We start from the raw sequence: 112,593 nt of genomic DNA, 5'->3' as shown, positions 1-112,593 counted from the left end.
CCCGGCCAGTGCCGCCGCCGCCATTCCGAGCAGCGCCGCAGGCAGTACGCTCCAGCCCCAACCCAGAATGGCCACGCTAACCGTTGACGCCGCGAGCGCGAGCACCGAACCCACCGACAAGTCGATGCCGCCAATGATCAACACGAACGTCATGCCGACCGCCAGCACCATCAAGTCCGGAATCTGGTTGGCCAGGGTGCTGAAAGTGTCGTAGGACAGGAAATGACTGCTCAGAACCGAGAACAGCGCGACCATTGCCAGCAAGGCACCGGCCAGGCCCAGATAGGTGCCGAGGCCGTAAAAGTTGCCACTACGTTTGCCGGCAGACACTGCAGTATTCATGTGAGATCCCTAGGCGCTGCTTCATTGAGCAACGCATCACGTTTTTGGTAGCCAGCGAACGCCGCGGCAAGCAAATCATCCTGGGTCCAGCTATCGCGCTCAAAGGTGTCGATCAGACGCCCCGCCGAGAGCACGCCGATCCGGTCGCAGATCAACATCAGTTCACGCAGGTCGCTGGACACCACCACCAACGCTTTGCCTTGACGGGTCAGCTCGCCGAGCAAGGCATAGATGTCAAACTTGGCGCCGACGTCGATGCCACGCGTTGGCTCGTCGAACAACAACACTGAACAATCGCGCTCCAGCCAACGGCCGATCACGACTTTCTGCTGGTTGCCGCCGGAGAGTTCCGACACCAGTTGTGTCGGGCTGGAGCTGCGGATGCGCATGGCGTCGATCTGACGCTGGGCCAGGGCCATCTCGTCACCGTTGTTGACGAATCCAACGCTGGAAATCACCGGCATGTTGCCCAAGGCAATATTGGCGCTGATTGATTGAGTCAGCAGCAGGCCTTCGCCCTTGCGGTCTTCGGTAATCAGGGCGATGCCATGACCGACCGCGTCCGCCGGTGACCGGATACTGACGACCTGCGCCGGCGAACCGAGCGCAACAGTGCCGCTGTCTGCAATGTCAGCACCGAAAATCAGCCGCAGCAACTCGGTGCGCCCTGCCCCGATCAAACCGGAAATCCCGTAGATCTCGCCGGCGCGTACTTCGAAGGATACGTCGCGAACCTTGTCGGAACGGGTCAGCCCTTTGACCGTCAAGGCTGGAGCACCAATCTTGCGCGGCCCCATGTCGATGTGTTCGCCGAGTTCACGACCGACCATCAGCGTAACCAGTTGCTCGCTGTTGTAATTAGCCATCGGTTCGACGCAAACCAGGTGGCCATCGCGCAGTACCGCAATACGCTGGGCGACCCGCGCCAGTTCTTCGAGACGGTGCGAGATATAGATGATCGAAACGCCGCGAGCTTGCAGACGAGTGATCTGCTCGAAGAGCATCTCGACTTCACGGTTCGTCAACATCGCAGTCGGTTCGTCGAGGATCAGCACGTGGCAATCGCCGATCAGGTTGCGGGCGATCTCCACCATTTGCTGGTGGCCTATGCCCAATTCGCCCACCAGCGTGTCCGGGTCAATCGCGTCGAGGCCGACCTGGGCCATGGCTTCGATCGCAGCCTTGCGCAATTGCTTGCGACTGATCCAGCCGCCGTTGCTGGGCATGTTGTCGAGAAACAGGTTTTCCGCCACCGACAGGGTCGGCAACAGATTGAGTTCTTGCATGACCATGCGGATGCCCAGGTCTTCAGCCTGGGTCCGGCTGCCAGGGCGGTAGTCCTGACCCTGGAATTGCATATGGCCGGTAGTCGGTGTGACCAGCCCACCGATGATCTTCGACAGCGTGCTTTTACCGGCGCCGTTTTCGCCGGTCAGCGCCAGCACTTCACCGCGCATCAGCGTCAGGTCGATGCCGGTCAGAACCGGCTGGGCGTAAGTCTTACCGATACCGCTGACCGAGAGGACAGCGTTCGGGGCGGGAACTGACATAAAAAATCTCCATGCGCTCGCCCGGACGGGCGAGCACCGTTGTGTCGCCAGAAGGACTACTGGGTGACCAGCTCCACCGGAGTTTCGATGACGCTATTGGCGCCGCTATCGACTTTCTCACCTTTGATGATCTTCAGCGCAGTCTCGATGCCAAACACGGCTTGCCTGGCTGCAAACTGGTCAGCAGTGGCCAGAACCCGGCCATCTTTAAGCATCGGCTTGATGGCGTTGATGTTGTCGTAACCGACCACTTGCACCTTGCCAGCCTTGCCCGCGGCACGCACGGCGGATACTGCACCGACGGCCATGCTGTCGTTGCCGGCCAGCAGGGCTTTGACTTGCGGGTACTCGCTGAGGATTGAGGCAGCAACCTTGTTGCCTTTGTCGATTTCCCAGTCACCGGACTGCAGGGACACGACCTTGATCTGCGCCGCTTCCATCGCATCCTTGAAGCCTGCGGTGCGGGCCTGGGCATTAGTGGTGGTGGAAACGCCTTCAATGATGCCGACTTCGTCACCGGCCTTCAGTTGCTTGGCCAGGTACTCGCCTACCAGACGCGCGCCTTGGCGGTTATCCGGGCCTACGAACGGTACGGTGATGTTCTTGCTTTTGACGACAGCCGGGTCCAGCTGATTGTCGATGTTAATCACGGTGATACCGGCATCGATGGCTTTCTTGATCACTGGAACCATGGCCTTGGAGTCAGCTGGCGCGATGACCAGCGCATTGACCTTGGCCAGAATCATTTGCTCGACGATGCGCGTCTGGCCAGCCGTGTCGGTTTCGTCTTTGATGCCGTTGGAGATCAGCTCGAAATCGCCGGAGTGGTCTTTCTGATAGGCCTTGGCGCCGTCTTCCATGGTCAGGAAGAATTCGTTGGCCAGGGATTTCATGACCAGCGCGACTTTGGGTTTTTCAGGGGTCTCGGCGAAGGCCGAAGAGACAGGCAACGCAGCGGATGCGGCAGCCAGCATAGCGATAGCGAGAAGACGTCCAGCGAATGGCAGCTTCATGGTTTCACTCCGATCTTATGATTATTGTGAGCAACGCTTGCGCTGGCGTAGGCTTCATTGCGCTCACCAGTGGATCAACCACCGGGAGCGCCGCGCAAACGTTTGCGTAGACCGAACTATGCGAACCCTGCCGGAATTTGTCAACGAGCAGAAATGACCATTTTTTTGAACGGGCTGGCAAAAAAGCTGGGCAATCACATCATGCCGTCGTGTTGACCGCCGATCCAGCACCGGAGCCCTTGGCCATTTCCTTATACAGGCTGTTCGCCGTTTCCAGAATTGCAGCGGTGGTATCGGCTATTTGCCCTTGAATCGCCATCAGGACGGTGGTCTTGGCTTCAGGCGTCGGGTAAGACGCCGATTGGGCCGCTGCCAATTGTTGCTGCTGTTGACGCAGCTGCTCTTGCAGCTCTTTCAGACGCTTGAGCAATGCCTTTTCCGCGACAGAGGCATTGTCGGCGCCATCCGTTTCAGTCGATTCCGCACTTTTACCCAGGCCAACAGCACCGGTTCTGACTTGCTTGCTGTCGCTTTCCTTCTCACCCAGCGCTTGATTCGCGACATCGGCCGTCTCATCACTCAACGCTCGAATCGTAGCGGCGGACTTACCGCCGATGGTGACGCCTATGGCATTTGGGATACCAACAGATAACGACATGTGAACTCCTGAAAAACAAAGATCCTTTAAAGAAGCATCGACCTATGCGCGGGTTTCTTTAGCACTGATTCGCAATCTGGCAAGGCGATTTACTCTACAGAGGTCGTAGTACTTTTCGGAGAGCCGAACACAAACGCTCAACACGTTCGGAAACCCGGACAACCGACGGTGTCACCATTTCACCAACCCGCATAAATACTGATAAAAATCATAAAGTTAAAAGTTTTTCTCATTCAAAGTACGACTGGTACAGATCCTGCTCTTCTCCTGCACCCCAAGCGTTCAGATCGGCCTGGGGCGTATCTAGATGAACCTGCATCAGCACCGTCTCACTACTAGAGAGAAAAATAATGACATCTGCTTTCAAGACCTTCGTTCCGGGCGCTTTGGCCCTCTTGCTGCTCCTGCCCACCGCCCTTCAGGCAAAAGAAGTCGAAACCCAACAGAAACTGGCGAACGTGGTGATCCTGGCCACCGGTGGCACCATTGCCGGCGCGGGTGCCAGCGCTGCTAACAGCGCTACCTATCAAGCGGCAAAAGTCGGCATCGAACAATTGATTGCCGGGGTCCCGGAACTCAGCCAATTGGCTAACGTTCGTGGCGAACAGGTGATGCAGATCGCGTCCGAAAGCATCACCAACGACAACCTGCTGCAACTGGGTCGTCGCGTGGCTGAACTGGCCGACAGCAAAGACGTCGACGGTATCGTCATCACCCACGGCACCGACACCCTGGAAGAGACCGCCTACTTCCTGAACCTGGTGGAAAAAACTGACAAGCCAATCATCGTGGTCGGCTCCATGCGCCCAGGCACCGCGATGTCGGCCGATGGCATGCTGAACCTGTACAACGCAGTGGCCGTGGCCAGCAGCAAAGATGCACGCGGCAAAGGCGTATTGGTGACCATGAACGATGAAATCCAGTCGGGTCGCGACGTCAGCAAAATGATCAACATCAAGACCGAGGCGTTCAAAAGTGCCTGGGGTCCACTCGGCATGGTGGTCGAGGGCAAGTCCTACTGGTTCCGCCTGCCTGCCAAGCGCCACACCATGGACTCGGAATTCGACATCAAAACCATCAAGAGCCTGCCTGACGTCGAGATCGCCTATTCCTACGGCAATGTCAGCGATACCGCTTACAAAGCGCTGGCGCAGTCCGGCGCCAAAGCCATCATTCACGCCGGTACCGGCAATGGGTCAGTCGCGTCCCGTGTAGTCCCAGCACTGCAAGCCCTGCGCAAGGACGGCGTGCAAATCATTCGTTCGTCCCACGTCAACGCCGGCGGATTCGTACTGCGTAACGCCGAACAGCCTGACGACAAGTACGACTGGGTTGTGGCGCATGACCTGAACCCGCAAAAAGCCCGCATCCTGGCCATGGTCGCGCTGACCAAGACCAACGACAGCAAAGAGCTGCAACGGATGTTCTGGGAATACTGATTCGCCCTCGCCTGACCGGTTCCGGTCGGGCATCGTTTTCACCACTCGCTAACCCAGGCGAGTGGTTCACGCCTCCTTCCGATAATTCGATAAAAATTTTCTCATCGTCCTACACCAAACGAAAAAAACCGCTGTCAGAGGATTTTCTTGAATTTTAAGCAGTTGCGAAAATGCCTACAGTTAAATACTGTATGCACGTACAGCTTAATAAGGATAATTCCGTGGCCAACACCTCTGCCTCTCCTGACGCCTATGAACGCATGGGTATGCGCGTTCAGAAAATCATCAATTCCCCCACCGCCCAAAAAGCCAAAGCCGCATTGATCTTCCGTCTACCGGACGAACCCGTGGACGAGTGGGAGCAATTGCTCGAAGAAATCGACGAGAACGACAACGTCACCCTCGCCTATCGCGACGATGGCGGTGTGCAGATTTTCTGGGTTGTGCCGAAGGAAGATTGAGTCAATGAGTTTTCGCTGGTTTGCTTTGCTGTTTCTGTTCATCACTCTCGGTGCCCAGGCTGGCGCCCCCCGTACCTTCAACGAAGCCAAGAAAGTTGCCTGGAAGCTCTACGCACCCCAATCCACGGAGTTCTATTGCGGGTGCAAATACACCGGCAACAAGGTCAACCTCGCCGCCTGCGGTTATGTACCGCGCAAAAACGCCAAACGCGCTTCCCGCATCGAGTGGGAGCACATTGTTCCGGCCTGGCAGATCGGCCATCAGCGTCAGTGCTGGCAAGAAGGTGGGCGCAAGAACTGCACGCGCTACGATCCGACCTATCAGAAGGCCGAAGCTGACCTGCACAATTTGGTGCCGAGCATTGGTGAGGTGAATGGTGATCGCAGCAACTTCAGTTTCGGCTGGTTGCCGGTGCAGTCGGGCCAATACGGTTCGTGCCTGACCCAGGTCGACTTCAAGGCGAAGAAAGTCATGCCCCGCCCATCCATACGCGGCATGATCGCTCGGACGTATTTCTACATGAGCAAGCAATACGGTTTGCGCCTGTCGAAACAGGATCGACAGCTGTACGAAGCCTGGAACAAAACCTATCCGGTAGAGGCTTGGGAACGTCAGCGTAACCAGAGCGTGGCGTGCGTCATGGGACGCGGCAACGAGTTTGTCGGCCCGGTCGATATGAAAGCCTGCGGTTAAGCGCTCGCTGAAATCGGCATAGGGGGCAGCCTTCCTAGGCCGCTCCCCTGCCACACCACCCGGCATGCGGCTCCGCACCGGGCGGTTCGAGAGATTGAGGTTATGAGAGTCGCACCAGTCTCAGCCTGTCGAACCATGCTATATCCAACACTCGATTCCACTCAAAACGACTGTTACGGCACCAGCTATACGAATTGGCCGCCACTTACCGGGCCTGCTGGCTCCCAGCGCCTTCAGTTCGCGGTAGATCGTCGGTCACAGGAAAAGTCCGTTACTGGACCACTGGACGTTCGACAACCAGCAATTCGATGTTCTGTTTCTTTGCCCGGACAAGCGCCGCACCCACTTCTGCCTGTTTGGCCTCGGCCTCGGCTTTCGAATTGAATGGCCCGACCAGAATCCGGGTCTTTCCATTTTCCCTGACAACATTGGAAACGAAACTGTGCTCAATCAGCCAGCCGCTAAGGTCGCTGACCGCCTGGGTTGTTTCGCCTCGAACTTCGAGATCCCATTGCGGCGCAGATGCTACCGAAGGTGCAGCCGCAGCTGTCGGCGGCGGCTTTTGCGCGTCCACGCTCTTGCCCTCACCGCATCCCGCCAGCGCCAGTACCGCGATTACCAAGACCTTTTTGCGCACAACGCTTCCCTCAGAATGCTTAAAGCGAAGATTTTAACATTCATGAATACTTTCCGAGTGCCGCAAAATGGGCTTAAAACAACGAGAATGATGGTTGCGGCCTCTGTATAGTTACGCCTTGGGAATTAATGCAGCATCTGCACGTCAGAAAGAGGCACCCAAACCGTGAGACTTCACACTAATCTATACATACCACCGACCTCTGCACTCGAATCAGGTGCCCTACAAAGCAATCAAGGAGAAGACCATGCTGATACTCACCCGCAAAGTCGGTGAAAGCATAAACATTGGTGATGACATTACGATCACCATTCTGGGCGTTAGCGGCCAGCAAGTCAGGATTGGCATTAACGCCCCGAAAGACGTTGCGGTGCATCGCGAAGAAATCTATCAGCGCATTCAGGCTGGCCTCACTGCTCCAGACAAACCGCAGACCCCCTGAATCCTGTTGTAGTCAGTAGCCAGCCCGTTTCACCCCAGAACCATGGCTGGCTAGAGATTCAAGCGCCGCATCGTCATCCGCTTGCTCGCCCCAGTCCCGAGACGGGTCACGGCACTTCGCTGCCATCCCCTCCAAAACGTGAAACCGATACTACCGGCAAGTCCCATGTCATGGCTGTCAGACGCTTCCGATTAACCCCGAGGAAGAGCCCGATCAATCGCGGCTAACCAAACGTCACGCCGCGCGCCATGCCCGTGGCAGCCACCGCTATCAGCAACACCAGCAACGCTTCGATATGACTGATTCGGGCAAACAGCTTTGTCCGACCGGTATCGATAGCCACGCCACGACCTAAGGCAATCCGCCATCTGATCAGCGTCACCATCGGCGCAACTTCAAGCAACAGGATAAGGACAAACAACGTCATCTTGAGATGGAACAGTGGCTGGTGAAGATAGTAGTCAGTGCCTTTTTCGTACCCTCCAAAGGCTCGCATCCCACCCGTTACCAAGAGAATGACTGCAGAGATTCCCCATAGATTGTCGGCGACCAAAACGCTGCGAACTTCCCCCGCACCTGCAGCCAGACGACGTAATGCAGTCCCGCGAGTCAGCACGGCCCAAAAGCCCAGCGCAAAGGCCAAGAGATGAATCGCCGCAAGAAACCAGTGAGTCAGCATCGAGATACTCCTGTCAGGACGAAATTTGGATTGGCCTGTCAGTAGTAGCCTATAAAGCGGAGGATTGCCTGGTGCCGAAATCCAGATGTGAAGAGCCCAGCGCGATGGCTGGGCTCTGGTTATTTTCTGTTTTCCATCATCTTGTCAGCGAGAGCTTTGGCCCTTTCAATCAACAGGTTCTGCCTGTCTTCATGAGTAGCCCCCCCTACAACCGGTGCCGTCAGATTGCTTTCCGCAATCAACGCAGCGCAGAAGTATCGATCCCAAACAGCCCTGTCCTCAGATGCCTGTTTGTTCGTTTGGTCGGCGATCATATGCGGCTCCTTTTGATGAGGTAGCACCGCTATCTTACGCCTGAATCGCAGACAACAAAAAAGGGCTCACCTTTCGATGAGCCCTTCTAGACCGCCCAGCAGAGCGGATTTTGTTTGGTAGGCGCGATTGGACTCGAACCAACGACCCCCACCATGTCAAGGTGGTGCTCTAACCAACTGAGCTACGTGCCTGCTGTGAGGCGGCATTCTACGGAATTCCGGAGGGGTGTCAACACCTTTTTTCGAGCTAACCCTATGAATATGCAAAATATTTAATTTTGCTGCTGCAAAGAAGATTTTGCGGTGGCTGGCGGCCGATTTTTATCTCGGGTAGGATCGACGCACTCGTAAAATATATTAAACAGAGGCTGCAGGATGGCGTACACCCCCTACCCGGAATCCTATTACGCCGCATCGGCCAATGCGGTTCCGCCGCGTCCGGCCCTGCAGGATGACGTAGAGACTGATGTCTGTGTGATCGGCGCCGGTTACACCGGTCTGTCCTCTGCCCTGTTTCTGCTGGAAAATGGTTTCCGGGTAACAGTGCTCGAAGCCGCGAAGGTGGGTTTTGGTGCGTCGGGGCGTAACGGTGGCCAGATCGTTAACAGTTACAGCCGCGACATCGATGTGATCGAGCGCAGTGTGGGCCCCAAGCAAGCGCAGCTGCTGGGGCAAATGGCGTTCGAGGGCGGGCGGATCATTCGTGAGCGGGTCGCCAAATATAATATCCAGTGCGACTTGAAGGACGGTGGTGTATTCGCCGCCATTACCGCTAAGCAGATGGGGCATCTGGAATCCCAGAAGCGTCTGTGGGAGCGTTTCGGTCACACGCAGCTTGAACTGATGGATCAGCGTCGCATCCGTGAAGTGGTCGCGTGCGATCAATACATCGGCGGCATGCTCGACATGAGCGGCGGGCACATTCATCCATTGAACCTGGCGCTGGGCGAAGCGGCAGCCGTCGAGTCGTTGGGCGGTATCATTTATGAGCAGTCGCCGGCGGTGCGCATAGAGCGCGGCGCGAATCCGGTGGTGCATACGCCTCAAGGCAAGGTCAGGGCCAAGTTCATCATCGTCGCGGGTAACGCATATCTCGGTAATCTGGTGCCGGAACTGGCTGCCAAATCGATGCCCTGCGGGACTCAGGTGATCACCACTGAACCCTTGGGCGACGCATTGGCCAAGAGCCTGTTGCCACAGGATTACTGCGTCGAGGACTGCAACTACCTGCTCGACTACTACCGTCTGACCGGCGACAAGCGCCTGGTCTTCGGCGGCGGCGTGGTGTATGGCGCGCGGGGTCCGGCGAACATCGAGGCGATTATTCGGCCGAAGATGCTCAAAGCATTCCCGCAGCTCAAGGACGTGAAGATCGATTACGCCTGGACCGGCAATTTCCTGCTGACCTTGTCGCGTCTTCCTCAGGTCGGACGCCTGGGCGACAACATCTACTATTCCCAAGGCTGCAGCGGCCATGGCGTGACCTACACGCACCTGGCGGGCAAGGTGCTGGCCGAAGCGTTGCGTGGCCAAGCCGAGCGTTTCGACGCCTTTGCCGACCTGCCCCACTACCCGTTCCCGGGTGGACAACTGCTGCGTACACCGTTCGCTGCGTTGGGCGCCTGGTATTACGGACTGCGAGACAAACTCGGCTTCTGACCGACAGACGCAAAAAAGGGGCAACTGCACAGTTGCCCCTTTTCATATCAGCTCGGGAAGCAGCTCGGCCGCACGTCGGGCATCGAGGAAGCAGACACCATCCATCATCACCTATGGCTTAGTCCCCGTTCAAAATCAGAAGTCGACGGTCGCCGAAAGGAGGTAGGTACGCGGGGTCGACAGCGTCAAGCCAGGTTCGCTGTCATCCGAGGCCCCGGCTGAACTCCAGTAGCGCTTGTCCGCTACGTTCTCGACATTGGCACGCAGGGTGATGTTCTTTTCCTCGACCTTGAACGCGTAGCGTGCGCCCACGTTGAAACGCTCCCAGGAGTCGATTTCCTTGTTGTTGGACGGGTCCAGATACTGCGAGCTGGAAAAAATGCCGCGGCTGGTCAGGGTCAGGCCCTGTACGGTCGGCATGTCCCCCTCGGCGCCCAGGTTGACGTTGTATTTCAGCGTAGCCGGCGCCTGGTTGCCGTCGAAGGTGCCATTGGTGGTGTTGAGACTTCACACCAAGCCCTTTGTGCGTTTTGCACCCAGGAACAACGGGAATAAATAAATGACGGACAGGCATTTCGGTCACGCAGGCGCCAGGGAGTCAGAGCTGCGCGTTATTGAAGGAAATCATATAGAAGAGTCAGAATTTATTGCACATCCGCACTTGGCCGGCGGATGCGAATCCCTGAGGGTCAGGGAAAAGGAGAGAAAAGCCAAATCGCAGACACAAAAAACCCCGATCTTTCGACCAGGGTCTTTGCTATCGACTCGAAGTAGACACTGGCATTACCAGCAGCTCTCTTCGTAGCTCCAAGGCGTTCAGTGGGCCTTGAAGCAGATATGGCGCAGCGGACGGGACTCGAACCCGCGACCCCCGGCGTGACAGGCCGGTATTCTAACCGACTGAACTACCGCTGCGTATCGCTTTGGACTTGCGTCCAATTAACTCGTCTGATTGGAAAGCTTCGAGGCTTATCAATCTCGAGGCAGGCGAACCTGACTCGGAAAATATGGCGCAGCGGACGGGACTCGAACCCGCGACCCCCGGCGTGACAGGCCGGTATTCTAACCGACTGAACTACCGCTGCGCGTCGGTGGAGGCTTTTAAAAGCTTCCATCTTGCTTTCGCAAGACTCTCGGAAGTGGTGGGTGATGACGGGATCGAACCGCCGACATTCTGCTTGTAAGGCAGACGCTCTCCCAGCTGAGCTAATCACCCGTTTGCATCTCCGAGGCCGCGAAATTTACGCAGGTACCGAAGCTAAGTCAATACCCCGCTTGAAGTTTTTCTGAAAAAGACAAAATCATGTCATTTCCCGCGGCGCTGCCAATGGCCACCTGCAACCTCAAGCCGCAGCTGTCGCGGCCCCGGCTCGGATTACTCGCTGTAAATCATCTTCTTGGTCATGCCGCCATCGACCACGAACTCCTGGCCTGTGACGAAACCGGCGTTCTTTGACAACAGCCAAGCGACCATCGCCGCCACGTCCTCGACCGTCCCTACCCTGCCCGCCGGATGCTGGGCATGGTCGGCATCGGTCAGCGGTTCGGCTCGACGCGCGGAGGGGTCTCGCGCATCGATCCAGCCCGGGCTGACCGCATTGACACGGATTTCCGGCCCGAGGCTGATGGCCAAGGCGTGAGTCAGGGCCAACAGGCCGCCCTTGCTCGCCGCATAAGCTTCGGTGTCGGGTTCCGACTGCCCGGCGCGGGTCGAGGCCAGGTTAACGATCGCACCGCTGTGAGCGCGCAGGTACGGTGCACAGTGCTTGGCCAAGAGCATCGGCCCACTGAGATTCACTGCCAGCACCCGATTCCAGTACGCCAGCTCAAGGCTTTCAAGGGTGATGTTGTGCGGATCGGCAACCGCCGCGTTGCACACCAGCGCATCCAGGCGCCCGAATTGCCCCAGCACCTCGGCGACGCCCAACGCCACCTGCCCTTCGTTCGCGACGTCCATGGCGATGAACCAGGCGTTGTCGCCGAGCACTTTCGCCACTTTCGAACCGCGCACTCGATCAAGATCGCTCAGCACCACCTGCCAGCCTTCGCTGATCAGCCACGCCGCAATACCCAGACCAATGCCCCGCGCAGCACCCGTGACCAGTGCGACGCGGCCATTGGTGCCGGTGGTCGGTGTGGACAACTCGATCACAAGGCCGCCAACCCGCGCGCCAGATCGGCTTGCAGGTCTGCCACGTCTTCCAGACCGACCGCGATGCGGATCAGGCTGTCACGAATGCCCGCCGCTTCACGCTCTTGCGGCGCCAGACGGCCGTGAGAGGTGGTGCTCGGGTGAGTGATAGTGGTCTTGGTGTCACCGAGGTTGGCGGTGATGGAAATCAGACGGGTCGCATCGATAAAGCGCCAGGCGCCCTCTTTGCCACCCTTGACTTCAAAACTCACGACCGCACCGAAGCCCTTCTGCTGACGCAGGGCCAACGCGTGCTGCGGATGGCTTTTGAGGCCGGCGTAATGGACTTTTTCGATGCCGTCCTCCTGCTCCAGCCACTCGGCCAGTTGCTGAGCGTTGGCGCAATGCGCCTTCATCCGCAGGCTCAGGGTTTCCAGGCCCTTGAGGAAGATCCAGGCGTTGAACGGGCTCAGCGTCGGCCCGGCTGTCCGCAGGAAACCGACGACTTCTTTCATCTGCTCGCTACGACCCGCCACAACACCGCCCATGCAACGGCCCTGGCCGTCGATAAACTTGGTCGCCGAATGCACAACGATGTCCGCGCCCATCTTCAGCGGCTGCTGCAACGCAGGGGTGCAGAAGCAGTTGTCGACCACCAGCAGCGCACCTTTGGCATGAGCGATTTGCGACAGTGCGGTGATGTCCACCAGCTCGGCCAGCGGATTGGACGGCGATTCAACGAAGAGCAGTTTGGTATTGGCCTTGATCGCTGCATCCCAGCCGGACAAGTCCGCCAGGGGCACGTAGTCGACTTCGATCCCAAAGCGCTTGAAGTACTTCTCGAACAGGCTGATGGTCGAACCGAACACGCTGCGCGACACCAGCACGTGATCGCCGGCGCTGCAAAGGCTCATCACCACCGCCATGATCGCGGCCATACCGGTCGCCGTGGCCACGGCTTGCTCGGCGCTTTCCAGTGCGGCAATGCGCTCTTCGAACGCGCGCACGGTCGGGTTGGTGTAGCGCGAGTAAACGTTGCCCGGCACTTCACCGGCAAAGCGTGCCGCCGCGTCCGCAGCGGTACGGAATACGTAGCTAGAGGTGAAGAACATCGGATCACCGTGTTCGCCTTCTGGCGTGCGGTGCTGACCGGCGCGTACGGCCAAGGTATCGAACGCTACGCCTTCGAGGTCGCTGTCCAGCCGACCGGCATCCCAATCCTGACTCATGCTGTCACTCCTTGCCCTGCTCGGTAATAGATACGAAACCGGCCTTGAGGAGGGGCACCTTTGTAGGAGCGAGGCTTGCCCGCGAAGGGTCCCTGGGGGACGCTAGAAGCTTCGCGGGCAAGCCTCGCTCCTACAGGCCGGTAAAAACTCAGTTGTTGTACAGATCGATGATCGCACTGACTGCCTGCGTCTTGACCTTGGAGGCATCGTTACGTGCCTGCTCGATCTTGTTCAGGTAAGCCTCGTCGATGTCGCCAGTCACGTACTGGCCGTCGAACACTGCGCAATCGAACTTCTCGATCTTGATCTTGCCGCCACCGACCGCTTCGATCAAGTCAGGCAGGTCCTGATAGATCAACCAGTCAGCGCCGATCAGGTCAGCCACGTCTTGGGTCGAACGGTTGTGGGCAATCAGCTCGTGTGCGCTCGGCATATCGATGCCGTAGACGTTCGGGTAGCGAACGGCCGGGGCCGCGGAACAGAAGTAGACGTTTTTCGCGCCGGCTTCGCGAGCCATCTGGATGATCTGCTTGCAGGTAGTGCCACGAACGATTGAGTCGTCCACCAGCATTACGTTCTTGCCGCGAAATTCCAGTTCGATGGCGTTGAGCTTCTGGCGTACGGATTTTTTCCGTGCAGCCTGGCCCGGCATGATGAAGGTCCGGCCGATGTAGCGGTTCTTCACGAAGCCTTCACGGAACTTGACGCCCAAGTGGTTCGCCAGCTCCAGGGCCGCGGTACGGCTGGTGTCCGGAATCGGGATAACCACGTCGATGTCGTGTTCTGGACGCTCGCGCAGGATCTTCTCGGCGAGTTTCTCACCCATGCGCAGGCGGGCCTTGTAGACCGACACGCCGTCGATGATCGAGTCCGGACGCGCCAGATAAACGTGTTCGAAGATGCACGGGGTCAGGGACGGGTTGGTCGCGCATTGACGGGTGTGCAGCTTGCCGTCTTCAGTGATGTAGACCGCTTCGCCCGGCGCGAGGTCGCGAATCAGGGTGAAACCGAGCACGTCCAGAGAGACGCTTTCGGAGGCGATCATGTACTCGACGCCTTCATCCGTGTGACGCTGGCCGAAGACGATCGGGCGGATGCCGTGCGGGTCGCGGAAACCGACGATGCCGTAACCGGTTACCATCGCCACGACCGCGTAACCACCGACGCAACGGTTGTGCACGTCAGTGACGGCCGCGAACACGTCTTCTTCGGTTGGCTGCAACTTGCCGCGCTGGGCCAGTTCGTGTGCGAACACGTTGAGCAGCACTTCCGAATCGGAGTTGGTGTTGACGTGACGCAGGTCAGATTCGTAAATCTCCTTGGCCAACTGTTCAACGTTGGTCAGGTTACCGTTGTGCGCCAGGGTGATGCCGTAAGGCGAGTTGACGTAAAACGGTTGGGCTTCGGCCGAAGTCGAGCTGCCCGCGGTCGGATAACGCACATGGCCAATACCCATGTGGCCGACCAGGCGCTGCATGTGACGCTGATGAAACACGTCACGCACCAGACCATTGTCCTTGCGCAGGAATAACCGGCCATCATGGCTGGTCACGATACCGGCAGCGTCCTGGCCGCGGTGCTGGAGGACGGTTAGCGCGTCATACAGCGCCTGATTGACGTTCGACTTACCGACGATACCGACGATGCCACACATGCGACGCAACCCCTACTTAATGGATCTGAACTGAACACAACTCACTGAGGCGTTTTGGCCATCGGCAAGAGGTGCTCCTTGAACGGTATCTCAGCGGGTACGCTGATACCGCTGGCAAGCCACTGACTGCTCCACCCGAGGATCAGGTTTTTTGACCAGTCTGCGACCAATAGAAATTTTGGCACGAGCTGTGACTCTTGCCACCACCCGTCCTGCTGTACCGGCCCCAGGCTCAACAGCCCGACCGCCACGACCACCAGCAACACGCCACGTGCGGCGCCGAAGGCCATGCCGAGGAATCGATCGGTCCCGGATAACCCGGTGACGCGAACCAATTCGCCGATAAGATAATTGATCATTGCGCCTACGATTAGCGTGGCGACAAACATGATGGCACAGCCCGTGATCACACGAGCCGACGGCGTTTGGATGTATCCGGCGAGGTACTCGGACAATGAACCACCGAACATCCAGGCGACGACTCCTGCGATGATCCAGGTCACCAGCGATAGTGCTTCTTTGACGAAGCCGCGGCTCAGACTGATCAATGCGGAGATGGCGACGATTGCAACGATCGCCCAGTCAACCCAGGTAAATGGCACAGTGCAGCCTACAGACGGATAAGGCGGCGCATTTTAGCAGAGCCCATGCTTATCGGTAAGCTGCGATTGTCAGTGCATTTCAAATCGGGGCGATAGTTTTAACCACGCTCAGGCTGGAAACGCACCACAAAACCCTTGAGATTTTGCTGGCGGCTCAACAAGTCACGCAAACGATCGGCTTCTGCGCGCTCGATCAGCGGTCCGACAAACACTCGATTCTTACCGTCAGCAGTGCGGATGTAGGCATTGTAGCCCTGACTGCGCAGGGATTTCTGCAGACTTTCTGCACTTGCACGGCTGGACAGACTGGCCAGCTGCACCGACCAGCTGACCGACAGGCCATTGGCATCGACGCGGCTTTGAGTCGTGTCCGGTTTGCCCGGTGCGGCCGTGATCGGCTGGCCAGGCGCTGTCGTAGGCTTGGCGACCGGAACAGGAGCCGGAGCGACCGGTTTGGCGGCAGGCGCCACCGGGACACTTGGGGCAATCGCTGTCGACGGCGCTTCTTGCTGAGCAATTTCATCATCACTCGGCACAGGCTCCTGAGGCAGCGCTTGCGGCTCAGGCACCCCCACCGGCTCGACCTGCACTTGCGGCATCGAAGGCGCTTGCGGCGCAGCCGGGGCTTCAACCGTCACTTGACGCTGTTCATCCTGACGGGAAAACAGCATTGGCAGGAAAATCACCGCCAGCGCCACCAGAACCAGGGCGCCAACCATGCGCTGTTTGTATGCCTTATCCAGCAATGCCATTTGCCGCTTCCTCCGTGGAGCGCCGGGCCAGCCATTCAAGGGCCTCGGCGACACAATAAAATGATCCGAACAACAGAATCTCGTCGTCGCTCGTCGCCAGCGCGCACTGCCCTTCCAGGGCAGCGGCCACGCTGTCATAGGACGTTACCGAGGCGCCAAGGTTCTGCAACGCCCCGTGCAAATCGGCAACCGGGCGCGCTCGCGGCGAATCCAGCGGCGCGACGGCCCAATGCTGGACACTAGCATTCAATTCACCGACAACACCATCCAGATCCTTGTCCGCCAGCAATCCGAACACCGCCAGACGCTTGCCAACCGGTGGCCGGCTGGCCAAGCGACGAGCCAGATACTCTGCCGCATGGGGGTTATGCCCCACGTCCAGCAACAGATTCAGGCGCTTGCCCTGCCAATCGAACTGACGGCGATCAAGGCGACCGACCACGCGCGTCGCTTTCAGGGCTTCAATAAGCTGTGCCTCCACCCAAGGCAAGCCGAGCAACAGGTAAGCCTGCAATGCCAGCGCGGCGTTTTCCATCGGCAGATCGAGCAACGGCAGATCATGCAGCTCGACCACACGCCCTTGAGCGTCAAGACCGCGCCATTGCCAGTTGTGATCGGTGATGCCGAGGTCGAAATCGCGCCCACGCAGGAAAAACGGACAATTGAGCTCGCGCGCTTTATCCAGCAAAGGTTGTGGAGGATTCAGATCGCCACACAGCGCAGGCGCGCTCCGGCGGAAGATACCGGCCTTTTCATAAGCCACGGACTCACGGGTATCGCCCAGATAGTCCGCATGATCGACGCCGATGCTGGTGACCAGCGCCATGTCGGCATCCACCACGTTGACGGTATCCAGACGCCCACCCAGCCCGACTTCCAGCACCACGGCATCTAGCCCTGCCTGTTGGAACAGCCAGAACGCCGCCAGGGTGCCCATTTCGAAGTACGTCAGGGAAGTGTCGCCACGCCCCGCCTCGACTGCAGCAAAAGCTTCGCACAGCTCGGCGTCCGTGGCTTCGATGCCATTGACCTGCACCCGCTCGTTGTAACGCAGCAGGTGCGGAGAATTGTAGACACCCACTTTCAGGCCCTGCGCCCGCAGCAACGAAGCCAAGAATGCGCAGGTAGAACCTTTGCCGTTGGTGCCGGTGACCGTAATCACCCGAGGCGCCGGCTTGCCCAGTCCCATGCGGGACGCTACCTGTTGCGAGCGTTCAAGGCCCATGTCGATGGCCGAAGGGTGCAACTGCTCAAGGTAGGCGAGCCACTCGCCCAGGGTACGTTGGGTCATAGGTTGGCAGGTACCGGTGGGACCACGATGGGTTCGATTGGCGCGGCGACGAATTTCGGCGTCGGCAGGCCCATCATTTGTGCCAGCAGATTGCCCAGACGCGGGCGCAGTTCCTGACGGTGAATGATCATGTCGATCGCACCGTGCTCCAGCAGGAACTCGCTGCGCTGGAAGCCTTCCGGCAGTTTTTCACGCACGGTTTGCTCGATCACGCGTGGACCGGCGAAGCCGATCAGGGCCTTTGGCTCACCGACAATCACGTCGCCGAGCATCGCCAGACTGGCGGAAACACCACCGTAGACCGGGTCGGTCAGCACGGAGATGAACGGAATGCCTTCTTCACGCAGACGGGCCAGCACCGCAGACGTCTTGGCCATTTGCATCAGGGAGATCAGGGCTTCCTGCATCCGCGCACCACCGGAAGCGGCGAAGCAGATCATCGGGCATTTGTTTTCCAGCGCGTAGTTGGCAGCGCGAACAAAACGCTCACCAACGATCGCACCCATCGAACCACCCATGAAGGAGAATTCAAACGCCGAAACCACCACCGGCATGCCCAGCAGGGTGCCGCTCATGGAGATCAGTGCGTCTTTTTCGCCGGTCTGCTTTTGCGCAGCGGTCAGGCGATCCTTGTACTTCTTGCCGTCGCGGAACTTCAGACGGTCAACCGGCTCCAGGTCCGCGCCCAGTTCGGCACGGCCTTCAGCATCGAGGAAAATATCGATGCGGGCGCGGGCGCCGATGCGCATGTGGTGATTGCACTTGGGGCAAACGTCCAGGGTCTTTTCCAGCTCCGGACGATACAGCACAGCCTCGCAAGACGGGCATTTGTGCCACAGACCTTCAGGCACCGAGCTCTTCTTGACCTCGGAACGCATGATCGAAGGGATCAGTTTGTCTACTAACCAGTTGCTCATGCTTTCTTTCTCCAGTACCGGCGGCCCGAACACTTTGGTTCGCAGCCCCGCGTATGCCCTTGAGCTAAATTCATGTGTGTGGCGATGATCGATGGGTTGCCACGGTCAGCGAACAACGTGACCTGCGTACAACGCATAAATCCTCAGCCATGCCTGCTTTGTGCAAGTGCAGTTATGGACGGCGGCAGTCTGCCAGCCGTCACATCAACGCCCGATCAAAAGATCGCAGCCTCGTTTCACTCGACAGCTCCTACAACCGCTTTAATAAATGCCTGAATCTTTGCGTGATCCTTGATGCCCTTGCTCGCCTCTACCCCACCGCTGACGTCCACGGCATAAGGCCGAACCCGGGCAATCGCCTCGGCGACGTTAGCCGCAGTCAGGCCGCCGGCGAGGATGATCGGTTTGCTCAAGCCTTGCGGTATCAATGACCAGTCGAACGCTTCGCCGGTTCCGCCGGGCACGCCTTCAACAAAGGTGTCGAGCAAAATACCGCTGGCGGTTGGATAAGCATCGCAACCGGCCGCGATGTCATCACCGGCCTTGACCCGCAGCGCCTTGATGTACGGGCGGTGCCAGCCTTCACAGTCGACCGCGGTTTCGTCGCCATGGAACTGCAACAGATCCAGCGGCACGGCGTCGAGGATTTCCCCCAACTCGCAGCGGCTGGCGTTGACAAACAACCCCACGGTGGTCACGAACGGCGGCAGCGCCTTGATGATCGAGCGCGCCTGCTGGAACGTCACGGCCCGCGGGCTTTTGGCATAGAACACAAACCCGATGGCATCAGCCCCGGCCTCGACCGCTGCCAACGCATCTTCTATGCGGGTAATCCCGCAAATCTTGCTGCGAACAGACGACATGTCGATAGAACCCCAAGGCAAATCCGAGAAAGTCCCGGATGGTAACAAAAGCGTTCAAGGGCGTCAGCCGTCAAGTTCAGAGAAGCCGGTGAGGAAGTGCGGCCCGATGTAACGCTCGGGCAATTGGAACTCGTCGCGGTACTCGACCTGCACCAGGTACAGACCGAACGGATGCGCCGTCACTCCACCGGAACGGCGAATGCGGCTATCCAGCACCTCTTTCATCCACTCCACCGGGCGCTCGCCGGCACCGATGGTCATCAGCACGCCAGCAATGTTGCGCACCATGTGGTGCAGGAAGGCACTGGCACGGATATCCAGCACGATCATCTTGCCGTGGCGCGTGACGCGCAGGTGATGCAGTTCCTTGATCGGCGACTTGGCTTGGCACTGACCAGCGCGGAAGGCGCTGAAGTCGTGGGTACCGACCAGATACTGGGCCGCCTCAGCCATGCGCTCGACGTCCAGCGGGCGGTGGTTCCAGGTGATTTCATCGTTCAGGTGCGCCGGACGAATCTGATCGTTGTAGATCACGTAGCGATAGCGCCGGGCGATGGCCTTGAACCGAGCATGAAAATGCGCCGGCATGACCTTGGCCCAGCTGACACTGACGTCATGGGGCAAGTTGATGTTGGCGCCCATGACCCAGGCTTTCATCGAGCGCTCGACCTGAGTATCGAAATGCACGACCTGACCGCACGCATGCACGCCGGCATCCGTACGCCCGGCGCAGAGCAGCGACACGGGTGAGTCGGCGACTTTGGACAAGGCCTTTTCGAGCGTCTCCTGCACGGTGAGTACGCCGCAGGCCTGACGCTGCCAGCCGCGATAGCGCGAACCTTTGTATTCAACGCCCAACGCGATCCGGAATAAGCCGTCGGCCGCCATTTCGGCGCCCGGATTATCTATATTTGCCAAGGAGTGACAGCCTGCTGATGTACGCAAAGGCGGGCATTATAAGGCCGCCGGACCGGGACGCCAGAGGCGCGTGCTTTTTGTACCCTGCCCGGTACCAGGACAGAAACAAAACGGCAGCCTCAATGGGCTGCCGTTTTGTTTACACCTTACCGATCAGTCAAGCCAGACGCGAAAGCATTTCCTTGGCTTCGCTCTTCTGACCGTCGTCACCCTCGGTCACCACCTCATTGAGGATGTCCCGGGCGCCATCGGCGTCGCCCATGTCGATGTAGGCCTGGGCCAGATCGAGTTTGGTAGCCACTTCGTCGGTGCCGGAAAGGAAGTCGAATTCCGGCTCGTCAGCTGCGGAGGCCATAGCGTCTTCCGCCGTGAAGGTCGGCTCGCTAATGCTCTGCGACAGACGATCCAGTTCAGCGTTGACGTCATCCAGCTCGGCTGCGAAAGCATCCGGGACGTCAGGGGCGTCCATTTCGTCAGCCAGCGACAGGTCGAAATCGGCTGGCAGCTCCAGATCGTCCAGCGCTACTTCGGGAACAACCGGCGCTTCAGCGGCAGGTAAATCCAAGTCCTTGACGCCGTCATCCAGGCTCAGCAGGAAGTCGTCTTCGGCCAGAGTCGCCGGCGAGGCGTCCGCACCGAGATCCATATCCAGGTCAAAGTCCGACAGGTCATCGAGGTTTTCCTTGATATCGGTCTGCTGCTGCAACACCGACTCGAAGCTCAGGTCGTCATCCAGCGGAAACTCGTCCAGCTCAGCCGCAGACACTGGCTCTGCTTCTGCTGCTGCTTCTGGTGCAACCACTGCCGGCGAGGCAGTTTCCAGATCATCCAGACTCAAATCGAAGGCACTGTCGAAGTCATCGGGCACTGCCGGTGCCGGCACTTCAGGCTCGTCCAGCAGCAGATCCTTGACGTATTGCGCGTCCAGTTCGGCAGTGATCGCAGCAGCTGCGATGCCACCGGCAGCCACAATGGCCATGGCCGGGAAGCGGCTCTTGAGTTTTTCGACCTGAGCAAAGTTGTCACCGTTGGCCACCAGTTGGCGTTCCTGGGCAACGAATGCATCGCGGTCACCTTGCTGACCGTAGACTTCCATCAGCTTGAGGCGCAGGTCACTGCGTTGCGGCTCTTGCTTGATCCCGTCTTCCAGCAAGGCAGCCGCCTGATTCAGACGACCGGCAGTGATGTGCGACTGCGCCTTGCTCAGTACGTCGTCATCGCGCTCGGCAGCAGGCGATACCAGTGGCGCGGCGATCGGCGGGGTTACCACAACCGGAGCAATCACCGGGGCCGGGGCTGGTGCAGGTGGTGGCGTTGGCGTTGGCGTTGGCGCGGTAGCGAGCTTCACGCTCGGCGGCGGCACTTCCAGGTCTTCGAAGATGCTTTTCGGCAGGTCGCGGTCAGCGGAGAAGTCCTGCTCCTCGGCCAAGTCACGAGCCATGCGCAAATGCTTATCGGCTTCTTGCTGGGCTTTGCGGCGACGCGCCAGCAACAGCAGCAACAGCAGCAGAACCACCGCACCGCCGCCCACCAGGCCGAGCAGCACCGGATTGGTCAGCAGTTCGTTGAATTTTTGATCCTCGGACGCTACAGGTGTCGGCTCGATTGGCTTCTCAACCGGAGACGGCGTGGCCTCAGACGCAGAAGCTTCAGGTGCCGCCGGAGCCGCTTCCGCAGGGTTGGCCGCCAATTCGGCTGACATCGCCGGAGCGGTCGCAGCAGCCGGTGCGCCCGCGGCACCTTCAGCCTGCAACTTGGCCAGTTGATTGTTCTTCAGTTCGATCAGGCGTTGCAGCTTGTCCATCTGACTTTGCAGATCGGTCACGCGGCTTTTCAGTTCGGCGTTGTCACGACGGGAGGTGTCGAGGCTTTCCTGGGTCACGGCCAGCTTGTTGCTCAGGTTCTTGGCATCACCCCTGGCGCCTTTGCCACCGGCCTTGCCGGACTCGGCAGAGACCAGGCTCAGGCTGTCTTTCGCCGTTTGCGGCGAAGTGCCTTCACCGCGAGCGCGTTTGGTGGCATCGAGCTGCTGCTGCCCGGTCCCGGGCTTCGCCACGTAGCGACGACCCTGACGCCACGCGGTGTTCTGCGCGGTGACTTCATCAATGGCCTTCGGTTGCGGCAGGCTGGTGCTCTGCGCCTGATCCGGCAAACGCAGCACCTGACCGGTTTTCAACCGGTTGATGTTGCCGTCGATAAAGGCATCCGGGTTCAACGCCTGAATGGCCAGCATGGTTTGCTGGACCGAACCGCCATTGCGCGCCTTCGCAGCGATTTCCCACAGGGTATCGCGCGGCGTGGTGGTGTATTGAGTCGGCCCGGTCGCGCCGGTCGCTGGCGCGGTGACGGTTTGCGTCGGTGCAGGTTGCGCAGCCGCATCAGCGGTTTGCGGCGAGAATTTGGACGGATCAAGCAGCACACTGTAATCGCGCAGCAGGCGACCGTTGGGCCACATCACTTGAACCAGGAATTTCACCATGGGTTCGGAGAGTGGTTTGCTGGACGTCACACGCAGGACGCTTTTACCGCTGGCGTTGAGCACCGGGGTAAAGGTCAGGTCATTCAGAAACGCTTGGCGGTCGACACCGGCCTTGGCGAAATCTTCGGGCGAAGCCAGGCTCGGCACCACTTCGGCAGCGGTGAGGTCCTTGACGTCGAGCAACTCGATTTCTGCCACCAGGGGCTGGTTCAGCGTCGACTTCAGGGTCAATTCCCCGAGCCCGAGGGCATGCGCCATACCGGAGGACAGCGCCGAGGCGGCCGCTATTGCTAACACCAGTTTGCGAACTTGAACCATAGCCTCATCCTTTGTTTGAACATTCCTCGGCCAGCGAGAAGGTGTTGATAGCCGCTGCCGTAAGGCATTGCGCGCGGCGGCGAAGAGTCGTCGCGCGCGATCATTTCATTCATGCCACGCAAAGTCCCGGAGGGAGCCTGCCTTCAGCAGTCCGGCCAAGCATAGCGCTCGGCTGGATTCATTCGACAAATTGTTGCCAAGTATCTTTTACAGCAGATTTTTTATCAACAATTCAGCCACCTGCACAGCATTGAGCGCGGCGCCTTTGCGTACGTTATCTGACGTCAGCCACAAATTAAGTTCCGACGGGTCGTCGATCCCGCCGCGAACCCGACCAACGTAGACCATGTCCTGCCCTACCGCATCGCCTACTGGCGTCGGGTAATCACCGGCTTCCACCAGCTCGATACCGGGCGCGTCTTCCAGGGCGGCGTTGACTTTCGCCAGGTCGATGTCGCTCGCTGACTGCAACGTCACGTTAAAGCTATCGCCAAAAAACACCGGGGCTTGAATGCAAGTGACGGAAATCTTTAATAAAGGCAGTGCCATGACCTGACGCAGCTCGCGTACCAGGCGTTTTTCCAGCAGCGTATGCCCCCGGTCATCGGGCTTGCCAACTTGCGCCAGCAGGTTGAAGGCCATCTGCCGATCGAAGAAGGTCGGCTCCAGCGGACGCACGTTGAGCAGCTCGGCAGTTTGCCGGGCCAGCTCGGTGACGGCTTCGCGACCCTGGGCGGACACGGCCAGGCTGGCGGTCAGGTTGATGCGTTGCAGGTCGAGCAAACCGAGCAACGGTGCGAGCACTACCGCCAGCGTGGTGGCCGAAGGGCTTGGACTGCTGACCTGGAACGGCTTTTTCAAACCGGCCAGGACTTCGGCATTGGCTTCAGGCACTACTTGCGGCGCCTGATCAGCCGGCAAGGCGCCGGACAGGTCGATCAGCGAACAACCGGCCGCCGTGGCACGCGAAGCGAAACTCAGGGTCACCGCCGGGCCAGCAGCGAAGAACACCAGTTGGACTTTACTGAAGTCGAACTCATCGACCTCCCGCACCCGCACGTTCTTGCCGCGAAAAGGCACCGAATGCCCGGCCGATTCGCTGCTGGCGAGCAGGTGGAGATTGCCCACCGGGAAGTCGCGCTCTTCGAGAATCTGTACAAGCGTTTCGCCGACAGTACCGGTGGCGCCGATCACGGCAATATCAAAGGACTGGCTCATGGTTCTACCTCTGGCGGAACGGGGGGAGCGGCACTTTACCGGGTGGTTGGCATGCAGGCAATTCTGCCGGGGATTTGTGGTGCCTGCGCCGGCCCCTTCGCGGGCAAGCCTCGCTCCTACAAGGGCACCGCGATCCCATGTAGGAGCGAGGCTTGCCCGCGAAGGGGACCGTCTTGACGACACATTTCCCATAAAAAAAACCCGCACCTCTTTCAAGGCACGGGTTTTTTTATGACTTCAATCGATCAACGCTCAAGCAGGATCCGCAACATGCGACGCAGTGGTTCGGCCGCGCCCCACAGCAGTTGGTCGCCGACGGTGAACGCGCCGAGGTACTGCGTGCCCATGTTCAGTTTGCGCAGACGGCCAACCGGTACGTTCAGGGTGCCGGTGACTTTCGTCGGGCTCAGTTCCTGAATGCTGACATCACGCTGGTTCGGCACCAGTTTGACCCAAGGGTTGTGCTGGCTGATCAGCCCTTCGATATCGGCGATCGGCACGTCTTTGTTCAGTTTGATGGTCAGCGCCTGGCTGTGGCAGCGCATGGCGCCGATGCGCACGCAGATGCCGTCGACCGGGATCGGGCTCTTGAAGCGACCGAGGATCTTGTTGGTCTCGGCCTGGGCCTTCCACTCTTCGCGGCTCTGACCGTTCGGCAGTTCTTTGTCGATCCACGGGATCAGGCTGCCGGCCAGCGGTACGCCGAAGTTTTCGGTCGGGTACGCGTCGCTACGCATGGCTTCGGCGACACGGCGGTCGATGTCGAGGATCGCGCTGGCCGGGTCGGCCAGTTGATCGGCGACAGCGGCGTGGGTCGCGCCCATTTGCTTGATCAGTTCACGCATGTTTTGCGCGCCGGCACCGGAGGCCGCCTGATAGGTCATGGCGCTCATCCACTCCACCAGACCGGCTTCGAACAAGCCGCCGAGGCCCATCAGCATCAGGCTGACGGTGCAGTTGCCGCCGATGTAGTTCTTGGTGCCCGCGTCGAGCTGCTGGTCGATGACCTTGCGGTTCACCGGGTCCAGCACGATCACCGCGTCATCCTGCATGCGCAGGCTGGAAGCGGCGTCGATCCAGTAACCCTGCCAGCCGGCTTCGCGCAGTTTCGGGAAGACTTCGCTGGTGTAGTCGCCACCCTGGCAGGTCAGAATCACGTCGAGGGTTTTCAGCTCTTCAATGCTGTAAGCGTCCTTGAGCGGAGCAATGTCCTTGCCCACGGACGGGCCTTGGCCACCGACATTGGAAGTGGTGAAAAACACCGGCTCAATAAGATCGAAATCCTGCTCTTCCAGCATCCGCTGCATGAGCACGGAACCGACCATACCGCGCCAACCGATCAGACCTACACGTTTCATCGCAACTACACCTTCTTTAAAAAGTGGGCCGCTGCTTTCAAGAGTGAAAGTTGCAGCGGGCCCAAGAGATTACAGATTCCGCAGCGCGGCGACTACTGCGTCGCCCATTTCCTGCGTACCAACTTTAGTGCAACCGGTCGACCAGATGTCGCCAGTGCGCAGGCCCTGGTCCAATACCAGACTGACGGCCTTCTCGATCGCATCGGCCGCATCCTGCAGATTGAAGCTGTAACGCAGCATCATCGACACCGACAGAATGGTCGCCAACGGGTTGGCAATGCCTTTACCAGCGATGTCCGGCGCTGAACCGTGGCACGGCTCGTACATGCCTTTGTTGTGGGTATCCAGCGACGCCGATGGCAGCATGCCGATGGAACCGGTGAGCATCGATGCCTGGTCGGACAGAATGTCGCCAAACAGGTTGTCGGTGACGATCACGTCGAATTGCTTGGGTGCACGCACCAGTTGCATGGCGGCGTTGTCGACGTACATGTGGCTCAGTTCGACTTCTGGGTAATCCTTGGCCACTTGCTCGACGATTTCACGCCACAGTTGGCTGGAGGCCAGTACGTTGGCCTTGTCCACCGAGCACAGCTTCTTGCCGCGCACCATGGCCATGTCGAAACCGACACGGGCGATACGGCGGATTTCGCTTTCGCTGTACGGCAGGGTGTCGTAAGCCTGGCGTTCGCCGTTTTCCAGGGTGCGGGTACCGCGTGGCGTGCCGAAGTAGATACCGCCGGTCAGTTCACGGACGATCAGGATGTCCAGGCCTGCAACGATCTCGGGCTTCAGGCTCGAAGCCTCGGCCAGCTGCGGGTAAAGAATCGCCGGACGCAAGTTGCCGAACAGGCCCAGTTGCGCGCGGATTTTCAGCAGGCCGCGCTCAGGGCGGATGTCACGTTCGATGGTGTCCCATTTAGGGCCGCCCACAGCGCCGAGCAGTACAGCATCGGCTGCGCGCGCACGATCCAGGGTTTCGTCGGCCAAAGGCACGCCATGCTTGTCGATGGCGGCGCCGCCGATGACGTCGTGGCTCAGCTCGAAGCCCAGGCTGTACTTGTCGTTCGCCAGCTCCAGCACCTTGACCGCTTCGGCCATGATTTCCGGGCCAATGCCGTCACCTGGGAGAATCAGAATCTGCTTGCTCATGCTTTCCTCATGTCATCAGTCGGCGTGCCCATAGGCATGCCGGGAAAAATTCTATCGTTCAGCCCTTATCGTTCAGCCATCAGCACCAGCACATCGGTACTGAACGAACCATCGGCCTCAATCTCAAAATATTCGCGTACTTCGTTGCCCATCGACTGCTGCAGCTCGCGGATCGCCGCGCGCATCACCGCTGGCGTGCGCATGCGCTCCACCCACGAGGTGTACTCCAGACGCAACCGTTGACGGGTGGTGCTGCGGGTATGCAACCCCGCTTCGCTGACCTGACGCAACCACTCACCGGCGGAATAATCGCGCACATGGCTGGTGTCGCGCAGCACTTCGACGCTTTGCAGGTAAGTGTCGAACAACGGACTACCCGGTGACAACACGTCGATGAACGCCGCCACCCCGCCCGGTTTCAGCACCCGGCGAACCTCCCGAAGGGCCAGGCCAAGATCGCTCCAATGGTGCGCCGAATAACGGCTGAAGACGAAATCGAACTCGCCCTCGGCGAACGGCAACCGCTCAGCTGCGCCCAACACCGTGGACACATTGCTCAGGCCGCGATCGACGGCAGCACCGGCCACCACGTCGAGCATCTGTTGCGACAGGTCGTAAGCCACCACTTGTTTCGCCAGTGACGCGACGTGGAAACTGACGTGACCGGCGCCGCAGCCCAGGTCCAGCACTCGGGCATCGCCCTGCCCTACCAGTTCAGCCTGTAGTAGAGCGAATTCAGTGCCTTGAGCGTGAACAGCGCTACTCAGGTAGGCCGAGGCTTGTTCACCGAATTGCTTTTGTACAACCTCAGTATGCTGGGCGGTGCTGGTCATGGGGACTTCCTTTTTGGGGGTGAGTCTTGTGGTGTCGGGGCGGGCCTCTTCGCGGGCAAACCTCGCTCCTACGGTTGAAATGCATTCCCCTGTAGGAGCAGGGCTTGCCCGCGAAGGCGTCATTCGGCCTTACGCAAAATCATCAAACGTCACGAAACAACCAAGGCTGGCTTGCACGGTGTTTTCTTTCAAACGTTGCGATTGCCTCGTGATCCTGCAACGTCAGGCCAATGTCATCCAGACCGTTAACCAGGCAATGCTTGCGGAACTCGTCCAGTTCGAAGCTGTAAACCTTGCCATCAGTTCGGGTTACGGTTTGGGCTTGCAGGTCGATCTTCAACTCGTAACCAGGATTCGCTTCGACCTGCTGGAACAGCTCATCGACTTCAGTGTCGCTTAAGATGATCGGCAGCAAGCCGTTCTTAAAGCTGTTGTTGTAGAAGATGTCGGCGTAGCTCGGCGCGATGATGCTGCGAAAACCGTACTCTTCCAGCGCCCACGGCGCGTGTTCGCGGCTCGAGCCGCAACCGAAGTTCTCGCGGGCCAGCAGCACGCTGGCGCCTTGATAACGCTCGGCGTTGAGGACGAAGTCCTTGTTCAGCGGACGCTTGGAGTTGTCCTGGTAGGCATAGCCCACGTCCAGGTAGCGCCATTCGTCGAACAGGTTCGGACCAAAACCGGTGCGCTTGATCGACTTCAAGAACTGCTTCGGAATGATCTGGTCGGTGTCGACGTTGGCACGGTCCAAGGGTGCGACCAAACCGGTGTGTTGGGTAAAAGCTCTCATGTGCGGTTCCTCAGATCAGTTCGCGAACGTCGATGAAACGACCGTTGACGGCAGCCGCCGCGGCCATGGCCGGGCTGACCAGGTGAGTACGACCACCAGCGCCCTGACGCCCTTCGAAGTTGCGGTTGGAGGTCGAGGCGCAATGTTCGCCCGACTCCAAACGGTCCGGGTTCATCGCCAGGCACATCGAGCAACCCGGTTCACGCCACTCGAAACCGGCTTCGAGGAAAATCTTGTCCAGGCCTTCGGCCTCGGCTTGCGCCTTCACCAGGCCCGAGCCCGGCACCACGATGGCTTGCTTGATGGTCGACGCGACTTTACGGCCCTTGGCGATCACCGCCGCAGCGCGCAAGTCTTCGATCCGCGAGTTGGTGCAGGAACCAATGAATACGCGGTCCAGTTGAATGTCAGTGATCGCCTGATTGGCGCTCAATCCCATGTATTTCAAGGCGCGCTCGATGGAACCGCGTTTGACCAGGTCCATTTCCTTCGCCGGATCGGGAACGTTCTGATCAACCGCCAAAACCATCTCGGGCGATGTGCCCCAGCTGACTTGAGGCTTGATCTGAGTGGCGTCGAGCTCGACCACGGTGTCGAACACGGCGTCAGCGTCGGACACCAGGTCTTTCCAGGCTTCGACCGCCATGTCCCATTCCGCGCCTTTCGGGGCGAATGGACGACCCTTGACGTAAGCCACGGTTTTTTCATCGGCAGCCACCAGACCTACGCGAGCGCCGGCCTCGATGGACATGTTGCAGATGGTCATGCGACCTTCAACGGACAAATCGCGAATGGCGCTGCCGGCGAACTCGATGGCGTGGCCATTGCCGCCGGCGGTGCCGATTTTGCCGATCACCGCGAGCACGATGTCCTTGGCCGTCACGCCGAACGGTAATTTGCCTTCGACCGACACCCGCATGTTTTTCATTTTCTTGGCGACCAGGCACTGCGTGGCGAACACGTGCTCGACCTCGGAAGTCCCGATGCCGTGGGCCAATGCGCCAAACGCGCCGTGAGTCGAGGTGTGCGAGTCGCCGCAGACCACGGTCATGCCCGGCAAGGTGGCACCCTGCTCCGGACCGATCACGTGAACGATGCCCTGACGCACGTCATTCATTTTGAATTCAGTGATGCCGTATTCATCGCAGTAGTCATCGAGGGTCTGAACCTGCAAACGCGAGACCTTGTCGGTAATCGCTTCGATGCCACCCTTGCGATCCGGAGTGGTCGGTACGTTGTGGTCCGGGGTCGCGATGATCGAGTCGACGCGCCAAGGCTTGCGCCCGGCCAGACGCAGGCCTTCGAAAGCTTGGGGCGAAGTCACTTCATGGATGATGTGGCGGTCGATATAGATCAGCGACGACCCATCGTCGCGCCGTTTCACTTCATGGGAATCCCAGAGCTTGTCGTAAAGCGTTTTGCCGGCCATCAAACGGTCCTCATCAGCTTGCTTCTATTTTCTATGCCTTGGGTCGTGCACGGTTCGATAACCCCTTGGCTTGTGAGGTCGATCCTAGGGGGTTACATTAAATAACTCAAATTCATATTTTTTATGCTTTGGATAACCAACTGGAATACCACAATGGATCTGGCCAACCTCAACGCTTTTATCGCGATTGCCGAGACTGGGAGTTTCTCCGGCGCTGGCGAACGGCTGCACCTGACCCAACCGGCGATCAGCAAGCGCATTGCCGGACTGGAGCAGCAATTGAAGGTGCGATTGTTTGATCGCCTGGGTCGTGAAGTCGGCCTGACCGAGGCCGGACGCGCCCTGCTGCCGAGGGCTTATCAGATCCTGAATGTGCTGGACGACACCCGCCGCGCCCTGACCAATCTGACCGGCGAAGTGACCGGCCGCCTGACCCTCGCCACCAGCCACCACATCGGCCTGCACCGCTTACCTCCCTTATTGAGAGAGTTCACTCGACGCTACCCACAGGTGGCGCTGGATATTCAGTTCCTCGATTCGGAAGTGGCCTACGAAGAAATCCTCCATGGCCGCGCCGAACTGGCGGTCATCACCCTGGCACCGGAGCCCCACGCACTGGTCAAGGCCACGCCAGTGTGGGACGACCCGCTGGACTTCGTGGCCGCCCCGGAGCACTCGCTGATCAGCAATGGCCCGGTCAGCCTGGCGGACATTGCCCTGCACCCGGCTGTATTTCCTGGTGGCAACACCTTTACCCACCACATCGTCCGGCGCCTGTTCGAAGCTCAAGGCCTGACGCCGAACATCGCCATGAGCACGAATTATTTGGAAACCATCAAGATGATGGTCTCGATCGGCCTGGCCTGGAGCGTGTTGCCGCGCACCATGCTGGATGATCAAGTTGCGCGAATACCTTTGCCGGGCATACAACTGACTCGCCAGCTAGGCTATATCCTGCACACAGAAAGGACGCTGTCGAATGCGGCGCGAGCCTTCATGGCCTTGCTGGATGCACAAATCGATCTGCCAGGGACTCTCGGCTAAGCTGTGCTACTTCTTATAGGGCCTCGAGTTACTGAACCTGACACCCCACTCAGCCAAGGCTTGCCCATGCCGAAATCTGTTGACCGTGTTCCGCCGATGCCGCGTATACAGGCGCTTGACCCAAAAAGGTCCGAGCAGAGCTGGGAAAGCGCCCCACAATTGCTGGCCGCCCTCAACGGTGCACGTCTGGGCGCCTGGTATTGGGACATCGAGCGCGGGCAGATCAGTTGGTCGCGCGGTACCCAGGCGCTGTTCGGCTTCGATCCCCGGCAACCGTTGCCGGCGGATCTGGAGTACCTCGACTTGCTGCCGCCAGAGGATCGGGCGAAAACCATTCGCGCTTTCCACGCGGTGATCGCCGGCGCTCCGCTGGAACAGGCGATGCACCACCGCATTCGCTGGCCCGACGGCAGCCTGCACTGGCTGGAGATCAATGGCAGCCTGTTGCCGGACAAACACGGTCGGCCACGGATGATTGGCGTGATCCGCGAAATCACCCACCAGCGCCAACGCGAACAAGCGTTGAGCAGCTCGGAAAAGCGCTTTGCCACGCTGTTCCACCTGTGCCCGAACATGGTCCTGCTGACCCGCCAGGAAGACGGCCTGATTACCGAAGCCAACCAGTATTTTGAAAGTCTGTTCGGCTGGCCCGTGCAAAACGCCATTGGTCGTACCACCGTGGAACTGGGCCTGTGGGTGCACCCGGAGCAACGCGCACAACTGGTCAAGGCCACCAAGGCCAAGGGCGAACTGGTCAGCATGGAGGTGCAGTTTCGTGCCAGCAATGGCCACGTCCATGACGGCATTCTCAGCGCACAAAAGGTGGAGCTCGAAGGCCAGCCCTATTTGCTGAGTACGTTTCTGGACACCACCGAACGCAAAGCCGCCGAGCTCGCCCTGAAAGACAGCCAGGAGCGGCTCGACCTTGCTCTGGATTCAGCGCAACTGGGTACCTGGGACTGGCACATTCCCAGCGGCATGCTGTACGGCTCGGCACGCGCAGCCCAATTACACGGGATGGATGCCAAACCTTTCCATGAATCCTTCGACGAGTTTTTCGAAGGCGTGCCCGACGAAGAGCGTGGCACCATGCGCGACGCCTATCGCAGCCTGCGAGAAGGCCCGGCCGGCAGTTATCAACTGACCTACCGCGTGCAACTGCCGGACGGCAGCTCGCGCTATCTGGAAAGCCGCGCCCGACTCTATCGCGATGACAACGGGGTTCCGCTGCGCATGGCCGGCACGCTGCTCGACATCACCGATCAGGTGGAGCGTGAGCAGCTGCTGGTGGCGTCCGAAGAGAAGTTCGCCACCCTGTTCCAGGTCAGCCCGGACCCGATTTGCGTGACCCGTCAGGACACCGGCCAATTCATCGAGATCAACTCCAGTTTCACCCAGACCTTCGGCTGGAGCGCCGCCGACGTGATTGGCCGCGGCGCCGACGAAATCGGTCTATGGGACGCTTCGACGAAAAGCCTGCGACGGATCGAGCAGGTCATCCGCGAGCAAGGCCTGAACAACGTGGCGATCCTGGTTCAGCACAAAGACGGGCAATCCCTGACCTGCGTGATTTCCAGTCGCCAGATCAGCGTTGGCGACCAGCCGTGCATCGTCACCACCCTGCGCGACATCACCCAGCAACAGCGCTCGGAAGCGGCGCTCAAGGCCAGCGAAGAGAAGTTCGCCAAGGCGTTCCACTCAAGCCCCGACGCAATCACCATCACCGAGCGCGACACCGGACGCTATCTGGAGGTCAACGACGGCTTCTGCCGTCTGACCGGCTACCGCGCCGACGAAGTGATTGGTCGCACGGTGTATCAGGTCGGCATCTGGGCCGATGAAAAACAACGCTCGGCGCTGCTCGCCGAACTACAGATCAACGGCCGGGTGCATCACCAGGAAATGCTCGGGCGCAATAAACGCGGCGAGCTGCTGACTGTCGAGGTCTCGGTGGAGCCGATCACCCTCAACGAAACCGCTTGCCTGCTGCTGACCGCGCGGGACGTCAGCCTGCTGAAAAACGCTGAAGCGCAAATCCGTCACCTGGCCTACCACGACCCGCTGACCAACCTGCCCAACCGCGCGCTGCTGATGGATCGCCTGAGCCAGCAGATCGCCCTGCTCAAGCGCCACAACCTGCGCGGCGCCTTGATGTTTCTCGACCTTGATCACTTCAAGCACATCAATGATTCGCTCGGTCATCCGGTGGGCGATACCGTGCTGAAAATCATCACCGCGCGCCTCGAAGCCAGCGTGCGCATGGAGGACACCGTCGCCCGTTTGGGCGGTGACGAATTCGTGGTGCTGCTTAGCGGGCTCGAAGGCTCACGCAACGAGGTCAGCGAGCAGGTTCAGCAGTTGGCGGACACCTTGCGTGAACTGCTGTCGGAGCCGATGTTCCTCGACGGACAACGCCTGCAAGTGACTCCGAGCATCGGCATCGCGCTGATTCCCGATCATGGTTCGACCCCGACCGACCTGCTCAAACGCGCCGACATCGCCCTCTACCGAGCCAAGGATTCAGGTCGCAATACCACGCAGATGTACCACAACACCATGCAGAAGGCTGCGAGCGAACGTCTGCGCATGGAAACCGACCTGCGCCTGGCCCTTTCCCGGGGTGAGTTCCGCGTGCACTACCAACCTCAGGTGGACGCCCGGAACGAGCGCATCGTCGGCGCCGAGGCACTGGTGCGCTGGAACCATCCCGAACTCGGCGCGCAATCGCCCACCGAGTTCATCAAGGTGCTGGAGGACAGCGGACTGATTCTGGAAGTTGGCACCTGGATCATCGAAGAAGCCTGCAGCGCCTTCAAACAGCTGATTGCCAATGGCCTGGTCGACCCGCTGGACTTCAGCCTGTGCGTGAACATCAGCCCGCGGCAATTCCGGCAAAACGACTTCGTCGAACGCATCGAACACAGCCTCATCAGTCATGGCCTGCCCTGCTCGCTGCTGAAACTGGAAATCACCGAGGGCATCGTGATCCAGAACCTGGAAGACACCATCAGCAAAATGCGTCGCCTGAAAAAACTCGGCGTGAGTTTTGCGATGGACGATTTCGGCACGGGTTATTCCTCACTGACTTACCTCAAGCGTCTGCCGGTCGACACCCTGAAAATCGACCAGTCGTTCATCCGCGACGCCACGACCGACCCCAACGACGCCGAGATTATCCGCGCCATCGTCGCCATGGCCCGCAGCCTCGAATTGAAAGTGATTGCCGAAGGGGTAGAGACGCCGGAGCAGCTGGAATTTTTGCAGGGGCTGGGCTGCCATTTTTATCAGGGGTATTTGCACAGCCCGCCGCTGCCAGTGGAGGGGTTTCAAAAACTGCTCAAATGACTCGGACCTTGTAGCTGCTGCCGAGCAGCGCGAGGCTGCGTTCGGTTTGGGCCGCATTCGGACGAAGCAGTCGTGAGTTCTGCCTGCATGTGCTGTTTTTTTTCAATTGGATTCAGGCCGCTTCAGACACCTGTAGACCCAGTAAACGCGAGACCTGGTCCAGTTCGGTCTCGCGACGCAGGACGGTGAACAGCTCGACCGCTTCGGGATAATTGCGGGTCAGCATCGCCAGCCACTGCTTCAAGCGACCCGGCGATTGGCGTGGCGTCATCTGCGCCTTGGCTTGCCGCCAGAAGTCCTGAATCAGCGGCAGCAGCTCAGCCCAAGTCATCTCGATGACGTCCTCACCGGCCCGCGCCGCCGCGATTTGCCGCGCCAGGTCCGGACGCGAGACCAGACCGCGACCGAGCATGATGTCTTCCACACCGCTGATTTCGCGGCAACGACGCCAGTCGTCGACGCTCCAGATATCACCATTGGCGAACACCGGCACCTTGACCACATCCTGCACCCGCGGAATCCATTCCCAGTGGGCCGGCGGTTTGTAGCCATCGGTCTTGGTCCGAGCATGAACGACGATGTGCGCCGCGCCACCTTCGGCCAGGGCCGTGGCACAAACCAGTGCACCGTCCGGACTGTCGAAACCAAGGCGCATCTTCGCGGTCACTGGAATGTGCGCCGGAACGGCACGACGGACATGTTCGACGATCTGGTTCAGCAGCTCAGGCTCTTTGAGCAGGACTGCGCCGCCACGGGATTTATTGACGGTCTTGGCCGGGCAGCCGAAGTTCAGGTCGATAACCTCGGACCCCAGCTCGCAGGCCAGCGCGGCGTTTTCTGCCAGGCATACCGGATCGGAACCGAGCAGCTGTACCCGCAGCGGCACGCCGGACGCGGTCCGGGCGCCGGTCAGCAGTTCTGGGCCGAACTTGTGGTAATAGGCAGGCGTAAGCAGTTGATCGTTGATCCGAATGAACTCGGTCACGCACCAATCGATACCGCCCACACGGGTCAGCACGTCCCGCAGAATGTTGTCGACCAACCCCTCCATGGGCGCCAAAGCAATTTGCATGAAAAACACACTCAACGAAAAACGTGCGGCAGTTTACTCGAAAGCGTCGATTAGATCGCGACTTGCAACGCGGGGCCGTAGCCCTCGATGAACTCGGTCGGCATGCGCTTGGGTTTGCCGGTCGACAGTTCGATGCAGACGAAGGTGGTTTGCGCCCGCAGCAACGTGGTGTTGTCGCTGGGCCGTTTCAACTGGAAGTGGCGGGTCATTTTCAGGCGCTGGTCCCAATCGACGATCCAGGTCGCCAATTGCAATTCATCGCCTTCATAGGCGGCTGCCAGGTAATCGATTTCGTGCCGCACCACCGCCATCGCCCGGTCCAGCCGACGATACTCGACCAGGTCCAGGCCAAGCCGCTGGGAGTGACGCCAGGCACAGCGTTCGAGCCAGGTCACGTACACCGCGTTGTTCGCGTGACCCAGCCCATCAATGTCCTCTGCACCGACTTCCAGATCAATGATAAATGGCGTTGCCCGATCCCAGCCCATGCCCCACTCCTGGTCAGAAAATTTTGACCGGGGCAGTGTAACGGATGCTCAGGCCGATTGGCGCGATTGCAAACTGCGACCGGCCAGCAGCGAAAGAACGCCTTCGATCACCCGAGGGTCAGCCAGCACCCGTTGATGACCACCCGCTTCCAGGCGCAACAGACGGCTATCAAACCAGGCTTCGTTGATCAGCTGCGATTCCTTGACCGGAACGTAGCAGTCGTCTTCGGCATGGACGATCAGGCCGGGCATGTCGAGTTGATAGTGCGCGACATCCAGCGCCGCAGCGCGCATGCCGACGTCTCTTTCGATCTGACGAATGAACGCTGAACGGGCTTTTGGTGGCAGCCGCACATAGCGTGCGAAACCGCGCAACACGCCGAGAATCCGAGCCGGGGCGGCGATAGTGACCAGGGTTTCGGTGCGCAAGCCCAGTTGAACGGCGAGCATGGCACTGGCGCCACCCATGGAGTGACCGATGACCGCTTGCAGCGGCGGCAACTCGGCAGCGGCTTCAAGCATGGCTCGAGCAAACAGCACGACGTTCGCTTCGCTGCCCGGCGAGCGACCGTGAGCCGGGCCGTCCAAAGCAACCACGGTGTAACCGGCATCGACCAGTGCGGTGATGAGGCTGGCAAACTGCGTTGGCCGACCCTCCCAACCGTGCATCAGCAACACGGCCGGACCCTGCCCCCAACGCAGTGCCGAGAGGCCGAAGCGCAAGGTGATCCGCTCGGATTTCGCCAGCAGCGGCAATTCCCAATCACGCGGCGGCAACTCGCGCGGCGTCATGAATGCCCGTCGCATTTTGTTCGCAACCAGTTTTGGTGCGACCCAGCCCAAGGTGCCATTAACGCCACGAACCCACTTCAACGTGTTCATCGCTCTCACTCCTCAGGCCAAGGCCTTCAGGTTATAGCACCGCCGATTTGGCGGCGCGCAGCAATCGATCAGACAACTCTCCTGGCCCCAGCGCGCGCGCCAGAGCCAAACCACCGACCATCAAGGCCATGTCGGCCAAGGCTTTGTCGGTGTCTTCCGGGCTGGCCGCCAACTGCGCGACCATCAACTCCACATGCTCATTCAGTGCCACACGAAACGCGTCCGGCAGCCGGCCCAGTTCACCGACCGAAGCCGGAATCGGGCACGCTGACTCAGAGGAATCACGGTGTTTGCGTGACAGATAAAACGCAGCAACCAACGCGCGACGCTCTTCGCCGGTTAACTGGGCATCCATGTCGGCAATCAAGCCACGGCGGTGGCCGAGCAGCTGCTTGAACGCTTCCAGCATCATCGCGTCCTTGCTTTCGAAGTGCGCATAGAAGCCGCCGACGGTCAGGCCGGCCGCGCCCATCACTTCGCCCACACTCGGTTCGGCCGGGCCGCGCTGAATCAGCGCTGCGCTGGCAGCCTTGAGGATGCGTTCGCGGGTTTGAGCTTTTTTATCGTTCATCGTTGCCTCCGAATATTACGACTAGAATATTACGACTAGAATATTATTCTCATAATAATTTTTCGCAAGTCGTGGATGTGACCGCTGGTCTGAAGAACAGTTTGAAAGAAATAGGGGATTTGGCCAAACGCCAGACAAACAAAAGGGCCATTCAAAAATTGAATGACCCTTATAAAATCCCGCAGAGCGGGTAATCGTGGCGTCCCCTAGGGGACTCGAACCCCTGTTACCGCCGTGAAAGGGCGGTGTCCTAGGCCACTAGACGAAGGGGACGCAAAACCTTCTATACAACTGATCAGTGCTGAGAGCTGATCGATTCAAGGCCGGTGTGGCCAGACCTTGAACTGTAAAATTGGTGGAGCTAAACGGGATCGAACCGTTGACCTCCTGCATGCCATGCAGGCGCTCTCCCAGCTGAGCTATAGCCCCGATTTATCGCCTGGCGGCGGAGCAGCATCTTGCGACACGGCTTCTGTAAAACTGGCGTCCCCTAGGGGACTCGAACCCCTGTTACCGCCGTGAAAGGGCGGTGTCCTAGGCCACTAGACGAAGGGGACGCAAACCCTTCTATACAACTGATCAACCCTGAGAGTCGATCGCATCAAGGCCGGTGTGGCCAGACCTTGAAGTGTAAATTGGTGGAGCTAGACGGGATCGAACCGTCGACCTCTTGCATGCCATGCAAGCGCTCTCCCAGCTGAGCTATAGCCCCTCATCGCTGAGGACGGGGCGAATCTTAATGGCGCATCGGAAAGCTGTCAAACTTATTTTTAACAATTTCCAAAATTTTTTGCCGCCATAACAATCACTTACCGCCCTCCCCCCCGAAAAACGGGGGGAGCGCCGAAGATCACGATCAAATGGTCGCTGGCTCCGGCGGTTCCTACAGGGTCAAACGGCCTTAGGCGATGTTGCCCAAGAGTTTTTCCCACTCCTTGTTTTCCTTCTTCGACACGCCACCGAGCAAGTCGATCGCCTGGCGCAGACGGAAACGGGTCAGGTCCGGACCAAGGATTTCCATCGCATCGAGCACCGATACCGAACTGGCCTGGCCCGTGATCGCGGCGAACATCAGCGGCATGGCGTCACGCAGCTTCAACTCCAGGGATTCGACCACTGCTTGAATCGTTGCGGTGATGCTGTCCTTCTCCCACTGACGCAGGCTTTCCAGCTTCCACAAAATCAACTGCATCAACTGACGCACCTGATCGCCCGACAGCTTCTTGGATTCAAACAGCTTGGCGTCCGGGTTCACGCCACCGGCGAAGAAGAAACCGGCCAGCGGCGCGACCTGGCTGAAGGTTTCAACCCGCCCCTGCACGTGCGGCGCGATCTTCATCATGTATTCCGGGTTCAGCGCCCAGGACTGCAAGCGGCTGGCGAACTCTTCCACCGGCAGGTCACGCAGCCACTGGCCGTTGAGCCACGACAGTTTCTCGATGTCGAAAATCGGCCCGCCGAGGGAGACGCGGCTCAGGTCGAAGTGGTCGACCATTTCCTGCAGCGAGAACTTCTCGCGCTCGTCCGGCATCGACCAGCCCATGCGGCCCAGGTAGTTGAGCATCGCTTCCGGCATGAAGCCCATGCGCTCGTAGAACGTCACCGAGGTCGGGTTCTTGCGCTTGGACAGCTTGCTCTTGTCCGGGTTACGCAGCAGCGGCATGTAGCACAACTCCGGTTGTTCCCAGCCGAAGTACTCGTACAGCAGAATCAGTTTCGGCGCGGATGGCAGCCACTCTTCGCCGCGCAGAACGTGGGTGATACCCATCAGGTGATCATCGACCACGTTGGCCAGGAAGTACGTCGGCAGGCCGTCGGTCTTCATCAGCACTTGCATGTCCATACGATCCCACGGGATCTCGACATCGCCACGCAACATGTCCGGCACCACGCAAACGCCTTCACTTGGCACTTTCATGCGGATCACGTGCGGTTCGCCGGCGGCCAATCGGGAAGCGACTTCTTCCTTGGAGAGCAACAGCGCTCGGCCGTCGTAACGCGGGGTTTCGCCTCGAGCCATTTGCTCGGCGCGCATCTGGTCGAGTTCTTCAGCGGTGCAGAAGCACGGGAACGCGTGACCCATTTCAACGAGTTGCTGGCAGTACTTCTGATAGATCTCGCCGCGCTCGCTCTGGCGGTAAGGACCGTGCGGACCGCCGACATCCGGGCCTTCGCTCCAGTCGATACCCAACCAGCGCAGGGCGTCGAAAATCTGTTGTTCGGACTCGCGGGTCGAACGCAATTGGTCGGTGTCTTCAATGCGCAGGATGAACTCACCGCCATGCTGCTTGGCAAAGCAGTAGTTGAACAAAGCGATGTAAGCGGTACCTACATGGGGATCCCCGGTAGGCGATGGCGCGATGCGAGTGCGGACGGTGGTCATGGCAAGTCTCGAAATGAAGATAAAACAAAGGGCGAATGGTAACAGGCGTTGCCCGCCCGGCTCCAGTGAGCAGGGCATTTAAGCCAAGTTTGCGTCTACAACGCACTCCAGCCTCGGTGAATGGCCGATTATCAGCCGATGGCATTTACCCATCATTCGCTGTATGCCAGATTCCACCGCTGATAACGTCCTTACAATTTCTCGACTACAGTCTGCCCATGCCTGCCCAACTCAAGCGTCGCCTGTTTATTTTCCTGCTGCTCGTCCTGCTGATTGCCGGGGGCTTTTTCGCCCAGTGGTTTTTCAAGGGGCGCTTTTACGAAAGCACCGACAACGCTTATGTCCAGGGCGAGATCACCCGCGTGTCGAGTCAATTGGGCGCGCGCATCGATCAGGTACTGGTGCAGGACAACCAACACGTCGAGAAAGGCCAACTGCTGATCAAGCTCGAAGGCGATGACTTCCACCTCGCCGTCGACCGCGCCAACGCCACCCTCGCCACTCGCGAAGCCGAACGCCTGCAAGCCCGAAGTAAACTGACCCAGCAAGCCAGCCTGATTGCCGCCAGTGACGCGCAAGTCGCGTCCAGCCAGGCCAGCCTTGGTCGCTCGCAGATCGACTTGTCCCGGGCCCAGACCCTGCGCAAACCCGGTTACGTATCGGAAGAACGGGTAACCACCCTCTCCGCCGACAACCACATCGCCCGCTCGCAAGTGACCAAGGCCCAGGCGGACGCACAAAGTCAGCGCCAACAAATCAACTCCCTGGCCGCCGAGATCAAACGCCTCGACGCCATGATCGCCAACGCCAAAACCGACCTGGCCCAGGCCGAACTGAACCTGACCCGCAGTGAAATCCATGCCCCCATCAGCGGCCTGATCGGCCAGCGCGCCGCCCGTGAAGGCCAGTACGTGCAGGCGGGCGCTTATTTGATGTCAATCGTCCCGGATCAGGACATCTGGATTCAGGCCAATTTCAAAGAAACCCAGATCGGCCACCTGCAGCCCGGCCAAAAAGCCGAGCTGACGTTCGATGCCTACAGCAATACGCCCATCGATGCGCGGGTGGACAGCCTTTTCGCCGCTTCGGGCGCACAGTTCAGCCTGTTGCCGCCGGACAATGCCACCGGTAACTTCACCAAAGTCGTACAACGGATTCCGGTAAAACTGACCTTCGCCGCGGACAATCCGCTGCAAGGCAAGATTCGTCCGGGCATGTCGGTCACCGCTAAAGTGAACATCAAAGACGCCCCTGACGATGGCCGGTGATCAACTGATCCGTCCGGTCGGAGAACCGACCCGACGGGACTGGATCGCGGTGATGAGCGTGATGCTCGGCGCCTTCATGGCAGTGCTCGATATCCAGATCACCAACTCGTCACTCAAGGACATTCAGGGCGCGCTGTCGGCAACCCTGGAAGAAGGTTCGTGGATTTCCACCTCGTACCTGGTGGCGGAAATCATCATGATTCCCCTGACGGCGTGGCTGGTGCAGTTGCTCTCGGCGCGGCGGCTGGCGGTGTGGGTGTCGCTCGGATTTCTCGCCGCTTCCCTGCTCTGCTCCATGGCCTGGAGCCTGGAAAGCATGATCGTCTTCCGCGCCTTGCAGGGCTTCACCGGCGGCGCACTGATCCCTCTGGCGTTCACCCTCACGCTGATCAAACTGCCCGAACACCACCGCGCCAAAGGCATGGCCATGTTCGCCATGACCGCAACCTTCGCGCCCTCCATCGGCCCGACCCTGGGCGGCTGGCTGACCGAGAATTGGGGCTGGGAATACATCTTCTACATCAACATTCCGCCGGGGCTGATCATGATCGGCGGCCTGATGTACGGCCTGGAAAAAAAACAAGCCCATTGGGAACTGCTGAAAAGCACCGACTACCTGGGCATTCTCACGCTGGGCGTCGGCCTCGGTTGTTTGCAGGTGTTTCTGGAGGAAGGCCATCGCAAGGACTGGCTGGAATCGAACCTGATCGTGAGCCTGGGCAGCATCGCGCTGATCAGCCTGATCACCTTTGTGATTGTGCAGACGTCCAAGCCCAATCCGCTGATCAACCTCGGCATCCTGCGCAATCGCAACTTCGGTTTATCGAGTATTTCCAGTGTCGGGATGGGGGTCGGTTTGTACGGCTCGATCTATCTGTTGCCGCTGTACCTGGCACAGATCCAGAACTACAACGCCTTACAGATCGGCGAAGTGATCATGTGGATGGGCGTGCCGCAGCTGTTTCTGATTCCGCTGGTGCCAAAGCTGATGAAATACGTCTCGCCGAAATGGCTGTGTACGCTGGGTTTCGGGCTATTTGGATTGGCGAGTTTTTCATCGGGCGTGTTGAACCCGGACTTCGCCGGGCCGCAGTTCAATCAGATTCAGATCATCCGGGCGCTGGGCCAACCGCTGATCATGGTGACCATCTCGTTGATCGCTACCGCCTACATCCTGCCGCAGGACGCGGGATCGGCATCAAGCCTGTTCAACATCCTGCGCAACCTCGGCGGCGCGATCGGCATCGCCCTCCTCGCTACACTGCTGGATGCGCGGACCAAGACTTACTTTGATTATTTGCGTGAAGCGATTGTGCCGACCAACCCGCAGGTGGCCGAGCGCATGGCGTCGCTGGCGGATCGGTTTGGCAGTGAGACGGCGGCGCTGGGCAAACTCAGTGAGATTGCGCATCAGCAGGCGTCGATCATGGCTTACAACGATGCGTTTCACTTTGTCGGGATTGCGCTGGGGATCAGCATGCTGGCGGTGTTGTTGACCAAGGCGTTGCCGGTAGGGCTCAAGGCTGGAGAAGCCCACTAGCTACCACTGATCGTTCCCATGCTCCGCGTGGGAATGATCCTGTACTCAAACGGTGATCAACCGCTCCCGCAACTTGCCAATCTCATCACGCATCTGCGCCGCAGCTTCAAATTCCAGGTCGCGCGCAAGCTGGTACATCTTCTCTTCCAGCGCCTTAATACGCTTGGCGATTTCGCCCGGCGAACGCAATTCTGCTTCGTACTTGGCGTTTTCCTCGGCGGCCTTGGCCATGCCTTTGCGCTTCTTGCTGCGCGAACCCGGCACGGTGGCGCCTTCCATGATGTCGGCAACGTCCTTGAACACGCCCTTGGGCGTGATGCCATTGGCCAGGTTGAAGGCGATCTGCTTGTCGCGACGACGCTCGGTTTCGCCGATCGCCCGCTCCATGGAACCGGTAATGCGATCCGCGTAGAGTATCGCCCGACCATTGAGGTTGCGCGCCGCCCGGCCGATGGTCTGGATCAGCGAGCGCTCGGAACGCAGGAAGCCTTCCTTGTCCGCATCGAGAATCGCCACCAGGGACACTTCCGGCATGTCCAGACCTTCACGCAGCAAGTTGATCCCCACCAATACATCGAAGGTACCCAGACGCAGATCGCGGATAATTTCAACCCGTTCAACCGTGTCGATGTCCGAGTGCAGATAACGCACCCGTACGCCGTGGTCAGCCAGGTAATCGGTCAAGTCTTCGGACATACGCTTGGTCAACGTCGTGACCAGCACCCGCTCCTCCAGCGCCACGCGCTTGCCGATTTCCGAGAGCAAATCGTCGACCTGGGTCAGCGCCGGACGGATTTCGATTTGCGGGTCCACCAGGCCGGTCGGGCGCACCAGCTGCTCGACCACGCGACCGGCATGTTCGGCCTCGTAGTTACCCGGCGTCGCCGAGACAAAAATCGTCTGCGGGCTAATGCTTTCGAACTCGTCGAAACGCATCGGCCGGTTATCCAGCGCTGACGGCAGGCGGAAACCGTATTCCACCAGCGTCTCCTTACGGGAGCGGTCGCCTTTATACATGGCGCCGACCTGCGGCACGCTGACGTGGGATTCGTCGATCACCAGCAAGGCGTCGGCCGGCAGGTAGTCGAACAAGGTCGGTGGCGCCTGGCCAGATTCACGGCCCGACAGGTAGCGCGAGTAGTTTTCGATACCATTGCAGTAACCCAGCTCGAGAATCATCTCCAGGTCAAACCGGGTGCGCTGCTCCAGACGCTGCGCTTCCACCAGTTTGTTGTTGGAACGCAGGTAGTCCAGGCGCTCCTGAAGCTCGACCTTGATGCCTTCGATGGCGCCGAGCAGGGTTTCCCGTGGCGTCACGTAGTGGCTTTTCGGATAGAAGGTGAAGCGCGGCAACTGGCGGGTTACTTCGCCGGTCAACGGATCGAAGGCGGAAATCTTCTCGACTTCGTCATCGAACAGCTCGATGCGGATCGCTTCAAAATCGGATTCCGCCGGGTGGATATCGATCACATCGCCGCGGACCCGGAAGGTCGCACGGGCGAAATCCATGTCGTTGCGGGTGTATTGCAGGTCTGCCAGGCGACGCAGCAACGCACGCTGATCGAGCTTGTCGCCGCGATCCACGTGCAGAACCATCTTCAAATAGGTTTCCGGGCTGCCCAGACCGTAGATGCACGACACCGTGGTGACGATGATCGCGTCTTTGCGCTCCAGCAACGCCTTGGTCGCGGACAGTCGCATCTGTTCGATGTGATCGTTGATCGAGGCGTCTTTCTCGATGAACGTATCCGACGACGGCACGTAGGCTTCGGGCTGGTAGTAGTCGTAGTAGGAAACGAAGTACTCGACGGCGTTGTTCGGGAAGAACGCTTTGAACTCGCCATATAACTGTGCAGCCAGCGTTTTGTTCGGTGCCAGCACCAGGGTTGGACGCTGCACCTGGGCGATCACGTTGGCGATGCTGAAGGTCTTGCCCGAGCCGGTCACTCCGAGCAACGTCTGGTGCGCCAGCCCGGCTTCGATGCCCTCGACCATCAGACGGATGGCTTCCGGCTGATCGCCGGCAGGCTCGAAGCGGGTGACTAGCTGGAATTCAGACATTAAATACCCCTGGATTCGCGCCTGACCGATCGAACCGGACAGCAACGAGAAAGACCGCAAACGACCGATGTCGCCCGAGGAAAAAACTGGATTGTGCTCAATGTGGAGCCGATTGCCCTCGCTTTCAAGGCAAACGTCCTACATTGGGTAAAACCTTTGACGCTGCCAATCAACTAACGGTCGAAAAATAATCGGAAAAACTTAACGTAAAAGCAGAATCGTCTGTCGCCATCAATCGCTGATGGCCTCTATACTAGCTCCCCGTTTGTGCACCGCTCTAGTGCATTCGGCTGGAGCGCGACACGTCCCTCCACTCTCCATTCAGAGCCGCCGCAAAATGAGCCTGTTCTCCGCTGTCGAAATGGCACCACGCGATCCAATCCTGGGCCTCAACGAAGCATTCAACGCCGATACCCGTACCAACAAGGTCAACCTGGGGGTCGGTGTTTACTGCAACGAGGAGGGGCGAATTCCACTCCTGCGCGCCGTTGTCGAAGCCGAGACGGTTCGCGTCGCTCAACACGCTTCCCGTGGCTATTTGCCAATCGACGGCATCGCTGCTTACGACCAGGCTGTGCAGAAATTGCTGTTTGGCAACGACTCGCCGCTGATCGCTGCAGGCCGGGTCATCACCACCCAGGCCGTTGGCGGTACTGGTGCGCTGAAAATCGGTGCCGACTTCCTCAAGCAACTGCTGCCGAACGCTGTCGTGGCGATCAGCGACCCGAGCTGGGAAAACCACCGCGCGCTGTTCGAAACCGCCGGTTTCCCGGTTCAGAACTATCGCTACTACGACGCCGCAACCCACGACGTGAACCGTGCTGGTTTGCTGGAAGACTTGAGCGCCCTGCCGTCCGGTTCGATCGTTGTGCTGCACGCGTGCTGCCACAACCCGACGGGGGTGGACCTGAGCCCGGCGGACTGGAAAAACGTTCTGGACGTGGTGAAAGCCAAAGGTCATGTGCCGTTCCTCGACATGGCCTACCAGGGTTTTGGCGATGGCATCGACGAAGACGCCGCTGCCGTGCGACTGTTCGCTGAATCGGGCCTGACGTTCTTCGTCTCCAGCTCGTTCTCCAAATCCTTTTCGTTGTACGGTGAGCGCGTTGGCGCCCTGTCGATCGTCAGCGAATCGAAAGAAGAAAGCGCGCGCGTGCTGTCGCAAGTCAAACGCGTTATCCGCACCAACTACTCCAACCCGCCAACCCACGGTGCAAGCATCGTCGCCGCCGTGCTGAACAGCCCGGAACTGCGCACTCAATGGGAAGAAGAACTGGCTGAAATGCGCCTGCGGATTCGCGGCATGCGCATTCAGATGGTCGACCTGCTGGCGAAAAACGCACCGCAGCGTGACTTCAGCTTCGTCGGCCGTCAGCGCGGCATGTTCTCCTACTCCGGCCTGACGGTTGAGCAAGTGACCCGCCTGCGCAGCGAGTTCGGTATCTACGCCCTGGACACCGGCCGCATCTGCGTTGCCGCGTTGAACCAGAGCAACATCGACGTTGTGACCAAGGCCATCGTTGCGGTGATCTGAGTCGTCGAGCGGTAAAAAAACGGGAAGCCATTGAGCTTCCCGTTTTTTATTTGTCTCAGATAATTCTCAAAGCATCGACCGAGGGCTCTAGACTGCACCCACAGGTTTTATGTACACCCCGAAATTCTTACGAGAGCCAACATGAAAAACGATGACCTACGCGCCGACCGCGATGAGTTGGACCACTTCGCGCCTCGCACCCCGGCCAAACGTAGTAATAACCTGGTGATGCAAGTAGCTGCCGGCGTGTTTCTCGGCGGCCTGGCCTTGTGGCTGGTGCAACTGACCGCAACGATGCTGTACGCCAAATTGTTGGTCGCCACCGTCACCTTCGGCGGTTAGGTCAGTTCGGTTGCGCGCTGGCTGGCAGCGTCGTCATAAGCAACGTAGAGCGATTCGGCGACCTGGCTTTTGATTGCCTTGGCACTTTCCAGGCCAAGGACAAAACCCTCGGCCTTGCCACCGGCCCGGTTCAATTCGTCAGCAGTGCTGGCCTGAGTGATTGCATCGAACAGTTTTTCGGCGTGAGGACCGACGCCTTTGGGCAGGCTGATCTGAGCGATGCTCATGCGAACACCCCGTTGTGGCGAGGCGTGGTGGTTGATTGATTCATGGCGCGTACCTTTTCGGCGAATGGCCCGGCAGCGCGTGTAACCACTTCCGGGCGGCCATGGTAGACCTCTGAGGCGATTCTGGTAACCGCCCACGGTCGATAAACCACCGTCCGTCCCCATGAATCCATCAAGTGGCTAACAGGTGCTTGACTTCTCTTTTTGAATCAGTAACATACACGCCATTCCGCGATAGCTCAGTTGGTAGAGCAAGTGACTGTTAATCACTGGGTCCCTGGTTCGAGTCCAGGTCGTGGAGCCATACAAGGTTCCAGAGAAGGCTTTCAAAATCTCTGAAACCCCCAAAAAACCTGCCTTCTGGCGGGTTTTTTCGTTTTGGCGTTCCTTCGGATTCCGGTGGGTGCCAACCGTTTAAGGGTAGAGTTTGGGATAAAGAGCCTACAAGCTTTTCGAATGACCTCATTCGGCAACTACCCCATCGTTGGCCTCGCCGATGCACGACCCAAGCGCTTGAAGGTCAAGCGCATGCTGGCGGATGGCATTGCCCCCATAGGAGCCAAAAACCAGGCCAAGACGGAAGCGCTGATCAAAGGCCGCACCTTTGAAAGTGTTGCCCTTGGCTGGCACACGGAAATGTCAAGTGGGCACCAGACTATTCCAAGACAGTGATGAGTCGCCTCAAAACTCACCTCTTCCCGCTATCGGCGCCCTCGCAATTGTTGACCTTTAGCGGCTGTGACCGCAGAAACGAATAGGTAGGATCGAGGAATTCACTCAGCTGATTGGCTTGCAACATGAAGCTCATGTTTCACCATCCAACACCCGTTTTCGCATCATCTACAGGTTCAAACACTGTCGTGGCGCGTCCCATAGCGCTGTTCGTAAGCACGAATATAAGCATTGGGAGAGTCCGGCAAATGTGCTTTCACCACTTCGATCAAAGCTTGCCGATCAGTGCCGCTCATCGCCGCCAGAATCGCCAAGTGATCCTTCTCCACTTTTTTCAAATGTCCTGGATCTGCGTATTTGACTGCCCTGATCAGGTGAGCCTGTTTGGCACAATCAATAATGATCTCGACGAGCTTGCTATTATTACAGGCGGAATATTGGGCTTGATGAAATTCGATATTCAGATAGAAAACTGCACGTAGATCTCCCGCAGCTATGGCGGCCGAATGGCGATCTTGAATCTCCCGCAGTTTCGTCAAGATGGGTTCTGGCGCTGGCAGCGGCGTACGCATTGCAGCGGCGACTTCCATGATCTCCCGCACCTCATAGATTTCGGTCACTTCAGTCGGCGTCAGCTCGCGCACAAATGCACCGCGATTCGGGATGCGCGTGATCAAGCCGGCAGCGCTCAAATCCTCCAGCACATCCCGGATTACGTGACGTTTTTCATTAAATCGTGCGGCCAAATCCTCTTCGATCAGCTTCTCTTTTGAGTGAAGAACGCCAAAAACGATTTCTTCTTCCAGCTGCTGAACCACATCTGCACGCATTCCGGCTCCTCAAATTTTCCTAATGTTTTTTGATTGCCGGGGCTTACGTAAACCGGTGGCTGGCAGGCCCTTTTGCCAGAACCGTTTACGGTGTTCCTACGTGCAATTTTACTGTGGCGATAATACCAAAAAAACCGCCGATGGTAATGTCAAATGCATTGTTGACAATTTATTCAACAATACTTACAGTGAAATTCAATCAAATTAAGGTGCACGATATGAAACTTAGCAAGCTGGAGCATTACAATATAGAAACCGTAAAACCGGAACAGACCGTAAAGTTTTACACAGAGGTTCTAGGGTTGGAAAACGCCCCACACCGCCGCCCTGACGTCAGCCGACCGGGTACCTGGATTTACGTAGGTGATACGGCGGCCATTCATATCAATTTCGTCGAAATTGATCAATCCGGAAAAACAGGCGCTATCGATCATGTCGCTTTTGAGGGGCACGATTACCTAGCCTTTTGCAAACACCTTCGTAAACTCGGCACCGAATTCGAAACAGTGGTATCGCCGACATTAAATCTGGCACAAATATATGTTATCGATCCAAATGGCATCCGCATCGAAATCAATATCCGTGGTGAAAAAGTCGCTTCTTAAAGCCCGATTGTGATTCCTGACCCATTACATGCAATGGGTCAGGAACATCGCACTGTTTACCGGTTAGCGGTCATCTGCATTTCTGCAATAAGTGCTCCGGTGGCCTTGCGCAGCAAACCGGCATCGTTCATCACTGTCACCAAATCGCACCCAGACGCCACCATCTCACGGGCAAAAGCAACATCGGGACAAAAAATGCCGACGCGCAGGTTATTAGCGCGAGCAACCTGGATTACCCTCTCTATTTCCCTGATCACTCGCGGTGAAAGTGGATTACTGATCACACCTTCCAACGTCATCGACAAATCACTAGGCCCAATGTAAAGACCCTGCAAACCCGGTACACTGGCGATCTCTTCAAGATTTTTCAATGCCAACTCAGTTTCTATCATTGCCCACGACAGTACTGCTTCATCAGCACCGTTAACGTAATCAGCACCGCCGTATAAAATACCGCGCGCTGGGCCGTAACTGCGGTCGCCTTGAGGGGGATAACGCATCGTTCTTACGAAAGCTTCGCACTGGTCTCGCGTGTCGATCATAGGACAGATGACACCATACGCCCCCATGTCGAGCACTTTCTGAATTAGCCAGGCAGTATTGGCTGGCACCCGCACCATGGGCACTGCAGTCGTAGTTGAGATCGCTTGCAGCATGCTGAGCGCGGTCTCTATATCAAACATGCCATGTTGAAGGTCAACCGTCACCGCATCGTAAGGCAAATGCGCCACCACCTCGGCGCTGTAACTTGAGCCTATCGACAACCACGCATTCAATGCGCATCTGCCCTGCTGCCATACCTCTTGCAACCCGTTTGCTCGCATATTCTTCACCTGAATTAAATGTTCGACACAGCAGCACGACTCGCTATATTTATTTAGCCGACTGCACAGGAAGGTTGCAGAGCTAAGTGCAACACAGTTACCAAATCGAAACGTGAGTTTAATGTTGCAGACCGACCCGCAGAGTGGATACCTCGATTGGACACAGCCAGTTAAATTAGTTGAGCGGCTAAATATTCAGCAAATACGCAAACTTATCCGACTTCTCTTGCCTGTAGTTGGACAGTCGCTTCCTTTGAGCAAAAACCATAGTTTCCAGTCAAACGCAGATTTTTTAAGTTTCATCTAGCTTACCCGCTGCTCACCCGCTATATATTTTAGAGAAAGGCGCGAGATCTTTGTACGACATGGCAGCACCTTACCGGACGGTAAGTTGCTGCACTCAGTTCTTGCGGCCATAATTACAAGGATTGCCAGTCACCATCCTTCTGATTCGATGCAGTAGCGGCGGCAATCATGCGCATACCGGCGACACCATCGGCAATGCTTGGAAGATTGCCCATCAAATCCGAGCTGCCAGTACCGGTGCGGGCGGCTACCAACGCCAGCGCAGCTTCTGCATAGATATTGGCAAAAGCCAGCGGATAACCTTCCGGGTGCCCGGGCCGGAAACGCGAAGAGCGCGCGACAAAATCAGAAGTGCCGTCCTGCCCCGATCGAAGAATCATCTCTGGTGTTTGAAGCGGTCGGAAATGAAGATATTCGGCATTCTCTTCACGCCATTCAATCGAAGCCTGGTCACCATAAATACGGAATGACAAACCATGCTGACTGCCAGTGGCGACATAGCTTGCCCACAGGCGACCAACAACACCTTCCTTATAGTCGAAATCGAGATAAGCGTTGTCATACACCTCTCGCCGCGCAGCCAACGTCTGCATGCGTGCAGACAAACGCTGCGGCAGCATGCCGGTGATATAGCTCATCAGATGATAAGCATGCGAACCGACTTCGCCAAGTACAGCTTCTTTACCCATCGATGCGGCACGAAAGCGCCAATGTCGCTTTGCTGGATCTTCCACCTCCACCGATACTCCCGGCGCACCGCCAGCAAATTCTACCTCTATCATGCGTAGACGTCCCAGCGCACCTGACCTGACCAGGTCACGCGCATGGCGAACCATGGGGAAGCCGGAATAACAATGCGTCAGTACAAACAGACGCCCCGACGATGCTACGCATGCAGCGAGTTCCTCCGCTTCCGCGACGGTCTTGGTCAGGGGTTTTTCGCAGATGACATCGATGCCCGCATTAAGAAACGCCATCGCAACGTCTTTGTGTATTTGGGGCGGCGTTGCAATCACCACCACGTCGATGCCATCTGTACGCGCCGCTTCACGCCTCGCCATATCGCGATAATCGTCGTAAATACGATCAGGCGATACCAGCAACCCCGCGCCGGTCGCGCGCGATATTTCTTGATCAATCGAAAAGGCACCAGCGACCAGCTCATAGCAACCATCGGTTTGGTAAGCAATTCTGTGCGTTTCGCCGATGACCGAGTCAAAGCCACCACCCACCATGCCTAGCCGCAAACGGCGACCGAGTTTCGTTAAAACAGTTGAGTACATGTCTTGTGTCCTCATGCGAATGTGATCGTCATTTAAGTGATTGTCATTTTTGTCGTGCGCGTGCTTTGGTAAGAGTTTCTTCATATGAAACACGGATCGTGTCGAGATACACAGCGCCGATCAGCACCACTCCCACCACAATCTGTTGTAAAAATGGATCCATGCCAAAAACATTCAGGGCAAAGCGGATAGTCGCCATGACTAGAGCGCCGCTAACCGCTCCCATCACACTACCGCGCCCCCCCATCAAACTAGCTCCGCCGATGACGGCAGCAGCAATCGCATCTAGTTCATAACCGAGACCAATCCCAGGATGTGCTGAGCTGATGCGAGACGACAGCACAATCGCGGCACAGCCGACAGTGAAACCGGCAAACATGTAGATTTTAATTCTTAGCCGTTTAACATTGACACCCGCACGCCTGACACTCTCTTCACTGGCCCCAATCGCATATGTGTAGCGACCCAAGGGACGCTGGGTAAATATATAGTGAGCCAAGATAGCAACTACGGCCACAACCCAGATCGGGAACGGAATGCCTAGCAGTTCGCCATTCCCGATGTAATCAAACCATTCCGGAAATCCATACAGTGCGTAGCCACCAGACAGTTTCAATGCCGTTCCTTGAGCAATTCCTAACATGCCAAGCGTGACGATAAAAGCCGGGATCCGGGCATAGGCAATCAAGAAACCATTAATAGCGCCACCCAGGATACTTAGACCAATGGCAAGAACCATCGCTCCAGGCATCGGTATACCTAATGAAGTAGTGGCGACCGCCATCACCACCATCGACAGTGACATCATGGTGCCGACAGAGAGGTCAATACCGCCGGAAATGATGACCAGAGTCATGCCGATCGCCAACAAAGCGTTAACCGATGCCTGCAAGCCGATGGTCATCATGTTGGCACTGCTGAAGAACGCTGGATGGATAAGCGTTATGGCCAGAAAAATAACAATCAGTAGCAACAATGGGCCGATCACATCGAATAAACGCCAGAAAGAAAATGAGAACTCTTTTTCTGCGGGTTTTTCGGGCGGGTTTCTGGATTGACTATTCGCGGACATAAGACACCTAAGCAGGAAGTTGAATTGGAGCGGTGGCAGTAGTCTTCATTTCACCGGTGATGATAATGTTGGCCAACTCTTCTTTGCTGATTGCCGAGGTCGCAACCTCGCCGACTTTGCGACCGTTTTTCATGATCACGCAACGGTCGCACACCTCCATTACATCGTGCATGTTGTGAGTGACATAAATGATTGCCATACCACGCGCCCGCAACTCTTTCACCAGCGCCAGCACTTTGCGAGTCTGGGCCACACCGAGCGCAGCCGTCGGTTCATCCATGATGATCACACGGCAATCGGCGTTGACTGCCTTGGCGATGGCGACTGATTGCCGTTGACCGCCGGACAAGTCTTTGACCATGGCATCCACGCTAGGCAAATCGACGGCAAGTTCCACAAGCAGCTCTGTAGCTCGGCGTCGCATGCGGGCAGTATCGAAATAAGACAGGCCGGGGAAAATAGATTTGCGCAGCTCCTGCCCCAGGTAAAGATTGGCCACGACACTGAGATTGTCGCATAGCGCAAGATCCTGGAATACGGTCTGGATACCGGCCTCAAGTGCAGCTTTTGGTGTGGAAAATTCGATTTTTTCACCCGCTAACGTGATCTCGCCTTCCTCGGGTATATACGTGCCAGAAATGACTTTGATCAGCGTCGACTTACCTGCACCGTTATCTCCCAGCAAAGCAACAACTTCGCCAGCATTAAATTCGATAGAAACATCGTCGAGCGCGAATAATGCACCAAACTGCTTACGTACATTGCGAATTGAAAGAAGTGACATATATTCTTCCTATCTTGGACATTGTTTTTATTAATCGGATCCGAGCAAGGTAACTGCTATGCATGACTCGTCATACATTGCTTGCTATTAAACCAACTTAGCTCTTCTGAAGGCCTATCCGCATGGCGTAGTCATCAGCATTTTCTGCCGTCACTAGCAACATGCCGGAATCAATAAGCGCGGGATAATCCGAAGGCTGTTTTTCACCCGACATCAACTTCGCCAGTATCTCGACTGCTTTGCTACCCATTACGTCGGGATACAAGGAAACAGTGCCGGACATTTTGCAGTCCCAGATTTGCTTGACCGCTTCGGCAACACCATCAAAGCCAACTATCTTGACCTCTGAAAACTTTTTGGCTTGGATGATATTACCTTTGGCTTCTGCTTTTTTTGCTTCCCGATCAAGAACTTGGCGAGCGCCTAGAGCCATCATGTCGGATGCGGCAAAAATAAGATCGATATCCTGATGGGCAGTAATAATCGCCTCGGTAGCTTGTACCCCACCCGGCAATGTCCAGCGTCCAGTAATGGAACTGGCCAGTTTAATCTCAGGGTATTTCTTGAGCGCTTCATGAAAACCTTGCGTGCGCTGCGCCGCAGTTGTGCCGCCAGGCTCACCTTCCAGCATCGCCACTTTTCCTTTCGCGCCAATCAGTTTGGCGCTGAAATCGGCAGCGGCGCCCGCAGCCTTGAGATTGTCGCCCTGGATCAACGTGACATGACCATCGCCGTCTGTACTAGCGTCGACCAGGATGACAAAGATGCCCGCTCGCTTTGCCTTGCGCACCACATTACCTAAGCCCCGTGCGACCGTCGGCGCCAACACAATTCCGCCAAACTCGCCACGGGCGATGAGGGCTTCGATAATGTTTATCTGATCTAGTACCGCAACATCGCTGCTGGCACTGAAGCGTTCGGTCGAGATGCCGAGCTTTGCTGCGGTACGTTCCGCAGCTTCAGCGATCTTGATTTGAAAAATGTCATTAATGAGTGTCTTTGGCAGGATGGCGATCTTCTTGCCCGTGCCAGCGATAGCGCCGAGCACCCCGCCACATGCCAATAAAGCACTGGCTCCTAGCAAGATCTGTCCAAAACGGCGGCGCGAGAATTCTGTATTCATGTCTGCCTCTTATTATTAGTTGCCCTTCATACGAGGTGCATTGGGTTCAGCATAGAATCATCGACAAGATTGTCAACAATTTATTTGACATTTGCTCGCTACCTCATCATGTTGCACTTGCACTACAAAGACGTGCCATGCGCACCAGACAAAAACAAAACATGCACCCTCCTCAGGAAATATCACGATGATCAGAATTGGCTTAATAGGCGCGGGTTTTATTGGTCAGATGCATGCACTGGCTTTTCGCAATGCCGCTATGGCAAGTTGGTCGCCCAAAATTGATATCAGCTTGGTCGCGATCGCAGATCAGAATCTCGAACTCGCTGCAGAAGCCCAGAAACGCTATGGTTTCGAGCGCATTACTTCTGACTGGCGTGAGGTGGCGGGTGCTGCTGATATTGATCTGTTGATCAACTGCGGGCCCAATCATCTTCACGCGGAACCGTCAATTGCGGCGGCCCAAGCCGGCAAGTCGGTATTTTGCGAAAAGCCGCTGGCTGGCTCCGCCGATCAGGCTTATCAATTGTGGAAAGGAGTTGGGGCAACCGAAGCCACCGCAATGTGCGCCTTCATGCATAGATCAATCCCTGCGCTCAATCTGGCACGAGAAATGATTATGTCTGGCGAGCTTGGTGAGATTCGTCATTTCCGCTCCCGCTTTTTACTCAACATGGTGACTGGCGATCCTTTGTCTTGGCGCTTCAGTCGTTCGCAAGCAGGTCTTGGTGCACTGGGCGACCTTGGATCACACCATATAGATCAAGCGCGTTTCCTGGTGGGTGAAGTGAGCTCGGTAGCCGCCATGACTAACACTTGGACTAAAGACCCAGCAGGCAAAGTGATTGACGTGAACGACGACTCCTTCGTCTGTGTTGCCCAATTGGACAATGGCGCCAGTGCCTCGTTCGAAGCGTCGCGAGTCGCCAGCGCCCATAATCTCGGTGGCTTCATTGAAATTGACGGGAGCAAGCGTTCAATCGCATTTCATATGGAGCGCCTGAACGAACTCGTTATTTACGAACCAAAACGCGGTTCGCGCACTCAGATGGTCACTCAAGCGGATCATCCCTACAGTGATTTCTGGCTACCTATCGGCATCCAAGGCCAGCATCCACTCGGCTGGAACGAGTGCTTCGCCCATCAAGCTCGACATATGCTCGAAGCGGTAGCAGCAGGCAAGCTAATTGCGCCGCGCGCAACTTTTGAGGATGGTTACCGGGTAGCCGAAATTGTGGAGACGATTGCCCGTTCGGCACAATCACGCTCATTTGAGACTGTTAACTTTCGCTCGTGAAAGGGTCGTGTTTCACAAGTCCCTGTTTGCCACGACGAACTAAAATCGAGATGCGTTGCATCACGATTGAGGAACTCAACATGTTGACTGCCCCTGCCCGCCCCCTGCTGGGCTGCATCGCTGACGATTTCACCGGTGCCACTGACCTTGCCAACATGCTCGTGCGCGGCGGCATGCGCACCGTGCAAAGCATCGGCATACCCGGTGCCGATGTCGCCGGTCAGCTCGACGCCGACGCCGACGCTATCGTCATCGCCCTGAAGTCTCGGACTGTGCCGGCTGCCGATGCCGTGAAGGAGGCGCTCGAAGCGTTGCGCTGGCTGCGTGAGCGTGGCTGCGAACAGATTTTCTTCAAATACTGCTCGACCTTCGACTCGAGCGCGGCCGGCAATATCGGCCAGGTAAGCGAAGCCCTGCTTGGCGCACTGAACAGTGATTTCACCCTCGCGTGTCCAGCCTTCCCGGAAAACGGTCGCACGGTCTTTCGCGGGCATTTGTTCGTACAGGACCAATTACTCAGCGAGTCGGGCATGCAGCATCACCCGCTGACACCGATGACTGACGCCAATCTGGTTCGCGTGCTGCAATCGCAGACCCAGGGCAAAGTCGGCCTGCTGCGCTATGACACCGTGTCCAAGGGAGTCGAGAGCATTCGAACCCGCATGGCGCAGCTTCGCGCCGACGGTATACGCATGGCGGTCGCCGATGCCTTGTCCAATGCGGATCTCTACGTATTGGGCGAAGCCTGCGCCGATCTTGCGCTGTTGACGGGTGGTTCGGGGCTGGCGCTGGGCTTGCCGGATAACTTTCGTCGTGCCGGTAAGTTACGTGACCTGGACGCCGCTCAAGTGCCAATGGTGGAAGGCGGCGAAGTGGTTCTCGCCGGCAGCGCTTCGCAAGCTACCAATGGGCAAGTAGCGACCTGGTTGCAGGCAGGTCGTCCGGCCTTTCGTGTCGACCCGCTGGCATTGGCTGCGGGTAATCCAGTCGTTGAGGAGGCGCTGACCTTCGCCGGTGACAGTGCAGAAACGGTACTGATCTACGCCACCAGCACCCCGGATGAGGTCAAGGCCGTACAACGTGAGTTGGGGACCGAGCGCGCGGGGAACATGGTTGAGCAGGCCATGGGCAGGATAGCCAGCGGGCTGCACAAGACAGGTGTTCGTCGCTTTGTGGTCGCCGGAGGGGAAACCTCGGGGGCCGTGGTTCAGGCTCTGAATATCCAGCTATTGCGGATCGGTGCGCAAATCGACCCTGGTGTGCCCGCATGCGTCACTACGCCTGGGGAACCACTGGCCCTAGCACTCAAGTCCGGCAACTTTGGTGGCCCTGATTTCTTCGCCAAGGCTCTAAAGCAACTGGCGGGAGTTCAAGCATGAGCAACGAAAACGCCCTGCGCGAAGAGATCTGTGACGTCGGCGGTCTGTTGTATAGCCGTGGCTACACGGTGGGTAGTGCCGGCAACATCAGCGCCCGGCTGGATGACGGTTGGCTGATCACTCCCACGGACGCTTGCCTGGGCCGTCTGGACCCGGCCTCGGTTTCCAAGGTTAACCTGATAGGGGAATGGGTCAGCGGAGACAAACCGTCAAAAACCCTGGCCTTGCACCGTCAGGTCTATGATCGCAACCCAGGAGTCGGAGGCGTGGTACACACCCACTCGACTCATCTGGTGGCGCTGACGTTGGCGGGGGTCTGGCACAGGGATGACATCCTGCCGCCGCTGACCCCCTATCAAGTGATGAAGGTCGGGCACATTCCGTTAATCCCCTATGAACGTCCCGGCTCACCGAAGGTGGTCGAACGTGTTGCGCAACTGGCCAACAGCGTGCGCGGGGTAATGCTGGAGCGGCTGGGTCCGGTGGTGTGGGAAAGCTCGGTATCCAGAGCGAGCTATGCCCTGGAAGAGCTTGAAGAAACGGCTCGCCTTTGGCTGATGAGTAATCCCAAACCGACCCCGCTCCACCGAGCGGCACTGGATGAATTACATGAGGCTTTTGGTGTTCAGTGGTAACCCCCCGGCCGTACGATTGTTTTACTGATTTCAGGAGTCTCCATGCCTCGTTTCGCTGCCAATCTCAGCATGCTCTACCCGGAACACAATTTTCTTGACCGTTTCGCCGCGGCCGCCGCCGATGGTTTTCAGGCGGTGGAATACATGTTCCCCTACGACTACAGCGCGCAACAATTGAAACAGCGGCTCGACGACAATGGCCTGATCCAGGCCCTGTTCAACGCTCCACCCGGCAATATGGAGGCAGGCGAAAAAGGCACCGTGTCCTTACCTGGCCGTGAATTAGAGTTTCGCGCCGGTTTCGACCAGGCCCTGGAATATGCCGCGGTACTGGGCAATGACCGCATTCACGTCATGGCCGGACTGCTGGCGTGTGAAGCAGACCGTGCCAGACACCATAGGACCTACCTGGAAAATCTCATCCACGCGGCGACAGAAGCAGCCAAGCTTGGCATCACCATTTTGCTGGAGCCGATCAACACTCGCGACATTCCGGGATTTTTCCTCAACCACCAACATCAGGCACAGGCCATCTGCAAAGCAGTCGGCAAGGCCAATCTCAAGGTCCAGTTCGACATCTACCATTGTCAGATCGTAGAGGGTGACGTGGCGACGAAGCTGCGTCGGGATTTCGACGGCGTCGGTCATATTCAGATCGCAGGAGTGCCGGATCGCCACGAACCGGACATGAACAATGAGTTGAATTATCCCTACCTGTTCGAGCTGATCGATCAATTGGGTTACAGCGGCTGGGTGGGTTGCGAGTATCGACCGCGCGGCAACACCTCCGAGGGTTTGAAATGGTTGCGCGATTGGCAGGTCGGTCAATCCAAGGCGAGTCATAGCTTCCAGGCCGGCGACTAAATGTGACGAAGTGAGGAGGAGTCCATCCCATTGCTTTGGGAATTGGCCCTTGCTAACAGGTAGCTATCGGCCTGGACGCAGCCCTTTATGGTCACATCTGGAGCCCCAGTAAAAGCGCGTCACCGCTTCCTTTCTTTCAGAAAACCCACTGATTGGTATCGATTTCAGCCATTCGCGACAGGCAGCAATTGGCCCAGAGTGTGTAAAAACGCTTCGTCAAAATTGAAGTTTGCGCGTCTATGCGAAATCTGAAAATTATCGGCTGCTCAGCCGATCTGGATTTTGCATAGAAACGCGATTTTCAGTCCAACACTGGGCTCAAAAAACGTTTTTATACAGCCTCGGCCAGAAGCAGCCACTATTGGCTTTTGTTAAAGTACCTCTCTGAACACAACTCACGGACGGCTTCATGGAACGATTCCATCCTCGTGGCATTGATGCAGACGGTTATATCCTCACCGTGTCCAACGTCGAGGTGCAGCCACAGTTTCAGGATTTACTGGCGGACGTTTGCATGACGCTCGCTCGGTCGGAACCTCTGCTGGACGGGATTTATCTTTATGGCAGCGTCGCTAGAGGCGACGCCGTGCAGGGGGTTTCCGACCTGGACCTAACCCTTGTTCTGCACAGCCCTCCTGCGTCGCAGGATTTGGAAATGCTGGAGTCGAAAAGGCGCACGCTGGAAAGTCGGCATACCGAAGTTATCAAGATCGATATCGACATCGGTAGTCGTTCTGAAGTATTGGCGGCTGACAATCGATTGAGTTGGGGGTATTGGCTCAAGCATCACTGTCGTTGCTTATGGGGAAATGATCTGACCAAGCGCTTCGACCGGTTCAAGCCGTCGCGTGATATCGCCATTGCCGTGAATGGTGACTTTGAATCCGTACTGACCCGGTATGCCGATCTTATCGATCAGGCGACCACACCGACGCAATCGCTACGCTTGCAACGCGAAGCCTCGCGCAAACTCATCCGGTCAACTCAAGTACTTCGCTCTGAACAGGACCTGATGTGGCCGCAAACACTGGAAGAGCATGTCGAGCTGTTTGTTCAGCAGTACCCGTGTATGAGAATGCAGATCTCTTTTTTCTTGTCCCATGCAAGGAACCCGTACGCTAAGCCAAAAGAGTTTACGACTCAGCTCCATAATTTTTTGACCTGGATGGCTTCAGAAACCGGTTAGGTCCGCTTCGGGTCGATTCCGGCCGGTCGTCATCGGCAGTAATCGCCCCAAAGCAGCCGATCCCGACAGACAGCAAACGGCCAGGAGCGATCATTGGTCAAAGCGGCCCCCATATCGAATTACCTCACCCCACTTCCAACGCTGTAGTCACGAATCACGTCGGTCAGTCATAGGCGCATGTTCTGCCATCAGGTCAGCGACCCAATCGATGAACACGCGCACCTTGATGCTGATATGCCGGTTCGGCGGAAATGCCACGTATATCGGCATCGGATCGAGACGTCAGTCCTCGAACAAGGGCACCAGCTCGCCGCGCGCCAGGTGGGCCTTGGACATGTAGTCTGGCAGCCAAAGAACTCCCAGGCCGGCCAGGCCACAATAGCGAAAAGCCCCTGAATCGAAAGATTCAGGGGCTTTTTTGTGGGCGACAGATCTACAGCCCTTTTAGTGAGTGCAGCCGTCAGACATGCTCACCACTTTTCGAATGCACCGCCCGCGGCTCCGTCGAACCATGGTCCGCCTCCACCACCGGAATCTCATTCCCGTCGCTGTCACGCAGTTTACCTTCGCTGAAGTAATCCCCTTCGCGCAGCGCCGCCAGATCCTGATAGCGCAGGACGCGCTCAGTACCCGCCGCGAACACCGACTGCTGATCCGAGTTACCGACCGTGAGGTGATTGAAGGTCAGGTTGAGCACGATCGCCATGATCGCGGACGAGCTGATGCCTGAGTGGAAGATCGTTGCGAACCAGCTTGGGAAGTGATCGTAGAAATTCGGTGCAGCGATGGGGATCATGCCGAAGCCGATGGAGGTGGCGACGATGATCAGGTTGACGTTGTTGCGGTAGTCGACCTTGGACAGCGTACGAATACCGCTGGCTGCCACGGTGCCGAACAGCACGATACCGGCGCCACCGAGGACAGAAGTCGGTACAGCGGCGATGACGCGGCCCATAAAAGGTAGCAAGCCGAGGATCACCAGAAACAAACCACCGGTAGCCACCACGAAGCGGCTCTTGATGCCGGTCACCGCCACCAGTCCGACGTTCTGGGCGAAGGCGCTTTGGGTGAAGGAGCCGAAGATCGGCGCGATCATGCTCGACAGCATGTCGGCGCGCAGGCCGTTGCCCAAGCGTTTGGAGTCGACCTTGGTGCCGATGATTTCACCCACCGCGAGGATGTCCGCCGAAGTTTCCACCAGGGTTACCATCACCACGATGCACATCGACAGGATCGCGGCGAAGTGGAAGGTCGGAATGCCGAAATGGAAGGGTGTCGGGAAGCCGAACATTGGGCCTTGGGTGACGGACGAGAAGTCTGCCATGCCGAGGAACACGGCGATCACCGTACCAATGACCATGGCCAACAGGATCGACAAACGAGAGATGGTCGCGCTGCCGATCTTGCTCAACAGCAGCACCAACACCAGCGTCACGGCTGCCAGACCGATGTTCGCCATGCTGCCGAAGTCCGGGGCATGGCTGTTGCCGCCCATGGCCCAGCGTGCGGCTACCGGCATCAGCGTCAGGCCGATGGTGGTGATCACGATGCCCGTCACCAACGGCGGGAAAAACTTGGTAATGCGTGAGAATACCGGCGTGATCAACAAACCAATCAGGGAGGCGGCAATCACCGCCCCGAGAATCGATTGAAACCCGCCCTCCCCGCCACTGCTGACAATCGCCACCATCGTCGCGACGCCAGAGAAAGACACGCCCTGTACCAGCGGCAATTGGCAGCCGAAGAACGGTAAACCCAGCGTTTGCAGTAACGTCGCCAAGCCACCCGCAAACAATGACGCAGCAATCAACAAACCGATGTCCGCCGGCGAGAGCCCGGCCGCCTGGCCGATGATCAAAGGCACCGCAACGATGCCGCCGTACATGGTCAGAACATGTTGCAGGCCGTAAGCCATATTCGCGCCGACACCGAGATTTTCGTCCTCAGGCCGTTCGTGTGAAACAGGGGGCGTTTTCATGGTTTGGGGGGTTCCCTGGTTTTTGTTGTGCGCACACTGTATGCAAGAGTCAGGACAAATGTCTATAGAGTTGTATACAACTAATCAGTCAGATTATGGACACCGGTCCACGCGGTCCTTTACCTGCGCAGCCTCCCCCTCCAAAAACTTTTGAAATACATCCTTTCTTTGCCTCCTCCCTCGCCCGCTAGCCTTTGGGTTCCAAGCGACCGCCGGTACGGACGCCTCTCGCTTATACATATAACGTATGCATAATGAAGCCATTCGAGATTCAGTATCACAAGGCAAAGAACGCAGCTAACAAATTAAAGCATCAAGGGATCAGCCTCGCGGAAACGGAGGCCATGTTTTATGACGAAAGAGCCCTCTCGTTGCAAGACAACCATCACGATGAGCAGCGGTGGATCATCATGGGGCTGGATGCCGAAGGTCGTTTGTTGGTCGTTGCGTACACCTATCGCGATCCGAATTTCGTACGAATCATTTCTGCGCGCATCGCCACCAAAAACGAGCGCCGGCGCTATACGGAGGTTTGATCAATGAAAGACGAATACGACTTCAGCAATGCCAAGCGCGGAGCAGTTGCTTCTGGCAAAGGCAAAACCCGAATTACCATCATGCTGGATGATGTCGTCATAGAGGCTGCTCGCTCTATGGCCGAGAGCGAGGGATTTGGCTATCAGACGGTAATCAACAACACCTTGCGCCAGGCCTTGCTCACCGATAAAGGCAAAACGGCTGAGTCGGATCAGTGCACCGCTGTGGCGAACGCAGGACATTTCAAAGAAGGGATTAGGGCCTGCGAACTGCGCAGTCTGGAGAAAAAACTCTCAGAGGTGCTCAGTGAAATCCATCGAGTGATGGAGTCTTGATCCTGCCTCATGAGCACTGTCGAGCGATTCACGCCCGAACTCCGGTTTTTAGCTTGATTCAATCAGCCCCTCAAACACTCGCTTCAACCCGGCATGCACCGGCACCCGAATTCCGAACTCACCCTCCAGCAACCCGATCAACTCATCCACATCCGTCACTTGCCGCCGTTCAGTCTCACTGCCGATACGATGAATCGCAAAATTGCCGTTATTCAGCGTACGTCGCCATCCCTCCCCTGTGCGCGCCACCATCAACTGTCTGGCAAAAGACGATTCTGGATGGTTCGAGACATACCAGTTGCCGACGGCGTAATCGATGTCTTCCTGGCGCTGCAAATCGAAAATGTACATCGCTCGCCATTCGCCGACGACGCTGGCGCGCAGGGTGTAGCCATCCTCGTGTTGTTCGATGCGATAGGGTTCGTGAGGTGTGAGCTGTTCAGTCGAGGTATCGAGCATCAGCGGTGCGGTGGGCACCATGCCGCCGAAGCCGACGTCGGTGATGTAGCGCACGCCGTCCAGGGTTACCAGGCTCAAGCGGTGCGTACGGGCGGTCCACGCGCCTTCGGGCTGGCCCATGACCACTCGGCCGGAGATGCCGCGAGCATCGAAGCCCAGTTCCTGGAGCAAGACCAGAAACAGGTTGTTGAGTTCGTAGCAGTAACCGCCGCGACCGTCGTGCAGGACCTTTTGCTCGATGGACGGCAGGTCGATGAGCACCGGCTGGCCCGACAACGTGGAGAGGTTTTCGAACGGGAAGGCGCCGGTGTGATGCAGTTGAAGTTGGCGCAGGGTTTCCAGAGTCGGCGCCGGGGGCGCGTCGAAGCCCAGACGCTGCAAGTACAACGCACGGTTCGTCAGGTGTGGTTCGCTCATTGCTCTGTCCTTATGCATGGGGTTGCGGATCTCTGCGCCGGTGGGCGCCATGTATAAGGGATAAAGCGGCTCGACTGACAATTGATTTAGCCAATCGCCGCACACATAAAGATCAACGCCGCTTGCGCGAACTCAACCGAATCCACGTCGGCGCGTGATCGCTGGCATGTGGCTCATTGCGAACCCAGGCATCGACTCCCGCCTCATGCAGATAAGGGCTCAGCGCCGGGTTAAGCAGCAGATGATCGATGCGCAGGCCCGAGTTTTTCTGCCAGTGCTGTCGAAAATAATCCCAGAACGTATAGAGCCGATCCTCCGGATACAGTTGACGCAAGGAATCGGTCCAGCCCTGGGCCAACAGGCGCTGATAACACTCGCGGCTTTCGGGTTGCAGCAATGCGTCCTTCAGCCAGGATCGCGGGTTGTAGATGTCCAGGTCGGTGGGCACCACGTTGTAGTCACCGGCCAGCACCACGGGATGCTCGCTGGTCTGCAGCGTCTGCGCGTGATGGATCAGCCGTTCGAACCACGCCAGCTTGTAATCAAACTTCGGCCCCGGCTGCGGGTTGCCATTGGGCAGGTACAGGCAGCCCACCAGAATCCCGTGCACGGCGGCCTCCAGATACCGGCTATGGGTGTCGCTGTCATCGCCCGGAAGACCTCGACGACTCTCCAGCGGCTGTGCATCCCGCGCCAGGATCGCCACCCCGTTCCATGAAGACTGTCCTTGCCAGATCGCGCCGTAGCCAGCGGCCTCAAGCTCGGCGGCGGGGAATGCACTGTCGACCGACTTGAGCTCCTGCAAACAGGCAATGTCCGGCTGCTCTCGCTGAAGCCAGGCCAACAAGTTCGGCAGCCGGGCGCGCATGCCGTTGACGTTGAACGTCGCGATTCTCAGGCTCTTCATGTTCCAACGCTCGCAATGGCGGGTCGATATCCAGTTGTGACCGGGGTGCGCCCCGGCAGTTGCCATCGCGAGCGCGACAGGCGACTAAAGGCACGCCCCTACACTGGAAACTCGTCCTGCGACGCCTTGAGCAGTGGCAGCAACGCCTGCTTTTCCATGGGTCGACTCAAATAGAATCCCTGCACCTCATGGCACTGATCCGAGATCAGGAAGTCCATCTGCTCCGGGGTTTCGACCCCCTCTGCCGTCACGGTCAGGCCCATGGCCTTGCCCAAGTTGATGATTGCCTGCACCACGGCGCGGTCATTGCCGCCGCTGCTCATGGACGAGATGAAACGCTTGTCGATCTTGATCCCGTCGAACGGGTACGTGCGCAGGTAACCCAAGGACGAATAGCCGGTGCCGAAGTCGTCCATGTTCAACCGCACGCCCAGCTCCTTGAGCGCATTCATGGTCGCCAGCGCGCCCTCCACATCGATGAGCATCACGTTTTCGGTGATCTCCAGCTCCAGGCGACTAGCCGGTAAACGGGTCTGGATCAATGCCTCCCTGACGTCCTCCACCACATCGCTGCGGGCAAATTGAACAGGCGACAAATTGACCGACACCATCAACGCACCGGGCCAAGTCAGGGCCGTTTCACAGGCTTCGCGCAACACCCAACGCCCCAAAGGCACGATCAGATCAGTCTGCTCGGCCAATGGGATAAACGCGTCGGGGCTCAGCAGCCCCTGTTCCGGATGCTGCCAGCGCAGCAACGCTTCCACCGAGACGACCTGCTTGCCGCCCATGTTGTAGCGCGGCTGGTAATGCATCACGAACTCGTTGTTCTTGATCGCCCGGCGCAGGTCGTTTTCCAGTTGCCGGCGGTGCTGGATCTGATCGTTCATGTGCGGCGCAAAGTAGCTCCAGGTCCTCTTGCCATCGGATTTAGCCTGATACAGCGCAATGTCGGCACACCGGATCAGCTCATTGGGGATGTGACCCTGACGCCGACTCAAGGCGACACCGATGCTCGCCCCGATGTGCAGCGTGTGATGCTCGTAATGAATCGGCTGGTGCAGGCTCTTGAGCAAGCGCTCGCAGAACCGGTCGATTTCCGCGTGGCTGTCCATGCCATTGAGCACCAGTACAAACTCATCACCACCGAGCCGAGCGACCAGATCAATGTCCCGCGTGCACTCGCGCAATCGGGTGGCAACTTCCAGCAGCACTGCGTCACCGGCCGGGTGACCGAGGGAATCGTTGATCGGCTTGAAGTTGTCCAGATCGATCATCAACAGCGCCAGCGCCGCCGAATGCTCTTTCTGCGCCAGGGACTCGTCGAGGAATCGCGCCAGTTTGTTGCGATTCGGCAGACCCGTCAGGGCATCGTGCAACGACAGATGCTGGATCTGGGCATGGGCGGCGACTTCATCGGTGATGTCGCTGGCCGTTCCGCGATAGCCCAGCACCGTGCCTTTGCGATGGATCGGTCGTGCCGAAACCCGGCAAATACGCTGTTGCCCCGACTGATCGCGATAGGAGCAGCGCAAATGGCTGACGGGTTGTTCCTCATTGAGCTTATGCAGCCACAGCGACAAGGGCAGCGTATCGCAATTGAGCAGTTGCCCGATGTCCTGCCCTATCCATTGCTGATCGGAATAACCGGTGACGGTGGCGAAACGTCCTGACAGATAAGAGATGCAATGCTTGTCGTCGATTTCCCAGATCCAGTCGGAAGCGGCCTCAGCCACTGCACGAAAACGTTCTTCACTGGCCTCCAGCGCCTGGTTCGATAAATCGAGGCTGGTGTAGCTGGCATCCACGTGCCCGGACGTGCGTAAGACATACCGGAAGAAATAAGCCGTTAACAACGCCAGCACCAACAGCGCACCGCCCAATGGCGGCAGCAGCGACCAGAGCAACTGATGACCCGGTTGTTCAAGTCGGAAAACCAGGCTGGAGCCGGTGCCCGCCAGTGCCACGGCTGGCCTGCCGGGCGCGAGGGCGTCATCAGGCGCCAGGCTTAAATCATGCAAACCGTAATCGGTGCTCAGGGCGCTGAGCTTGTCAGGGCTTAATAGGTCGACGAACACCAGCACCGAGGTGCTTTGGGGATCGGCCGCCGGCCTTTCGTCATTGGGGACGATCGCGGCAGCCGTCAGCAATGCCGGTTTGCCCTCGAACAGTGTGAACTGGCTGACGGGATCAATGAGGCTTTCCTGACTCTGGACTGCCTGTATCAGCGTCGCCATCGATGTCGAAAGATAGGTGGTCGCCGCCTCTTGCACCTGAAGCCCGCGCACCACGGCGTATTTGGTTTGCTGATGATCGACCACGAAGACGCCATCGTAGTGATCGATGCTGAACAAGGTTTTGCCCAGGTTCTGCTCGACGTAGGCCCATTGCACATCGACCTTGCCGTTCAAATGGTCATAAGCGGTCGTCCAGTTTGCATAACTGACGACGTAGCTTTTCGAGGCGGTGATGCGGTTTTGCAGCGCACGCTGGGTGTAAAAAGTGGTCTTGGCCAGGTCCTGGGCGTCCAGCCGCCCGGCAATGTTGAACAAGGCCAACAGGGCGATCAACACACCCAGAACAAACAGCAGGCCGACGACAATCACCAGGTTGCGGGTTATCGGCGTATGACGGGGAGCGGCGACCGTGGTAACGGCAGTTATATCCATGCACTTGATCCTGTCAATCGATTGCCTGATCGGGATGCGACGCTCGCAATGCTTTTTTACCGGGCACTCGCCGAACGTTCACTGACCATAGCAGCCATGCTGGGCTCTGGCGCCCGGATAACGCCATATCGCCGACTCAGTTGGCGCTTGCTGTAACTGCCGCTAAGCCAGTCCCTGATTAATTTCACTCGCTGATCCATCGGGGACTCTCGATTCCAAGGCATGGTCAATACCTCCTGACCATGATTGATACCTGTAAACCGTGTCCCCGGTCTCAAACGTAAAGGATGTACCCGGTTTTTACCCCGGCTTGTGACCGCCGGCAGGTTCCACTTGCCGTTCAACACCTCGGGCTTGAGCCCAGACAAACGCAGGGTCAGGTTGAACCCACCCTTCGGCCGTTGGCCACGCGAGTGAGCGTTGGAATCTTCCACGTCATCAGCGTCTGCGCGTCCTCGGGCACGGTCTGAAGCGCTGCTTTGATTTCAGGCTCCAGCGCATCCATGTTGAACGATTTTCCGGGTTCGAGACCGATACGCTTCATCTGCGCCAGGACCGGTTGATCGGTGATGTGCGCAGGGTGCATTTTGAGCAATTGAGCGGCGTAGGCGAAGTAGTCGGCCACCGACAATATGTCGACCTGGATCTTTGGCGGTGTCTTCACGTCCACGGCCGGGTCAATTTTCACGCTGGCCGGTTCAGGGCTTTTACCCAGCCGGGATAACGGTGTCACGGTGTAGCCCGCCTGGATTTTGTGCACGGCCGCGTAGTCCGCCGCACCGTCGGTGTCGGTGCGGCCAACGACCCAGACAAAGGGTGTAGGCGCCGGCAGATGGTTCAGTCCGGCAGGCACCGTCCCGGCCCAGTCCGGCGGTGTCACCAGAAACCGCCCCGCTTGTGTACCCGTGCTGCGCCAACCCGGTGAGGCGAACACATCGGTCCACAGGTCGAGCATCGGCAGCACGTAAATACGCCCGGCCGTATCGGGCGCTGCGATCACCAGCGGTTCTTTGGTCAAATCCAGCCAGGCAATGGAATACAGGGTGTCGAAGTCTGAGCGCACCACCCCTTTTAAATCTGCGGGTGGATACTGCGGCACGCTGACAAACCTATTCATCGGACCTTTACCGATTTCCTTGCCCGGTTCGAAAGGGGTGAATTGTTTGTGGGTGATGTCCATGGTCAACAGCGGGTAAAAATAAAGGTAGGCATCCACGCCGATGGCGTGAGCTTCTTCGGCTGTGACTCTCGATTGAGCGTGGCTCGCGAGCGGAAAGATAGCGGTGACTGCAACGGTTAGAGCAATGGCTGTCAATGCTTGAGTAATCAACATTTTGGCGATCGTCCGTGCTGTGGGGAGATCTACCGGAATCGGCAGAGCTACCGCAACTCTAGACGATCAATTCAACAGGGTCTGACAGGCGGACAGCCGGCTGGCCGGGGTGTTGCGCGGGTGAAACAACCTCGAGCTACACCTCAACGATCCGAACGCAACAGTGCCTCGACACCGCCCTCCATCGACAGCACCGCCGAGCGGTTTCGCCCCGAATGCTTGGCTTGATACAGCGCCGCATCCGCTCGTTCGATAAACACTTCCATGCTGTCCCGCCCCGTCGGCACAAACGAATAACAGCCAAGGCTGACCGTCACGAAGCCCGTGGGTGAACCGCTGTGGATGATGTTCTTGTCCATGACGCTGCGGCGGATCTGCTCGGCAATCACCATCGCGCCGTGAATGTCAGTGTCAGGCAGTAAAACCGCAAACTCCTCACCGCCGTAACGCACGGCCAAATCGGCTTTTCGATGGCAGCACCCCTTCACCGCCCGCGCCACTTCAGCCAGGCAGTGGTCCCCCGCCACGTGGCCGTAAGCATCGTTGTAGGGTTTGAAGTAATCGATATCGAGCATGATCAGGCTCAGCGAACTCGACTGCCGGGCGCCACGGCCGAACTCGATGTCCAGCGCCCCTTCGAACAACCGGCGATTGGCCAGGCCGGTCAGGCTGTCATGGGTCGCGATCAGCTTCAGCGCTTCCTTCGCCTTGCGCAAATCCGCCTCGACCCGTTCGCCGAGACGCACCTGATGAAGGAACACCCAGCCGAACAGCCCCACGCCCAGCACCACCAGGGCAACGATGACCGTTGAATGAAACGCCGTGTCGTACCAATCCTTGAGAATCGATTCCCTGGACGAGGCGGCGGACACTACCAGTGGATAAGCGTCGAGCTGACGGTAGCCATACAACCGCACAACACCATCGACCAGCGAGCTGAACATCGCGTTACCGGAGGGTGCATTGGGCCGCAATTTTTCAAAGATCTCGCTCTTGGCCAGTGATGTGCCGATCAGCGATTCCACAAACGGCCGTCGCGCCAGCAGCGTTCCGTCGGTCAACCCCAAAAACATCGAACCGTTGTCATCAATGCTGAAGCTTTTGAAGAACTGATCGAAGTACGCCATCTTGATGCCGGCCAACAAGAGGCCTTGGAAGTTGCCATTTTTGTCGTTCACACGTTTGGATATCGGAATGATCCACTCGCCATTTTGCCGACTGCGAATCGCCGGCCCGATGTGCGCCAGGGACGAGACGTTCTGCTGGTGAAACTTGAAATACTCGCGATCCGCCACACCCGGGCCGCGTGGCAGATCGTCAAAAGAGGTAACGACCCACTGCCCCTTCTGGTCGAACAGAAATATCCCGTGCAATTGATTCAGCGCCTGCACCCGCCGGGCGAACGTTTTCCGCAAGCGTGCCTTTTGGGGCGCGCCGAAACCGTCAGCCTGAATCCAGTCCGCCAGGCTGGTCAGCACCAGATCGGCTTGCATGAAGGTGTCTTCGGCCTGCTGCGCCATGGCCCGTGTCAGGTTTGAGGAGGCCACTTGCGCCAATGCCAGGTCATGCCGACGCGACTGTTCCAGTTGCAGGTAAAGCAAACCGCACAGGCTCAGGCACACGACCGCAATAAACAGTACCGCTGCTTTGCGCAGCGGTAAACGTTTCAGGGTGACACCAGTGGCGTTGTGCGGATCGTGAAGAGGGATTGGCAAAAGCTCGTCCTGCAAGGGCAAGGCATGGGTAAAAAAGACCCAAAACCCTTATTTTTTGAGAGCTTAGTCTACGGGGGGGTAACGGGCAAATGTCCTTTGGCTAGCCGCCGCATCGCACTGTGCAAATGCGCTCGGGCACTTTCTGCATCCCCCAGGCGCATTTGCTCGTACGCACGCTGGGCAATCTCATGGGGCACCGGCTTGAGTTCGCGCTGGGTCGCCATCGCCATCAACTGCACCTGGGCGAGGTGCAATCCCTGCGTGCTCAACTGGCGAAACGAGCGATGCGGCGGGACCTGCTCCAGGCGGTGCTCATGCCAGTCGTACACCTCGATCAGTCGCTCGACATCAACGGCGTGGTCACCCTTGTCGCGCAAAATCTCGGCGGCCACGGCCTTCAAGCCTTCATTCCACTGAATCAGCGTGCCGTAGCAATCGAAGGGAAGCCGCCATGCTCGACCTCGAATTGCTCAAGACCTTCGTCTGCGTGGTCGACGAAGGCAGCTTCACCCGCGCCGCCGAGCGTGTGCATCGAACCCAATCAACCGTGAGCCAACAGGTTCGCAAACGCGAAGAACTGGCTATGCACCGACCTGCCCGAATTGCCACCGACGGAGTTGGCGTTGATCAGCCGCGAGGGTGCGCTGACCGGGTTGCAACGGGCGTTGGTGGAGTTTTTGTGCGAGGAGCTGGGCCAGGCATGATCACAAAGAATGGGCGTACCACGAACAACCTTTAGATCATCTTGTCGATCTCATCCAACGTCACCCTGGGAATGAGTTCACCCGGAATTCTTGAGGAACTGGACAGGTTGTAGACCTGAAAATCATCATCCACGACGTACTTCGACAAGATCTCGAACGACGGCAGGATTCGCGTATAAAAATGCTGATCGAGCAGGCATGGCGAGGCGAACGTGTCGGCCTCTTCGTAAAAACGGCTCACAGACTGATTCAAGTCGACGCCTACCAAAAACACCTTGGTAAACCCCACGTGATACGCAATCTGCAATGCCAGATAAGCCACGGTGCGGGCATCAAAAAAACCGCGTTTGAGGTTCTTGCTGAAACCGAGGGTTCTATTGCGGCCATTACCGAGTTTTCGACTTCTGACGAGTTCTTTATCAGCCCTGAAGACCAGGTCCGCCCATGAGAGCTTGGGTGCTCGGCCGAGTAAATACAGCTCGCCCTCAGGCGCTACCGTCGTATGCCAGATATGCTCTTCCCACAGTGCAACCCGCTGACTAATGCGCATGGCCTGTGAAAACAGTTTGGGCTGCTGTCGGGAAAAGCCTTGATCCGTACAGGCATAAAAGAACGGCCTGATACCCGACCCGGTGAACATAGAGATGGCGCCGTTCATCGTGACCATCGGAACATCGGCATACCTTTCCAGCGGAAAATCTTTAGCGGACGCCCCCGAGGCAATGATAAACACAGCTCCTTTTTGAATGTTGCGGCACTCATCGAGTGTCATGCGCATGAAGCATACCTGTGATGAGTGACGAGTTTTTTTGCGCAACATCCATCTTCAATTTCCCTATCCCTTCACATCGATGATCAGTGACTATTTTGCATTGTGATAGTTTGCAACGGGTGAGCCAACCTTTTGGCTTTGTCAACGCATCACTCGACCATCGTTACTCAGGTCCACTGTCCAGTAAGCCAACAGCACGGACCGAATAGGACCGTATAGGGGGCAGACTTATTTAACCAAGCCTGATCCCCTACTGCTGACCCAGCCCCGCCGCCGCCACCGAACCCGCCGATGTGTGTAAATCCAGCACAGGCATTTGCGAAGGCCGATTCAATGCGCGCAATACCGGCGCATCGTATCCATACACATCAGGCTTGAACGCCACCCGACCATCACTGCCCAAATCAACCGTCCAGTACGCCAGCAACACCGGTACCTTCACCGGAAGCCGGATGTTCTCGGTCTTGCCGTTAGCCAGTTGCTTTTGAATGCCTTCGCTATTCCAGCGGACCGGGTCATTGAACAACAGCTCCACGAGTTGCAGCGGGTTCTCTACCCGAATGCAGCCCGAACTGGTGGCGCGGACAGTTTTGGCAAACAACTCGCGATGCGGTGTGTCGTGGAGGTAAATCGCATAGTCGTTGGGAAACCGGATCACCACCTGACCGAGCGAGCTGTCAGGTCCGGCGTCCTGACGCAGGGTGAGGCCGCGCAGATTGCTCCAGTCAACGGTCGACGGATCGAGCACATTGCCTTCTCTATCAAGCACGCGAATCTGGTTGGCGGCCAGGTAACCTGGATCGTTCTGAATTTTTGGCAACACATCCTGTTTGAGGATCGTCGGCGGCACGGTCCAGGTCGGATTGAACGTGATGTAAGAAATCTCGGCCTGGAATACCGGTGTATTGCGCACCGGTTTACCGACCTGCACCCGAGAACGCCAGATCGGGTGACCGTCGCGATACATCGCAACCTTGTACCCGGCGATATCCACGATGACGAACGTGCCCTGAAGTTTGTAAAGCAGCCAACGCGCCCGCTCCATATTCACCCGCACCTGATCGATGCGCGCATCAACGGACACATTCAGCGCTGCCAGTGTCGCTGCGCCTGCCATACCATCCGCCCCAAGATATTGCTCGATTTGATACTTTTTCACCGCGGCGGTGACGGCGGCGTCGTAATTCGTCCCACGCGTAACTCGCGGGTCCAGAAAACCGCCTGCGGCCAACCTCGCCCGCAACTGCGCGACAGCGGGTTCGTCCATGCCAGGCTTGAGGGAATGGCCTTCAGCAACCTTCGGCCAGCCGCCCATGTCCCGAACCTTGCGCAGTTGCGCCAAGGCTTGACGCAAGCCGACGTAAATCGCTTCCTGCGGTGGCGCTTGAGCAAAGGCACGGGCGACATCATGGTTGTCGAGTGCGGCGAAGAAGTTATTGACGTCGTCGCGGGGATCGACGCCGGACGGGTCGAAATTCCAGTGGATGTCGAGCCGTGAAGGATCGACCTTGCCCCGCCGCAATTGCATCAGTGCAGTGATGAAGGTATGAGTCGTCGCCATATCAAAGGCTGCCCGTTGCTCGGGCGTTGCCGACGAGGTCTGCATCGATGACTGAGACCTGACCAGTTCATCCATATGGAAATCCGCCGGGTTCAAACCGTCGGCCTGGGTGTCATTCAGGCTCTTAATCAACTGGCTGACGTCGCTGTCATTCGACCAGACCGCGCGATAGGCGCGATGCGTATAAAAATCCATGACTAGGCGGCTGACATCCACCCGCCGATGGCGCGGTGAAGTGAACAACGGTGGAAACGCTGTTTTCAGCGGAGCAAGCGTGGCCTGAATCGCCTGAGCGACGTTATCGTCCGCTGCGGCTTCCATAACGGTGCTCGGCGCAATTGTCGACTCAATCGGCGAAGTTTCGGCGATCGCAGCGCCGCTGATCAGAAAGCCCATAAAAAAAACGCGGCTTATGACGAATAACCTTGTTAACTGCCCCATGGATAATCCTTAATCTCCCGCATTCAACGGCTAGCTTTCCACACACTGCTAGACTCGAAACTATCATGATGAGACATCTATATGGCACCAGAACGCTTCGGCCTCCTACTCACGGCACTGCTGCTGACGATAACGTCAGTACCGTCAGCCTACGCCGATTCGCTCGCGGCCGCCCTCATCAAAGCGGCCCCCAACGCTAACGCCAAGGTGATTGGACTGGCCGTACGCGCATCCCAGTGCAGCATTGCTCAAGGCAAAGCACCTGTCCAAAGACTCGCCGTCATCGACTATTCCCTGCCTTCGACCGAACAACGGTTGTGGGTGTTCGATTTAAAGAAGCGCAAGTTGCTGTTTCATGAACTGGTCGCCCACGGACGCAACAGTGGCGAGAACATGGCGGTCAACTTCTCCAACCAGAATGAAAGCTTTGCCACCAGCCTCGGCTTGTACCGCACTCAACAGAGCTACGTCGGACAGAACGGCTATTCGTTGCGCATGGAAGGCCTGGAACCGGGTTTCAATGACAACGCGTTTGACCGGGCAATCGTTATTCATGGTGCACCTTATGTCAGCCCGGTGCTCGCCCGTGCGAATGGACGGATTGGCAGAAGCTTGGGCTGCCCCGCCGTGCGGTCGGCGATTGCTCATCGGCTGATCGATTCGATGAAGGGTGGGCAACTGCTGTTTTCGTATTACCCCGATCAGCGTTGGTTGAAGTCTTCTTCGTATATCAATTGCGGCAGCGGCACTGTAGCGGATGCGTCCGGGCCGAATAAGATCTGATAAAAAAGGGCCGCTGCTCAGGTCGCCCTTCTTCGTAACACTACATCCCCTTCATTGAGCTCATTAAAAAGCTGCTCCGCAGGCGCGCCCTCTTATCCAGACATGACGCAAGGCAAAACCTGCATTACCTTGAAAGAGCTACGATTACGCTTACATCACGACAGGGAATCGAAATGAGTAAAGCAGACGAGCTCGCCACGAAACTGAAAAAAACCGGGCAGACCAGCTCTGATCATGCGATCGACAGTTGGCCCCTCCAAGTCTACGAGCTATATCACCAGATCGAGGCCTGGCTGTCGCCGCTGACCGAAGTGGGCCTGATCCTGCGGCGCAATCCCACTCATGTGTTCGAAAGCGATCCGGACGGGGAAACTTTCGACTACGCCATCGACCAATTGATAATTGAGGGCAACCATCACACCCTCACTTTCGATCCTGTCGCGCGCTTTACCGTGGATGGCGAGGGACGTGTCGAAGTCCACTCGAAAGGCAAGGAACTCGCGCTGGTGCGAACCTTGGGCGAGCATGGCGAGACGCATTGGTGGCTGCAGACGATCGAGTATTCGGGGCAACAACCGGATGCAGTAGCGCTGACTGAGCACAATCTGCTGGCAGTGGTGCAGGAAGGGCTGGAGCTCTAGACCAACGCCACTACACCGATTGCCGATGCAACCCACGCCCCCACAAAAAGCCCGAGAACAATGACGAACACAAAAAGCACGATGATGCTCGGTAGCCTGCTCGCTCTATCCCTTGGTGTTCAGGCACAGGACGGCCCTTCACATCTGGACAGCATCATCCAACAAGGCCAACTGCGCGTGTGTACGACGGGTGACTACAAACCCTATACCGTCAAAGCCGAGAACGGCGAATACTCGGGCATCGACATCGCCATGGCCCGCTCGCTGGCCGACAGCCTGGGCGTCAAGATCGAGTGGGTGCAGACCACCTGGAAAACCCTGATGCCCGACCTGCTGGCGGGTAAATGCGACATCGGCGTCGGCGGCATCTCGGTCACGCTGGAGCGCCAGAAAAAGGCCTTTTTCAGCACCACGCTGGACGTCGACGGCAAAATCCCACTGGTGCGCTGCGAAGAACAGGCGCTGTACCAGACCGTCGAGCAAATCAACCAGCCTTCGGTTCGTTTGGTCGAACCGGCCGGCGGCACCAACGAGGCCTTTGTTCACGCCTTTCTACCGAAGGCGCAGTTGCGGCTTCACGACAACGTCACGATCTTTCAGGAGCTGCTGGACAAGAAGGCTGACGTGATGATTACCGATGCTTCGGAAGCGCTTTATCAGCAGAAACTCAAACCCGGTTTGTGCGCGGTGAACCCGACGCAATTCATGCAGTATGGCGAGAAGGCTTACTTGCTGCCCCGGGACGACATGACTTGGAAGTTGTATGTCGATCAGTGGCTGCACTTGGCCAAGGTGACGGGCAACTACCAAAAAGTCCTCAGCCAATGGTTGGCGACATCCGAGCCTAAATAGCCGCCACGCATACGATCCATGTAATTGGATGGACTCGCCCAAGCCGAGGCGTCAATGCGCCACGGTGGCAGTCTAATCAGCCAACGACAGCGAGGGCGAGTCCATGAAAAAGCATACTTCGATTGATCAATCCCTGTCTTCTTCCGATTTGTCGGCCTGCACAACCGTGGCGGTCGATCTGGCCAAGCAGGTCTTTCAGGTCGCCGGTGAAGACGTCCTCGGCCAGGTGCACTACGAGCAACGGATTAAGTCGCGCGAGGCGTTTTATGAGTTTCTCCGCCAGTTGCCGCCTCATGTCGTGGTTCTGATGGAGACCGGTCCGGGTGCTCAAGCTTGGGCCCGGCAGTTGCAAGACCAAGGCAATCTGGCGCGGATTCTTCCAGCCGGTTTGGTGGCCACACATCGCAGCGGGCCTAAAAATGATCGCAACGATGCGCTGGCGATTCTGCGGGCTGGTCGCGATGAAAAGATCTACGCAGTGCCGGTCAAAAGCGTTGCGGCGCTGGCAATGCAGGCGTTGCATCGCGCCCGCCAAGGCTATGTGCGTCGACGCACGGCGGTGAGTAATCAGATGCGCGGCCTGCTGCTCGAGCATGGCGTGGCCTTGGCGCAGGGCGATGTTGCGATCAGCCAGAAAATTCCGCGGGCACTGGAAGATGCCACCCAGCCGGTGCCGGGCCTGCTGCGTGAACTGATCGACGAACTGTTGGTCGAGTGGCGCCATTTGGGCGAACGCATCAGCGTGCTGGCGGGGCGCCTGGAAGTGGCCGCCAACGCCGACATGACGGCGAAGCGACTGATGACTGTGCGCGGCATCGGCCCAGTCACTGCCTCGGCACTGGTGGCCAAGGAAACCAAGCCTGAGCGATTTCCCAATGCCCGCAAGTTTGCCGCGTACTTTGGCATGGTGCCTGACCAGCACAGCAGCGGGCAGACGGTCCGGCTGGGGGACATGACCAAGCGAGGCGATGTTTATTTACGCAGCCTGATGATCCAGGGAGCCCATGCGGTACTGCAACAACTACGACCTGATTCCCAGCAACCCGATGACCGCCGCTTGTTGCGCTGGATGAGCCGACTGGGCCGTAAGGAGGCTGCGGTCCGGTTAGCCAACCGCAACCTGCGAATCGTCTGGGTGCTTCTACAGAATGACCAGACTTATCGTCGCCAGGCTGGTGATGGCCAGCAAGCGACGATGAGCCACTGAGCGACAGAGTTCTGCCACCGAGGTACTAACTGTCCGGCCCTTTGCTGAAAAAAAATTGACCCCAGGTAAGACCGGCGTGGATTGATGCCTTAGCTGCTACTGGCCTTCGAGGCCTGACTGTAATCGGCATACCACGAGCTCTTCCAATTTTGGCCAGAAGCCGAAGACGGCTTCCTCGAATAGGCCTAATACATAGATGCAACGGGGCGGCGGTTTTTCAAAAGCGGGTAGACAGTGGGGGCGAGTCCATACATAGCAGCTGGCGAAGCCTGCGTTCGGCTGCGCAGCAGTCGCCCCTCGGTGAACACGCAACGGCAGAGATAACGCACCGTTGCGTCACACCCTAGTCGTCGTGCAACAACCCCGAACTGTACTCGCCGAAGCTGCTACCGAGCGCACTGCCATGGAAACTCAACTTACTGGGGTTGTTGGTGGGGCCCGGGCCAAAGCCTGCAGACGGCTGGAGGTCTTCTGAATAATTGCTATGAGTGCTCACACCCGAACAGGCACTCAACAGCAGCGCACCACCGATCAGCCAGACTTTGACGAGGTTCGAGATCATTTTTCAGTTCCCTGTGGGTTGGAAGCGCGGTGACCTTAGGGAGTCATCCTATGCCGCAAGACCATCAGGAATTATGAAACTTTGCTGGGTGACAGCGTTGGTTCAGGTACTACGGTTTCTCGATACAAAAAAGGGCGCTCCCCCAGACAAACTGTCAAAAGAGTAACGTCCTACACGACGCTGGGAATTGTCCGTACACTTGCCCATTGCTGCGCTTTTGCCACGAGGCCTATAGTCCACCCAACGCCAAAATGGCGTGTCGGGTTTGGCGACTCGATGGCAATTGAACTGAAGCCTTCGACTATTTTCGAAGCGTTTCGGAACGTACTTAGCTGCCTGTTTTATGGTGGCTGTGCGCGGGAGACCTTAGGGTCTGCCGGTTTCTCCATTGCCCGGTTCGCCAACCCGCGTACGGCTACCACCCATTCGTTTGGCGACGATTGAGTAGTAGTTTTCTCAAATTAATGGAGCTTCACATGAAAGAATTTATGGCTTTAACCAGCAACGCCGACGACCTTCCCTCACTGTATGTAAATACCACCCAACCGCTGCACTCACTGCTTAGCACCGCTCGCTACCGAATTGGTGCGGTCACGCAGATCCTGGAAAACCTCGCGATGCGCGGCGACATCACCACGGACTCGGTGATCCTCAGCGACTTCGCATTGCTTTGCTGCATACCCTTGCGCGATGGCTGCGATGTTCTAGATGTCGTTGCACGACGTATGGATGCGCAACCGTCCTGACGTCACAAAGGGGCGCCCTTTCCGGACGCCCCTTTGGCCCAATCTATCTCCTCGACTCCCTCGACACATACGCCCTGAAGAACCGCTGCAAGACTCGTCTAAGCCCCCGCACCCGCCCCGCTCTCCCGCCGAGTCTCCGTCGCCCCGATGATGGATTGGATGTAGCCAACCACCGCAGCCCCGGCCAGCCTGGGTTCGCCCTGCATTATCTCTTCACGATGTAGCAACTTTTTAGCAAGCTCTCACACAGACCTGTCACGGGCACTACCGGTTCTTGGTAGGTGGGTTAGACGAGCCAGGATTTGCTTAAGCAAGGTCACCGTGAGCCACACCCCCATCATTCGATTGCTACGCTGAATGTTTCACGGAGGATTCGCGATGCCCAATGCCGACCTGCTCCCTTCTCTGCTGTTCAAGCTCAACGAAAACCAACTCGCACTGGAGGCTGCCATCGTGGAGCTTACGCTTTGGGCTGAGAAACGTGGAGCGACCGAACTCGGTGGCAATGTTCGCGGAGCTCTGGAAGCAATCAACCGTAATGAAGAATTCATCAAGATGACGCTCGCAGTGATGATGACGCCGGAGTGACCGTGATCGGCCGGTAATTCAGCATAGTCGGCTGGAGGAAACGGCTACAGAGAGACACTTCTAGTGCTTAACTCATATCTGTGGTGCCTGTTTAGCTAGCTGATGAGCCGTGAGACCAAAGGTAAACTCATGCAAAACACATCAAATTTTATAGTAGTGGACCCTGCCAATGAATGCGTCATCCCATCCGTCGATATCAAATCGCAAATACTGACCGAGCTTCCACTAGACGACCCGGCCGCAGGACTGAAGCGTTCTGGCACCGTCAACTGGCTCATGGACGGCCAAGCAGGGAGTAGGCAGATCGATACGCAGGGCCCCTTTGAAAAAGAGTTGTGGGCCTATCCCGGATATTCAGGCCCCTGCAGCGGTCCGAACCAGCCATATCAGTCCACCTACGCCTTCGAGCATGCACTTAGTGCGACCCAGACAGAGATCTGGGATCGGTGGGCTGTTCTCGAGCCACCTTTTAGCAACTATGTATCGAAATTTCGTACAAGGGAGCTACTGCTTAAGCAGGGTATGTACATGGCGGCGGGTCAAGCATGCACTGGGCCGATACTGAAAACGCAGGGCAGCTTTCAGTTGGTAGCTTCGCTCCGAGTTCCGCGGCTGAAGGACGTTCGCTGTATGTTCTCCTTCCAGTCCAGAGGACCACTTTGGCAAGGACAAATAGGACGCTTGGGGAGCCTTACCCTAAACATTCTAAACTCTTCAAACAATCAATCTGTTTACAGCATGGATATTACTCCATGGCTCAATGATATTGATGTAAATTATAAGCTGATATTAAGCAACATTATTGGAGATGCCATTCGCGAGGACATTGACGAATTTATAGCAGAACTGATTCATTTCTGTGAGGACGAGGCAACTACGCTCGGGACCTCTCAGACTTCTGGCGCAATACTGCAATTCGCGCTAGCTAACGAAACCAGTCGCGATCTTGATTAGTGCGCCTGGTTTCCTCTAATTAAAATCTTTTAACTATAACCCTGATTAATTCAGCTACTTTACATGCGCTTCCGTTTGTCCGCGTAGCCACAACTGGGGCAATTAGTGGCACCCCTCCAATATGGGTGGCTGCAACCTTCGGAGCCATAGTGGAATTGGCATCATTTACATTCTGTGCAAAGCATTGAATGCTCCACTCTCCTACCGGATCAAACGGCCCATATTTAGCGAGAAACTCTTCAATAAATCCTCCTGCCGTGAACCATCCATCAGCTGCTACATCGTCTAACCCATTCCCGTCATCCAGAAGAGGGACTTGAAATGATTGCATGGCACCCGGCGTTGTAAAGATCGCATAGCCATAAAGCTCATCGCTTCGAAATGCACTACCGTCCGCTCGCGTAGCTCGCGCCTTCACAAACATCGGGTCACTTTGGGTAATCTCGTGTGGAGCCTCAAGCACCCACGTGACTGCATGCTCGTTCAGACGTGTTTCCTCGACCCGCAATTCCACCGATCTTCCACTCGAAAGCATGGCAGTGTAGTGCCAAATGACGCCAACCTCGAACGCCGTTCCAGCTTGCATTTCTGCTGGATATTTAATTTTGACAGCAACTTGCTCCGAGACAGGCACCTCGCCGCTTACGAGGTTTGCGTGCTGACGCCCCCTCTCCCAAGGGTCGGCGACATCGGCCAACGCCACAAGAATTGCGGCGTTCGCGATAGTCGACAGCGCTCCAGCAGGTGTAGTCGGTGTTCCCAGCGCAGTGGGGTCAGGTGCACACCATTCATAATCTGCTGGATTGTCGTGGCCATGACCACCGATTCCGACTTCAGCTGTTCCGTGCCCTTTCGCTGCCTCTAGAATTGCTCCAATTCCCGCAATGGCGGCAACGATGCATGCTATGACTTTCCACCAAGGATCCTCGAAAGGCAGCATTAATTCCGACCCTGGCTGGCACGTTAGACTGCATGTAAATCTCTGTGGAAACTGAGTTGATGGTAACTGAATCGCTCGATCGCCATCAAAAAACACAGGCCCCGGTGATTGCTCTGAGTTCTCGAACTTTACAGTTAGCACACCTTGAGGAACATGGCATGTGTAGGTATTGGTAGCGGTATTTAATCGAGTCGACGAAATGAAAATTAGAGCATCGGCATATCCATCCCAGTCGAAGCAACCACCTCCCTCTCGAGTAGAAGTACCACCGAACTCTAAAATAAGACTCCGCTTCCCAGGTGTCGCCGTACTGAAATCAGCGCGCCATTGAACCAGCGTCGCCGCTCCTTTTTTAAGGCCTCTCCTGAGAAAAATTTCATCAGGAGCAAGTATCTTGTAGTCAGGTGTTGATTTAGTTCTGACCCATAGCCCCTGAATATCCATATCAGACGTATTCACAATATAAACGCTAATCAACTGCTCTTTGATCGCACTATCGAAGACCCCGTCAGGGAGCATTATCCCAGTGAATGGTTCAACTGCAAATGGCCGTTTTGCTATTGCGACTTGAGTTGTCATTTCCGTTGCCTACCTTTTTTCTTAATGGTCGGAGGGAGTTTCTTTTTTGGCGGGGTTAAAAAGATACTGCGTGTAAAGTACAACTAATGATCAATGATAGATTGTGTGCGTATTTTTTTAGGAAATCGGGTTACCGTCCGGCGGAAAAAGTCATCCGCTTGAACCGCTTGACACCCCCTGTAACCTGACTGGTGAGTGTCGATAATGAAAGCCCACCGCGGGCTTTAGATCGAGCCCCATCCTAAGGTCGCGCCCCCCCCGAATTTTCGGAGGGCTCCCAAGCGACGCGCGCAAAAATGGCAGCGCTTGGCTGACCTCAAATGTCGTGTTTCACCTCACCAACTTTCTCCCCTGGAACAGCTACAATCGAATGGCTGAGTTCTTCAGCGCACCGGATTTGCTAGTCGCTGGCAATCAAATCCAAAGATAAATACAACAGGCGTTCGGAGGCATCATGAATATCAAAGCGTATCTGATGCTGGCCTTGCCGTGCATGGCTATCCTGCTTTACTCCCCCCTGAGTCAGGCTTTAGTCCACGCTCAAGCATCCATACAAGTTGGAGATAATACCCTCGCTTACGGCGGCTTCGGAGGCACTGAAGACGAGGCAAAAAAGGCCCTTAGGTCGAACTGTGCTGCTCAACAAATGTTTGATGACCTGAAAACCCAGTGCATGATCAACCCTCTTTTAAACCTTTCCACCGGACCTCTTCCAGGCGGCAGCTATTTGGAAAGCTGCGGACTGCCTTATGGGCAGAACCCGCACGGATGCCACATGGAAGGCACAACTCTGATCTGCACAACCTGCAAGCCTGTTATGCAAACGCGACACTGGACATGAATCAATGCCCCGGAGCTGCATACGACAACGTTTCCAACTGCCAAGGCGAGCTGGTCTGCGATGGATCGTGCTAGCCCTGCTCGCAGACTGGGCCCATCAGCCGTTGTGAGCAGAGCTTTGACCGCCAATTCTACGGCGGGTCTTCGCCCCCTCCACGAGCTTTCCTGCACAAGCTTGATGATTTGCTGAGTCAGTTCGATCCGCTTGTCGCTGATACCCGTTGCCCAGCACCAGCAGCTTTAGGTCGACAGCAGCCCTTCATGTATGGCTTAACGCGGGGCAACTGGATAGGGATTCGAACCCCTTACTGCGTCCTTGTAGACCGCTCAAGGCCAGCAGCTACAGCGTTTTCGTTCTTTGCTCTTGGCGTACTACGGTCTACGGCGGCCCTGAATTTGCCCTTAATTTTGCCCTAAACCTCATCATCACTGCCGCTGCTATGCTTGGGGTTTCTCGAAAGGAGTCGACCCCATGCCAAGTGATTACACTCTCCCCGATGTGTTGCAAAGGATTTACCACAATCAGCTCGCCCTAGAGGCGGCGATAATGGAGCTGACGTTGTGGGTGGAGCAGCGGGGGTCGGAAGAGGCCGGGGAGAATGTGCGCGCCGCATTGGAGGCACTTGGCGAAAACGAGGGCCACATCAAACAAGGCTTGGCTCGATTGAAGAAACTGGACATGGGTTAACAGAGTACGTGACGCACTATTTTCGCTTTCTTTTGCGCATGCTACTGTATAAATATACAGCATCAAGGAAATGGAGTAATGTCAGAAAGAATCATCAACCTGCAGCAGATCAGAGCGTTTAAGGAGGCGGGAATCGAATGGGGACCCTGCCCAATAGATGGCTTATCGTTGTCTTTCTCGGCAGCCCACTGCGCCACTGCGCGCTCCCTGCTGAATTGGTCATAGGTTGGTTTTGCCATGGAACGTGATCCAGATGCCCGATAAGACTTTACCAGCAAGGCGCTTGGGGATTCGCCCTCCTTCATCCTTTATAAATACTGGCAATCCCGTGCAAAACCTTCCGGCTGAGTCTATAGTCGCCGGTGAATGTATCCGTTTCTACTATTGGGCCCTTGTAGCGGTTAATAGTTGAAAGCTACGGGAGCATATTCTTTCTTAGGAAGCGTTTGATTCTTCATGAAAATTGCCTCTACTGACCGAGTTATCTACGGGAAAAATCCTCTGGCAGAAGTGGTATGCCAGATTCGGTTTCAGCCCTTAGAAATCTCCGATGCCTCGCTTGAGAAGCTCCAGCACTGCTTCAGTGAGAGCGGTTACAGCCAACGGAATGACGAAGTCTCATTCAACGTCGTTCTGGAAGCGGCTGAGGACGGTTCTCCACCGGTTCCGCGGACAAGCACTGGCGCTACGATTCGTCACTATGCCAAAGCTGACGGGGCATCAAAGGTTTCCATTGGTCCAGAATTTATCGCATACACCTCGACGACCTATCGAAGCTGGGACGTATATGTTCCTGAATTGTTGAGGGCTGTTGCCGCTTTGAATCAAGAAGTAGGGGGGGTGCGTGTGACACGCATCGGTCTTCGGTACAAAGATGTCATTGAGCGCTCAGTGTTGGGCTTGGATGGAACGCCTTGGCATGAGCTGATCAAGCCATTTTTGCTAGGCCCCCTTGCCCACAATGCTTTGTTGGACGAAGATCATTTAGACGAAGATTCTATTGACAGTCAGGTATCCCAGTCGCTCATTCGCCTCGATGAGTGCAAGCTGCTTTTGCAGACTTCACTGCTAACCTCGATGGCTGATGCCTCTAGGGCATTTTTGATCGACGCTGATTTCTTTCACGAGATTGATGGAGCAGAAGAGTCCAGCAACGTCACTGAATCTTCTGAGGAGTTAGAAGCCCTGCTGGAAACTCTGCACAGAAATGCAGGGGCCTTGTTCCGGCGTGCAATTACGGAGAAGCTGCATGATGCACTCATCCCTCAGTAATACCTGGTTTCCGGAGATTGCTAGCCGTGAGACCCAGAAGCGCTATCGGACCAAAGTGGACCTCGGCCACGCTTTCGGCATGCCGGAACTGAGCCAAACACTTCGACAATTTCGAGATGTTGCCTTCACGGTAGGCAGCTTCTACTCGGGAGCTGACAAGACCCTAAAGGATTACGTCAGGTCCACTCAGGAAGCGACAGCCTACAATAAGCTGCGGGCTCTGGTTTCCTCCGAGAACAGCCTAGCGGATATAGATAGTTTAACTGTGACCGCCGAAGCCGCGCTTGAGGCAGTTGCAGAATTCGGCCCGGAAATCATCCCTACCAAAGATCTCAGCGGATTACAGATCCACGGGGAGCACTTGGCGACTCTTCTGCGCGCTACTTATGTGTGGCGTAACGAGATTTCTGGCTGGAATGAGGCTCTTGACGTTGCTCGTCAGGCTTTGGTGGATCAGGGCGTTGATCCTGATGATGCACTCTATGGAATGGTTAAGAGCCTATAAATGGTATTCGGCAGCGTAAATGATGTTGTCTTGCCCGAGCACGGGATCGCGCTTGCCCTATTCCATAGTGATCTAGGTGGGGGGCATCTTGGAGTCCTGTTCAACGAAAAAGGTAACAAGCTTAGGCTGATGGAGCTTGGCTGGCATCACAAGTTGTTCGTATCCGATCTCCCACGTCCGAAGTGTGGGATTGCCATTCCTTTGGCCCTACCACCAGCAGCAAGTAAGGGAGTATTGGCAGTGGTCCGGGCGATATCCCGGAAGCTGCCAAAAATTTCCTATGGAATTGATTTCATTGCTTCGAAAGGTTCGTTCAACGGCTCTGTCTACTCGCCTCCAAAGGGAAGCAATGGTCTGACTTGCGCATCTTTCGTGCTAGAGGTTATGAGATCGGCAGCAGTCTTGCTCATTCATGAAGAGTCTTGGGAGCCGTCCCCCTCCAACACGGAGTGGGCGACGGAGGTAGTAAAACTCCTGAGGGAGCATGGGGCAGAAGAGAAGCATATTGAAGCGGTTGAAAAAGGCATGAGTAACTTGCGGCTGATACCGTTTGAACTAGCTGCTGCTGCTACTCTGCCAGTCGAGCAGCGCCCAGCTTCGTACACCGCGGTGCAGCAAATCGCTGGCGAACTAAGAAACCATCTCGACCGAGTGTGTCCTTTGCCGGCACAGCCAATCATCCAGGGCATATTGCGGGCTGGGTGAAGAGCGTCGACGATAGATCGGACAATGAGCACCTTCGCAAAGGCTAAATTCCCGTAGGGCCGAGACTTGTGTTATCTCGGCACAGGCCCGCATGGGAAACGCGGCTTACGCCATAGATACTCCCGTCTAATAAGCTAATTGCAAGATACCTTCCACAACTGATCAAGCCTAGTTGTGTAGCTCTGACTCATCAATTCGCGACGCATACCCCAATGCGGATTGGTCGGCACGCTGGCAGATCTCAGGGTTCCCCGGCCCCACCGTTCATTGATCTGGTCCAGCACCGTCAGCACCCGGGTGGCGTCGGCCGGCTGTGAGGGGGCAAACAAATCATCGGTGTATTCGCCGGGCTGGCACAGGTTCAGCAGCAGCACTTCGGCCTTGCTGTAATTAAATCCCGGACGGAACACGCGATCGAGGGCACCGACCGCGGCGGTGGTCAGCAGCCGTACATCGTCGGTCGGGTACGGCAGATCGACCACCACGCCGTTTGCATACTGCGCTTCCGCCGGGTTGAACATGCCGGTGCGCAGGCTGACGCGCAGCTTTTTGCACAGTGAGCCCTGGCCCCGCAGCTTCTCCGATGCACGCATCACGTAGGTAGCTACCGCTTCCTTGATCGGCGGCAGCTCCGTCAGGCGTTTGCCGAACATCCGGCTGCAGCAGATCTCCTGCTTCGGCGGATCCGGCTCATCCAGCGCCAAGCAGGAGGTGCCGGCCAATTCCCGCGCGGTCTTTTCGATCACCACACTGAAGGTTTTGCGCAGCGTCCATGGGTCGGCCTTGGCCAAGTCCATGGCGGTTTTGATGCCCAGCGTGTCCAAGTGCGTTTTCATGCGCCGGCCGACGCCCCAGACCTCGGCCACGTCGGTATTGCGCAGCACCCAGTCGCGTTTGTGCGGGTCGCAAATGTTCACCACGCCTCCGGTTTGCGCCTGCAGGCGCTTGGCCGTGTGGTTGGCCAGCTTGGCCAGGGTCTTGGTGGGCGCAATGCCGACGCCGACCGGAATGCCAGTACATCGCAAAACCTGGCTGCGCAAGCGACGCCCGAGCCCGTCTAGGTCTCCGATCCCACTGAGGTCAGCAAACGCCTCATCGATGCTATACACCTCAACCGCCGGTACCATCGCTTCGATCAAGCTCATGATCCGTTCACTCATGTCGCCGTACAGCGCGTAGTTTGAAGAAAAGGCGACGATGCCGTGCTGCTGCAGGGTGTGTTTGATCTGGAAGTACGGAGCGCCCATTTTCACAAACGGCTTGGCATCATAGCTGCGCGCGATCACACACCCGTCGTTGTTGGACAGGACAACGATCGGCACCTTGGCCAAGTCCGGGCGGAACACCCGTTCGCAACTGGCGTAAAAACTGTTGCAGTCAATCAGGCCAAACACCGGCGGCACTTTAGACATGGCTGCGCACACTGCTGGTGATCACCCCCCAAATGGACAGGTCATCCCCCTCTAGCACATACCGCGGAGGGTACTTGGGGTTCTCCGACAGCAGGATTACCTCCTTGCCTCGTAGGCACAGGCGCTTGCACACCGGATCGTTATTCAGCAACGCGATGACGACGTGGCCGTGGGCCGGCTCGATAGATCGATCGACCACCGCCAAATCGCCTTCAAAAATGCCGGCGCCCTGCATGCTGTCGCCGGTGAGCGACACCAGGTAGACGTGTGGGGCCCGGACGTTCAGCACCTCATCCAGCGAAATGTGCGACTCGATGTGGTCCGCCGCCGGCGAAGGGAAACCCGCCGGTACGCGGAAGAGACACAACGGCAATGTCCGGCCGCCCTCGGCGATCGGCCCTAGAATGGAAAAGCTCATAAAGCACGACTTCCAGATACTGTACGAATATACAGTTAACTTTCAGAACGGCTTGTGGTCAATCTTTGTAGGCAATATCGGATGGGCGGAGCGGTTATGTGCGGACGACTTTCTCAATATGATGGCATCCACGACTTCGTTGCTGCGCTGAGCATGCCCAACGCGTTGGTCAACAACGTCGGCGACTTACCATTCGAGCGGTATAACGCCGCTCCCACGACTCAGCTCGCTCTCTTCCATCAAGAAGGCCACTATCTGCACGCGGACATGGTGCGCTGGGGATGGCGTCCGCATTGGGCCAAGGACCGTGCCGCGCCGATCAATGCCAGGGTAGAGAAAGTCGCCCACGGCCCATTTTTCCGCGCGATCTGGCCGCACCGCGCAATCATCGGAATCAACAATTGGTTTGAATGGGTGGACGAAGGCGAACCGAAAAAACAGCCCTATCTGATCCGCCGGCAGGACCGGGCGCCGATCCTGTGCGCGGCCATCGGCCAATATCCGAACACTGATCATGAGCCCGGCGAGCACGACGGCTTTGTGATCATCACCGCCGACAGCGCCGGCGGCATGGTGGACATCCACGACCGGCGGCCGGTGACTCTATCGCCGGGGCTCGCCCGGGAATGGCTCGACCCGGCTACGCCCAAGGAGCGCGCCGAACAGATGGTGATGCACCAGGGTGAGCCCACCGAGGCGTTCGAATGGTTCAAAGTTGACCGGGCCATCGGCAACGTGCGTAACCAAGGATCTGATTTGATAAAACCAATTGACGCTGCTCAAGGCGATGATTTGTCTTAAATCGATACCAACGACTTGAGCCGTTCCTCAAGCGCCGTTTTGAAGATGATATAGAGCCGTTCTGCGTCCCCTGCTCTCAGACCACCGACGACTTCCATACCTAGAACTAATGCGTCAGCTCTCGCGCCCGCTTTCACAGCAATGATCATAGAGTCCGCACGCACAATTTGCGCGAGCAGACGGTCAGCCTCTCTCTTCACCTTCTCGCTCAGAACTACATCGTCCACAGGGATTACCTTCGTTGCGACATCCAATACATGACGAACAAGACGAACAAGACCCAACCCAAGGCCGACAGAAAAGAAAGGCCTACCAGTCGCTTATTCATTCAGTATTATCATGGTGATGAAGATCGTGGGTGATAATCAGGCCACAGGAAAATAGCCTAATGACAGAAATCATCTGTCTCCCGTCGGGTGGAATGAGAACGTCCCGGCTGCAGAATCATTTCTTAGCTCCGTTACTGACAGGCCACATAATTGCTGGTAATTTTCAAAAATGAATATGACTCTCAGTTGCTTTTTCGAAGCGCTTAACAGACAAGAAAGAAAACTCCTTCCTAAACTCGAGGCGGATCATCTTGGGCTGTATTTAAGATCAGCGATTAACGAGCTGGACTGGTACTACTACAACATTAGCAGAACTAGTAATCCATCTTATGATCAAACAGAGCAATTCTACATATTGCGGCTTGGAGTTGGACGACTGATACAGCTAGCGCTGGACGGACGTCAAAGTTATGATGCACCGCCCCTTATGTTTACGCGGAAAAAAGAAATTTACACCCCCGTATTGGAGCTTGCCGCTGGATTAGGCTTCATCGAACATGGACGTCGAGTAGGACAAACTGTTTCAACTGGTTTCTGCAGTATTGAAAGCATAGATGGAAAAGAATTCACCATCACCTTACCGCCTGAGCTGCCAGACGACGAATACTACGAGCGAGAACTCAAAGATCACTACCAAAGGGAAACCGAAAACTTTGTCAATCAGGTTCGAAATTCAGCACTGAGTACTGAGTTCGAAACAGAGATAAACGAAACCCTAGAAGCATTAGTTTATCCTTTCCTCACTCACTTCATCGGATACGGTGGCGACCCTTTAGTAGATAGTTACTTTTATAACATTGCATTCAGCGAACTTCAAACCTTCGAAGGCTATGACACATTCAACTATGCGACCCGCTTTGGCGGAATTCACTTCCAAAATTACATTATAGCGTTAAACTTCATCAACTCTATTTCAATGCGACACGAACGATTTGCCGAGGCGCTCGTAAAGAAAGACCCCAGTATAAAACTAGAAAACATACTCACGATCTCATCAGAAACAGAGAGCTTTATAAAAAACCTCCAAAGTGCAATTAACCATTTTGGGGCTGATCACTTAGACTTTGAGGACGCGAGTCTGGAGGATGCCCGACGTATTTTTGAAGTCCTCACATGTAGTAGGAAAAACACTGCCTTACTTGCGAAACCCGGGTCCCCCCTTCCTCACCTGATCCAATACTCCGATCAAGGTTTTATCCGGTGTCTTACTGGAGCCCGCAGCAATCCGATGCTGTTCCTTCTGGAGTCTTTAAGACACCAATACCCTAAAGACTATGATAAACATCAGCAATCTCGTGAAAAATCCATGCAGAATGGAATCAAACGAATTTTGAACGAGTGCTTTGAAGGGCTAGAATATCTTGAAAACGTCAAAATCAAACTAAATGGTCGTGTACTAACAGATATTGATTTGGTAGTTATAGAAAAGCCCACCGGAACAATATTTATTTGCCAATTAAAATTCCAAGAACTCTACGGTCAGGACCTTCATTCAAAACACATTCGCAGCAACCGTCTAAAAGAACAAACAACTCGTTGGCTTACGAGCCTTGAAGACTGGATAGATAATGTAGGGGAAGCCGGCATCAGAAACTCTCTTCGGTTGCCGAAGGGATTCCCAACCTTGAATGTTTACCGCCTTATCATAGCAAAGCATTACAGCTACCCCCTGAAAGATCTAACTCTGCGCACAAACACAGCACATGCGAACTGGATGCACTTTTTCAATTCCGTCGAGCTGATCAAAAGGCAAAAAAATACTAATTTAAAACTGTCTGACCTCATAAGCATGATAAAAAAAACGGATTCACCGCATGGAACCAAAACCCATAATGACGAACCGTTAAGCAATGAGTACATATTAGATGAGCTGAAATTTAAAATCATTCACAAGACAGACTAACCACCTATATCCACCGCCCATTACCGTCGAACCACACTGCGAACACACTCAATAGATGGCCCTCCTCATGTTAAGTTATTTTCTAAACGAGTTAAGTCTTCGAGTTAATTACTATTTTCCCTTCAACATTGAAACTTCTTTGGCGTATGTCTGACAGGCCGCCAAGGCGATCAATCCTTGGTCGCCGGCATCGGTGATGCTGATAATTCGTTGAGCATGCGCTGGGTCAAGTTGGACTCGTGTTCCGCCATGAACCACGCTGCCGGTTGAGGTGGCGGCTGACACTGTGTCGCCACTGGCTGTATCGGTGGCGTCGAGTAGGACTGACAGGCGCAGATCAGCAGTGGCAAGGCGATCACGCAGGCGAGCCTGGTTGCGTTGAGCATCGCTCAGTTCCTTGTAGTGGGTTTGTTCACTGGTCGACAGCCGCTGCTCAAGGGCCAGGCGGCTGTCCTGTGCCGTGCGCACCTGGTCAGCAGCAGCGTTGCTGATGGCGATCAGATCGTCCTTGTGCAGGTTGACCTGTTCGGCGAGTTGCATGCCGTAGCGCCAGTCCTGAACTTTCCAGGCCGACGCGGCAGATCCGCCGACCAATGCGGTCAGCAGCACGCCAACGGCGAACAGCCGGAACGGCGCGGGGATCAGGTCCACGACACGCATAGCACTGCCCTCGCCCGGGTCCACAGTTGCAGCCGATCTGCCAGACCGTTCAGACCACCGTTGATCTTGCGTGTGATCGCCTCGAACTCGTCCCGATCCGCCAGAGCGTTCAGCTCGCGCACCCACCAGAACCACGCCGCCGACTCGGCCGCCCATTGCGGTTGCTCGAGCAGCTCAGGCGTGCGTAGCAAACGTTCGTCACCGAACAACGCCAGGCTGCAGCGCAGATAGTTGCTATGACCGGTTATCTGGATCAGGCCGCGGCCGCGATAACGCTGGCCATCTCCATCAGCTTCCGGGGTGTTGCCCAGTTTCGCGGCCAGATTGCCGGTGTCGTACTTGCTCAGGTACTGATCGCCGCCCAATTCACGGACGTACTGCAGCTGACCTGACTCGTGCCCGAGCTGGGCCAGAAATGCTGCCTGGCGTTTCGGCGTATTGATTTGCCGGTGCGCCATGGCGGCATTTAGAGCGGATACAAAAACGCCCGCTTGGCGGCGGGCGTTGGGCATGATGCGTTGTAGCTGTTGCTCGGTAAGTGACATACAAACTCCAGGCATAAAAAAACCGCACGCGGCGGGTTATGGGGCGCCGAGGCGCTATTGCAGACTGACCACCTTGACCGGCTTCGCCGGTTTCTTCGCGCTCTTGCCTTTGGCGTTGGCCTTGCCCTGCTTGCCACCGTTGCACTCGATCGAGGTCGTCCAGCCAGACTGGGTGTAAAGCTGCTCGACCGAGTCCACCAGGTACTCGCCATCAAGGCCGACCTTGAAACCCTGGGCATTAATCGAGCGCTCGGCGAACAGGTCCGTGCGCCCAAGCATTTCCAGGCGAACGTCCGCCGTCGAGCGATTGAACGCCGCCAAGCGCGCCTTGGCTGCGGCCTCGGCGGCGGTCTTGTTCGGGTAAATGTGCCGATCGGTATGCACTGCCGGCAGGCCGTCCGGCACGTCGTCGTTATCCAGGGACACGACCGCGAGCTTGCCGGTCTTCTTGTCTTGGTGCTTGGCCCCTACCGACTTGTGCGCGTTGCGATCGCCGAACTGGAACTGCCAGCGGCTGACGTCGCTGCGCGTCAGGGTGATCGCGCCGAAGGCCTTGCCGCTGGCGCTCTGACCCGCTTGGCGGGGCATGACCAACAACTTGCCGTCGGCGACCTTGGCCGTACAGTCGTATTGCTTGGCCAGGCGCGTGATGAAACTAAAATCCGACTCGCTGATCTGGTCCGCCCGGGCGACCTTGGTGGACACCGGGCACACCGGCCGCCAGCCATTGCGCGCCGCAATGTCGGCCACGATCTTCGACAGTGGTACGTCTTCCCAGCTGCCGCTGCGGATGGTCTTGCCGCTGCCGCGCATGTCGCTGGCCTTGCCCTTAATCACGATGGTGTCCGGCGGACCCGACACGGCGACATCGTCCACCACGTAACGGCCCATGCGGGCCAGTGACGTCTCGACATAGCCTAGGTAGACCTCAACCCCCACGCCTTTGCGCGGCAACGTCACCAGGCCGTCACGGTCATCAATGCGCAATTCGAACTCGTCCGACTCCATGCCGGTCTTGTCCGTGGTGCGCAGCTGGATTAGTCGATCATTGATCAGCCCGGTGATATCGGCCCCATCGACAACGATTCTAAAGCTGGGGGTCATGAATTTTGTCCAATAAAAAACCCGCACCAGGCGGGTCTAGATCAGTAGGCCGTTACGCGTAACGGATGGTGTGGCCGGCAGTGACTCCGGACGGCGTCAGTCCCACAGGGTGACTTGCTCGGCGACCGGGGCTGACAGCGCCGGCAACGTGATCAGCACACCGGCGCGAAACGGCTGCGGTTCATCGGCCAGCCCCTGATTGGCATCCAGCACCGCTTCCACGGTGCCGCTCAAGTGGCCATAGAAGTTATGGCAAATGGTGTCCAGCAGATCCCCGTCAGACGTTCTGCATGTCGTCGCCATAACGCACAAACTCCAGAGTGAACCCTTGTTTACGCGGAATCCCGCCCTGCATCAGCGCGCCCTGTTCTTCCTCAAGACTCTTGAGGCACCACGCGCCCAGCACGTCGCCATAACCGGTGATCAGGGTCAGCGGTTGGAGCTGAGCGCCGAGCGCGCGCAACGTGTCGAGCTGCTTCAGCCCGCCCTTGAAGCCCGGGAAAATCACCCCCTTCAGCGTGATTTTCTCGTCACCCATGCCGACCGCTTGCTGAGCCGGGCGGCGCGACAGGCGTTCCTGTGAGGCCCAACGAAATTCCGTCGAGCGGCGCAACTCATCAAACGCCGCCGTGTCGAGGTTGAAGTGATACGGCTGCGCCTTGGGGTCTTGCGGCTGGATGGTCAGCAGGTGCGGGAACGGCTTCACCGCCTCCGGCGCCGGCGTCTGATCCGTGGCAAAGGCCCCCGTGGGCACGATGTTGGCCAGCGCCGGGCTGGCCTTGCCGGCGATTTTATTAATCGCCGTCGCTGCGTTGCCCGCCTGCTCCTTCAGCACCCCCATGCGCTCGTCGATTTGCGACAGAGCACGGGTGGCCGTGCCATAGGTGGCGACCACCTGACCGACCTTGGCCTGCGCGGCATTCACCCCGCGCATGACCCGCTGAAGCTTGGCCCCGATCGCCGGCCCGACAAAGGGCAAGCCCTCCAGTTCGGACGTGGCGCCGGTGATTTCGCCGATCGCGCCATTCACCGGCCCCAGCATGCCGTCCAGGCTGCGCCGGCCGGTTTCCCCGGCCGAGGCCAGGTACTTCAGCCCCGACTGTAACTGCCCCAATGCTTCCATGAGCCCTCCTGATTAAACGTGCGGTGTGTCAAAGAGCTGCTTGCTCTCCACCTGTCTGGCCATCTCGCGATAGTGCTGATCGAGCAACGGCCTGAGCTGGGCATACAGCGTCGCGGCGTCCTTCACGTCGCCGTTCACCACCAGCGAAAACGGCGCCTGAATATCCACCTTCGACTCTATTTTTGTCGGCTCTGCCTTGACGGCCGGGGCCGGGGCCAGCGCCAACGGCCCCGAAGCGGCACCGGCGTCCGCACTGGCCGGCGGCAACATCATGGCCCGCGCGGCATCGCCGGGAAGGGCGAGCGGCCCCACGGATTTGGGCGCGGCGAACGATCGGGCGATGTCGCCCATCACCGGCGGCATGTCCTTGCCGGCATTGGCCATCATCAGCGGCCCGGCGATCGGCAGCGTCTTCAGCGCATCGTCACCGCCAAACATCGACTTACCGACCACACCGCCCAGGGCGTCACCGCCCAGGTTGCCGAGCACCCCGCCGATCAGCCCGCCAATAGCAGTGCCAACCATGGGCAAAATCATCGTGCCGAGGGCCGCCCCCGCCGCCGCACCACCCAACGTGCCGGCGAGACCTCCGGCGGCGCCGCCATAGCCTTCGGCCTTTTCGTCTTGCGTCTCGGCGTTCTGATAGGTGTCATAGGCCTTGTAACCGGCCTCGGCCACGGCAAACACAGCCGCGCCTTTCATTGCGGCGCCGACGCCCCGGCCGCCTCCACGACCACCACCCTTCCTGCCCTTCTTGCCATCACCACCAAGGTCGCCGCCCTCCAAGCCGCCGCCCCCACCCGCCGGCAGGTTGGTCACGATCACCTTTTGCGGGATGTTCGGATTACCCATCAGCGAGCCGCGCCCAATGTTCAGCAGGCCCTTGGCAATCTTGAAACTGCTCATCGCCGTCTGAAAGGCGATCACTGCCGCCACCGCCGCGCCGATGCCCGACACCACCCGGGGCGATTCGTCCGACAACTTGCTCAGCCCCTGGGTGACGTAGGTCAGCCCGTCCGCCACCCTGTCCGTGACCGGGCGGAACGCATCGCCGATCGCGCGCATGGCGTCGTCCATGCCCTGCGCCATTTCCGACCACTTCTGCGCCGACGACTGCCGGCGCTCCTCAAGGTTCTTATCCAAGATCCCCGTGGCGCTGGCCGAGTCGGCTTTCAACTTGGCGTACAGGTCTTTGTTCTGCATGTACGCGGTCAAGGCGCCCTTCACCTGCATGTCGGCGAACAGATCGCCGGTGCGCAAGGCTTGCTCCAGGGACGCAATCATGGCCTTGGCCTTTTCCGGGTCCGTCTCCTGGCTGATCTTGGCCGTGGCTTCAGCCATCGCCGCGGCCTTCTTCGGATCGGTCGCCGCGATGTACTTCTGCGCCAGCTCAAAGCTGGATTCCAGTGTGGATTTACCGTTCTGCAGCCCGGTATTCATCGAGCCCTGATAATCGATCCCAACCTTTTTATAGGCCTCGACCGTGTCCCCCGAACCGATCTTTTCCATCCAGTTCTTGAGGTTGTTGGCCGCCTCATCGGAGCCGCCGGCAGTCTTCATTTGCACCTGCAGCATAGCGCCCAGTTGCGTCACCGAATCCATCCCGGTGATGCCCAGCTTGCCCATGCCCGCCAGCAATTCAGGAAACCAACGCGCCATGTCGGCCGCTTCAAAACTGCCCGCCTGGCCTTGGTAGGCGATCGCCTCCAGGGCCTTTTGCATCATGGCCGGGTCGGTGATCTTGGCGTTCTGCCCCAGGGCGTTGATCATCTTGGCGGTTTCGGTGCCATCTGAGCCTTGGCCCACGGCAAACTTGGCCGCCGTCGGCGCGTACTGCAGAGCCTTGTCCAGCTCCATGCCGGCCCCGACCAGGGCGTTAACCACCTCGGCCACCTGATTGCGCGCCATTCCGGTGTCCCGCGACGTATCCACGATCGTCTTGGACAGCTGCGCTTCTTCGGGCTTGTTGGCAATGTTCGCCTTGATCGCAATGTCCCGAATGATCGCGCCATAGTCCGCGCTGACCTTGGTCGGAATCGCCATCGCCGCCGTGGCGGCCACCGCTTGGCCGACACTGCTTTTGAGCTTCTGCTTGCCCTCATCCAGTTGCTGGTGACCTTTAGCCTTCAGCTCGGCCTTGGCGGCCGCCTGACCCATGGCGTTATAGGCCTTTGTCAGATTATGAACTTCAACGCCTTGCTTTTTCAGGCTGCTGATATTGCCCTCAAGCTGTTTCAGCAGGGCGTTGGCACCCTTCTCGCCCGCCAGGTGCGCCTTGCGCCACTCATCGCGCAACCGCATGGTGTCGCCAATGGTCTTTTCCAGCACCCGGGCTTTTTTGCCTTCGGCCTCCAGGCGCTTGATGCGGCTGGTGACATCCTTGAACGCTGAGCCCACCGTGGAGCTGACCGCCCCGCCAATGACCAGGCCGAGCGCGAGTTTATTCGCCATGTGCGTGCCCTATACGTCGGGTAGATCAAAGGCGGCTCAATCCGTGAGCCACCAAACCATCTCAGAAAAAGGCATGGCCTTGATCTCGGCCGCCGAGAAACTGGTCTCTTTGGCCAAGCGTCGGGCCAGCGCCTTTAGGGTGGCGGCATTACACGTCGTCTTCTTCAACCAGACGAAAATAGCCGGCCTGCAAACGGTTGTAGTCTTTGTATTTCAGGCCCCCCAACTCGACGTCGGTGGCCGTGAGCAAGCTGCAAAACAGGCTTTTTTCCATCTTTTCAAAATCGCCACCACCGGCCGCCTTGGCGGCGTCCATGTCCCTCACGCTGGGCGCACGCATCGTCAGCTTGTCGACGACCATCCCGTTAAAGTTGGCCTTGTAGGCCAGCGTTACGGTCACGCCGTCATCGTTGAGCGCCAGCCACTTCGGCAATGGCTTGGCTTCGCTTGCTTGAGTCATGTTCATTGTCCTTAGAGGCCCAGGGCCGAACGTTCAGCCGCCAACTGATCGACACCGTCGACCACCTGAATCATGTTGATGGGATCGATCTCGTACATCACGCGACCGTCGATTTCGAGCTTGTAATAAACCAGCTTCAGCGCGTGCTTGATTTCGGACTTGTCGGCCGGCTTCCAGTCGCCCATGTCGACCTCTTTGATGCCGCCGCGCATGGTCACGATCACCGGCGTAATCACGCCTTTAAGACCTCGGAAGGAAGCACGGAACACCACATTGCACGCGGTCTGATCGGCCAGACCGAAGTACTTCAGCGACTCACGGCGCACGCCGTTGGTGGTAAACGCCGCCTCGAGCTTTTCCAGGCCCATGGCCATTTCGATCGGGGCGGACATGCCGCCGCCCTGATAGTCGTCGGTCTTTTGCGTCAGCTTGGGCAGCGACAGGGTCGGCACGTCGCCGGCAAAACTGATGCCGTCGACAAACGCGGCGCAGTTGGAGAGAACTTGAGGAATCATTAAGCAGCCCCCTTAGGCGGTTTCAAGAACTTCGGTCAACCATTCGTTGGTGACTTCAATGAGGAAATTCGGGTTTTCTGCCGGCGGCACGTCGGTGAAGCGGATGCGCCAGTAAATTTTGCCCTGCTCGACTTGGCTGGCCGTGTTCATTTCCTTGTCCGCGTAGACCTCGAAATTGATCACCGCGCCGGCGTTCTTCTGGTCGCGCATGAACGCCTGAAGACCCTCGGTCACGTCCGCCACGTAGGTCTTGGTGATCGAGCGATCGACCGCCCATTTGTGCCCCGCCTGGATCGCATCCATGAGGATGTCGCAAGTCCGCACCCGGGTAACGAACGACCATTTCGGATCGCTGGACAGCGTGCGGTTACCCCACAGGCGATAACCGCCGTCACGAATGATCGTGGCGATGTTCGCGTTGTTCAGCAGGTTGGCCCGGCAAGTGGCGTCGTTGTCCAGATACTCGATCGGGCGAGTGGTGCCGGTGATGCCGACAAACTCCTTGTTCGACGGCGACGCCCAATAACCGTATTTGGCATCGGTCCAGGCAAAGAGCCCAGCGACCCACGCCGACGCTGGCGCATCGACCGTTGCACTGGCGACGGTGTCCCAATACTTAACACCAGGGTCGACCAGATACAGGCGCTTGCTGCCGAACTCTTCGGCGTAAGCCATAACCGCCTCATCGGTGGTGTTCGGCCCGTCGATGATGCCAATCGCGCGCAACTTGCCGGCCAAGGCATCCATGGCCGTCGCCACCGCCTGGGTCGCCGAGTGCTTAGGGGCAATCAACAGTTTCGGCTGAGCGTTGTGCTTGCTCTTACCGTCCAGCAGCGCCTGCAGGCCGGTACGCTGGCCACCGGCGAGAACGCCACCAATGATGGCCGACGTTTGCAGCGCGGCGTCTTCCAGCTTGGGCACGCCGACAGCGACAATGACCGCCTTAGCCCGCACATAGATCGCCGCTGCCGCCTTGGCAATCGCCGAGTCTGCGCCGAACGCCGCGATGGCTTCTCGCTCGGACGTGATCAGCTTCAGCTCGCCCGCCAGGGCCGTGCCGCCGCCGAGAATGCCGGGGGTGAAGGTGTCGCAAAGACCAATGATCGAGGACGACGGCAGCGAAATAGTCCGCGCGCCGGTTTCGATCAGTGTGGTGGTAACGCCGTGGATAAAACCACTCATAAGGGTCAATCTCCAGAAACGAAAAAGCCCCGCATAAGCGAGGCCGTCAGGGATGTTCGTGTTACGCGTAATGGAAAAGAAAACGCCCCGTCAGTGCGGGGCGTTATTGAGGATCGACGGGGTCGGGGACCAGGGAAATTCCGCCTGAATTGCTTTATAGCGATCCACACCGGCCGCGCGGACATTTTCCCAACCCACCTCCCCCATTACCTGCATACGCAGCGCTTCGGAAAAATAACGATCAGAGCCCGTCAGTGGGTTGGCATAAGCGGACAAACGTACTCGCTCATTTTCCTCGGTCGTCAACGGGGGTGGAGCAGGCATCGCGCACTGCGTGATCTTGCCGGAGTCACCCAGCATCCACACGCAATCCGTTTCCTGCGTAAGCCTTAGCCACATCACTTCATCAATCTCGAACGCGTCCTTCGGAATGGGATGCACGCCACGAATCAAGCGTTCCTTAAGGGTGCCGTCCGCACCAAACACAGCGAATTTGTCGCCCATATATGTCACCTAGCAGCCAATAAAAAGGAAGCGAACCCCTACTACGTTTGGCCCGGCGGCCAATGTGCCGTTGCTGGTGTAGGCCAACCAAGTGAAGTAACTATTGTCGAGGGAGCTGTAACTGGCATCAGTAGTGACATAACTACCGGTACTGGTGGCCAGGTTGATTTTCGCCGCCCCCAGCACCGAGCGAGGGAACGGAATGGGATAGGCAACGCTCGAAAAGCCCGTTCCTATGTTGTTGGTGTTAGAGGCGTACATCCACTGAATGATCAGCCCCCCCAACCATGAGGGAAAAACGATGTAACCGTTAGCAGCAATCAACATCGAAAAGCCCCAACGCAGCTTCTTTGGGGTGACGATAGTGCTGTCATCGGCGCCGGCATCGGTCAAAGCCTGAGTCGCGATTTTGGACGTGCCCTGGTTAATTTCCGTCGCTTGTGCAGCCAATGCGACCAGCGCTGCAATATCGATGTTTCCCTGATTGATCGGCGCATTCCAGGCCTTGAGGCACCACATAACCGCCAAGTTGCGCGGTCGGACAAACTGCGAGGCCGAAGAGATTGTGCTGTAGTTCGACGTTCGGGCCTGCAAGGTATATGACGGATGTGGCGTAGGGTTCGCACCGTCACCATCTGTCAGATTGACAGTGAGTACGTTTCCGTCACTACCACCGTATGGATAGATACCTGTCGCCTGCTGCTTGCTGCCGACCGCTCGGCCCACATCCACGCCGCGCCCATGGTCCCAGCCGCGCAGGAACTCGCCGCGCGACTCGGGCAGCCGGAAATTGCCCGCCCCTTCGTTGCCCAGGTTGAAGGCAGTCCCCAGGAACGCCGCCAAATCCGGATAGGCCGCAATACTCTTGACGCTACCGTCAATCTCCAGAAAGCCGGGCGGTAATTTGTTTACCGGGAACCCCACCAAAGTTCCCACTGGCAGCGCCGAGGCCTGCGCAATCATCGACTCTACTTCGGCCTTGGTGTAGGTGTCCGTGATGCCCATCCCGGCCAACGTGCTCGGGTTCGACCCGGAAACGAACACACCGCGATCATTCACCGCGACCTTGGTATAGGTGCCGGCGACTTTGTTGGCTGGCAACAGGCCGTTAATTGCTGAGTCGACGTACTGACGCGTCGCCAGCACCACAGACGGGTCAATCTTCAGCTGAATGTTCGCGGTGCCGCTGGTGATGATGTGCATCCGCACCACCTGGTTACGCCCGGAATTTTGTTCCAACTGAGGCTTATAGCTCGGGGCAGCATTGGCGACCGCGGAAAACACGCCGTCCTTGTCCTCCAGCGCCAGTTCACGAACCCACCAGCCGCCCACGTCGGGCGGCAACACCAGCTCGGCAATCAGTACATTGGCGTCAGTTGGAGACACGTATAGTTGATTGATTTGAGCCCGATATACTTGGTTGATCAGCTTTGTCTGGGAAGGGTTTGGCACTGGGTCGGTGCCGTTGGCATCGCCAATCAGCATGTAGCGCGGCTCCCAAGGGATACCCAGCGCATCGCAGTTGGTTTTCTTGGCGGCCCCTTGGATGGTGAGCATGCCGCCGAATATAGAATTTTTATCAACCATGGGGGTACACGTCCAATTCGTCGAGGGTGTATTCGCTAACGCCGTGATAGCCCTGGATCACCACGTCAATATCGGGGTTGCTCCAGGGGTAAACATCGATCTCGTCGCCGTCATACACAGCGACGCCGACATAGGCGTTCAATCGGGTTTCCAGCGTGATATCGAGGCCGGTCATGTGCCGAGTCACTGGCTTGGCGTCGTCGATCAGGCGCTCCAGCTCCTGAAACATTTCCTCGGTGATACCGGTGTCCAGCACGCCGACCTTCAGCGCGAAGGTGCCCGGCACGCCCTTCGGCACCGTGTTGAACCACTCAATAATTTCGATCAGGTATCCCAAGGGCTCGACCACGCGGCGCAACGCGCCGATGGTGCCCTTGTGGGCATGGATGTAATAAGACGCGTCGATGGCCGCACGCTTGGTCGCCTCGGACCATCGATAGTCCCAGCGATCGACTGACCACGCCCACGCCAGGTGGGGCAGCAAATGTGCCGGGCAGGTTTGAGCGTTGTAGAGGGCGCGCAGCGGGATAATCGTGCGCTCGTAAAGCCCCGCCTCCAGCGCGCGCTCCAGTTGCGTGCTATTGCTCGGCAGCAGGCTCTTCATGTTGCCCCCGCCAAGACCACGCTAAAACCGGTGCAATACGCTGCCTGCGCCTTGGTCGGGGCCAGGTCGACCCACCCCGTCAATTCCACCCGAGAAACGCCGGCAACGTGCAACTGCGCGTCGACCGCCGAGCGCGCGACCTCGACGCCCAGCCGCTTGCGTGGATTGATCCACGCCGCCAAGCGCTTGATGGCTTCCGCCAGACTGGCGTCCCCCTCAGGTCCGGCGCCGTTCATGTGCAAAATGGCGGCGATGCTGTAGTGGATAATCTGCGCGCTCTTCACCGTCACAAAGTCGGTGAGTGGCCGCACGTCCTCATCATTCAGCTCTTTCGCCACGGTGGCCAACAGCTCAGGGCTGGCCACCCCTTCCCCTTCCGAACTCAGCACCGTGACCGTAACGCAGCACGGTGACGGACTTTCCGCCGTGGCATCCGCCACCAGCGCCGAGGCGTTGCGCGCATGCAGGATGTAGCTGTTACGCGGCCCCGCCGTGGTCAGCCCCTCATAGGCCAACTGAATGCGCTCGCGAAACGGATCGTCCTTTTCCTTGACCTCCGGCACCGGCGGCACCGGCGGCACCGCCAGCAGATCCTCGGCCTGGATCACCAGGCGCTTCAGATTGACGTTGGCCCCCAGGTGATCCAGGTCACTGCCGATCGCATGGGCCAGTAGCAGGGCCTTGGCGGCATCGTTGACCCGGGCGCGGTTGCCGACCTTGTTGTAAGCCCCTACCTCCAGCACCTTGGTGACCGGATCGCTTTCCAGCGTCGCCGTCCAGTTGTCGCCCATGTACCCGCGAAAGGTGCCCAGGTCTTCCTCATAGACGTTTTCGAAGTCCAGGGGCTCCAGCACCTCCGGCGCCGGCAGCGCCGACAGATCCAAGGCACTCATAGGCTCACCTCCAATAGAAAGCGGTCGCCGAGGAATTCACCGGCAATGCTCAGGTCGATTTTTCCGCCCACCACCGCCAGCACGCGCACGCTCTCCAGCTTCAGGCGCGGCTCCCAGCGCCCCAAGGCCCTGGCCGCCTCCGCCTGAACCGAGCTTTTCCAGCCGGCGTTAACCGGCAGATCGACATAGGCGCGGAGTTTGCTGCCGTATTCTGGACGGTGCCGGCGACTGCCCAGCGGCGTGCCCAAGACGTCGCCCATGGACTGCCGCAGATGCTCGATGCCGGAGATGGGTTGGCCGGTATGGCGATCCATTCCGATCATTTAACTCACTCCTTCAGTGGCTCGAACTCTTCGTGGCTCTTGAGGTAGCTAACGGCCTGCTCATCGGACGCCGACACTTCGACGCAGCCTTTGGCCACCGGCAATGTTCGACCGGTTTTGGGAATGATCAGGGTGCGCGAGGTATAAACCTTGTCGCGAAACTTCAGCAGCAGATCCGCCGCTGGCGAATGATCGACAACGGGTTCTTCGGTGGGCTTGGCCATGGTTTCTCCAGGCATGCAAAAACCCGCACTGGGCGGGCCGGAAAAAAGGAATGATTGATTAATGCGAGTGGCGGTTGCTGTTACCCGTGGCGACGATGATCGAGGCGTCACTAGTGATGCTCTTCGTTACGTGTAACGTGCCGTCGATCTCCACCGCCGCGACCAACTTGATCGCGGCCGTTTTGACCGTCACCGAATCAGCGGTCAACGTCGCCTCGGTGCCACCGACTTTGGCCGACACGGCGTTATCCGTAACGGCGACCACGGTGCTACCGACCTTGATGGTTACCGTGCCGGTTGGCAGGGTGATGGTGTAGGTCTTGGCCGCCCAGTCGTAGATCAGCGAACCGCCATCGTCAAAACGCCAGACTTCGACGTGATCGCGATTGTCCGGCTGGGCGCCCGCGTTGCCATACAGCCCGGCGATAAAGGTGCCCATGCCGGCTTGACCGCTGGGGTTAAACAACACCCCCTGCTCGCCCAGGCTCGGCGCCCGCCAGTGCCGCGCCTTACCGGCCGCGAGGCTGTGCCAACGCACCCAGGCGCTTGTCCACTCGCCATTCGATACACGCACCATGCCCGCCGCCAGGTCCACCCCGACCACCGCACACGGCATCAGCATGGCCGCAATCATGCGGTCATGCTCGGCACCGGCGTAACTCACCGCAGATCCTCTGGCTGAATGGGGCCATCCCCCGGCTCAACATCAATCACCAGCGAACCTGGCGGCTCATCCGGCCATGGCCATTCCTCAACACCCAGGTAAATTTGGTGCGTCCATTCCACCAGCCAGACCACGTAGCCATCCAGTTCCGGCTTGGTCCAATCCTGCATGGCCTGGATAAACTCAGCAGGCTCGACCGCAACGCCCCAGGTTTGCATGCGCAGCAACACGGCCAATTGCGCCGCCAGGTGCACGGCCTGCTGATGATGGTGAGGCTTGATTGGGTCGACGATGATCCGCGCCTCGAACTTGCAAATCAGGGTTGTCTCGCCGGTGCCGATGTCTTTTCCAGGCTCCAGCTCGGCCATTTCAATGAACACCACCGGCAGTGCAATCCGGTCCTTGATGTTTGGCCAGGCCGTCACCACTTTTACCCCCGAAAGGTTGCTCAGCAGGTGCCGTTCAATCGCCTGGTAAAGCTGATCAAGACTAAAAGGCTCGTCAGGCATTGGCCGCTCCCTTCAAATACTTCTGCAGCTCAAAGTTGAACTCCTGCTGCAGGATTTCCAGCAAACGTGCATCGGCGCGTTTGACCCACGTGTCGAAGTGCGGGCGCGCCTGCTCCAGTGACACCTTGGCTTTGGCCAGCGGAAAACGATCGCCGTTTTCTGCGACCCATCCCGAACTGGCGCCGCCACCCGACGACACCGTGCTGTCGGGATAGTCGTTCGCGTTGAAATGCTTGCTCGCGGTACGAATCCAGATGTCGGGCTTGTTGCCGTAAACCCTTTTCAGAAAGGCTCCCTGGTAACGCCGCCCAGCGACCGACACACCGCTGCCAGACTGTCGTGCTCGGCCGATCCGGCTGGACTCAATCGCGTTGAGACCGAACCACAACTTGCCACTAGTGGCCCCGCCGGAGACCGGGTAGCTGCGTAAGCGCTGACGAACCGCCGCAACGGCAATGCGTTCTTGCCGGCTGACTGCCCGCGCAATGTTGGTGCGCAGCCAACCCAACGTTTTGTTGATCGCCCGACGCTGAGCCGCGGCGGCTGCTTTCGGTACCACCTTGGCAAACGCTTCGAAGGCTTTCAGATCCGCCGCCGAGGACTGGATAGAGAGCATCCCGCCACCTGCCGATGGCTTGAAATAGCTACCGACACTCATGCACGCATCCTCAAGATTAAGGCGACCAGACCGTCACCGCTCGGCTCCAGTTGCAGCAGGTCGTAGTCGCCGCCGCCGTCCAGCTCAGGCAGTTCGATGGTGACCAACATGCCCTGCTCAAGACCGTGCGAATCGCTGACACGAATTTCAAACCGAGGCTCACGCAGTCCCGTGTTGAGCTTGCCGATCTTCGGCTGCAACCAGGGCGCCGCGAACATGCCGAGGACCGGTTCATCGCGGCCCTCGATCCGAGCGGTGTCGCCCAGCGTTTCGAACACCACGGCGTCGACCTCGGTGATCAGATCGCGAAAGCCCACGATCAGAGTTCCAGGAGGATCTGTGCACGCGGTCGAGTGCACAGGTGCAGCGGGTTGGACTGCGCTTCACCGGCCATGCCTTTGTTGAACGGCAGTGGCTCGATCATGCTGTAGTACGGAATGCCCTGGGTGTTAACCGTCTCCATGTAATCGGCCGGGGCGAACACCGAGATGTACAGATCAGGAACACCTTCCGGGACCAGCAACGCCTTGTCGTCGTGGACGAATGACACACCGGCAACTTTGCCACGGTAGCGTTCCCAGACAATGCCGCCGAACTCAAAGCTTTCCCGAGCATCACCGCGCAATGCCGCCGCTTGTTGGCTGTTGAGGTAGGTTTCCTTGATCGCCTTGTGAACGATCAGTTTGTTCCAGAAGTTCTTGCCACAGAAGGCGCGGGAGCCGGTACTGGTCACACTGCCCAGCGCGTCCTCTTGCATATCCAGCGCTTCGCCGCATTTGACCCGCAGCTCGGTGCTCTGATCGGCCAGGCCCATGGGCAGCTTCTGACGCTGCACACCGAAACGGTCGTATAGGTCCAACAGTACCGTCGATCCATCGGCATCGAGAATCAGGCCATTGAGGGCGCCCATGCGCTGGAACTCGTGAGTGGCGTCCAACTGCCGGCGCGCTTTGGCCAGGCGGGTATTGACGACGTCCTGTATCGCCTGCAATTCGGTGCGGGTCCCGAAGGCGCGAATGCCTTGGATCTCGTCCGCCTTGATGGTGAAACGCTCTGGCAAGTGGACGGTGTTGAATGGAATCAGGTTGCGCTTGCCGGCCGCGACCACCAGGCCAGAGCCACCCCGCTCACCGGCTGGCACCAATGCCAGGGTGTCGCCGTCCTTTTCAATCTGCACGGTCAGGGTCGTAACCCCTTCCTCGCGGAACAGGCCCAGCGCACTGATGCGGCCCGGCAGGTACGGTTGTTCATTGAGTGCAGCAGTGAGCGCGGTAACGGTGAACGCTTCGTCGTCAAAAATGGCGATATCGGCCATGGGTACTCTCCAGAAATGAAAAACCCCGCTCAAGCCGGGGTGCATAAAATTGGCTGATCGGGTTATCGAACGATCAGGAAATGGGCGGCCAAGTCTTTTTCGGCGTCGGCGTCGAGCCCTGTCAGGTGTGCTTCGCTGACTTCAGCCAGCCGCACGACGGCGCGTCCACGGCGCACCACATCCGACTCACCCAGCGGACCGAAGAGAATCGCTACCGCTGTCTGGCTGCCATCTTCGGCAGCCGGAGCGTACGGCGCGAATTCGCTGGTAGCCGTTACCAGGCCGAGGATCTGGCCCGGGTACAGCGCCGGGCCGGCTGCGACGTTGATGGACTCACGCGAAATGTTCCCCGCCCCTTCGGACAGCAGAAATTCCCCGGCGTGAATCGGTTCTTTTTTGATGGTCATGGTCTTGCTCCTTTCGCGCCGTGCGCAGTTCCTGTGTGAGCGGCTTGTCGAGCGGCCCAGATCGAGGTGGGATCGGGTTGTTTGGCCAGCACCTTGGGCGCCGGATCATTGTCCAGCGGCAGGCTGTTGTCGATTTCGAAGCCTTTGCCGCTACCAACAATCTTGTCGAACAGGCGCGCCCGGACCGCCGCTGCATCCAATCCAGCCGCGACGTACTCGGCACTGAACTCCGGCAAGCGCGCCGCCACGCAAAGATCGTTCACCGCTTTGGCGCGGGTCAGACCAGCCTGGACGATCTCTTCGCTTTCGAGCTTGGTCGAGCTGAGTAACGGCGCGACCAGGTTGCTGATCCCCGCCTCCGCGCAACGCTGGGTGATCATCAGGGCCAGCTTGGTCGAGTCGACTATGGGCGGATCGGTGGGCTCTAACTCCGGGTCCAACTCTGGCGGCTCGTCGAGCTGGGCCAGCAGTTCGGCCGGTGCGTGCTGGAAACGCTGCAGCACACCACCCTGGCCGAGGCAGGCTTTGACCTTGAGCCCGTCGCCCACCTCATCGGCCAAGCCCAGGGCCACCGCTTCATTGGCAGTGAGCCAGGTTTCAGCGGCAACCAGCCGTCGCAACTCGACCTCATCGATGTCCGGCGCCTTCGCCTTGTAAGCCGCGATGATCGCTTCCATGGTCTGGTCGAGAACATCGGCCACCTGGCGGAAGTCATCGGCATCCCCGGCCGCATAAGTCCATGGGTTGTGAATCATCAACATGGCATTTGCCGCGATGACGACCTTGTGTGCGCCGCAGACCGCGACGCTGGCCGCACTGGCGGCCAATGCATCAATGCGCCCGGTGCAGCGCTCACCCAAACGCGACAGTGCGTTGTGCATGGCCAGCCCGTCGAATAGGTCGCCACCGATACTGTTGAAGGCGGCGATCACCGGCGATACGCCGTCATCCATGGCGCGCAGATCCTGAACGAACTGATTGGCGGTGATCCCCCAGGCGCCGATCTCGCCGTAGACGAAGACTTCGATCACTCGCTCGACAGCCTCCCCGCTGGCGTGCACGGCGTACCAGGTTTTGTCCTGCACCTGCACCTGCTTGCCTGCGCGGTTGTAAATGCGCGGTCGCGCTTTCTTGCTCATGGTTGCTCCTTGTCGTCGACGGGGACGAAAGCTTCGAGAGTGGTGTAATTGAGGCCAAGGTTCGTGGCTCGCAGAAGATCGGCAGCGTTTTCTGCATCGACGGTTTCCGCGTCGTAACCGGTGCGTAGGACCATCTCACTGCGTGAGGCAAAGCCTGCCTGCACTTCCATGCGACGCGCCTGAACGTCTTGCACCGGCTGGATGTAGGCCCAGCCTTGCGGCACCCAACGAGTGCGCAGGTATTCACGTCGACGCTGGGCATAGTCCTTCAGTGCTAGGACGCCGGACAGCACCGCCATGTCCATCCAGGCCGCGCGGACCGGACGGCAAAGTTGGTGCACATAAACGCTGAATTGCAGTTGCTCCAACCTACGGCGGAACTCGTTGAGCACCACGCGCAACGCCCGGTCGTTGACCTCACGCATGTCGCCGGTGAGGATCTCGTACGGTGTGCCGGTACCGGCAGCGGCAGCCATCAGCTGCTGCCGCATGAAGTCCGGATAGTTGTTGCCCGCATCCGGCGGCTTCGAGAATTCGACCTCTTCACCTGGACCAAGCTCCTGCATGGTACCGGGTTCCAGCGCGACCATCGGCGTGAAGCCGTCGCGATCCAGATTCAACAGCTGGCCGGTGACCGGATCTCTGGGTTGTGGACCGGAATCCGGGGCCGGCCGACTGATGAAGCCGGCAAACAGGTTGGCTACCTCCTGCCGGAACAGCACCGCGTCGTCGTAGTTGTCGAGACTGCGCAGGCGCTTGAGCACCGGCGACAATCGCGGCACGCCACGCAGCTGGCCCGGCTCGACCGGTTCGAAGATGTGCAGCACCTGGGCGGCCGGTACTCGCACCAACTGGTTGTAACCGGCGTTCAGCGACGAGGCATCGCGCGGATGCGACAGGTACATCCAATACGCCACCCGTTTGCCGCCCGGGGTGAATTCGATGCCGGCGCGGATGATGTTGCCGGTTTTGGTCGTTTCGAATTTGTCGTGCGGCACGAACTCCGGTGCCAGTATCTGCAGCTGTAATGGCACCCCGAGACCTTCGTCCAGGCCGCGCGGTCGCAACCGGATGAAACACTCGCCAGAGGTTTCGACCGTGCGAGCAGCGAGCGCTTGCTGCCCATAGAAGTCGGTACGCTCATCGGCGTCCGACTCATCGACCCAATCATCCCAGAGTTCCTGCAGCAGTTTGCGCAGTGCTTCGTCGTCGGTTTTCGGTCTCGGCGTGATGCCGGTACCGATCAAATTACTGACGCGTTTGTCGATCACGTTGAAGGCATACGGGTCATTACGAACCGCTGCCCGGGAACGCGACCGTAAGTTGCGCAGTGCCGGGGTGTTGATGCTGTTGATCCCGTTGTCGGGAGCATCCCAGCCAGTGGAGCGGCGGCCCTCTCCGGCGCCTTCGTAACTGGCCTTGATGTTCGACGGCAGCACGAACCCGTTACGCGTGAGCGTCGGAAAATGGCGGGCCATTAGACTCCCTTGCCTCCGTGGTACAGCCGAACCACGCGAGAGCGCGGCCCGGCAGCGCTCATCAGCGAGGTGCGGATTTCTTCGCGAGCCTTGAGCAGCTCGTCGACGGTGCGGTACTCCACGGTGCGGTCGTTGTAGCGCACGGTTTTCTCACCGCGAGCAATGGCCGCCTCAACCGCGTCGAGGTGCTTCTGAGTAAATGACATATCAGCGTCTCTTCAGGTAACCGCTGCTGGAGCTGCGGCGTTGAGGTGGCGGTGCTGCGGGTCGCGATTGCACGACCGGAGCAGTGGGTTGCGAAGTCGGTTGCGGTGCAGCAGCTGGTGTTGCTGGTGCGGTGACGCGTTCGCCTTGAACGGGCTTGATGCCCAAGGCGTCGTCGAACAGACCCGACTGCGCCAGGGACTGACGCACTCGCTCCCAGTCGTGTTCCTTGTAACGGTTGAGGCCCAGGTAATGCGCCATTGCCAGGCAATACACCATCAGGTCGAGCGCTTCGTTGCGCTCGGCCTTGCCCTTGACCCATTCGATACGCTTGTGGCCGCGTATGTAGCGAGCGACTTTGCGTTCTGCGACACACTGGTCGAAGAAGTCGTCCGGCAGGTCATTGGCAAAGTGCAGCGCACCCGGTCCGGTCTCGAACGGGTAGCGGTTGTAGATCCAGTCTTTGGCCGTGTCGGTACCGACGAACCACAGCTCGGCACCGTTGCGTTCGGTCTGACCTTTCCAGGTTACGTCGACCATCGACGGCCGCTGAGCAATCACCGGCTTCCCCGGCTTGCTCGCGCCCTTGATGGCGAACACGTTTCGCCAGCGACGAACGCGGCAGAACTGGTAAACCTCATCGGTGTGGTGACCACCGGAGTCGACAGCTACCGCGAGAATGCCAAGGCCCACACCGCACGGATGGCGATATTTCGCTTTGAGCAACTCGTCCAATGCGGCCCAGGTGCGTTCGTCTGCAGGATCACCCGAGACCACCTGGTAGTCGACGACCCAGCGCTCCATGCCGACGCCCCAACCCATCGCCATGAACTCCAGGCGATTGGCCTGGACGTCGACGGCGCCAGTGATCATCAGTACCGCCGCTGGCAGCGAGCCGAGGGTGAAGTCTTCCAGCCGCGCCCGTTGTCTCAGTACATCGGCTTTGGTTTGCTCTTGTGCGCTATCCCAGACCTTCGCCAGACGAGTGTTGTAGAACACCTGCATCGGTTCGAGATCGCCTTTGGCTTGAGCCTTTTTGGCTTTCTCGAATTGCTTGGCCAGTGATTTCCAGTCCATCCAACCCAGTGGCGAATACAGCGCATTGAGGTGAAAGCCGATCGTCTCACCATCGCCCTCGGCATGGGCTCGCCACTCACCTTTGGCAAGCATCTCGCCCTTGTGGTACTCCTCGATCAGGACGTCACAGCCAGGACCGGCGCACTGGTAATGCACGACGCTAAAGTCGTTCGAGTAGTGCAGTCGTTCCCACTCCAGGGTTTGCATGTGCCCGCAGGTTGGGCATGGCACGTAGTAGTGACGCTGGTCGCTGCCGTCGAACAAGTCGGAGATCCGCGAGGCGCCCTTGATCGTCGGCGAGCTGGAGAAGTAGAACTTGGCGTTGCGGCCGAAGGTACTGCCCCGGGTTTCTGCTAGCTCGATCGGGTCGCCCTCCTCGCCGATGTCCACCTCCCAGCGGTCGATCTCGTCGCCGTAAACGTAGCGCGCCGACAGCTCAGACAGGTTGGCCGCCGAGCCGGCGGTGGTGACGTACAACGTACCGCCCTCGAACTCCTTGGTGTCCATGGTGTTGCGCGAATCCCGCGAGCGGTTGGCCGCCACACGCTCGCGCAGCACGGGGGTCGCTTTGATCGTTTTGCCGATCCGCGACGACACCCGTTTGGCCAGGCCGAGGCTTGGCAGCAACGCCAGGATGTTCGACGGCGCCATGTGCATCAGACCACCGATCCAGTTCAAACCGATCTGGGTTTTCATCAGCTGCGACGCGACCATGGTGATCACGCGCTTACAAGGGTGAGCCGGCGACAGACAACGCATGGGCTCGCGGGCATACGGCGTACGCGACGTGCGGTACTGGCCTGGCTCAGCGGCGCCGGTGTCACGCGGAATCCGCATGTACTCGTCGGCCCACTGATCGATCCAGACGTCCGGGTCAGGCCGTAGCCCACGGAAATACGCCTCGCGGTACACCTCTGCACCGTCAGGAATTTCCGTGGGCATGGGCTTAACTCGTGGTCAGTGCATGTTCAAGGTCCGCTGAAGACATGCGTTCGGCGTCTTCCAGCGAGCGACGGATTGCCGCTGTGAGGTGCTTTTCAATTTCCCAAGGGTCCGTCATCGACGCCAGTTCGGGAGCGAGTTGCGGAGGCATTCCGAGCAGTTGGTCGCGCAGCATGCGGCCGGCGTTGTAGGCGCCGGTTTTAACCGCTGACAGGACGACCAGCGAGCCCTTCGCCTTGTGCAACTCGATCTCTGCGAGCTGAGCAAGGTTGTGTTCGCGCAGTGCCCGGGCCTTTTGGAAGTCGGGCAGTTGCCCCGCAGGGATGATCGCGGGCGGCGGCGCAGCCGTTGAAGTCGGCTCGACATGACTGGATAACTGGCTGTACACGTCACGCTGAAGCCGGTCTTGGTGGTGACGGTCAGCGACTGCGGCCTTACTAGGGTCAGCAGTGTCGCGAATCAACGCTTCGCTGGCCATGACATCGACCTGCTTTCCGTTAGCGGTCAGCACCAAGCGGTTGTTGTTTTTCAACCAGGTGATGTAACTGGGTGCCCTGCCGATCCGAGCCGCGAAGGCGCTCTTTGACAGGTACATTGGTTCTGTCATAAGCCCTCCTTTTCAACGGCTTTTAAATGCAAACCTTTCAATTTCAATGGGTTGAATTTCAGTAAGCTGGAGACCCTGCCGCTAACAACTTCCCGCGGGTTTCCGACCCCGTACCCGCGGGATAACCCCAGGGTCCCCGGCGGTTTTTGGCGCCCCAAACCGGGCCATCACCCCTGCTCACCACCTGCGGGTGGTACTTCGCAGACGCCCAGCCGCTTGGCGGCCCAGCGTTCGTAAAGTCCGATGGCGACATCGGCACCGGCCATCGCCGTCAGGCAACCCAATGCGCCCGCCGTCCAGATCGACATGCTGGCGGCGATCATCAGCATCATCGCCGACACGCCGCAGACAATGCAGGCACCAGATCGCAGTGCCAGGCGCCGCAATAATGCCCAGCCCCGCGCCCCGTCCTTGTCGGCTCGCCACATCTCACCGGACACACCGCCGACCAGAGCCAGGACGATCACTAACCAGATCGGCATCTCTGCCAGTGCTTGTTGCTCGTTCGTCATCGCCCTACTCCATAAACGCAAAAACCCGGCGCAATGGCCGGGTTTGGTGTGTGGTGCCTGCCGCTCTCTGCGGTCGCACCTATCGAAGATGGATACTTTTTACAGGTGGATTCCGGTGGCAGCAAGCGAGTTTTAATGCCATGGAGCAATACGGGTGCAACGTGGGTGTGACAAAGGTACAACGCAGGTACAACGCATTCAATCGGCTATCGCTTCTGGTGCCCCGTCCTAGCTGTCCCACCATGCAGAGTTGAAGTAGGACAGCTACAGGCGCCTAAATTCGGGGCTCTGCCCTACTGTCCTACCTTATTTAACTTTCTCTTGTGTATAGAGAGAAAACTAAAAGCACGCATGCGCGCCATGGGCGCGACTACGTGCTCGCTATACTTACGTGTGCATGGGGCGGGCAAAGGTTGGACAGTAGGACAGCCCAGCAACGGCGCGGCCTGCACTTGTCCGACTGCTCCAAATGGCAGTCGGACAAGGCTGGACAGTAGGACTGGAATACGCGGAGTGATGGCAGGGGTCACGCAGCTTTCCCCATCAACATGCCAGCAATGTGTAGGTGCGCTTCGTGCAGACGCTGGTAGTAGGTATCGCGGCTGCAACCGCAGTGGGTGTACTTCTGCGACAGGAAGCTTTCGTGGTTGCAGTAATGCTCCCACACCACCACCGACAGCTGCGCCGGCAGATGCTTGTTCACGATCAGTTCGATATCCGCCGATTCATCCAACAGCACCCGACTGCCGCGCGTACCGCGTATCAACTCTCCTTTGCACTCCATCAACATGGCGATCATGTTGCCGCCAGACGATCCGCCGTAGGATTCAGTCATCGGCGAATGCAGATCCTGCGCCCAGAGCTTGAGCATCTCATCAATCCGTTTAATCAAAGCACGGCTCCTCTACCAGGGTCGG

At 57.9% G+C, this 112,593-nt stretch carries 110 protein-coding genes, 9 tRNA genes and 6 pseudogenes (2 of these 125 running past the window's edge); 36 read left to right on the top strand and 89 right to left on the bottom strand.

All coding sequences use genetic code 11. The features are described 5' to 3' along the window. From ACYZT0_RS07160 to ACYZT0_RS07145, 4 genes are all read right to left on the bottom strand, one after another. A protein-coding gene (locus ACYZT0_RS07160) for an ABC transporter permease (protein WP_282376628.1) crosses the window boundary here: on the bottom strand, window positions 1-342 show its beginning. 636 nt of this gene lie to the left of the window's left edge; only the first 342 of its 978 coding nucleotides appear in the window; the start codon lies at window positions 340-342; its stop codon lies off the left edge, out of view. Next, window positions 339-1,892 (bottom strand): sugar ABC transporter ATP-binding protein, encoded by a 1,554-nt coding sequence (locus ACYZT0_RS07155; RefSeq protein ID WP_462045220.1) that lies wholly within the window; start codon window positions 1,890-1,892, stop codon window positions 339-341. Before ACYZT0_RS07155 ends, ACYZT0_RS07160 begins: the two co-directional genes overlap by 4 nt. A gap of 56 nt (window positions 1,893-1,948) precedes the next feature. After that, a complete protein-coding gene (locus ACYZT0_RS07150; RefSeq protein ID WP_462045219.1) occupies window positions 1,949-2,905 on the bottom strand; it encodes a substrate-binding domain-containing protein in 957 nt (318 codons plus the stop codon). Window positions 2,906-3,104: 199 nt separating this feature from the next. Next, window positions 3,105-3,563: a hypothetical protein gene (locus ACYZT0_RS07145; RefSeq protein ID WP_462045218.1), complete on the bottom strand. Its 459-nt coding sequence runs from the start codon at window positions 3,561-3,563 to the stop codon at window positions 3,105-3,107. Between the two features lie 350 nt (window positions 3,564-3,913). Here ACYZT0_RS07145 and ACYZT0_RS07140 point away from each other — a divergent pair, with 350 nt between their 5' ends. From ACYZT0_RS07140 to ACYZT0_RS07130, 3 genes are all read left to right on the top strand, one after another. Further along, window positions 3,914-5,002, top strand: coding sequence for an asparaginase (locus ACYZT0_RS07140; RefSeq protein WP_462045217.1), 1,089 nt, complete (start codon window positions 3,914-3,916; stop codon window positions 5,000-5,002). 170 nt (window positions 5,003-5,172) lie between these two features. Beyond that, window positions 5,173-5,463, top strand: coding sequence for a DUF1654 domain-containing protein (locus ACYZT0_RS07135; protein ID WP_462045216.1), 291 nt, complete (start codon window positions 5,173-5,175; stop codon window positions 5,461-5,463). Window positions 5,464-5,467: 4 nt separating this feature from the next. Further along, complete coding sequence (locus tag ACYZT0_RS07130; RefSeq protein ID WP_462045215.1) at window positions 5,468-6,157, top strand: endonuclease; 690 nt, start codon at window positions 5,468-5,470, stop codon at window positions 6,155-6,157. A 271-nt stretch (window positions 6,158-6,428) separates the two neighbouring features. On the opposite strand, the gene ACYZT0_RS07125 is transcribed toward ACYZT0_RS07130, so the two are convergent. Further along, window positions 6,429-6,794 (bottom strand): SPOR domain-containing protein, encoded by a 366-nt coding sequence (locus tag ACYZT0_RS07125; RefSeq protein ID WP_462045214.1) that lies wholly within the window; start codon window positions 6,792-6,794, stop codon window positions 6,429-6,431. A 247-nt stretch (window positions 6,795-7,041) separates the two neighbouring features. On the opposite strand from ACYZT0_RS07125, the gene csrA reads away from it, so the two are divergent. Beyond that, a complete protein-coding gene (gene csrA, locus ACYZT0_RS07120) occupies window positions 7,042-7,236 on the top strand; it encodes a carbon storage regulator CsrA (RefSeq protein WP_007938114.1) in 195 nt (64 codons plus the stop codon). 223 nt (window positions 7,237-7,459) lie between these two features. Here csrA and ACYZT0_RS07115 read toward each other — a convergent pair whose 3' ends face one another. From ACYZT0_RS07115 to ACYZT0_RS07105, 3 genes are all read right to left on the bottom strand, one after another. After that, window positions 7,460-7,915, bottom strand: coding sequence for a DUF2214 family protein (locus ACYZT0_RS07115; protein WP_462045213.1), 456 nt, complete (start codon window positions 7,913-7,915; stop codon window positions 7,460-7,462). Between the two features lie 119 nt (window positions 7,916-8,034). Beyond that, entirely contained in the window at window positions 8,035-8,229 is a 195-nt protein-coding gene (locus tag ACYZT0_RS07110; protein ID WP_462045212.1) for a hypothetical protein, read from the bottom strand. Window positions 8,230-8,344: 115 nt separating this feature from the next. Next, a tRNA-Val gene (locus ACYZT0_RS07105) sits at window positions 8,345-8,421 on the bottom strand. Window positions 8,422-8,604: 183 nt separating this feature from the next. Here ACYZT0_RS07105 and ACYZT0_RS07100 point away from each other — a divergent pair. Then, window positions 8,605-9,888 carry an NAD(P)/FAD-dependent oxidoreductase gene (locus ACYZT0_RS07100; RefSeq protein WP_462045211.1) on the top strand — a complete coding sequence of 428 codons (1,284 nt, stop codon included), beginning with the start codon at window positions 8,605-8,607 and terminating at the stop codon, window positions 9,886-9,888. Window positions 9,889-10,023: 135 nt separating this feature from the next. Here the strand turns inward: ACYZT0_RS07100 and ACYZT0_RS07095 are convergent. The 20 genes and pseudogenes from ACYZT0_RS07095 to leuC form a co-directional block, all read right to left on the bottom strand. Beyond that, window positions 10,024-10,389, bottom strand: a pseudogene (locus ACYZT0_RS07095) (TonB-dependent receptor domain-containing protein); the annotation flags it as partial. Window positions 10,390-10,726: 337 nt separating this feature from the next. Continuing rightward, window positions 10,727-10,803, bottom strand: a tRNA-Asp gene (locus tag ACYZT0_RS07090). A gap of 93 nt (window positions 10,804-10,896) precedes the next feature. Continuing rightward, window positions 10,897-10,973: transfer RNA gene (locus ACYZT0_RS07085), tRNA-Asp, on the bottom strand. 55 nt (window positions 10,974-11,028) lie between these two features. Beyond that, window positions 11,029-11,104 (bottom strand) — tRNA-Val (locus ACYZT0_RS07080). Window positions 11,105-11,263: 159 nt separating this feature from the next. Then, the gene (locus ACYZT0_RS07075) at window positions 11,264-12,040 is read right to left on the bottom strand and encodes an SDR family oxidoreductase (RefSeq protein WP_462045210.1); all 777 of its coding nucleotides are present in this window, start codon (window positions 12,038-12,040) and stop codon (window positions 11,264-11,266) included. After that, window positions 12,037-13,248 (bottom strand): O-succinylhomoserine sulfhydrylase, encoded by a 1,212-nt coding sequence (locus tag ACYZT0_RS07070; protein WP_462045209.1) that lies wholly within the window; start codon window positions 13,246-13,248, stop codon window positions 12,037-12,039. Before ACYZT0_RS07070 ends, ACYZT0_RS07075 begins: the two co-directional genes overlap by 4 nt. A gap of 148 nt (window positions 13,249-13,396) precedes the next feature. After that, window positions 13,397-14,902, bottom strand: a complete 1,506-nt coding sequence (purF, locus tag ACYZT0_RS07065) for an amidophosphoribosyltransferase (RefSeq protein ID WP_462045208.1) — start codon at window positions 14,900-14,902, stop codon at window positions 13,397-13,399. Between the two features lie 41 nt (window positions 14,903-14,943). Further along, window positions 14,944-15,504: a CvpA family protein gene (locus tag ACYZT0_RS07060; RefSeq protein WP_074875247.1), complete on the bottom strand. Its 561-nt coding sequence runs from the start codon at window positions 15,502-15,504 to the stop codon at window positions 14,944-14,946. Window positions 15,505-15,602: 98 nt separating this feature from the next. After that, entirely contained in the window at window positions 15,603-16,256 is a 654-nt protein-coding gene (locus tag ACYZT0_RS07055) for an SPOR domain-containing protein (RefSeq protein ID WP_462045207.1), read from the bottom strand. Continuing rightward, window positions 16,240-17,547 carry a bifunctional tetrahydrofolate synthase/dihydrofolate synthase gene (gene folC, locus ACYZT0_RS07050; protein WP_462045206.1) on the bottom strand — a complete coding sequence of 436 codons (1,308 nt, stop codon included), beginning with the start codon at window positions 17,545-17,547 and terminating at the stop codon, window positions 16,240-16,242. Before folC ends, ACYZT0_RS07055 begins: the two co-directional genes overlap by 17 nt. Next, window positions 17,544-18,464 (bottom strand): acetyl-CoA carboxylase, carboxyltransferase subunit beta, encoded by a 921-nt coding sequence (gene accD / locus ACYZT0_RS07045; protein WP_046026890.1) that lies wholly within the window; start codon window positions 18,462-18,464, stop codon window positions 17,544-17,546. Before accD ends, folC begins: the two co-directional genes overlap by 4 nt. A 236-nt stretch (window positions 18,465-18,700) precedes the next feature. Then, window positions 18,701-19,327: a phosphoribosylanthranilate isomerase gene (locus tag ACYZT0_RS07040; RefSeq protein ID WP_462045205.1), complete on the bottom strand. Its 627-nt coding sequence runs from the start codon at window positions 19,325-19,327 to the stop codon at window positions 18,701-18,703. Window positions 19,328-19,390: 63 nt separating this feature from the next. Continuing rightward, window positions 19,391-20,215 (bottom strand): tRNA pseudouridine(38-40) synthase TruA, encoded by an 825-nt coding sequence (truA, locus tag ACYZT0_RS07035; protein ID WP_462046513.1) that lies wholly within the window; start codon window positions 20,213-20,215, stop codon window positions 19,391-19,393. A 187-nt stretch (window positions 20,216-20,402) separates the two neighbouring features. After that, window positions 20,403-23,042, bottom strand: coding sequence for a FimV/HubP family polar landmark protein (locus tag ACYZT0_RS07030; RefSeq protein ID WP_462045204.1), 2,640 nt, complete (start codon window positions 23,040-23,042; stop codon window positions 20,403-20,405). 207 nt (window positions 23,043-23,249) lie between these two features. Then, window positions 23,250-24,260, bottom strand: coding sequence for an aspartate-semialdehyde dehydrogenase (locus tag ACYZT0_RS07025; RefSeq protein WP_462045203.1), 1,011 nt, complete (start codon window positions 24,258-24,260; stop codon window positions 23,250-23,252). Window positions 24,261-24,505: 245 nt separating this feature from the next. Further along, window positions 24,506-25,618 (bottom strand): aspartate-semialdehyde dehydrogenase, encoded by a 1,113-nt coding sequence (asd, locus tag ACYZT0_RS07020; RefSeq protein WP_462032094.1) that lies wholly within the window; start codon window positions 25,616-25,618, stop codon window positions 24,506-24,508. A 69-nt stretch (window positions 25,619-25,687) separates the two neighbouring features. Beyond that, window positions 25,688-26,770, bottom strand: a complete 1,083-nt coding sequence (leuB, locus tag ACYZT0_RS07015; protein ID WP_462045202.1) for a 3-isopropylmalate dehydrogenase — start codon at window positions 26,768-26,770, stop codon at window positions 25,688-25,690. 65 nt (window positions 26,771-26,835) lie between these two features. Then, entirely contained in the window at window positions 26,836-27,603 is a 768-nt protein-coding gene (locus ACYZT0_RS07010; RefSeq protein ID WP_462045201.1) for a class I SAM-dependent methyltransferase, read from the bottom strand. A 142-nt stretch (window positions 27,604-27,745) separates the two neighbouring features. Further along, entirely contained in the window at window positions 27,746-28,390 is a 645-nt protein-coding gene (gene leuD / locus ACYZT0_RS07005) for a 3-isopropylmalate dehydratase small subunit (RefSeq protein WP_462045200.1), read from the bottom strand. 10 nt (window positions 28,391-28,400) lie between these two features. Continuing rightward, window positions 28,401-29,819 carry a 3-isopropylmalate dehydratase large subunit gene (gene leuC / locus ACYZT0_RS07000; protein WP_462045199.1) on the bottom strand — a complete coding sequence of 473 codons (1,419 nt, stop codon included), beginning with the start codon at window positions 29,817-29,819 and terminating at the stop codon, window positions 28,401-28,403. Window positions 29,820-29,972: 153 nt separating this feature from the next. Between leuC and ACYZT0_RS06995 the strand changes: the two genes are divergently transcribed. Both ACYZT0_RS06995 and ACYZT0_RS06990 read left to right on the top strand, forming a co-directional pair. After that, a complete protein-coding gene (locus tag ACYZT0_RS06995) occupies window positions 29,973-30,863 on the top strand; it encodes a LysR family transcriptional regulator (protein WP_462045198.1) in 891 nt (296 codons plus the stop codon). 66 nt (window positions 30,864-30,929) lie between these two features. Further along, window positions 30,930-34,208 (top strand): EAL domain-containing protein, encoded by a 3,279-nt coding sequence (locus ACYZT0_RS06990; RefSeq protein WP_462045197.1) that lies wholly within the window; start codon window positions 30,930-30,932, stop codon window positions 34,206-34,208. Between the two features lie 112 nt (window positions 34,209-34,320). On the opposite strand, the gene ACYZT0_RS06985 is transcribed toward ACYZT0_RS06990, so the two are convergent. The 9 genes from ACYZT0_RS06985 to gltX all read right to left on the bottom strand — a co-directional run bounded on the left by ACYZT0_RS06985 (window position 34,321) and on the right by gltX (window position 39,604). Next, entirely contained in the window at window positions 34,321-35,280 is a 960-nt protein-coding gene (locus tag ACYZT0_RS06985; protein WP_462045196.1) for a tRNA dihydrouridine synthase, read from the bottom strand. Between the two features lie 50 nt (window positions 35,281-35,330). Further along, window positions 35,331-35,768 carry an acyl-CoA thioesterase gene (locus tag ACYZT0_RS06980; protein ID WP_282377652.1) on the bottom strand — a complete coding sequence of 146 codons (438 nt, stop codon included), beginning with the start codon at window positions 35,766-35,768 and terminating at the stop codon, window positions 35,331-35,333. A gap of 48 nt (window positions 35,769-35,816) precedes the next feature. Further along, window positions 35,817-36,650 (bottom strand): alpha/beta fold hydrolase, encoded by an 834-nt coding sequence (locus tag ACYZT0_RS06975; RefSeq protein ID WP_462045195.1) that lies wholly within the window; start codon window positions 36,648-36,650, stop codon window positions 35,817-35,819. A gap of 31 nt (window positions 36,651-36,681) precedes the next feature. After that, a complete protein-coding gene (locus ACYZT0_RS06970) occupies window positions 36,682-37,221 on the bottom strand; it encodes a TetR/AcrR family transcriptional regulator (protein ID WP_462045194.1) in 540 nt (179 codons plus the stop codon). A gap of 197 nt (window positions 37,222-37,418) precedes the next feature. Further along, window positions 37,419-37,494, bottom strand: a tRNA-Glu gene (locus ACYZT0_RS06965). An 80-nt stretch (window positions 37,495-37,574) separates the two neighbouring features. Then, window positions 37,575-37,650, bottom strand: a tRNA-Ala gene (locus ACYZT0_RS06960). 52 nt (window positions 37,651-37,702) lie between these two features. Continuing rightward, window positions 37,703-37,778 (bottom strand) — tRNA-Glu (locus ACYZT0_RS06955). A gap of 79 nt (window positions 37,779-37,857) precedes the next feature. Continuing rightward, a tRNA-Ala gene (locus tag ACYZT0_RS06950) sits at window positions 37,858-37,933 on the bottom strand. A gap of 189 nt (window positions 37,934-38,122) precedes the next feature. Next, entirely contained in the window at window positions 38,123-39,604 is a 1,482-nt protein-coding gene (gltX, locus tag ACYZT0_RS06945; RefSeq protein ID WP_462045193.1) for a glutamate--tRNA ligase, read from the bottom strand. 218 nt (window positions 39,605-39,822) lie between these two features. On the opposite strand from gltX, the gene ACYZT0_RS06940 reads away from it, so the two are divergent. Beyond that, window positions 39,823-40,872: an HlyD family secretion protein gene (locus ACYZT0_RS06940; RefSeq protein ID WP_462045192.1), complete on the top strand. Its 1,050-nt coding sequence runs from the start codon at window positions 39,823-39,825 to the stop codon at window positions 40,870-40,872. Beyond that, a complete protein-coding gene (locus tag ACYZT0_RS06935; protein WP_462045191.1) occupies window positions 40,862-42,412 on the top strand; it encodes an MDR family MFS transporter in 1,551 nt (516 codons plus the stop codon). Before ACYZT0_RS06940 ends, ACYZT0_RS06935 begins: the two co-directional genes overlap by 11 nt. A gap of 45 nt (window positions 42,413-42,457) precedes the next feature. Here the strand turns inward: ACYZT0_RS06935 and uvrB are convergent, their stop codons facing one another. After that, on the bottom strand, window positions 42,458-44,473 hold the full coding sequence (gene uvrB / locus ACYZT0_RS06930) for an excinuclease ABC subunit UvrB (protein WP_462045190.1): 2,016 nt from the start codon (window positions 44,471-44,473) through the stop codon (window positions 42,458-42,460). Between the two features lie 337 nt (window positions 44,474-44,810). On the opposite strand from uvrB, the gene ACYZT0_RS06925 reads away from it, so the two are divergent. Both ACYZT0_RS06925 and ACYZT0_RS06920 read left to right on the top strand, forming a co-directional pair. After that, on the top strand, window positions 44,811-46,007 hold the full coding sequence (locus tag ACYZT0_RS06925; protein WP_462045189.1) for an amino acid aminotransferase: 1,197 nt from the start codon (window positions 44,811-44,813) through the stop codon (window positions 46,005-46,007). Window positions 46,008-46,148: 141 nt separating this feature from the next. Beyond that, entirely contained in the window at window positions 46,149-46,349 is a 201-nt protein-coding gene (locus ACYZT0_RS06920; protein ID WP_462045188.1) for a hypothetical protein, read from the top strand. On the opposite strand, the gene ACYZT0_RS06915 is transcribed toward ACYZT0_RS06920, so the two are convergent. Then, window positions 46,346-46,576, bottom strand: coding sequence for a hypothetical protein (locus ACYZT0_RS06915; RefSeq protein ID WP_462045187.1), 231 nt, complete (start codon window positions 46,574-46,576; stop codon window positions 46,346-46,348). The genes ACYZT0_RS06920 and ACYZT0_RS06915 overlap by 4 nt on opposite strands. Window positions 46,577-46,804: 228 nt before the next feature. Here ACYZT0_RS06915 and ACYZT0_RS06910 point away from each other — a divergent pair. After that, window positions 46,805-46,880, top strand: a tRNA-Asn gene (locus ACYZT0_RS06910). Between the two features lie 95 nt (window positions 46,881-46,975). Beyond that, window positions 46,976-47,306: pseudogene (locus ACYZT0_RS06905) on the top strand (phage integrase central domain-containing protein); the annotation flags it as partial. A 118-nt stretch (window positions 47,307-47,424) separates the two neighbouring features. Here ACYZT0_RS06905 and ACYZT0_RS06900 read toward each other — a convergent pair. Further along, window positions 47,425-48,078, bottom strand: a complete 654-nt coding sequence (locus ACYZT0_RS06900) for a GntR family transcriptional regulator (RefSeq protein WP_462045186.1) — start codon at window positions 48,076-48,078, stop codon at window positions 47,425-47,427. Between the two features lie 218 nt (window positions 48,079-48,296). Here ACYZT0_RS06900 and ACYZT0_RS06895 point away from each other — a divergent pair, with 218 nt between their 5' ends. Next, window positions 48,297-48,683: a VOC family protein gene (locus tag ACYZT0_RS06895; protein WP_462045185.1), complete on the top strand. Its 387-nt coding sequence runs from the start codon at window positions 48,297-48,299 to the stop codon at window positions 48,681-48,683. Window positions 48,684-48,739: 56 nt separating this feature from the next. Here the strand turns inward: ACYZT0_RS06895 and ACYZT0_RS06890 are convergent, their stop codons facing one another. The 5 genes from ACYZT0_RS06890 to ACYZT0_RS06870 all read right to left on the bottom strand — a co-directional run bounded on the left by ACYZT0_RS06890 (window position 48,740) and on the right by ACYZT0_RS06870 (window position 54,075). Further along, window positions 48,740-49,507 (bottom strand): HpcH/HpaI aldolase family protein, encoded by a 768-nt coding sequence (locus ACYZT0_RS06890; protein WP_462045184.1) that lies wholly within the window; start codon window positions 49,505-49,507, stop codon window positions 48,740-48,742. Window positions 49,508-49,926: 419 nt separating this feature from the next. Further along, the gene (locus tag ACYZT0_RS06885) at window positions 49,927-51,180 is read right to left on the bottom strand and encodes a Gfo/Idh/MocA family protein (RefSeq protein WP_462045183.1); all 1,254 of its coding nucleotides are present in this window, start codon (window positions 51,178-51,180) and stop codon (window positions 49,927-49,929) included. After that, the gene (locus tag ACYZT0_RS06880; RefSeq protein WP_462045182.1) at window positions 51,140-52,168 is read right to left on the bottom strand and encodes an ABC transporter permease; all 1,029 of its coding nucleotides are present in this window, start codon (window positions 52,166-52,168) and stop codon (window positions 51,140-51,142) included. The genes ACYZT0_RS06885 and ACYZT0_RS06880 overlap by 41 nt, the downstream gene beginning before the upstream one ends. Before the next feature lie 7 nt (window positions 52,169-52,175). Continuing rightward, entirely contained in the window at window positions 52,176-52,952 is a 777-nt protein-coding gene (locus ACYZT0_RS06875) for an ATP-binding cassette domain-containing protein (protein WP_462045181.1), read from the bottom strand. Window positions 52,953-53,049: 97 nt separating this feature from the next. Continuing rightward, a complete protein-coding gene (locus ACYZT0_RS06870; protein WP_462045180.1) occupies window positions 53,050-54,075 on the bottom strand; it encodes a sugar ABC transporter substrate-binding protein in 1,026 nt (341 codons plus the stop codon). Window positions 54,076-54,262: 187 nt separating this feature from the next. Here ACYZT0_RS06870 and ACYZT0_RS06865 point away from each other — a divergent pair, with 187 nt between their 5' ends. The 5 genes from ACYZT0_RS06865 to ACYZT0_RS06845 all read left to right on the top strand — a co-directional run bounded on the left by ACYZT0_RS06865 (window position 54,263) and on the right by ACYZT0_RS06845 (window position 59,436). Further along, window positions 54,263-55,372: a Gfo/Idh/MocA family protein gene (locus tag ACYZT0_RS06865; protein ID WP_462045179.1), complete on the top strand. Its 1,110-nt coding sequence runs from the start codon at window positions 54,263-54,265 to the stop codon at window positions 55,370-55,372. Between the two features lie 80 nt (window positions 55,373-55,452). Continuing rightward, window positions 55,453-56,751, top strand: coding sequence for a 3-oxo-tetronate kinase (otnK, locus tag ACYZT0_RS06860; protein WP_462045178.1), 1,299 nt, complete (start codon window positions 55,453-55,455; stop codon window positions 56,749-56,751). Continuing rightward, on the top strand, window positions 56,748-57,386 hold the full coding sequence (otnC, locus tag ACYZT0_RS06855; protein WP_462045177.1) for a 3-oxo-tetronate 4-phosphate decarboxylase: 639 nt from the start codon (window positions 56,748-56,750) through the stop codon (window positions 57,384-57,386). The genes otnK and otnC overlap by 4 nt, the downstream gene beginning before the upstream one ends. Window positions 57,387-57,428: 42 nt before the next feature. Next, window positions 57,429-58,250, top strand: coding sequence for a 2-oxo-tetronate isomerase (gene otnI, locus ACYZT0_RS06850; protein WP_462045176.1), 822 nt, complete (start codon window positions 57,429-57,431; stop codon window positions 58,248-58,250). Between the two features lie 409 nt (window positions 58,251-58,659). Continuing rightward, entirely contained in the window at window positions 58,660-59,436 is a 777-nt protein-coding gene (locus ACYZT0_RS06845; RefSeq protein WP_462045175.1) for a nucleotidyltransferase domain-containing protein, read from the top strand. Between the two features lie 147 nt (window positions 59,437-59,583). Here the strand turns inward: ACYZT0_RS06845 and ACYZT0_RS06840 are convergent. After that, window positions 59,584-59,817, bottom strand: a pseudogene (locus tag ACYZT0_RS06840) (LysR substrate-binding domain-containing protein); the annotation flags it as partial. Window positions 59,818-59,896: 79 nt separating this feature from the next. After that, on the bottom strand, window positions 59,897-61,414 hold the full coding sequence (locus tag ACYZT0_RS06835; RefSeq protein WP_462045174.1) for a nucleobase:cation symporter-2 family protein: 1,518 nt from the start codon (window positions 61,412-61,414) through the stop codon (window positions 59,897-59,899). Between the two features lie 254 nt (window positions 61,415-61,668). On the opposite strand from ACYZT0_RS06835, the gene ACYZT0_RS06830 reads away from it, so the two are divergent. Further along, window positions 61,669-61,950 carry a BrnT family toxin gene (locus ACYZT0_RS06830; RefSeq protein WP_462045173.1) on the top strand — a complete coding sequence of 94 codons (282 nt, stop codon included), beginning with the start codon at window positions 61,669-61,671 and terminating at the stop codon, window positions 61,948-61,950. Window positions 61,951-61,953: 3 nt separating this feature from the next. Next, complete coding sequence (locus ACYZT0_RS06825; protein ID WP_462045172.1) at window positions 61,954-62,286, top strand: BrnA antitoxin family protein; 333 nt, start codon at window positions 61,954-61,956, stop codon at window positions 62,284-62,286. 48 nt (window positions 62,287-62,334) lie between these two features. Here ACYZT0_RS06825 and ACYZT0_RS06820 read toward each other — a convergent pair whose 3' ends face one another. The 6 genes and pseudogenes from ACYZT0_RS06820 to ACYZT0_RS06795 all read right to left on the bottom strand — a co-directional run. Then, window positions 62,335-63,162, bottom strand: a complete 828-nt coding sequence (locus ACYZT0_RS06820; RefSeq protein ID WP_462045171.1) for an arylamine N-acetyltransferase family protein — start codon at window positions 63,160-63,162, stop codon at window positions 62,335-62,337. Window positions 63,163-63,274: 112 nt separating this feature from the next. Next, window positions 63,275-64,069 carry an exodeoxyribonuclease III gene (locus tag ACYZT0_RS06815; RefSeq protein WP_462045170.1) on the bottom strand — a complete coding sequence of 265 codons (795 nt, stop codon included), beginning with the start codon at window positions 64,067-64,069 and terminating at the stop codon, window positions 63,275-63,277. A 98-nt stretch (window positions 64,070-64,167) separates the two neighbouring features. Continuing rightward, window positions 64,168-66,738, bottom strand: coding sequence for a bifunctional diguanylate cyclase/phosphodiesterase (locus ACYZT0_RS06810; RefSeq protein WP_462045169.1), 2,571 nt, complete (start codon window positions 66,736-66,738; stop codon window positions 64,168-64,170). 397 nt (window positions 66,739-67,135) lie between these two features. Beyond that, window positions 67,136-68,071, bottom strand: a pseudogene (locus tag ACYZT0_RS06805) (DUF1254 domain-containing protein); the annotation flags it as partial. Between the two features lie 143 nt (window positions 68,072-68,214). Further along, window positions 68,215-69,786 (bottom strand): sensor domain-containing diguanylate cyclase, encoded by a 1,572-nt coding sequence (locus ACYZT0_RS06800; protein ID WP_462045168.1) that lies wholly within the window; start codon window positions 69,784-69,786, stop codon window positions 68,215-68,217. A gap of 68 nt (window positions 69,787-69,854) precedes the next feature. After that, window positions 69,855-70,031 (bottom strand): annotated as a pseudogene (locus tag ACYZT0_RS06795) (aldolase); the annotation flags it as partial. A 206-nt stretch (window positions 70,032-70,237) separates the two neighbouring features. On the opposite strand from ACYZT0_RS06795, the pseudogene ACYZT0_RS06790 reads away from it, so the two are divergent. Continuing rightward, window positions 70,238-70,375: pseudogene (locus tag ACYZT0_RS06790) on the top strand (LysR family transcriptional regulator); the annotation flags it as partial. Window positions 70,376-70,521: 146 nt separating this feature from the next. Here the strand turns inward: ACYZT0_RS06790 and ACYZT0_RS06785 are convergent. Next, window positions 70,522-71,268, bottom strand: coding sequence for a lipopolysaccharide biosynthesis protein (locus tag ACYZT0_RS06785; RefSeq protein WP_462045167.1), 747 nt, complete (start codon window positions 71,266-71,268; stop codon window positions 70,522-70,524). A 244-nt stretch (window positions 71,269-71,512) separates the two neighbouring features. After that, window positions 71,513-73,264: a L,D-transpeptidase family protein gene (locus ACYZT0_RS06780; protein ID WP_462045166.1), complete on the bottom strand. Its 1,752-nt coding sequence runs from the start codon at window positions 73,262-73,264 to the stop codon at window positions 71,513-71,515. Between the two features lie 81 nt (window positions 73,265-73,345). On the opposite strand from ACYZT0_RS06780, the gene ACYZT0_RS06775 reads away from it, so the two are divergent. From ACYZT0_RS06775 to ACYZT0_RS06760, 4 genes are all read left to right on the top strand, one after another. Then, window positions 73,346-74,047, top strand: a complete 702-nt coding sequence (locus ACYZT0_RS06775) for a murein L,D-transpeptidase catalytic domain family protein (RefSeq protein WP_462045165.1) — start codon at window positions 73,346-73,348, stop codon at window positions 74,045-74,047. 173 nt (window positions 74,048-74,220) lie between these two features. Further along, window positions 74,221-74,688 carry a hypothetical protein gene (locus ACYZT0_RS06770; protein ID WP_462045164.1) on the top strand — a complete coding sequence of 156 codons (468 nt, stop codon included), beginning with the start codon at window positions 74,221-74,223 and terminating at the stop codon, window positions 74,686-74,688. Between the two features lie 60 nt (window positions 74,689-74,748). After that, window positions 74,749-75,540, top strand: a complete 792-nt coding sequence (locus ACYZT0_RS06765; RefSeq protein WP_462045163.1) for a transporter substrate-binding domain-containing protein — start codon at window positions 74,749-74,751, stop codon at window positions 75,538-75,540. A gap of 148 nt (window positions 75,541-75,688) precedes the next feature. After that, window positions 75,689-76,747: an IS110 family RNA-guided transposase gene (locus ACYZT0_RS06760; RefSeq protein ID WP_462046512.1), complete on the top strand. Its 1,059-nt coding sequence runs from the start codon at window positions 75,689-75,691 to the stop codon at window positions 76,745-76,747. Window positions 76,748-77,090: 343 nt separating this feature from the next. On the opposite strand, the gene ACYZT0_RS06755 is transcribed toward ACYZT0_RS06760, so the two are convergent. Then, entirely contained in the window at window positions 77,091-77,309 is a 219-nt protein-coding gene (locus tag ACYZT0_RS06755; RefSeq protein ID WP_462045162.1) for a hypothetical protein, read from the bottom strand. A 476-nt stretch (window positions 77,310-77,785) separates the two neighbouring features. Here ACYZT0_RS06755 and ACYZT0_RS06750 point away from each other — a divergent pair, with 476 nt between their 5' ends. The 3 genes from ACYZT0_RS06750 (at window position 77,786) to ACYZT0_RS06740 (ending at window position 79,597) form a co-directional block, all read left to right on the top strand. Beyond that, window positions 77,786-78,055 carry a short-chain dehydrogenase gene (locus ACYZT0_RS06750; RefSeq protein ID WP_462045161.1) on the top strand — a complete coding sequence of 90 codons (270 nt, stop codon included), beginning with the start codon at window positions 77,786-77,788 and terminating at the stop codon, window positions 78,053-78,055. 378 nt (window positions 78,056-78,433) lie between these two features. Continuing rightward, complete coding sequence (locus ACYZT0_RS06745; RefSeq protein ID WP_462045160.1) at window positions 78,434-78,643, top strand: hypothetical protein; 210 nt, start codon at window positions 78,434-78,436, stop codon at window positions 78,641-78,643. 129 nt (window positions 78,644-78,772) lie between these two features. Beyond that, window positions 78,773-79,597, top strand: a complete 825-nt coding sequence (locus ACYZT0_RS06740) for a hypothetical protein (RefSeq protein ID WP_462045159.1) — start codon at window positions 78,773-78,775, stop codon at window positions 79,595-79,597. 19 nt (window positions 79,598-79,616) lie between these two features. Here ACYZT0_RS06740 and ACYZT0_RS06735 read toward each other — a convergent pair whose 3' ends face one another. Continuing rightward, the gene (locus tag ACYZT0_RS06735) at window positions 79,617-81,116 is read right to left on the bottom strand and encodes a hypothetical protein (protein ID WP_462045158.1); all 1,500 of its coding nucleotides are present in this window, start codon (window positions 81,114-81,116) and stop codon (window positions 79,617-79,619) included. A gap of 454 nt (window positions 81,117-81,570) precedes the next feature. Between ACYZT0_RS06735 and ACYZT0_RS06730 the strand changes: the two genes are divergently transcribed. The 5 genes from ACYZT0_RS06730 (at window position 81,571) to ACYZT0_RS06710 (ending at window position 85,126) form a co-directional block, all read left to right on the top strand. Continuing rightward, window positions 81,571-81,957, top strand: a complete 387-nt coding sequence (locus ACYZT0_RS06730) for a hypothetical protein (protein ID WP_462045157.1) — start codon at window positions 81,571-81,573, stop codon at window positions 81,955-81,957. Between the two features lie 471 nt (window positions 81,958-82,428). After that, window positions 82,429-82,644, top strand: coding sequence for a hypothetical protein (locus tag ACYZT0_RS06725; protein WP_462045156.1), 216 nt, complete (start codon window positions 82,429-82,431; stop codon window positions 82,642-82,644). Between the two features lie 456 nt (window positions 82,645-83,100). After that, on the top strand, window positions 83,101-83,916 hold the full coding sequence (locus ACYZT0_RS06720) for a TIGR04255 family protein (RefSeq protein ID WP_462045155.1): 816 nt from the start codon (window positions 83,101-83,103) through the stop codon (window positions 83,914-83,916). Beyond that, complete coding sequence (locus ACYZT0_RS06715; protein ID WP_462045154.1) at window positions 83,894-84,421, top strand: hypothetical protein; 528 nt, start codon at window positions 83,894-83,896, stop codon at window positions 84,419-84,421. The genes ACYZT0_RS06720 and ACYZT0_RS06715 overlap by 23 nt, the downstream gene beginning before the upstream one ends. After that, window positions 84,422-85,126, top strand: coding sequence for a hypothetical protein (locus ACYZT0_RS06710; RefSeq protein WP_462045153.1), 705 nt, complete (start codon window positions 84,422-84,424; stop codon window positions 85,124-85,126). A 134-nt stretch (window positions 85,127-85,260) separates the two neighbouring features. On the opposite strand, the gene umuC is transcribed toward ACYZT0_RS06710, so the two are convergent. Both umuC and ACYZT0_RS06700 read right to left on the bottom strand, forming a co-directional pair. After that, window positions 85,261-86,538 (bottom strand): translesion error-prone DNA polymerase V subunit UmuC, encoded by a 1,278-nt coding sequence (umuC, locus tag ACYZT0_RS06705; RefSeq protein WP_462045152.1) that lies wholly within the window; start codon window positions 86,536-86,538, stop codon window positions 85,261-85,263. Further along, window positions 86,531-86,956 (bottom strand): LexA family protein, encoded by a 426-nt coding sequence (locus tag ACYZT0_RS06700; RefSeq protein WP_462045151.1) that lies wholly within the window; start codon window positions 86,954-86,956, stop codon window positions 86,531-86,533. Before ACYZT0_RS06700 ends, umuC begins: the two co-directional genes overlap by 8 nt. Before the next feature lie 96 nt (window positions 86,957-87,052). Between ACYZT0_RS06700 and ACYZT0_RS06695 the strand changes: the two genes are divergently transcribed. After that, window positions 87,053-87,757, top strand: a complete 705-nt coding sequence (locus ACYZT0_RS06695) for an SOS response-associated peptidase family protein (RefSeq protein ID WP_462045150.1) — start codon at window positions 87,053-87,055, stop codon at window positions 87,755-87,757. On the opposite strand, the gene ACYZT0_RS06690 is transcribed toward ACYZT0_RS06695, so the two are convergent. Further along, on the bottom strand, window positions 87,754-87,984 hold the full coding sequence (locus tag ACYZT0_RS06690; RefSeq protein WP_462045149.1) for a hypothetical protein: 231 nt from the start codon (window positions 87,982-87,984) through the stop codon (window positions 87,754-87,756). The genes ACYZT0_RS06695 and ACYZT0_RS06690 overlap by 4 nt on opposite strands. Before the next feature lie 271 nt (window positions 87,985-88,255). On the opposite strand from ACYZT0_RS06690, the gene ACYZT0_RS06685 reads away from it, so the two are divergent. Then, a complete protein-coding gene (locus ACYZT0_RS06685; RefSeq protein WP_462045148.1) occupies window positions 88,256-89,989 on the top strand; it encodes a hypothetical protein in 1,734 nt (577 codons plus the stop codon). A 111-nt stretch (window positions 89,990-90,100) separates the two neighbouring features. Here the strand turns inward: ACYZT0_RS06685 and ACYZT0_RS06680 are convergent, their stop codons facing one another. The 29 genes from ACYZT0_RS06680 to ACYZT0_RS06540 all read right to left on the bottom strand — a co-directional run. Next, a complete protein-coding gene (locus ACYZT0_RS06680; protein WP_462045147.1) occupies window positions 90,101-90,649 on the bottom strand; it encodes a lysis protein in 549 nt (182 codons plus the stop codon). After that, the gene (locus tag ACYZT0_RS06675) at window positions 90,631-91,194 is read right to left on the bottom strand and encodes a glycoside hydrolase family 19 protein (RefSeq protein WP_462045146.1); all 564 of its coding nucleotides are present in this window, start codon (window positions 91,192-91,194) and stop codon (window positions 90,631-90,633) included. Before ACYZT0_RS06675 ends, ACYZT0_RS06680 begins: the two co-directional genes overlap by 19 nt. Window positions 91,195-91,248: 54 nt before the next feature. Then, window positions 91,249-92,298 carry a phage late control D family protein gene (locus ACYZT0_RS06670; protein ID WP_462045145.1) on the bottom strand — a complete coding sequence of 350 codons (1,050 nt, stop codon included), beginning with the start codon at window positions 92,296-92,298 and terminating at the stop codon, window positions 91,249-91,251. Window positions 92,299-92,394: 96 nt separating this feature from the next. Beyond that, window positions 92,395-92,601, bottom strand: coding sequence for a tail protein X (locus ACYZT0_RS06665; RefSeq protein WP_462045144.1), 207 nt, complete (start codon window positions 92,599-92,601; stop codon window positions 92,395-92,397). After that, a complete protein-coding gene (locus ACYZT0_RS06660) occupies window positions 92,576-93,421 on the bottom strand; it encodes a phage tail protein (RefSeq protein WP_462045143.1) in 846 nt (281 codons plus the stop codon). The genes ACYZT0_RS06665 and ACYZT0_RS06660 overlap by 26 nt, the downstream gene beginning before the upstream one ends. Window positions 93,422-93,433: 12 nt before the next feature. Beyond that, window positions 93,434-95,872 (bottom strand): phage tail tape measure protein, encoded by a 2,439-nt coding sequence (locus tag ACYZT0_RS06655; protein WP_462045142.1) that lies wholly within the window; start codon window positions 95,870-95,872, stop codon window positions 93,434-93,436. Between the two features lie 148 nt (window positions 95,873-96,020). Beyond that, entirely contained in the window at window positions 96,021-96,332 is a 312-nt protein-coding gene (locus ACYZT0_RS06650) for a phage tail assembly protein (protein ID WP_462045141.1), read from the bottom strand. Window positions 96,333-96,343: 11 nt separating this feature from the next. Continuing rightward, window positions 96,344-96,847 (bottom strand): phage major tail tube protein, encoded by a 504-nt coding sequence (locus ACYZT0_RS06645; protein WP_462045140.1) that lies wholly within the window; start codon window positions 96,845-96,847, stop codon window positions 96,344-96,346. A 12-nt stretch (window positions 96,848-96,859) separates the two neighbouring features. Then, on the bottom strand, window positions 96,860-98,029 hold the full coding sequence (locus ACYZT0_RS06640) for a phage tail sheath subtilisin-like domain-containing protein (protein ID WP_462045139.1): 1,170 nt from the start codon (window positions 98,027-98,029) through the stop codon (window positions 96,860-96,862). Between the two features lie 90 nt (window positions 98,030-98,119). Continuing rightward, a complete protein-coding gene (locus ACYZT0_RS06635; protein WP_462045138.1) occupies window positions 98,120-98,533 on the bottom strand; it encodes a hypothetical protein in 414 nt (137 codons plus the stop codon). Window positions 98,534-98,542: 9 nt separating this feature from the next. After that, entirely contained in the window at window positions 98,543-100,120 is a 1,578-nt protein-coding gene (locus tag ACYZT0_RS06630; protein WP_462045137.1) for a phage tail protein, read from the bottom strand. Beyond that, window positions 100,113-100,724, bottom strand: a complete 612-nt coding sequence (locus tag ACYZT0_RS06625; RefSeq protein ID WP_462045136.1) for a phage tail protein I — start codon at window positions 100,722-100,724, stop codon at window positions 100,113-100,115. The genes ACYZT0_RS06630 and ACYZT0_RS06625 overlap by 8 nt, the downstream gene beginning before the upstream one ends. Beyond that, the gene (locus tag ACYZT0_RS06620) at window positions 100,721-101,617 is read right to left on the bottom strand and encodes a baseplate assembly protein (RefSeq protein WP_462045135.1); all 897 of its coding nucleotides are present in this window, start codon (window positions 101,615-101,617) and stop codon (window positions 100,721-100,723) included. Before ACYZT0_RS06620 ends, ACYZT0_RS06625 begins: the two co-directional genes overlap by 4 nt. Beyond that, window positions 101,614-101,940, bottom strand: a complete 327-nt coding sequence (locus ACYZT0_RS06615) for a GPW/gp25 family protein (RefSeq protein ID WP_462045134.1) — start codon at window positions 101,938-101,940, stop codon at window positions 101,614-101,616. Before ACYZT0_RS06615 ends, ACYZT0_RS06620 begins: the two co-directional genes overlap by 4 nt. Before the next feature lie 5 nt (window positions 101,941-101,945). Further along, window positions 101,946-102,164, bottom strand: coding sequence for a hypothetical protein (locus ACYZT0_RS06610; RefSeq protein ID WP_462045133.1), 219 nt, complete (start codon window positions 102,162-102,164; stop codon window positions 101,946-101,948). Between the two features lie 58 nt (window positions 102,165-102,222). Then, window positions 102,223-102,828, bottom strand: a complete 606-nt coding sequence (locus ACYZT0_RS06605; RefSeq protein WP_462045132.1) for a phage baseplate assembly protein V — start codon at window positions 102,826-102,828, stop codon at window positions 102,223-102,225. After that, the gene (locus tag ACYZT0_RS06600; RefSeq protein WP_462045131.1) at window positions 102,825-103,337 is read right to left on the bottom strand and encodes a hypothetical protein; all 513 of its coding nucleotides are present in this window, start codon (window positions 103,335-103,337) and stop codon (window positions 102,825-102,827) included. Before ACYZT0_RS06600 ends, ACYZT0_RS06605 begins: the two co-directional genes overlap by 4 nt. Then, window positions 103,330-103,995, bottom strand: coding sequence for a hypothetical protein (locus ACYZT0_RS06595; RefSeq protein WP_462045130.1), 666 nt, complete (start codon window positions 103,993-103,995; stop codon window positions 103,330-103,332). Before ACYZT0_RS06595 ends, ACYZT0_RS06600 begins: the two co-directional genes overlap by 8 nt. Next, a complete protein-coding gene (locus tag ACYZT0_RS06590; protein ID WP_462045129.1) occupies window positions 103,992-104,312 on the bottom strand; it encodes a head-tail joining protein in 321 nt (106 codons plus the stop codon). The genes ACYZT0_RS06595 and ACYZT0_RS06590 overlap by 4 nt, the downstream gene beginning before the upstream one ends. 2 nt (window positions 104,313-104,314) lie before the next feature. Then, the gene (locus ACYZT0_RS06585; RefSeq protein ID WP_462045128.1) at window positions 104,315-105,310 is read right to left on the bottom strand and encodes a major capsid protein; all 996 of its coding nucleotides are present in this window, start codon (window positions 105,308-105,310) and stop codon (window positions 104,315-104,317) included. 62 nt (window positions 105,311-105,372) lie between these two features. Then, a complete protein-coding gene (locus ACYZT0_RS06580) occupies window positions 105,373-105,717 on the bottom strand; it encodes a head decoration protein (RefSeq protein ID WP_462045126.1) in 345 nt (114 codons plus the stop codon). Next, the gene (locus tag ACYZT0_RS06575; RefSeq protein WP_462045125.1) at window positions 105,714-106,856 is read right to left on the bottom strand and encodes a head maturation protease, ClpP-related; all 1,143 of its coding nucleotides are present in this window, start codon (window positions 106,854-106,856) and stop codon (window positions 105,714-105,716) included. Before ACYZT0_RS06575 ends, ACYZT0_RS06580 begins: the two co-directional genes overlap by 4 nt. Beyond that, on the bottom strand, window positions 106,853-108,334 hold the full coding sequence (locus ACYZT0_RS06570; protein WP_462045124.1) for a phage portal protein: 1,482 nt from the start codon (window positions 108,332-108,334) through the stop codon (window positions 106,853-106,855). Before ACYZT0_RS06570 ends, ACYZT0_RS06575 begins: the two co-directional genes overlap by 4 nt. After that, window positions 108,334-108,540, bottom strand: a complete 207-nt coding sequence (locus ACYZT0_RS06565) for a phage head-tail joining protein (RefSeq protein WP_462045123.1) — start codon at window positions 108,538-108,540, stop codon at window positions 108,334-108,336. The genes ACYZT0_RS06570 and ACYZT0_RS06565 overlap by 1 nt, the downstream gene beginning before the upstream one ends. A gap of 1 nt (window position 108,541) precedes the next feature. Continuing rightward, window positions 108,542-110,557 (bottom strand): phage terminase large subunit family protein, encoded by a 2,016-nt coding sequence (locus ACYZT0_RS06560; RefSeq protein WP_462045122.1) that lies wholly within the window; start codon window positions 110,555-110,557, stop codon window positions 108,542-108,544. A gap of 4 nt (window positions 110,558-110,561) precedes the next feature. After that, complete coding sequence (locus ACYZT0_RS06555) at window positions 110,562-111,164, bottom strand: terminase small subunit (protein ID WP_462045121.1); 603 nt, start codon at window positions 111,162-111,164, stop codon at window positions 110,562-110,564. Window positions 111,165-111,331: 167 nt separating this feature from the next. Next, window positions 111,332-111,676, bottom strand: coding sequence for a phage holin family protein (locus tag ACYZT0_RS06550; RefSeq protein WP_462045120.1), 345 nt, complete (start codon window positions 111,674-111,676; stop codon window positions 111,332-111,334). 526 nt (window positions 111,677-112,202) lie between these two features. Further along, complete coding sequence (locus tag ACYZT0_RS06545) at window positions 112,203-112,568, bottom strand: PA0613 family protein (protein WP_462045119.1); 366 nt, start codon at window positions 112,566-112,568, stop codon at window positions 112,203-112,205. Beyond that, on the bottom strand, window positions 112,561-112,593 hold the final stretch of the coding sequence (locus ACYZT0_RS06540; protein ID WP_462045118.1) for a VapE domain-containing protein. The gene runs 2,184 nt beyond the window's last position; only the last 33 of its 2,217 coding nucleotides appear in the window; the start codon falls outside the window, past its right edge — the gene reads right to left on this strand; it ends in the stop codon at window positions 112,561-112,563. Before ACYZT0_RS06540 ends, ACYZT0_RS06545 begins: the two co-directional genes overlap by 8 nt.

The sequence above is a fragment of the Pseudomonas sp. ZS1P83 genome, from assembly GCF_054897825.1.
Note: the sequence above shows the minus strand (reverse complement) of the source record. Positions and strands in the feature narration are given on the sequence as shown.

Coding starts and splice junctions, on each gene's coding strand:
- ACYZT0_RS07155 (WP_462045220.1), bottom strand. CDS start 1,892: ATGTCAGTTCCCGCCCCGAACGCTGTCCTCTCGGTCAGCGGTATCGGT.
- ACYZT0_RS07150 (WP_462045219.1), bottom strand. CDS start 2,905: ATGAAGCTGCCATTCGCTGGACGTCTTCTCGCTATCGCTATGCTGGCT.
- ACYZT0_RS07145 (WP_462045218.1), bottom strand. CDS start 3,563: ATGTCGTTATCTGTTGGTATCCCAAATGCCATAGGCGTCACCATCGGC.
- ACYZT0_RS07140 (WP_462045217.1), top strand. CDS start 3,914: ATGACATCTGCTTTCAAGACCTTCGTTCCGGGCGCTTTGGCCCTCTTG.
- ACYZT0_RS07135 (WP_462045216.1), top strand. CDS start 5,173: ATGCCTACAGTTAAATACTGTATGCACGTACAGCTTAATAAGGATAAT.
- ACYZT0_RS07130 (WP_462045215.1), top strand. CDS start 5,468: ATGAGTTTTCGCTGGTTTGCTTTGCTGTTTCTGTTCATCACTCTCGGT.
- csrA (WP_007938114.1), top strand. CDS start 7,042: ATGCTGATACTCACCCGCAAAGTCGGTGAAAGCATAAACATTGGTGAT.
- ACYZT0_RS07115 (WP_462045213.1), bottom strand. CDS start 7,915: ATGCTGACTCACTGGTTTCTTGCGGCGATTCATCTCTTGGCCTTTGCG.
- ACYZT0_RS07110 (WP_462045212.1), bottom strand. CDS start 8,229: ATGATCGCCGACCAAACGAACAAACAGGCATCTGAGGACAGGGCTGTT.
- ACYZT0_RS07100 (WP_462045211.1), top strand. CDS start 8,605: ATGGCGTACACCCCCTACCCGGAATCCTATTACGCCGCATCGGCCAAT.
- ACYZT0_RS07070 (WP_462045209.1), bottom strand. CDS start 13,248: ATGAGTCAGGATTGGGATGCCGGTCGGCTGGACAGCGACCTCGAAGGC.
- purF (WP_462045208.1), bottom strand. CDS start 14,902: ATGTGTGGCATCGTCGGTATCGTCGGTAAGTCGAACGTCAATCAGGCG.
- ACYZT0_RS07055 (WP_462045207.1), bottom strand. CDS start 16,256: ATGGCATTGCTGGATAAGGCATACAAACAGCGCATGGTTGGCGCCCTG.
- folC (WP_462045206.1), bottom strand. CDS start 17,547: ATGACCCAACGTACCCTGGGCGAGTGGCTCGCCTACCTTGAGCAGTTG.
- accD (WP_046026890.1), bottom strand. CDS start 18,464: ATGAGCAACTGGTTAGTAGACAAACTGATCCCTTCGATCATGCGTTCC.
- ACYZT0_RS07040 (WP_462045205.1), bottom strand. CDS start 19,327: ATGTCGTCTGTTCGCAGCAAGATTTGCGGGATTACCCGCATAGAAGAT.
- truA (WP_462046513.1), bottom strand. CDS start 20,215: ATGGCGGCCGACGGCTTATTCCGGATCGCGTTGGGCGTTGAATACAAA.
- ACYZT0_RS07030 (WP_462045204.1), bottom strand. CDS start 23,042: ATGGTTCAAGTTCGCAAACTGGTGTTAGCAATAGCGGCCGCCTCGGCG.
- ACYZT0_RS07025 (WP_462045203.1), bottom strand. CDS start 24,260: ATGAGCCAGTCCTTTGATATTGCCGTGATCGGCGCCACCGGTACTGTC.
- asd (WP_462032094.1), bottom strand. CDS start 25,618: ATGAAACGTGTAGGTCTGATCGGTTGGCGCGGTATGGTCGGTTCCGTG.
- leuB (WP_462045202.1), bottom strand. CDS start 26,770: ATGAGCAAGCAGATTCTGATTCTCCCAGGTGACGGCATTGGCCCGGAA.
- ACYZT0_RS07010 (WP_462045201.1), bottom strand. CDS start 27,603: ATGACCAGCACCGCCCAGCATACTGAGGTTGTACAAAAGCAATTCGGT.
- leuD (WP_462045200.1), bottom strand. CDS start 28,390: ATGAGAGCTTTTACCCAACACACCGGTTTGGTCGCACCCTTGGACCGT.
- leuC (WP_462045199.1), bottom strand. CDS start 29,819: ATGGCCGGCAAAACGCTTTACGACAAGCTCTGGGATTCCCATGAAGTG.
- ACYZT0_RS06995 (WP_462045198.1), top strand. CDS start 29,973: ATGGATCTGGCCAACCTCAACGCTTTTATCGCGATTGCCGAGACTGGG.
- ACYZT0_RS06990 (WP_462045197.1), top strand. CDS start 30,930: ATGCCGAAATCTGTTGACCGTGTTCCGCCGATGCCGCGTATACAGGCG.
- ACYZT0_RS06985 (WP_462045196.1), bottom strand. CDS start 35,280: ATGCAAATTGCTTTGGCGCCCATGGAGGGGTTGGTCGACAACATTCTG.
- ACYZT0_RS06980 (WP_282377652.1), bottom strand. CDS start 35,768: ATGGGCTGGGATCGGGCAACGCCATTTATCATTGATCTGGAAGTCGGT.
- ACYZT0_RS06975 (WP_462045195.1), bottom strand. CDS start 36,650: ATGAACACGTTGAAGTGGGTTCGTGGCGTTAATGGCACCTTGGGCTGG.
- ACYZT0_RS06970 (WP_462045194.1), bottom strand. CDS start 37,221: ATGAACGATAAAAAAGCTCAAACCCGCGAACGCATCCTCAAGGCTGCC.
- gltX (WP_462045193.1), bottom strand. CDS start 39,604: ATGACCACCGTCCGCACTCGCATCGCGCCATCGCCTACCGGGGATCCC.
- ACYZT0_RS06940 (WP_462045192.1), top strand. CDS start 39,823: ATGCCTGCCCAACTCAAGCGTCGCCTGTTTATTTTCCTGCTGCTCGTC.
- ACYZT0_RS06935 (WP_462045191.1), top strand. CDS start 40,862: ATGGCCGGTGATCAACTGATCCGTCCGGTCGGAGAACCGACCCGACGG.
- uvrB (WP_462045190.1), bottom strand. CDS start 44,473: ATGTCTGAATTCCAGCTAGTCACCCGCTTCGAGCCTGCCGGCGATCAG.
- ACYZT0_RS06925 (WP_462045189.1), top strand. CDS start 44,811: ATGAGCCTGTTCTCCGCTGTCGAAATGGCACCACGCGATCCAATCCTG.
- ACYZT0_RS06920 (WP_462045188.1), top strand. CDS start 46,149: ATGAAAAACGATGACCTACGCGCCGACCGCGATGAGTTGGACCACTTC.
- ACYZT0_RS06915 (WP_462045187.1), bottom strand. CDS start 46,576: ATGAGCATCGCTCAGATCAGCCTGCCCAAAGGCGTCGGTCCTCACGCC.
- ACYZT0_RS06900 (WP_462045186.1), bottom strand. CDS start 48,078: ATGCGTGCAGATGTGGTTCAGCAGCTGGAAGAAGAAATCGTTTTTGGC.
- ACYZT0_RS06895 (WP_462045185.1), top strand. CDS start 48,297: ATGAAACTTAGCAAGCTGGAGCATTACAATATAGAAACCGTAAAACCG.
- ACYZT0_RS06890 (WP_462045184.1), bottom strand. CDS start 49,507: ATGCGAGCAAACGGGTTGCAAGAGGTATGGCAGCAGGGCAGATGCGCA.
- ACYZT0_RS06885 (WP_462045183.1), bottom strand. CDS start 51,180: ATGAAGAAACTCTTACCAAAGCACGCGCACGACAAAAATGACAATCAC.
- ACYZT0_RS06880 (WP_462045182.1), bottom strand. CDS start 52,168: ATGTCCGCGAATAGTCAATCCAGAAACCCGCCCGAAAAACCCGCAGAA.
- ACYZT0_RS06875 (WP_462045181.1), bottom strand. CDS start 52,952: ATGTCACTTCTTTCAATTCGCAATGTACGTAAGCAGTTTGGTGCATTA.
- ACYZT0_RS06870 (WP_462045180.1), bottom strand. CDS start 54,075: ATGAATACAGAATTCTCGCGCCGCCGTTTTGGACAGATCTTGCTAGGA.
- ACYZT0_RS06865 (WP_462045179.1), top strand. CDS start 54,263: ATGATCAGAATTGGCTTAATAGGCGCGGGTTTTATTGGTCAGATGCAT.
- otnK (WP_462045178.1), top strand. CDS start 55,453: ATGTTGACTGCCCCTGCCCGCCCCCTGCTGGGCTGCATCGCTGACGAT.
- otnC (WP_462045177.1), top strand. CDS start 56,748: ATGAGCAACGAAAACGCCCTGCGCGAAGAGATCTGTGACGTCGGCGGT.
- otnI (WP_462045176.1), top strand. CDS start 57,429: ATGCCTCGTTTCGCTGCCAATCTCAGCATGCTCTACCCGGAACACAAT.
- ACYZT0_RS06845 (WP_462045175.1), top strand. CDS start 58,660: ATGGAACGATTCCATCCTCGTGGCATTGATGCAGACGGTTATATCCTC.
- ACYZT0_RS06835 (WP_462045174.1), bottom strand. CDS start 61,414: ATGAAAACGCCCCCTGTTTCACACGAACGGCCTGAGGACGAAAATCTC.
- ACYZT0_RS06830 (WP_462045173.1), top strand. CDS start 61,669: ATGAAGCCATTCGAGATTCAGTATCACAAGGCAAAGAACGCAGCTAAC.
- ACYZT0_RS06825 (WP_462045172.1), top strand. CDS start 61,954: ATGAAAGACGAATACGACTTCAGCAATGCCAAGCGCGGAGCAGTTGCT.
- ACYZT0_RS06820 (WP_462045171.1), bottom strand. CDS start 63,162: ATGAGCGAACCACACCTGACGAACCGTGCGTTGTACTTGCAGCGTCTG.
- ACYZT0_RS06815 (WP_462045170.1), bottom strand. CDS start 64,069: ATGAAGAGCCTGAGAATCGCGACGTTCAACGTCAACGGCATGCGCGCC.
- ACYZT0_RS06810 (WP_462045169.1), bottom strand. CDS start 66,738: ATGGATATAACTGCCGTTACCACGGTCGCCGCTCCCCGTCATACGCCG.
- ACYZT0_RS06785 (WP_462045167.1), bottom strand. CDS start 71,268: ATGCGCATGACACTCGATGAGTGCCGCAACATTCAAAAAGGAGCTGTG.
- ACYZT0_RS06780 (WP_462045166.1), bottom strand. CDS start 73,264: ATGGGGCAGTTAACAAGGTTATTCGTCATAAGCCGCGTTTTTTTTATG.
- ACYZT0_RS06775 (WP_462045165.1), top strand. CDS start 73,346: ATGGCACCAGAACGCTTCGGCCTCCTACTCACGGCACTGCTGCTGACG.
- ACYZT0_RS06770 (WP_462045164.1), top strand. CDS start 74,221: ATGAGTAAAGCAGACGAGCTCGCCACGAAACTGAAAAAAACCGGGCAG.
- ACYZT0_RS06765 (WP_462045163.1), top strand. CDS start 74,749: ATGACGAACACAAAAAGCACGATGATGCTCGGTAGCCTGCTCGCTCTA.
- ACYZT0_RS06755 (WP_462045162.1), bottom strand. CDS start 77,309: ATGATCTCGAACCTCGTCAAAGTCTGGCTGATCGGTGGTGCGCTGCTG.
- ACYZT0_RS06750 (WP_462045161.1), top strand. CDS start 77,786: ATGAAAGAATTTATGGCTTTAACCAGCAACGCCGACGACCTTCCCTCA.
- ACYZT0_RS06745 (WP_462045160.1), top strand. CDS start 78,434: ATGCCCAATGCCGACCTGCTCCCTTCTCTGCTGTTCAAGCTCAACGAA.
- ACYZT0_RS06740 (WP_462045159.1), top strand. CDS start 78,773: ATGCAAAACACATCAAATTTTATAGTAGTGGACCCTGCCAATGAATGC.
- ACYZT0_RS06735 (WP_462045158.1), bottom strand. CDS start 81,116: ATGACAACTCAAGTCGCAATAGCAAAACGGCCATTTGCAGTTGAACCA.
- ACYZT0_RS06730 (WP_462045157.1), top strand. CDS start 81,571: ATGAATATCAAAGCGTATCTGATGCTGGCCTTGCCGTGCATGGCTATC.
- ACYZT0_RS06725 (WP_462045156.1), top strand. CDS start 82,429: ATGCCAAGTGATTACACTCTCCCCGATGTGTTGCAAAGGATTTACCAC.
- ACYZT0_RS06720 (WP_462045155.1), top strand. CDS start 83,101: ATGAAAATTGCCTCTACTGACCGAGTTATCTACGGGAAAAATCCTCTG.
- ACYZT0_RS06715 (WP_462045154.1), top strand. CDS start 83,894: ATGATGCACTCATCCCTCAGTAATACCTGGTTTCCGGAGATTGCTAGC.
- ACYZT0_RS06710 (WP_462045153.1), top strand. CDS start 84,422: ATGGTATTCGGCAGCGTAAATGATGTTGTCTTGCCCGAGCACGGGATC.
- umuC (WP_462045152.1), bottom strand. CDS start 86,538: ATGTCTAAAGTGCCGCCGGTGTTTGGCCTGATTGACTGCAACAGTTTT.
- ACYZT0_RS06700 (WP_462045151.1), bottom strand. CDS start 86,956: ATGAGCTTTTCCATTCTAGGGCCGATCGCCGAGGGCGGCCGGACATTG.
- ACYZT0_RS06695 (WP_462045150.1), top strand. CDS start 87,053: ATGTGCGGACGACTTTCTCAATATGATGGCATCCACGACTTCGTTGCT.
- ACYZT0_RS06685 (WP_462045148.1), top strand. CDS start 88,256: ATGAATATGACTCTCAGTTGCTTTTTCGAAGCGCTTAACAGACAAGAA.
- ACYZT0_RS06680 (WP_462045147.1), bottom strand. CDS start 90,649: ATGCGTGTCGTGGACCTGATCCCCGCGCCGTTCCGGCTGTTCGCCGTT.
- ACYZT0_RS06675 (WP_462045146.1), bottom strand. CDS start 91,194: ATGTCACTTACCGAGCAACAGCTACAACGCATCATGCCCAACGCCCGC.
- ACYZT0_RS06670 (WP_462045145.1), bottom strand. CDS start 92,298: ATGACCCCCAGCTTTAGAATCGTTGTCGATGGGGCCGATATCACCGGG.
- ACYZT0_RS06665 (WP_462045144.1), bottom strand. CDS start 92,601: ATGGCGACGACATGCAGAACGTCTGACGGGGATCTGCTGGACACCATT.
- ACYZT0_RS06660 (WP_462045143.1), bottom strand. CDS start 93,421: ATGGAAGCATTGGGGCAGTTACAGTCGGGGCTGAAGTACCTGGCCTCG.
- ACYZT0_RS06655 (WP_462045142.1), bottom strand. CDS start 95,872: ATGGCGAATAAACTCGCGCTCGGCCTGGTCATTGGCGGGGCGGTCAGC.
- ACYZT0_RS06650 (WP_462045141.1), bottom strand. CDS start 96,332: ATGACTCAAGCAAGCGAAGCCAAGCCATTGCCGAAGTGGCTGGCGCTC.
- ACYZT0_RS06645 (WP_462045140.1), bottom strand. CDS start 96,847: ATGATTCCTCAAGTTCTCTCCAACTGCGCCGCGTTTGTCGACGGCATC.
- ACYZT0_RS06640 (WP_462045139.1), bottom strand. CDS start 98,029: ATGAGTGGTTTTATCCACGGCGTTACCACCACACTGATCGAAACCGGC.
- ACYZT0_RS06635 (WP_462045138.1), bottom strand. CDS start 98,533: ATGGGCGACAAATTCGCTGTGTTTGGTGCGGACGGCACCCTTAAGGAA.
- ACYZT0_RS06630 (WP_462045137.1), bottom strand. CDS start 100,120: ATGGTTGATAAAAATTCTATATTCGGCGGCATGCTCACCATCCAAGGG.
- ACYZT0_RS06625 (WP_462045136.1), bottom strand. CDS start 100,724: ATGAAGAGCCTGCTGCCGAGCAATAGCACGCAACTGGAGCGCGCGCTG.
- ACYZT0_RS06620 (WP_462045135.1), bottom strand. CDS start 101,617: ATGAGTGCCTTGGATCTGTCGGCGCTGCCGGCGCCGGAGGTGCTGGAG.
- ACYZT0_RS06615 (WP_462045134.1), bottom strand. CDS start 101,940: ATGATCGGAATGGATCGCCATACCGGCCAACCCATCTCCGGCATCGAG.
- ACYZT0_RS06610 (WP_462045133.1), bottom strand. CDS start 102,164: ATGGCCAAGCCCACCGAAGAACCCGTTGTCGATCATTCGCCAGCGGCG.
- ACYZT0_RS06600 (WP_462045131.1), bottom strand. CDS start 103,337: ATGCCTGACGAGCCTTTTAGTCTTGATCAGCTTTACCAGGCGATTGAA.
- ACYZT0_RS06595 (WP_462045130.1), bottom strand. CDS start 103,995: ATGAGTGTCGGTAGCTATTTCAAGCCATCGGCAGGTGGCGGGATGCTC.
- ACYZT0_RS06585 (WP_462045128.1), bottom strand. CDS start 105,310: ATGGCCGATATCGCCATTTTTGACGACGAAGCGTTCACCGTTACCGCG.
- ACYZT0_RS06580 (WP_462045126.1), bottom strand. CDS start 105,717: ATGACCATCAAAAAAGAACCGATTCACGCCGGGGAATTTCTGCTGTCC.
- ACYZT0_RS06575 (WP_462045125.1), bottom strand. CDS start 106,856: ATGAGCAAGAAAGCGCGACCGCGCATTTACAACCGCGCAGGCAAGCAG.
- ACYZT0_RS06570 (WP_462045124.1), bottom strand. CDS start 108,334: ATGGCCCGCCATTTTCCGACGCTCACGCGTAACGGGTTCGTGCTGCCG.
- ACYZT0_RS06565 (WP_462045123.1), bottom strand. CDS start 108,540: ATGTCATTTACTCAGAAGCACCTCGACGCGGTTGAGGCGGCCATTGCT.
- ACYZT0_RS06560 (WP_462045122.1), bottom strand. CDS start 110,557: ATGCCCACGGAAATTCCTGACGGTGCAGAGGTGTACCGCGAGGCGTAT.
- ACYZT0_RS06555 (WP_462045121.1), bottom strand. CDS start 111,164: ATGACAGAACCAATGTACCTGTCAAAGAGCGCCTTCGCGGCTCGGATC.
- ACYZT0_RS06550 (WP_462045120.1), bottom strand. CDS start 111,676: ATGACGAACGAGCAACAAGCACTGGCAGAGATGCCGATCTGGTTAGTG.